This window comes from Micromonospora sp. WMMA1949 (assembly GCF_027460145.1).
Classification (GTDB): domain Bacteria; phylum Actinomycetota; class Actinomycetes; order Mycobacteriales; family Micromonosporaceae; genus Micromonospora.
Map to the genome: position 1 here is coordinate 2,439,347 of NZ_JAPZBG010000001.1, position 111,397 is coordinate 2,550,743.

Here is a 111,397-nt window from a genome sequence, read left to right on the forward strand (position 1 = left end):
CTGACCAACGAGGGGGTGGCGCCCGCCGAGGCGGCCCGCTGGGCGCGGCAGGCACCGGCCGTGCTGCCGCCCGAGCGGCTCGGCCTCAAGGCACGGGTCTCGACGGTACGCGACGGGGGCGGCACCACCATCCCGGTCGGCCGGGCCGGACCGGCGGCGCGCGGGCTGGCCCGTGCCGCCATGCGACTGGACTCGGTGACCATCGGCCGGACCATCGCCGACGCGCTGGCGGCCGACGGCGTGGTGGCGACCTGGGAGGGTCTGCTGCGCCCGGTGCTCGCCGGCATCGGGGAGCGGCACGCCGCCACCTCCGCGCTGATCGAGGTGGAACACCTCATGTCCCGGTGCGTCTCCGAGGCGTTCGCCACAGTGGCGCAGTCCCATCCGACCAACGGCCCGCCCCGGATCCTGCTCTCCTGCGCCGACGAGGAGCAGCACTCGCTGCCGCTGGAGGCGCTCGCCGCCGCGCTGGCCGAGGTCGGTGTGAGTTACCGCATGCTCGGCGCCCGCGTACCGGTGCCGGCCCTGGTCGAGGCGGTCAACCGGACCGGACCGGCGGCGGTGGTGCTGTGGTCGCACATCCGCGCGACGGCCGACCCGTGCCAGCTCACCGCGCTGCTGGCGGTACCGCGCCGGCCGCTGCTGGTGCTCGCCGCCGGGCCCGGCTGGCGGGCCGACTCGCTGCCGGCCGGGGTGGTTCGGCCGGTGGACCTGGCCGAGGCGTTGTCGCTGGCCGTGGCGGTACGGGACTCGCTGGACCAGTCGACGACGAGCTGAGCCCCTCTCCCGTTCCGGGTCGACGTCCACTACGGTCGGAAAGTCCGTCTGACCCCGACCCCTCCGGGAGCGACGAATGCGTCCACGCGCCCTGTCGGCGCTCGCCCTGGGCCTGGTGCTCCTCGTCACCGGCTGCGGCGAACCCGGCAAGTCACCCGAGAAGGCCGCCGCACCGCCGTCGGCCTCGGCGTCGCCGTCCCCGACGCCGGTGACGAAGCCCTCACCGACCACCACCCCCGCGAAGCCGAAGCTGCGCCCGGTGCCGAAGAAGCTGCCGGCGGGCCTGCACCGGGCCAGCGGGAGCAACGGCGTGGCGCTCACCTTCGACGACGGTCCGGATCCCCGCTTCACCCCGCAGATCCTGGCCCAGCTCCGGGCGGCCCGCGTGAAGGCCACCTTCTGCGTCGTCGGCAAGCAGGCCAAGCGCTACCCGGAGCTGGTGGCCCGGATCGTCCGGGAGGGGCACCAGCTCTGCAACCACAGCTGGCACCACGACGTGAACCTGGGCCGGCGGTCCGCCGCCGAGATCCGATCCGACCTGGAACGGACGAACGAGGCCATTCACGCCGCCGCGCCGAAGGCGCCGATCACCTGGTTCCGCCAGCCCGGCGGCCGCTGGACGGCCGAGGAGGTCGTGGTCGCCAAGCAGATGGGCCTGCGCCCGCTGCACTGGAGCGTGGACCCGCAGGACTGGGACCACCCGCCGGCGAAGACGATCATCAAGCGGGTGAAGGGGGCCACCCGGCACGGTTCGGTCGTGCTGATGCACGACGCGGGCGGCGACCGGGCCCAGACGATGGCGGCGTGCCGGCACCTGATTCCGGACATCAAGCGCCGGTTCGGCATCGCCCTACCGCGCTGACCTGCGGTTTTGTCCGGCTCCACGGTCATGCCCATACCGGTTTGGCCGTCCGTGCAGGCATGACATATGCTTCTCCTGCCTCCGGCGGGGCCGGATGGGAGCAAGTCCGCTTGAAGTTGCGAGTGTGCAATGATGGCGGGGCCGCCCTCATCGTCTAGCGGCCCAGGACGCCGCCCTTTCAAGGCGGTAGCACGGGTTCGAATCCCGTTGGGGGCACGGTCCGGCTCGCGCCGGATGCAACACCAGCCAGGTCCTGTGGAGCAGTTGGAGTGCTCGCCGCCCTGTCAAGGCGGAGGTCGCGGGTTCAAGTCCCGTCAGGACCGCAAGCGCTGACGCCGCGCAGCTCGATGCGCGGCGTTCTGCGTATCGGCTCGTGCGGTAGCATGTGCCGAGCACCACGGCCAGGTAGCTCAGTTGGTACGAGCGTCCGACTGAAAATCGGAAGGTCGGCGGTTCGACCCCGCCCCTGGCCACATAGCCTTTCGCCGGGCTACAGGAGCGCCGACCAGCGGGAACGCAGGTCGGCGTTCTGCTTTTCAGCCCAGGTGGGCCGCCTCCGCCCGCAGATGCTCGAGAAACTGCGTGACCGTCGGCGACGGCGTTCTGCCCCGCACGGTCGCCGCGAATATCTGCCGTACCGACTCGTCGTCCGGATGCAGGCGTAGCAGGGCGATGTCCGGCGGGGTTCCGCGTACCGCCAGGGCCGGGACCAGAGCCACCCCCAACCCGGCGGCGACGCATCCCAGCTTGCCGGTCCACTCGGCCGCGACGATGTCGATGCGCGGTGAGAAGCCGCTGGGCAGGCTTGCCCGGAGCAGGCTGTTCTCCGCGGTGGCCGAGCCCACGACGAACGCGTCCTGGGCAAGGTCCGCCAGGCGCACCGAGCGGCGGTGCGCGAGCCGGTGGTCACGCGCGACCGCGACCAGGAGCCGCTCGTCGAGCAGATGTCGCAGGTCGAATCGTTCGCGGTCCAGCTCTCCTGTGGGCGAGGTGCTGACCACTGCCACATCCGCCTCCTCCGCGAGCAGGCGCTCCAGCAGCCGCGGCGTCACGCCCTCGACCAGCGACAGCGAGATCTCGGGATGGGACGAGCGGAACGACGCCATCGCCCGGGGTACGAGAGCCGCGACAGCGGTCGGGAAGGCACCCACACGCAGCCGCCCTCGGCCGAGCCCGCGCAGGTCCTCAAGGTCACGCCGGGCCGCGTCGAGCCGGTCGAGGACCGCCTCGGCGTGCGGGAGCAGCTCTCGTCCCTCCTCGGTCAGGGTGACGCCACGGGGCAGCCGGTCGAAGAGCCGAGCGCCGATGTCGGCCTCGAGCGCGGCGATCTGCCGGGAGACAGCCGATTGGGTGAAGCTGAGGGCGCGTGCGGCGGTGGTGATCGAGCCGTGCCGCGCGACGGTGCGGAACACCTCCAGCAGCTGAGTCTCCATGGCAGGCATGGTAATCACGCATGGCAGGTATGCGAGACATTCGTTGGTCGCATTGCTCTCACCGGCCTAGCGTTACGGCGTGAAGATCATCGCGGTTCTCGGGACAGGACACATGGGTACGCCGATCGCGCGTCGCCTCCTTGCCGGTGGCAACCGGGTCAGAGTGTGGAACCGCAGCCCGGAGCGTTCGGAGCCGCTCGCCGCGGTCGGCGCGACGGTGGCCGTGAGCCCGTCCGCCGCGGTCGACGGAGCCGACGTCGTCGTCGTCATGCTCGCCGACGCCGGCGCGGTCGAGACGGTGCTGTTCGGGCCGGACGGCGCCGCCACCGCGCTCCGGCCCGGGACGGTCGTGGTACAGATGTCGACGATCGGGCCGGACGAGGTACGAGCGGTGGCCGACCGGCTTCCGGCGGGCGTCTCCCTCCTCGACGCCCCCGTCGGCGGCAGCGTCAACGCCGCCGAGGCCGGCACGCTGGTGATCTTCGCGGGCGGCCCTGCCGATGCCGTGGAGAGTGCGGCTCCGGTGCTGGGGCGACTCGGGACGGTCCGCCACTGCGGTCCAATCGGCGCAGGCGCCGCCGTCAAGCTCGTCGCGAACACGGGCTTGGTGACTGCTGTCGCCGCGCTGCACGACGCGCTCGCTGTCGCCACGGCGCTCGGTGTCGACAGGCAGACCGCCCTCGACGTCCTCGGCCGTGGGGCCCTTGCCGGCGCGGTCGGACGGGCCACAGCCCCAAGCGCCTCGTTCGCAGTCGCGTTGGCGGCGAAGGACCCGCGGCTGGCGCTGCGCCGCCCGGCGCCGGCTCCCGTGCTGGAGGCCACCCTCGACCTGATGCAGGCCGCGCCTGACCAGGACGCGGATCTCTCCTCCCTCGTCTCAGCCGATTTCCCGAAGGGATGCTGATGCGCCTCACCCTGGACAACCCCGCAGCCGTCGCGGCGCCGTTCGGCGACCGCTTCGCGCACGTCGCCCGGATCGATGTCGGCGGCGGCGCGCTGCTGATGCTCGCCGGACAGGTCGCCGTCGACGACGAGGGCAAGGTGGTGGCCCCCGGAGACCCTGGCGCCCAGGCCGAACGGATCTTCGAGATCGTGAGCGGCGTGCTCGCGGCGCACGGCGCGTGCTTCGACGACGTGCTGCACATCCGCACGTTCATGACGGACCTGGCTGACCTGCCGGCGTACGCGGCCGTCCGGCGCCGGATCTTCACGGGCACACCGCCGCCGGCGAGCACGACTGTCGAAATCAGCAAGCTCTTCCTACCGGGCGCTGTGCTCGAGGTCGAGGTCACGGCGGTGGTCCGGTCCCGCTAGGGCTCGGCGCTCAGGCGGCGTAGCTGAACCGTCGGGAAGGATCCCCACCGGCGGACACTCCGATGGGGATCCTTGCCGTATCCGGGTCAGACCGCGGCGGGCTGCTCGGCGGTGTCCGAGGCGCAGCAGGCGCTCTCGGTCACCTTCTCCAACTGCGGCGAGTCGGCCTTGACCGTGTAGACCTCCCACGGCTCGTCGCCGGGACCGCGCACCCACACCTTGTCCTGGAGCGCGTAGCAGCACTCGGTGTCGTTCTCCTCGAGCGTGATCAGGCCGGACTCGGTGAGCCGGCTGGTCGCGGCGTTCACCTCGTCGGTGGTGGCCACCTCGACCCCGAGGTGGTCCATCACCGTCGGCAGGCCGGGCTCACCTTCGAGGAGTACGAGCTTCAGCGGCGGGTTCTCCACCGCGAAGTTGGCGTAGCCGGGGCGGCGCTTCGCCGGCTCGACGCCGAACAGCTTGCTGTAGAAGGCCACGGAGCCTTCGAGGTCGGACACGCGCAGGGCGAGCTGGACGCGGGACATGTGAACTCCCTGTCTAGATGATTATCGAAGTAGCCCCAACCTTGCCCCCTGTTTTGAAGTCTGTCAACCTAGAGGAATGTCGAAACAAGCGCTGCCGCTGGTGGACGTCAACGCGGTCGCCTGCTGCCCGCCGATGTCCGTACGCCCGATGGAGCCGGACCAGGCGGCGGTGGTGGCGCCGATGTTCAAGGCGCTCGGCGACCCGGTCCGGCTGCGCCTGATGTCGATGATCGCCTCGGCGCCGGAGATCTGCGTCTGCGACCTGACCCCGGCGTTCGACCTGTCCGGGCCGACCATCTCGCACCATCTCAAGGTGCTGCGGGACGCCGGGCTGGTCGACTCCGAGCGGCGCGGCACCTGGGTCTGGTACCGGGTACGCCCCGAGGTGTTCCGCCAGCTCGGCGCGCTGCTCCAGATCCCCGCCCACGACTCGTGACGCTCGCCCTGCCTCGGCGTGCCTCGGCGGAGTTCGCGGGCACCGCGCTGCTGGTCACCGCCGTGGTCGGCTCCGGCATCGCGGCCACCCGGCTCTCCCCGGCCGACACCGGGCTGCAACTGCTGGAGAACGCGATCGCCACCGCGCTCGCGCTGGGCGCGCTCATCCTGATCTTCGGCCCGGTGTCCGGCGCCCACTTCAACCCGGTGGTGTCCGCCGTCGACTGGTGGCTGGGCCGGCGCGCGGGAACCGGCCTCACCGGGCGGGACCTCGTCGCGTACGCCGTGGCGCAGGTCGGCGGCGCGATCACCGGAGCCGTCCTCGCCCACCTGATGTTCGGCCTGCCGGCCGTGACCTGGTCCCGCACCGCACGCGGCGGAGGCCACCTCCTGCTGGCCGAGGTGGTCGCCACCGCGGGCCTGGTGGTGCTGGTGTTCGCGCTCGCCCGGTCCGGCCGTACCGCCGCCGCGCCGGCCGCCGTCGGCGCCTGGATCGGCGCGGCCTACTGGTTCACGTCGTCGACCTCGTTCGCCAACCCCGCCGTCACCGTCGGCCGGGCCCTCACCGACACGTTCGCGGGCATCGCGCCCGCCTCGGTGCCCGGCTTCGTCGCCGCCCAACTGGCCGGCGGCGTGGTCGCCGTCGCCGCCCTCGCCCTCTGGTACCCGCACGCCGCCGACACCGCGGACGACGTGGTGGTACCGCACCTCACCCGGGAGACCGAAGCGCGATGAGTGACAAGCCGAGCGTCCTGTTCGTCTGCGTGCACAACGCCGGCCGCTCCCAGATGGCCGCCGCGTGGCTCCGCCACCTGGCGGGCGACTCCGTCGAGGTCCGCTCCGCCGGGAGCGAGCCCGCCGACCGGATCAACCCGGTCGCGGTCGAGGCCATGCGGGAGGTGGGCATCGACCTCACCGGTCAGACACCGGCCCGGCTGACCTGGGACGCCGCCGAGGCCGGCGACGTCATCGTCACCATGGGCTGCGGCGACGCCTGCCCGGTCTTCCCCGGGAAACGGTACGAGGACTGGAAACTCACCGACCCCGCCGGCCAGTCCCTCGACGTGGTGCGAGGCGTACGCGACGAGATCCGGGCCCGGGTCGAGGCCCTGCTCGCCGACCTCGGCCGCGACCTGAGCTGAAGCACAGACACCCGGTTGATCAAGGAGTTTGTGTCATCCATGGCGGGTGAACCGGACACAAACTCCTTGATCAACGGGCTGAGGGTGGGCTGGGCGAGGGCGGGCGGGTCAGGGTTTGGGCGGGCGGCGGTTCTGGGTGGGGCTGCCCTGGATCGCCTCCCAGACGCTTCGACCTGCCTGCCGGAGCGCCTGTCCGGCCTGTCCCGCCAGCTGCGCCGCCTCGGCTGCGGCGCTCGCCGGCTGGCCGGTTCGCTCCGAACCGCGGCCCTTCTCGCCGGACCGGTCGGCCGACGAGCCCGCGCCGGCGCCCGGCTCCGAGCCGGCAGCGCGCTCGGACTTCGCCTTGCTCTCCCGCCCGGCACCAGGCGGCGGTGGCGGCTCAGTCCGCCCGGCGCCAGGGGCCGGTGAGCCAGTGGGCGATGGTGACGGCTCCGGCGGCCGGGCACCTCCTGCCGGTGACGGCTTCGGCCGATCGCCACCAGCCGGTGGGGACTCCGTCCGGGCCGGGCGCTGGGGCGGCTCGGGTGCCTCGATCGGGCCGGACACCGCCGGACCCGCCCGATCGACCACCTCACCGGCCGCCGGCGCCGCTCGATTGACCGCCGCAGGAGCGGTGCGCTCGACCACCTCACCGGCCGCGGCCACCGTACGCCCGGTCTGGTCCACGACCGGCGCGGCGAGCCGGTGCACGTCGTCCAGGGCGACCCCGGCCGAGCGGGCCAGCGCGTCGATCAGCTGCGGGTTGCGGTCGATGGTGGTCAGCGCCCGGTCGAGGATCTGCACCAGCTTCTCCAGCCGCACCTTGAGCAGCGCCTCGGCGCGCACCCCGGTGATGTCCAGCTCGACGCCTTCCAGGTGCACCCGGACCCCGGCATCGAGTTGGAGCAGGTTGGCCAGCCGGGCGCGCAGCGACAGGTCGGCGTCGAGCCCGTCCACCGCGAGCCGGATCTCGTCGACGGTCAACTCCGGGACGTCGAGCAGGACGTCCGGCTCCGACTCGGGATCGACCGGCTTGGCGGGCGGCTCGTAGCCGGGGTCCGGCACTGGTTCGGTGGCTCGCCTGTCGCTCATGCGCTCCGCTCTCCCATCGGTCCGGTCGGCGGCGCTTACCCGCTTTCCGGTACGGCATCCGTCACCCGCCCTGCCGGGCCTTGCGCCGAGCGCCTGTCCCGCCACTCAGTGTTGTCGGGAACCGGTGTTCCCGGTGTCCGGAAGCGGGCGGAACGGAAGCTGCGCACCGAGACATGAGCCGGTATGGTCCGGACCTATGGGACAGGAGATGGCCGATCCGGATGAGGTCCGGCAGGAATCCGACCGGTTCTCCCTCCGCAGCAATCTGCTCGCCCCGGCGTCCGCCGAGCGGGCGTACGCCGTGTTCACCGAAGCGCTCGCCGACTGGTGGGTGCGGGAGTACACCTGGTCCGGCCCGGAGGCGCTCGCCGCGATCGGCATCGAGCCCCGGGCGGGCGGCATGCTCTACGAGATCGGGCCGTACGGCTTTCGCAACGACTGGGGTCGCGTGCTGACCTGGGATCCGCCCCGGCGCCTGGTCTTCACCTGGCAGATCGGCCCGGACCGGGTGCCGGTGCCCGATCCGGCACGGGCCAGTGAGGTGGAGGTCCTGTTCCACGCCGACGGTCCGGAACAGACCCGGGTGGACGTCGAGCACCGTTACTTCGACCGGCACGGCACGGCGGCCGAGGGCTACCGCGAGGCGCTCACCGCGGGCTGGCACGAACTGCTCTGCCGCTACCTGGCGACCGTCGCCCGCACCGCCGCCTGACCGCGCCGAGGCGAGCGCCCGGGCCGGCAGGCCCCGCGGGCCCGGTCAGCCGCCGATGCCGGGCGCCGCGCCGGTTCCTCCCACGCCGGGGCCGCCGAGGTCGGCCCGGCGGCCGGCGTCCGCGCCGGAACCGAAGCCGCCGCCCGCCAGCCGTCGTCGCGGGGCGGTGCGCAACCGGGGGTACGCCTCGGCGACCCGGCGCTGGACGCGATCGGATCGGTCGGTCAGCACCAGTGCGGTCGAGGGTCCACCCGACTCCGCCACCGCCTTGCTCTCGGCCGCGCGCAGTCGTTCCGCGACGACGTACGCGAAGCCGGCCAGCCAGGTACGCCGGAACGCCGCCGGGTGCTCCCCGGCCGGTACGGCAGCACCTGCCAGCCCGTGCGCGGCCTGCACCAGCAGCGAGGTGAACAGCAGCTCGACCCGTTCCAGGTCGCTGGCGAAGCCGAACATGTGCATGACGAAGCCGTTGCCCTCGCGGCGGCGTACGCATCGGCAGCGCAACGGTTCGGCGACCGACGCGAGCAGGCCGGCCTTGTCCCGGGCGTACGGCGCGACCACCTCGACGGTCCGGTCGCCCACCGGGTCGGAGGCCGGGTCGCGTGCGGCGAGCAGCGCCCGGTCGACGCCGTAGCGGGCGATCAGCTCGGTGGCCTTGGCCATGAAGGCGGCCGACTCGGCGGGCGTGCAGGCCGGGTCCTCGGCCTGGGCGAGCAGCTTGCGCACCTTGCTGAGCATCGCCTCGGACATGCACCCACAGCTACCACAGCCGGGGCGTTGTGCCACGCGGCGGGGTTCAGTCCGACCGGCTGCGCAGCGTGGCGATTGTCGATCCGGCGAGGGTGAGCAGGCAGTCGGGCAGCAGGCCGTCGGCGGCCGCCGCCCCGAACAGCGCCTCGCCGGTGTCGGCGTCGTCGTTGGCGCACGCGCTGACGAAGCGGGCCACCCAGCGGGTGTCGTAGTCGGCCTGGTCGATGCCGGGGAAGTCGAGGGCGGCCCCGCCGGCCGGTGCGTCGTCGCCGAGCATGGTGGCGGCGAGGCACCACGCCACTCCGTACGCCCCGGCGAGGCCGGAGCGGTCCACCACCGCGTCGAAGGTGCCCACCACGCCTGCGCCGTCCCCGGCGAGGGCCGAACGGAGCACGGCGGTCGCGTCGTCGAGCGTCTGCTGTGCTTCGTCGTTCACCCGCGGAACAGTATCGCCGGGGGTCAAGCCGTGACCCGCGAACAGCACTTTGACCACGCAGAGTGATACCCGCAGTCGGGGTGCCGACGGAGCCGACTCCACAGTCCCGCCTGCCGCGCGAGCACGCTAAGGTGCGCAGCGGACCTTCGCCGGAGGAAGGACGACCATGCTGAGAACACGCACGTCGCGCGCTGCCCTGTCCATGGCTTGCGCGGCGCTTCTGCTCGCCACGAGCGCTTGCGGGAGCGACGAGCCGGAGGAAACGCCTGCCACCCAGGTTCGCCTCTACGGCACCGACGGCAACATGCTCAATTCGTACCCCACGGAGCTCAAGGACCGGGCGGACCTGGTGAACGGGATGAAGGGCACGACGCCCCTCACTCCGCTGGCCGACAGCTTCAAGGAGCGACTACTCGCCGTAGACCCGAAGCTGGGTGACTTCCTCTACTCCGCCGAGTCGTACGACGCGGTCGTGATCAGCGCGCTGGCCGCCCAGCTCGCCGGCACCACGGCGCCGGCCGAGATCGCCGAGCAGATCGTCGGGGTGACCACCGGCGGCGAGCGCTGCGACGACGTGTCGGCCTGCCTGGAGCTCGCCCGCGCCGGCCGTGACATCGAGTACCGGGGCGTGTCGCTGACCCGCGCCGGGTTCACCGACACCGGCGAGCCGGCCACCGCGAGCTACGGCACCATGCACTTCGACAACCAGAAGATCGACGACAGCAAGACCGAGTTCGTCGGTGCCGGTGAGGAGTCCGGGGCGAGCACCAAGACCCCGCCGCGTGGTCGCAAGCTGCGCGACGGGAAGGCGAAGGACGCCCCGCTGGTCCTCGGCGGGCTGCTGCCGAAGACCGGTGACCTGGCGCTGGCCAACCCGCCGCTGGCCGCCGGCGCGGCACTCGCGATCCGGGAGGTCAACGCCGCCGGTGGGGTGCTCGGTGAGCCGGTGAAGTGGATCGAGGGCGACGACGGCACCAACCCCGAGGTCGCCAAGGCCACCGTCGCCTCGCACGTCAGCAAGGGCGTCCACGTCATCATCGGCGCGGGCGGCTCCGGCATCTCGCGGGCCGTGCTGCCCGACGTGGTGGCCGCCGGCCGGATCCTGTTCTCCCCGTCGAACACCGACGCGGGGCTGAGCGCGGTGGACGACAAGGGCCTGTACTTCCGTACCGCCCCGCCGGACAGCCTCCAGGGTCGCGCGCTGGCCGACGTGATGCTCCGGGACGGGCCGCGCAAGATCGCCATCCTGGCCCGTAAGGACTCGTACGGCGAGGGCCTCCAGGAGAACGTCCGCTCGGAGCTGGAGAAGGCCGGCATCGGCGCGGACCGGATCAAGCTGCTGACCTACGAGCCGCCGGCCGACCCGAAGACGCCTGTCGACTTCAGCGGCACCGCCAAGGAGATCAAGGCGTTCGGGCCGGAGGCGCTGCTGCTCATCGGCTTCGCCGAGTCCGCGCCGGCGATCACCGCGCTGGACGACGCGGGAGTCGACATCAAGAACTGACGCGTACCGACGCGAAGGGCCGCACCGGGAACACCGGTGCGGCCCTCGTCGTCCGGCTCAGCGGGCCCGGCGCCGGTCCAGGAACTCGGTCATCCGCCGGTGCTTCTCCTCGTCCTCGAAGAGCACCGCCTGGCTCAGCAGGTCGAGCTGCGGGTGCGCGGCCGCCGGGGCGTCCACCGCCATCTTGGTCAGCCGCAGCGCCAGCGCGGAACCCTTCGCCATCTCGTCGAGCAGGCCGTGCGCGGTGGGCAGCAGCTCCGCCGGGTCGGCGACCACCCGGTTCACCAGCCCGATCCGCAGCGCCTCCTCGGCGTCCACCCGCCGGCCGGTGAACAGCAGTTCCTTGGCCCGGGCCTCACCGATCAGCGCCGGCAGCCGGTAGGTCGCGCCGGCGCCGGCCAGGATGCCCAGCCGCACCTCGGGCTGGCCGAACACCGCGCGGTCCGTGCACACCCGGAGATCGCAGGCGTACGCCAGCTCGGCGCCACCGCCCAGCGCCGGCCCGTCGACGGCGGCCACCGTGGGCATCGGCAGGGCCCGGATCCGGGCGAAGACGCCCTGGTTGATGGCGGCCAACGCGTCCAGCCGGCCGCGCTCGCGGAGCTGGGCGATGTCGGCGCCCCCGGCGAAGATGCCCGCCGTCCCGCCGGTGAGCAACAGCAGCCGGGGACGCGCCTCCAGGTCGGCGCAGACCGCGTGCAGCTCACCCACCAGGTCGGCGTCGATCGCGTTGCGCTTCTCCGGCCGGTCCAGCGTGACCACCAGCCGGTCCGGCAGTTCCTCGATCCGCAGCCCCTTCATTGCTTGACACCGTCCTTCCAGGTGTAGAACCCCTGGCCCGCCTTCTTGCCGAGCTTTCCGGCGGCGACCATCTCGACCAGCAGCGGCGGCGGCGCGAAACGGTCGCCGTACGCGGCCTGGAGCGTGCGCGCGATGTCGAGCCGCACGTCCAGCCCGACCAGGTCGGTCAGCTCCAGCGGGCCGATCGGGTGCCGGTAGCCGAGCACCATCGCCTTGTCGATGTCGGCCGGGCTCGCCACCTCGTCGGCCACCATCCGGATCGCCTCCAGGCCGAGCGTGACGCCGAGGCGGGAGGTGGCGAAGCCGGGCATGTCGCGTACGACGACGGGGTCCTTGCCCAGCCGGGCGGCGAGCGCGACGGCCGCCTCGGTGGTCTCCGGCGCGGTGGCCGGGCCGACCACGACCTCGAGCAGCGCCATCGCCCACACCGGATTGAAGAAGTGCAACCCGACGAAGCCGGCGGGCCGGTCCAGCCCGGCGGCCAGTTCGGCGATCGGGATGCTGGACGTGTTGCTGCCCAGCAGCACCGGCCGGCGGCTCTCCGCCTCGCGCAGGACGGCGCGCTTGAGGTCGAGCCGCTCGGGCACCGCCTCCACGATCACGTCGGCGCCCTCGGCCACCTCGGCGAGCCCGGCCCGGAGCGTGACGCGCGCACGGTTGGCGGCGGCGGCCTCCTCGGTCAGCTTGCCGCGCCGCACCCCCCGGTCCCAGAGTTCGCCGAGCCGGCGCAGGGCCTCGGCGCCCCGGGCGGGGTCGACCTCGACCAGTTCGACCGCGTACCCGGCGCCGGCCGCCACGTACGCGATGCCGAGCCCCATGGTGCCGGCCCCGACGACCACAAAACGACCACTCATCGGTGTCCCCTCGCCGCGGCGGGGGCGCGCGGGGTCTCCGCCGCCGGGCCCGTCCGCTCGCTCGTTCCTGCGTGCGACCCTATGCAGGGCCGGGCCGCCGGGATGCGTGGGGGCGGAGCGGACGGGGTAAGGACGGCCGTCAACGCCGAAGGAAGGAACGAGATGAGCCAGGCACCGGAGAGCGCGGAGAACACCGAGACGGTCGAGACCCGCGGCGACGAGCGGGTGGACCTGCTCCGCGCGGACACCAACAACGACGGCAAGACCGACGTGTGGGTGGTGGACACCGACGGCGACGGCAAGGCCGACCTGTTCCAGTTCGACACCGACGGTGACGGCAAGGTGGACATCACCATGGTGGACATCGACGAGGACGGCACGCCGGACGAGGTGGTCGACGGCGACGGCGGGCTGCCCCCGGAGCAGACCACCCCCACCGTCCAGGTCTGAGCATGTAAGGAAGGGCCCCTTCTTAACGCGTAGGTGCTTGAAAGGGGCCCTTCCTAACGTCGCAGCTCCAGCGTGGCGAGGTAGTAGGGATGGTCGGTGTCGTCCACGTCGGCCAGTCGCCACGGAGAGCCGTCAACCAGCTCGGCGAACTCCTCCGGCGAGCAGACCAGGTAGTCGAACCACTCGGTGCCGAGCAGCCGGTAGCGCAACCGCAGCCGCAGCTGCCCGCCGAGCCGGCCCCGCTGCCGGTTGCGCTCGTGATAGGCGGTGTGCACCGGGTCGGTGGTCCCGTACGGGTCGGTGCCGTGGGCGATCACCCGCGCGCCGGGGCGGGCCAGCGCGGCGAGCGCGGCGAGCATCGCCGGGGCGCGTTCCCGCCCCTCGAACAGTCCCAGGTTGTTGCCGAGCAGCAGGAACGTGTCGTACCGGTGGCCGTCGGCGGCGTGCTCGTCGATGGTGCCGTGCACCAGGTCGCGTACGCCCCGGTGCCGGCTGACCCGCAGCGCGCCGATGGACGTGTCCAGCCCGGTGACCGGTATACCCCGGTCCTGGAGGTGCAGCGCGATCCGGCCGGCGCCGACGCCGACGTCGAGCACGTGCCCGCGTACCCGGTCCACGGCCCTGTGGTCGTGCGGCTGCCACCGCTGCGGCGGGTCCAGGTAGTGCCCGGCGGGCGCGCCGTTGATCAGCCCGTCGTCGCGCTCGATGATCTCGATGACCGGGCGGGGCAGGCGACCGCCGGCCATCGGGCGCGGTCCGATCCCGGTGGCGACCGCGTACGCGTCGCGGATCATCTCGCCGAACACGTCGCCGATCTCGGGTTCCCCGGTCATGTGAGCACGCTATCCGGCGGTCGGCGGCGCCGTGGCGGCCGTATCCTTGGCGGCGTGACCGACCTGGACCGCCTGGCGGCGGAGAAGTACGTCCTGCTCACCACGTTCCGCAAGGACGGCCGGGCGGTGCCGACTCCGGTGTGGGCGGTACGCGACGGCGACGGGCTGGCGGTGTGGACGGTGGCCGACTCCGGCAAGGTGAAGCGCATCCGGCGCGACGGCCGGGTCACCGTGGCGCCGTGCGACGTACGCGGCCGGCCGCACGGCGAGGCGGTGCCGGGTCACGCGACGATCGCCGACCCGGAGAGCACGAACCGGGTCCGGGGGCTGCTCAAGCAGAAGTACCGGCTGATCGGGCGGCTGAGCCTGCTCGGTAGCCGGCTGCGCCGGGGCGAGCGCGGCACGGTGGGGCTGCGGATCGTGCTGGACGGACCGGGCTCCGGACACGACTAAGGGCGGCGCCGTGACGGCACCGCCCTTGATCGGAACGCCGGAGAACGCCGGTTCGTCAGTCTCCCTGGCGCTGCTGGGGGATCTGCCCCTGCAGCAGGGCCCGAACCTCCGACTCGCGGTAGCGGCGGTGGCCACCAAGGGTCCGGATGGCACTGAGCTTGCCAGCCTTCGCCCACCGGGTCACCGTCTTCGGGTCGACACGGAACATCGACGCCACCTCGGCCGGTGTGAGTAGCGGCTCAGGTTCGTGCGTTCGCGATGCCATCGGGGTCACTCCTCCACATGTATAGACATCGGCCGGGGTCCCGCCGGCCGACGCGTCTCCCATGGTCCGGCTAGTCCCCGATGTCCGACATGGGCCGAACGGCTGAAGGTCCCTAGACGGACGGATGAACCATGCCCGATTTTTACTACTTTTATGCTGCAGAAAGTACCTTATTCGGACTCATGATCACGGTTCGTGACGCATCAGCTACGAGACACTCTCGTGTCCAAGGCCACTTAGCGGGGCAAACCGGGCGTCAGTTGCAGCGCTCCAGCAGCTGCACCGCGCGCCAGCGGGCGACCAGCTTGTCGTACGCGGCGGACGCCTCCTCGGCCTCGCCCCGGCCCAGTCCGGACAGTCCGGTGGCCACCAGATCGGTCGAGTCGTCGGCCTCGAGCGTCTCGTCCGGCAGAAGTTGCACCAGACCGCCGTAGTCCAGTTCGACCACCGAACGCGGGTGGAACTCCTCCAGCCACCGGGCCGCCTCCTCGACCGCCTCGGTGATCGGCGCCTCCCCGATCGACTTGCGCAGCACCGACAGCGCGCGCGACGCCCGGCGGCGCGCCTTGGAGATCTCGGTGCGGTAGCGCAGCGCCCGCCGCTCCGGCTCGGTCACCAGATGCCGCTCGCCGGCCTCGAACAGCACGAACCAGCGCAGCGGCACTCCCCAGGTGGCGATCTGCTCATGCACCCGGGGCACCCCGTGCTCCAGCACCCGGGCCCCGCTGCGCCAGTCCTCCACCACGGCCCTCGCCTGCCCGGCGAGCACCGGCGGCACGAACGCGTCGGCGAGTACCGAGGGCACGCCGTCGCGGGCGCTCAGCGCCGCCTCGGCGACCCGGATACGCAGGTTCCAGGGGCAGACCAGCAACGCGTCGTCGGACTCCAGGACGTACGCCTCGTCGGGCAGGTCCGGCAGCCGGGTCCAGCCGGCGCCGAGCGCCTCGATCACCGCGGTCCGCTGCCGCACCGGACCCTCCAGCGGAGCGATCGCGCGGCCCTCGCTGACGTACCGGCGCCAGTACGACTGCCGGTCCCGGTCGAAGGCGGTGAGCGGCTCGTACACGCGCAGGTATGAAGCGAAGAGCGACGGCACGGCGCGATCCTCCCACGAGACGGGACCGCCCGTCGCCGCCCTCGGGCCCGTGGCGTGACATGCGCGACAGTACGGTTCGGGCCGATATTAGGCTCTACGACACCGGCAGCATCCCGCCGGCGTGCCACCCGGGTTCCGCGCCCCACAAGGGCGCACACCGACACAGGAGTCAGCCATGGGCGTATTCGCCAGTACCGACGACCCCGTCTCCACGGGGCATGAGCAGGTCGTCTTCTGCCAGGACAAGCAGTCCGGCCTGAAAGCGATCATCGGGATCTACTCGACCGCGCTGGGCCCCGCGCTCGGCGGCACCCGGTTCTACCCGTACGCCAGCGAGGCCGACGCCCTCGCCGACGTGCTCGACCTCTCGCGCGGCATGGCCTACAAGAACGCCCTGGCGAACCTCGACCTCGGTGGTGGCAAGGCGGTCATCTGGGGTGACCCCGAGCAGATCAAGAGCGAAGCGCTGCTGCGCGCGTACGGCCGCTTCGTCGAGTCGCTGAACGGCCGCTACTACACCGCCTGCGACGTGGGCACCTACGTGGCGGACATGGACGTGATCGCCCGCGAGACCCGCTACGTGACCGGCCGCAGCGTGGAGCACGGCGGCGCCGGGGACTCCTCGATCCTCACCGCCTGGGGCGTGTTCCAGGGCATGCGGGCGGCAGCCGAGCACGTCTGGGGCAGCCCGACGCTGGCCGGCCGGCGGGTCGGCGTGGCCGGGCTGGGCAAGGTCGGCAAGTACCTGACCGCACACCTGCTCGACGACGGCGCCGAGGTCGTGGCGACCGACGTCAACCCGCGCGCCCAGGAGTGGGCGCGCACCACCCACCCGCAGGTCACCCTGGTCGACGACACCGAGGCGCTGGTCAGCTCCGACATCGACGTGTACGCGCCGTGCGCGCTCGGCGGCGCGCTGAACGACGACACCGTGCCGGTGCTGCGGGCGAAGGTTGTCACCGGGGCGGCGAACAACCAGCTCGCCCACCCGGGCATCGAGAAGGTGCTGGCCGACCGGGGCATCCTCTACACGCCGGACTACGTGGTGAACGCGGGCGGCGTGATCCAGGTCGCCGACGAGATCGAGGGCTTCAACTTCGACCGCGCCAAGCTGCGCGCGACCCGGATCTTCGACACCACCCGGCAGATCCTCCAGCTCGCCGACGACGAGGGCGTGCCGCCGGCGGTCGCCGCGGACCGGCTCGCCGAGCGGCGGATGGCCGAGGTCGGCCGGCTGCGGACGATCCATCTGCGGTGAAGCTCACCTCCGGGGGCGGAGCGGCGCTCCACCCCCGGAGGCCGCGCGCGTTAAGCTGAATCTCGGGCTTGTTCGTACGCATTTGTCCGGTGTCACGGCCAGCCCCGGGCCTTACCCCTTACCCGGTACACTTTGTGACGGCGGGACCACAGCGACGCGCAGGTCCAGCCGACGGTGACCCGAGGTGCCGAACGATGGCATCCCCATGTACCGTAAGAGCCACGAGAGATGCCTGACGTCATCGGGGCCCGCCTTCGGGCTGCCCCGCATTCTGTGCGAGGGGGTCGAGCCATGGGGCGCGGCCGTGCTAAGGCCAAGCAGACGAAGGTGGCCCGGGAGTTGAAGTACCACTCCCCGAACACCGACCTAACCGCCTTGCAGCGCGAACTGGCGGGTAGTGGTAAGTCTGAGCACAACTTCGACGACGACTACAAAGAGTATGTCGACGACGATGACGAGGACCACGCGGACGACGACCCGGACACCTGGGCTCGTCCGACCCGCTGACCTCCGGTCACATCTGAGCACGCGGCAACCCCCGCGTGCTCACGCATGTGCTCTGCTGAGCCGGCTCACGACCGACGATCAGGGACCTGCCGGCGCTCCGGGCGTCCGCTCCGACGCGCCGGCAGGTCCTTGATCGCGGAACCGTCCCCTCAGCGCGGCCGGTTGTTCCAGTTGTAGAACGTCGGGATGTTCTCGAAGTGGTTCCACGCGCACACCGCGTTGGCGCCGTCGCCTCCCGGCACCTCCGCCCGCAGCAGCCGCGCCGCCTCCGCCTCACGGAGCAGAGCGGTAAGCCCCGCAGCGGCGTCCCGCACCCGGTCGGCAACCGCCTCCCGGTCGGTGTCACTGATGGTCTCGGGCATGCTCCAACACTCCCTCCAGTAGGCGGATCTTGCTGTTGCGGCAGTGCTCGGTCTCCGTACCGTCGAAACGCCCCAGCTCGAAGTAACGGTTGGCGGCGTGCCCACCGCCACAGAACCCGAAGTACGCGCAGGACGTCCGGCACGCCTCCACGCCGGTGAGGAACTCGTCCACCCACGGTGTGCCGGCCGCGCCGGCGAGGATGTCGCCCAGCGGCGTGGTGAGCACGTTTCCGCTGGCGAAGTCGCCGTACCGGGCGTCGGTGAAGCCGGCCAGCTCGGGCGAGAGCACCACCACCGAGCCGTCGTGCCCGACCGTCGGGATCGGGTCGAGACTGCGGGGCAGCAGGTCGTCCGCGGTGCCGGCCAGCACCGCGCCCGCGTACCGCAGCGACCACTCCACCTCACGCAGGTGAATCCGGGGATCCCGGCGCCAGGCCGCGACCAACTCCGCCCAGAACCCGGTGACCGCGCCCTCGTCGCGCGCGTTCGTCCGCGTGTTGACGCCTTCGGTCTCCTCGATGTTGACGCCGAGCACGTCGCAGCCCAGGTCGAGGAAGTAGTCGTACAGCTCGGTCGCCAGGCCCGGCTCCGGCCGCGAAACCACCGCGAGCGCCGAGAAGGGCAGGCCGTGGCGGCGCAGCGCCGCCACACCCGCCACGATCCGGTCGTACGCGGGCCGCCCGCCCCGGGTGACCCGCTCGCCGTTGCGCGCCCGTGGCCCGTCCACGCTGACGCTGACCCGCACCCCGTGCTCGGCGAAGAACGCGCACCAGGCGTCGTCGATCAGCGTGGCGTTCGTCTGCACGTGGTGCTCGACGTCCGGCCCGAACGGCGCCAGCAGCGCGGCCAGGTGCTCCCGGCCGGCCGCGAGCGGCTCGCCACCGTGCCAGACCACGGAGAAGCGACCGCCCGCCGCCCACGGGTTCACCGACGCCGCCACCGCCTCGGCGACGGCCACCGGCATCCGCCTGTCGGCCGCCCGGAAGGGGAGGTAGCAGTAGGCGCAGTCGAGGTTGCACAGCGTCGTCGGCTGCATCACCACGTACGACGGGACGGCGGCGATGCCCCGCATCCCTTCGGGCGCGCGCGCAGCCATCAGCACCTCCCCCGCCTGCCTGAAAACCGAACCTCCAGGCTAGGCCGCGGCGACCGCTCGGGTGAACCCCCGATCACGTGCCCGGCCGATCGGCGCAGGGTGATCAGCCTCGGGTGTGCTGTCCGACCATCTGCACGTTGCCGGACCCCTCGATGATCTCGCCGGCCTGCCAGGCGTCCACGCCCCGGCCGGTCAGGGTGGCCAGCGCGCGGTCGGCGTCCTCGGCGGAGACGATGGCGAACATGCCGACGCCCATGTTGAACGTCGCCTCCATCTCCGGGTCCTCGATCCGGCCCTTGGACTGGATCAGGTCGAAGATCGGCTGCGGCTTCCAGGTGGAGCGGTTGACCACGGCGTCGACGTTCTCGGGCAGCACCCGGACCAGGTTGCCGGGGATGCCGCCGCCGGTGACGTGGGCCAGCGCCCGCACCTCGGCCTCGGCGATCAGCTTGAGGCAGTCCTGCGCGTAGATCTTGGTCGGGGTGAGCAGCTCCTCGCCGAGCGTCCGCTGGCGGCCGAAGTCGTCGATCACCACGTCCAGCCGCATCCGGCCGGCGCCGAGCAGCACGTGCCGGACCAGGGAGTAGCCGTTGGAGTGCAGGCCGGACGAGCGCATCGCGATCACGACGTCGCCCACCTCGACCCGCTCCGGGCTGAGGATCTCGCTCTCCTCCACCACACCGACGCCGGTGGCCGAGATGTCGTACTCGTCGGGGCGCAGCACGCCCGGGTGCTCGGCGGTCTCGCCACCCAGCAGCGCGCAGCCGGCGTACCGGCAGCCGTCCGCGATGCCGGCGCCGATCTCGGCGACCTTGTCCGGTACGACCTCGCCGGTGGCGATGTAGTCGAGGAGGAACAGCGGCTCGGCGCCGCAGGCCACCAGGTCGTCGACGACCATGGCGACCAGGTCGATGCCGACCGTGTCGTGGATGTCGAGCTGCTGGGCGATCACCAGCTTGGTGCCCACGCCGTCGGTCGAGGACGCCAGGATCGGGTTCTTGTACTTCTTCGTGTCCAGCCGGAACAGGCCGGCGAAGCCGCCCAGGTCACCCATGACCTCGGGGCGCCGGGTCTCCTTGACCTTGGACTTGAGCAGCTCGACGGCGCGGTCGCCCGCCTCGATCGACACCCCGGCGTCGGCGTACGAGACCGAGCGTTTGCGCTGCGTCCGGCCGGACCCCGCCGACCAGGGCTGGCGGTCGCCGCCGGCGCCCGTCGGGCTGGATCCTGCGCCGCTGCGCTCGGACACGTGCGTCACGGTTCTCCCCTTTGTGGTTCCCGCGAGCCCGGAGCGGCCGGACCCGCGTCGGTGGTGCTACGGGTGATGGGTCGGTGTGGCGACGAGCGGACCGGTCGGCCCGGTCGCCTCTGCGGCGACCCGGCGTCCCACTCCTTCGAGCACGTGCTTGCCGATCAGGTTCCCGGCCGGCAGTTCGATCGGGTACTCCCCATCGAAGCACGCCCGGCAGAGCCGGCTCTTCGGCTGCTCGGTCGCGGCGATGAGACCGGGCAGCGATACGTAACCGAGCGAGTCGGCGCCGATGGACCGCCGGATGCCCTCGTTGTCCAGCCCGTTCGCGAGCAGCTCGGCGCGGGTGGCGAAGTCGATGCCGTAGAAACAGGGCCAGCTGACCGGCGGCGAGGAGATCCGGACGTGGACCTCCAGTGCGCCCGCCTCGCGCAGCAGCCGGACGATCGCCCGCTGGGTGGTGCCCCGCACGATCGAGTCGTCCACCACGACCAGACGCTTGCCGCGGACGTTCTGCCGCAGCGGGTTCAGCTTCAGCCGGACGCCGAGCGCGCGCAGCGTCTGCGAGGGCTGGATGAACGTGCGCCCGACGTACGGGTTCTTCATCAGGCCCTGGCCGTAGGTGATGCCGGATTCCTCGGCGTAGCCGATCGCGGCCGGCGTGCCGGACTCCGGCACCGGGATCACCAGGTCGGCCTCGACCGGGTGCTCCTTGGCGAGCTGGCGGCCGATCTGCACCCGCGCGGCGTGCACGTTGCGGCCGGCGATGGTGGCGTCCGGCCGGGCGATGTACACGTACTCGAAGAGACAGCCCTTGGGCTCGGGCGAGGCGAACCGGCTGGACCGCAGCCCGTTCTCGTCGATGGCGATCAGCTCGCCCGGCTCGACCTCGCGGACCACGCTCGCGCCGACGATGTCCAGCGCGGCGGTCTCGCTCGCCACCACCCAGCCGCGTTCGAGCCGGCCGAGCACCAACGGGCGTACGCCGTGCGCGTCACGCGCCGCGTAGAGCGTCGACTCGTCCATGAAGACGAAGCTGAACGCGCCACGCAGCTGCGGCAGCACCTCGAGCGCGGCCGCCTCGACCGACAGGTCGGGCCGGCTCGCCAGCAGCATGGTGACCAGTGAGGTGTCGTTCGTCGAGCCGTCGGAGTCGAGCCCGCGCACGGCGGCCTCGCGCTGCAACTCGGCGGTGTTTACGAGGTTGCCGTTGTGCGCCAGCGCGATCGTGGTGCCGGCACTCGTGGCCCGGATGGTCGGCTGGGCGTTCTCCCAGGTCGAGCCGCCGGTGGTGGAGTAGCGCGCGTGCCCGATCGCGACGTGCCCGCGCAGGCTCGCCAGCGTCGGCTCGTCGAACACCTGGGCGACCAGGCCGAGGTCCTTGTAGACCACGACACCGGAACCGTCGCTGACCGCGATGCCCGCGGCCTCCTGACCCCGGTGCTGGAGGGCGTAGAGCCCGAAGTAGGTGAGGTTGGCGACCTCTTCACCCGGCGCCCAGACGCCGAAGACGCCGCACGCGTCCTGTGGGCCGGGTCGCTGGGGGTCAAGGTCGTGGCTCAGCCGGCCATCGCCTCGGGGCACCTGCCGCTCCCTCGCAGTGGGGTCTGGACTGGCCTGGCGGAGTCAGGGGGGCAGCTCCGCACGCATGGGCCGGGACCGTCGTCGGCTCTCAGTGTACGCGACCAGCAGTCGCCACTGACAGTCACGGAGTCTCCGCTCAGCGTGAGCAGGGTTTGCGCTGCCCGACGCCTAAATCGGGAGGTACGGGGAGAGGTCAGCCCGGTTTCCGGAAACCCGGATGCGACCCTCCGTGACCGTTTCCGCCCACCCCTGTCGCCCGGTGGCAACCGCCAGCCAGGTCGCCGGATCCATCTCGACCACGTTCGGCGGCGTACCGCGGGTGTGTCGTGGACCACTCACGCACTGGACCGCACCGTAGGGTGGGACGCGCACCTCCACCGATCGGCCGGGGGCGCGATCCGCGAGGGCAGCCAAGAGGGTCCGGACCGCCTCCCGGAGCACCGGCCGTTCGGGCGTACGCCCCTCGTCCAGCGCCGCCAGCGCGGCGAGTACCGCTTCGGAATAAGCGTGCGGAGAGGACACGACGGGACGATACGACCCGGCAGAAGGCCGTCCGACGGCGGCCCTGGGTAGAGATGATCCGGTCAGACAAGGCATAGTTGCCGACGGCGTTATTCGTACCGTGAGTGATCAACCCCGGCCGAGCGGCCGGTGGGGAGGTCAGACCCGGAAGGCGGTGGACGTGTCAACACACCGACGTGCCTGGAAGCAGCGGGCCGGTGTGGTCGTAGCGCTGGTCTTCGGCGCCCTGCTCACCGTCCCCGCAGCTCCCGCCTTCGCCGCCAACGTCAGCGTCTCCCCGGGATCGATTACGGTCAACGCCGGTAGCGACGCGACCGTGAGCGTCCAGGTCACTCCCGGCGACGGCGACGAGAGCGCGGAGATCGGCCTGACCGGCCTTCCGTCCGGTGTCAGCTGCGCCTCGGGCTGCGGCCAGATCAACTTCCCGCCGGGGAACAACAGGCCGCGGACGCAACTGCTCACCATCCGCGCCAGCGACAACGCGCAGGACGCCAACGCCTCGGTCACGGTGCAGGTCCGGCCCAGCAACTCCGACCCGGCCACCGGCAACTTCCAGCTGGCGGTCAAGGGCAAGGTCGAGGCGCCGCAGCAGCCGCAGACCGTCAAGACGGTCTCCGGCAAGGTGGTCAACGCTGACGGCGACCCGATCGAGGGCGCCCTGGTCATGCTCCGTGACAGCGCGGGCAAGGAACGCCGCACCAACACCAGCGGCAACGGCAACTTCAGCTTCAGCGGCTCCGACTCCAACCCGATCGCGCCCGGCCGGATCGACCTCGGCGCCTCCACCGACGGCGCCTCGCCCGTCGCCCGGTCGATAAACGCGAACGCCGGCCAGTCGGTGACCGGCGTCCGGCTCAGCATCCAGCTGCGGGCGTCGGCTAGCCCGAGCGCCACCCCGTCGGCGAGTGAGTCCGCTCCGCCGTCCGAGGAGCCGCTCGACGAGGAGGCGACCGACACCCCGTCGGCGGAGGCGCCCGCCGCGCAGCAGCCGGCCGCCAACGAGGACTCCGGCGGCTTCGGCTCCTGGCTGCTCATCCTGCTCGGCGGCCTCTTCGTCGCCGTCGGCGTGGGCACCATCGTGCTGCTCTACATGCGCCGCAAGAACGAGGGCGACGACGACGGCGACGGTCCGGGTGGGCCGACCGGTCCGGGTGGCCCGGGTGGGGCCGCCGCGGCCGGCGCGATTCCGGCGGCCCGGGGCGCGTACCACGGCACCGACGACCAGACCCGGGTGGTGAACGGCATGGGCGCCGGACCGTCCGCGACGATGGTCGGCGGCCCCTCGATCAGCGACGCCCCCACCATGCTCCAGCGGCCGGTGGTGGACGACGTCCCGCCGGACCCGTACGGCGCCCCGCCCGGCCCGTCCTACGGCGTCGGCGGTGGCCAGGGCGGTTACGGCTACGGCGACGACGCACCGGGCCAGGGTGGTTACGGCGGCGCGGGCGGCTACGGCAACGCGCCCTCCTCGGGCGGCGGCTACGGCAACGGCCCCTCCTCCGGTGCCGGCTACGGCAGCCCGGACTACGCCGCCGGTGCCGGGGCGGCCGGCGCGGCCGGTTACGCGGCCCAGGGCGGCGGCTACGGCAACGAACGCTTCGACGAGCCGACCGGCCGCTACACCGGTGACAGCACGCAGTACGCGCCGGCGGCCGACCCGTACCCGACCAGCACCTACCAGCCGGAGCAGGAGCGCGGCTACGACCAGGCCGGCTCGGCCCCGTACGGCCGTGGCGCGGAGCAGGCCGACGGTTACGGCGCGGCCGGTGGCTACGGCGGCGCCGCCTCGGGCGGCTATGACAACGGCGCGACCGGCGGGTACGACAACGCTCGGCCGCAGGGCGGATACGGCGAGGCCACCGGCGCCTACGGCAACGCCGCGGGCGGTGGCTACGGCGACAACCCGACCGGCGGGTACGGCGACGCCCCGGCGTACGGCGGCGGCCGGACCGCGGGCGGCGGCTACGGCGACGCGCCGACCGGCGGGTACGACAACGCCCCCGCGGGTGGCTACGGTGACGCCCCGGCCGGCGGCTACGACGGTGGTCGCGCGGCAGGCGGCGGATACGGCGACGCGCCCGCAGGCGGCTACGACAACCCCGGTGGCTACGACAGCCGCTCGCAGGGTGGCTACGACAGCAACGCGACCGGTGGCTACGACAACGGCCGTCAGCAGGGCGGCTACGGCGACGCGCCGGCCGGTGGCTACGGCAACGCCGGTGGCGGTTACGACGGCGGTCACCAGTCGGGCGGCTACGGCCAGCAGGGCGGCGGGTACGGCGACGGCTACGGCCAGGCCCCGCAGGGTGGTTACGGCCAGCAGGGCGGCTACGGTCAGGAGCCGCCGCAGCAGCGCGGGGGCGGCTACGACAACGGCTACCCCAACGACCCGGCGCAGGCGGGTCGCGCCCGCCCGGACGGACAGGCGGACCGGGGCGGGCGACGCCTCGACTGGCTGGACGACTGACCGGCACCAGACGTGAGAACTGTGGCCGCCCGCGAACAGCGGGCGGCCACAGTCGTCAGCAGGGGGAATCAGGCGGGGGCGAAGTAGCCCTGGCGGAGCACCGGCACCACGTCGGAGACGCCCACCTCGGTCGCGACCGCGACGTCCTCGGCGAAGCCGCCCTCGACGAGTTCCCGTCCGGAGACACATCCCCGGACCGCCGCCGGCACGTCCGGCGTGCTCGCCAGCGCGGCGAGCGCCATCGCGGCCTCCACCGAGAGCCCGCCGGGCACCCCGGCCAGCGCGTCGAGCACGCAGGCCGCCCCGAGCTGGTCCTCCACGCACGGCCGCAGTGACCCGTCGGGCCAGCGCTCACCGGCCGCCACCACACCCACCGGGGCGTCCTTCGAGCCGTACCCCTCGGCGCGCAGCCAGCGCCCGACGGCGGGTGCGTTACGCAGGCACGCCGCGACCACCGGCACGCCGGTGGCGCTCGCGGCGGCGCTGATCGCCGAACCGTTCGGAGAGGGCAGCACCAGGTCGGCGACGACCGGCGCGGTCCGCAGCGCCGCCGGGGAGAGCGACCACGGGTGCTCCGCGGTCGTCTTCCGGCGGCCCACAGCGGCCACGGCCCCCACCCGGCGGGCGTAGTCGGCGGCCTGCTCACCCCACGGGAACGGGTGGACCCGCATGCCGCGGCTCACCGCCACCTCCACGGCGGTGGTGAACGACAGCACGTCCACCACCACCAGTGCGGCGCAGACCCGGCCGAGTTCCGCCGCCCCGGTCAGCCCCCAGTCGAACCGGGCACCGGCGCCGGGTTGGGTGAAGACGGCCAAGGCGAGCGCCTCAGCGCTGGCCCGGTGCCGGCTCACCGGAAGCCGGACCGTCGGACCCGTCGGCAGGCGCCGACTCGTCCTGGGCCGGGGCTTCGTCGACGGTCGGCGTCGCGTCGGCCTGCGCGGCCTCGTCCGGCGCGTCGGAGGCCGCCTCGACAGCGGGCGCGGACGCCTCGGCGTCGGCCGGCGGGGTGTCCCGACCGGCCTTGGCGATCGGCTCGGCGTCGACAGCGGCCGGGTCCACCCCGACCGGCTGCTCGGCCGTGGCCGGAAGCACAGTGGTGGTCCCGGTACGGGTCGCCGCCACCTCCACCCGGGCCGCCTCGGCGGCGCCGAACAGGCGAGGGAGCGTACCGGTGTGCGCCTCGCGCAGCTCGTCCAGGCCGATCCGGAACTGGCCGTGCACCTCGAGCGCGCCGGAGGCCGGGTCGGTGACGCCGATGAACTCCCACGGCACGCCGCGCTCGCCGCAGAGGGCGGTGAACGCCTTCTCGTGGCCACGCGGCACCGACACCAGCACGCGGCCGGCGGACTCGCTGAACAGGAAGACGAACGGCATCGAGCCACCGGCGAAGTGCTCCGGCACCACGACCCGGGCGCCCACGCCTCGGCGCAGGGCCGACTCGACCAGGCTCTGCGCCAGACCGCCGTCGGACAGGTCGTGCGCGGAGCTGAGGTGCCCGACCCGGGCCGCCTCGGCCAGCAGCTCGGCGAGCTGCCGCTCGCGGGCCAGGTCGACCTGCGGCGGGATGCCGCCCAGGTGCTCGTGCGTCACCCAGGCCCACTCCGAGCCGGACAGCTCGACGTGCGTCTCGCCCAGCAGGAACAGCTGGTCGTGGTCGCCGGCCGGGCGCGGTACGAAGCCCATCGGCACGCGGTCGGCGACGTCGTCGAGCACGCCCAGCACACCGACCACAGGGGTCGGGTGGATGGCCGCGGCACCGGTCTGGTTGTAGAAGCTGACGTTGCCGCCGGTCACCGGGATGCCCAGCTCCAGGCAGCCGTCCGCCAGGCCGCGCACGGCCTCGGCGAACTGCCACATCACGCCCGGGTCCTCCGGCGAGCCGAAGTTCAGGCAGTTGGTCACCGCGATCGGCTTCGCGCCGGTCACCGCCACGTTCCGGTACGCCTCGGCCAGCGCCAGCTTCGTCCCGTGGTAGGGGTCGAGGCGGGCGTACCGGCCGTTGCCGTCGACGGAGAGCGCGACACCGAGGCCGCTGCGCTCGTCGATCCGGATCACGCCGGAGTCCTCCGGCTGGGCGAGGACGGTGTTGCCGAGCACGTACCTGTCGTACTGCTCGGTGACCCAGGTCTTGTCGGCCAGGTTCGGCGACGCGATCATGCGCAGCACGGTCTCCCGGAGCGCCTCCGGGGTGCTCGGCCGGGGCAGCGTCTCGGCGCGGTCGGCCTGGAGCAGGATCAGGTCGGCCGGCTCACGCATCGGCCGGGCGTACACCGGACCGTCGTCGACGAGCGAGCCCGGCGGCACGTCCACCACGAGCTGATCGCGCCAGGTGACGACCAGGCGGCCCGGCTGGCCGTCCGGCGACGGCGCGGTGACCTCGCCGATGGCGGTGGCCCAGACGCCCCACTTCTCGGCGGTCTTGAGCACCGCGTCGAGCTTGTCCGGCGAGACGACGAGCAGCATCCGCTCCTGGGACTCGCTGGCCAGGATCTCGTGCGGCTCCATCGACGGCTCGCGCAGCGGCACCCGCTCCAGCCACACCCGCATGCCGGTGCCGGCGGAGGCGGCGGTCTCGGTGAGGGCGCAGGTCAGGCCGGCGCCGCCGAGGTCCTGGATGCCGACGACCAGTTCGGCGTCGTACAGCTCCAGGCACGCCTCGATGAGCAGCTTCTCCATGAAGGGGTCGCCCACCTGCACGGACGGGCGGCGCTGCTCGCTGCCCTCGTCGAAGGTGGCGCTCGCCAGCACGGACACGCCGCCGATGCCGTCGCGGCCGGTCTTGGCGCCCATCAGCACCACGATGTTGCCGGGGCCGGTGGCGTCCTTCTTCTGCAGCCGGTCGACCGGCAGCACGCCCAGGCAGAGCGCGTTCACCAGCGGGTTGCCCTGGTAGCAAGGGTCGAAGACGACCTCGCCGCCGATGTTGGGCAGGCCCAGGCAGTTGCCGTAGCCGCCGACACCGGCGACCACGCCGGGCAGGACGCGGGCGGTGTCCGGGTGGTCGGCCGCGCCGAAGCGCAGCGGGTCCATCACGGCGACCGGGCGGGCGCCCATGGCGAGGATGTCGCGGACGATGCCGCCGACGCCGGTCGCCGCACCCTGGTACGGCTCGACGAAGCTCGGGTGGTTGTGCGACTCGACCTTGAAGGTCACCGCCAGCTCGTCGGAGACCTGAACCACGCCGGCGTTCTCTCCGATGCCGGCGAGCAGCCGGTCGCTCGGCGGTGCCTTCTCGCCGAACTGGCGCAGGTGCACCTTGCTCGACTTGTAGGAGCAGTGCTCGCTCCACATGATCGAGTACATGGCCAGCTCGGCCTGGGTGGGCCGGCGGCCGAGGATGTGCCGGATCCGGTCGTACTCGTCGTCGCGGAGGCCCAGCTCGGCGTACGGCTGAAGCTCCTCCGGGGTGTCGGCGGCCCGGGGAACGGTGTCCACGCCCAGCGCCCAGTCGTCGGTCGGGCCGGCCTGCGGCACCACGCCCTGCGCTTCGCGCAGGGCCGGGTCCGGATGGGTGGTCATGACGTCTCCTTGCTGCGCTCGCCGCCGGTGCGGCGGGTGAGCCGACCGTTGTTCCCGGCCACCATCACGCCGGCGCTCCCACCAGATGCTTGAGCACCGAGGTGAAGAAGCCGAGGCCGTCCAGGGAGGGGCCGGTGAGCGCCTCCACCGCGTGCTCGGGGTGCGGCATGATGCCGACGACGTTGCCGGCCTCGTTGGTGATCGCCGCGATGTCGCGCTGCGATCCGTTGGGGTTGCCGCCGACGTAGCGGGCGACGACGCGGCCCTCGCCCTCCAGCCGATCGAGCGTCGCGGGGTCGGCGACGTAGCAACCCTCGCCGTTCTTGACCGGGATGAGCACCTCCTGGCCCGGCTGGAACGCGTTCGTCCAGGCGGTGCCGGTGCTCTCGATCCGCAGGACCTGGTCCCGGTTGCGGAAGTGCAGGTGCTGGTTGCGGGTGAGCGCGCCGGGCAGCAGGTGCGCCTCGCAGAGGATCTGGAAGCCGTTGCAGATGCCGAGGACCGGCAGGCCACCGCGCGCGGCCTGGACGATCGTCTCCATCACCGGGGCGAACCGGGCGATGGCGCCGCAGCGCAGGTAGTCGCCGTAGGAGAAGCCGCCGGGCAGGACGACCGCGTCCACCCCGTGCAGGTCCGGGTCGCCGTGCCAGAGCCGGACCGCCTCGGCGCCGGCGATCCGTACGGCCCGGGCCGCGTCCCCGTCGTCGAGCGAGCCGGGGAAGGTGACCACACCGACCCGGGCGGTCACGACTGCGCGCCCGCGGTCTCGTCGGCGGTGACCACGCGGACGGTGAAGTCCTCGATGACCGGGTTGGCCAGCAGCTTGTCGGCGATCTCCCGGGCCCGGTCCAGGTCCGGTTCGCCGGTGAACTCGATCTCGATCCGCCTGCCGATCCGAACCGAGGCGACGTCACTGACGCCGAGGCGAGGCAGCGCGTTTGCGACGGCCTGGCCCTGCGGATCGAGGATCTCGGGCTTGAGCATGACGTCGACTACGACGCGAGGCACTGGGCACTCCTGACTGTGTACGCAGTTGGGTGCCGGCCCAACAATCGGGCGAGCGCAGCCAGCCTACCTGGCAGATACCGCCCGGCCCGCACCGGCCGGGGGCAGTTCCGGCACCGATCGGCCCCACCGGCGGGACCGGACGGGCACCGTTGCCCGTTCGTTGCGGCGTCGATGCGAATTCGTTGCGCTCCGCGCTTGTGGACGCCCCTCGGCACCACCTCCTACCAGGCATTCTGCCGTGAAACACCCCACCTTGGACCGGTATCCGACAGCACACCCGGGCGGTACGCGGCGCGCGTCACGCCATCGGCGCGATTCGATCCGCACCTTGTGACAGAGGGTGTCGCGGTCGTAGCATGCATCGTCAGATGTCGATGAGTTAGATCGATGTCCCTCGCCGGCCCACCCCAAGCCGGCGGGTGTCACCCCCTGCCCGGCAACCCCCGGGCGTCCGCGCAGAAGGAGCCCCGACATGCGCCTCCGTCCCCTGCTCGCCGTGCTGACCACCGCGCTGGCCGGCGTCCTGGTCGCCGCCTCCGGCGCCACCGCCGCGCCAGCCGGCCCCCAGCCGATCATCGGCGGCGGCACCGTCTCGTCCGCGCCGTGGGCCGCCGCCGTCTTCAGCAACGGCTCGTTCACCTGCTCCGGCAGCGTCATCGCACCCCAGTGGGTGCTCACCGCCCGGCACTGCGTCAGTGGCACCATGTCCGTCCGGGTCGGCAGCGTCTACCGCGCCTCGGGCGGCGTGACCCGCACCGTGAGTGCCTCCTACACCCGCTACGACCTGGCCCTGCTGCGCCTGTCCAGCACGGTCAGCACCTCCGCCGTGTCGCTGGCCACCAGCAACCCGCCGGTCGGCTCCACGAACACCATCTACGGCTGGGGCATGACCTGCTACAGCGGGTGCAGCGCTTCGTCGCAGCTCAAGACCGCCAGCGTACGGGTGACCAGCACCAGCGTCACCGACGCGTACGGCGGCCAGGCGATCCGGAGCACCCGGGTCAACGGCAACGCGTGGCGGGGCGACTCGGGCGGCCCGCAGTTCTACAACGGCCGGCAGGTCGGTGTCGCCTCCACCGCCGACGGCCAGAGCATCCAGAACTACGGCAGTGTTGCGTACAACCGGTCCTGGATCACCTCGACGGCCGGTGTCTGACGGTTGATGCCGATGCGGCGCGGATCGGCCGGGTGTGGCCCGGCCGTCCGCGCCGCGCCGTTTTTCAGCATCCGATCAGCTGAACACGGCTCGCGAACCACCCGGCCGGGGACTGACAGCATCGGAAGCGTGCTGGTCGTGACGACGGATCAACTGCCCGGCTACGAGATCCGCCAGATCCTCGGCGAAGTGGTCTCCTCGATGGCGAGGACCCGAAACCCGTACCGCGAGGGGGTCAAGAACCTGCGCGGTGGCGCCTACGACCCGTTGGCGCCGGACAACCTGACGCGGTGGCGTACCGACTCGGTGGCCCGCCTCGGCGAGGAGGCGCGCCGCCTGGGCGCGAACGCGGTGATCGGCATGCGCTTCGACAGCCGGGACTGCGGCGAGATGTGGATGGAGATCTGCGCGTACGGCACCGCGGTGATCGTCGCGCCGAAGATGCCTGATGTCATGCCGCCGGACCAGCCGGCGATCGCGGCCGAGACCGCCCACGACCCGGAGATCGCCTCCGCCCCAGGCGGCATCGCCGAACCGGCCAGCGCCCCCAACCTGAGTTCCGCGGCCGAGACCCCCACCGGCCCCTGACCGGCCCGTTCAACGGTCGATCATGAGGTTGACGGCAGGAACGATCTCCCTGAGTGCCGCCAACCTCATGATCGACCAGGTAAAAGGTCAGAGGATGGGGGGCGGGGAGTAGGTGGCGGCCTGGGGGTGGGTTTCCACGACCTTGGTGATTCTGGCGGTTACGCGGGTGACCTGGTCCGTGGCGGCGCCGACGAAGGCGTTGCGGTCCGCGACCAGGGTGTCGATCTCGGCCCGGGTGAGGCCCAGCCGGCCGTCGGCGGCCAAGCGGTCGAACAGGTCGTTCTCGGCCGCGCCCTTCTCCCGCATGGCGAGCGCCACGGCGACCGCGTGCTCCTTGATCACCTCGTGCGCGACCTCCCGGCCGACACCCCGGCGCACGGCGGCCACGAGGATCTTCGTGGTGGCGAGGAACGGCAGGAAGCGCTCCAGCTCCCGGTTGATCACCGCCGGGTACGGGCCGAACTCGTCCAGCACGGTGAGGAACGTCTGGAACAGCCCGTCGGCGGCGAAGAACGCATCGGGCAGCGCGACCCGGCGCACCACCGAGCAGGAGACGTCACCCTCGTTCCACTGGTCACCGGCCAGCTCGCCGACCATCGACAGGTAACCCCGGATGATCACCGCGAAGCCGTTCACCCGCTCCGACGAGCGCGTGTTCATCTTGTGCGGCATCGCGCTGGAACCGACCTGGCCCGGCTTGAAGCCCTCGGTGACCAGTTCCTGGCCCACCATGAGCCGGATCGTGGTCGCCAGCGACGACGGCGCGGCGGCCACCTGGGCCAGCGCGGAGAGCACGTCGAAGTCCAGCGAGCGCGGGTAGACCTGGCCCACGCTGTCCAGCACCCGGCGGAAGCCCAGGTGCCCGGCCACCCGCTGCTCCAGCTCGGCCACCTTGCCGGCGTCGCCGTCGAACAGGTCGAGCTGGTCGGCGGCGGTGCCCACCGGCCCCTTGATCCCGCGCAGCGGGTAGCGGCCGATCAGGTCCTCCAGCCGCTCGTACGCGATGAGCAGTTCCTCCGCCGCCGACGCGAAGCGCTTGCCCAGCGTGGTGGCCTGCGCCGCGACGTTGTGCGACCGGCCGGTCATCACCAGCGCGGAGTACTCGCCCGCGTGCCATCCCAGCCGGGCCAGCGTGGCGACCACCCGGTCCCGGATCAGCTCCAGCGAGGCCCGGATCTGGAGCTGCTCGACGTTCTCGGTGAGGTCGCGGGAGGTCATCCCCTTGTGCACGTGCTCGTGCCCGGCGAGCGCGCTGAACTCCTCGATCCGGGCCTTCACGTCGTGCCGGGTGACCCGCTCGCGCGCCGCGATCGAGGCCAGGTCGACCTGGTCGACCACCCGCTCGTACGCCTCGACGACCCCGTCCGGCACCGGCACGCCGAGGTCACGCTGGGCCTTGAGCACCGCCAGCCAGAGCCGGCGCTCCATCCGGACCTTCTCCTCCGGCGACCAGAGGGCGACCAGTTCGGGCGAGGCGTACCGGTTGGCGAGCACGTTCGGGATCGTCGTCACGTACCTCAGTCTTTCATGAGGCCCGGGCCGGCCCCGGCGACGCCGGTACCCGGTCCGGCCTGTGGGCGGGCCGGACCGGGACACGCCGTCAGCCCAGCCGGATCTCCGGGTCGAGCGCGACCGCGGCCATCTCCTCGACGGTCATCAGGTGCCGGTCGGTGGACGAGACCGTCTGCACCGACACGTTGGTGCCGTCGGCCCGCTCGACGGTCACGCTACGCAGGACCGTGCGCTTGGTCACCGGCCCTGCCAGGTTCCTGCCCTCCGTGTCGTGCGCCACCACGAGCTCACCCGCGGGGCCGGTGAAGGACCGGCACGTGACCTGGCCGGGGGTGCAGTCGCCCGGGCTCGTGTGGCCGGGGCGCATCCTGCCCACGTTGATGGTCAGATACGACCGGACCTCGCCCCGAGCGGCGACACCCACCGCGAACCAGCCGGTCATGGACTCCCACTGGAACGGCTTCACCGTCCACGGCGGCGTGTCGGTGACCGGGCCGTCCCAGGTCTCGCGGTCGGCGGTCGACCCGCCCTGCACCCACCGCAGGTCCGGCGCCTCCCGGTGGAACGCGGTCAGGATCGCCGCTTGCAGGCGCTCCGGCTCGGATCGGGCGGAGGCGGAGGCCGACGCGACCGGGAGGGTGGGCGCCGGGCCGCCGGACGCCCCCGGCTGCACGACCACGCCGACGCCGAGCGCCAGTGCCAGCACCGCTGTCGCCGAGGCGTACGCGCCCACCCGACGCCGGCGACGCCGGCCCTCCCGCGCCACCAGGGCGTCCACGTCCACCGCCGTCGGCGGCGCGTCCCCGATCGCCGCGTCGAAGATCTGCCGGTACGTCATCGCTGCCTCCCGCTCTCCACTGCCGAATGGTGCGAGGCGAGCAGCCGCAACGTCTCCAGCGCGCGGGCGGCCTGGCTCTTCACGGTGCCGGTGCTGACGCCCAGGATCTGCGCGGTCTCCTCGACGGACAGGTCGCAGTAGAACCGGAGCACCACCACCGCCCGTCGCCGCGGCGCGAGCCGGCCCAGCAGGTCCAGCAGCATCTCCCGCTCACCGACCGACGGCTCCCCGGCCGCCAGGTCCGCCCGGTCCGGCACCTCGTCGGTGCTGTGCTCCCGCCGCCACGGGCGGCGCCGCTCGTCCAGCCACGCGTTGGTGAGCATCCCCCGGACGTACGCGTCGATGTTGTTCGCGCCGAGCGCCCGCCGCCAGTTGCGGTAGAGCTTGCCCAGCGTGATCGACACCAGGTCGTCCGCCGTGTGCCAGTCCCGGCAGAGCAGGTACGCCGTGCGGCGCAGCGGCTCCAGCCGGGCGGTCACGTAGTCGCGGAACTCCTCGTCACGCCCGGTCACGGGGCGCCGCTCCTCGTTCGCCTCATGCCCAGGGGACGGAACGGGCCGGCAGGCGGGTTGCCCGCCCGGTGGAGAACCGGGCGGGACGCCGTCGTCAGCGCTCCAGGATCGCGGTCACGCCCTGCCCGCCTGCGGCGCAGATGGAGATCAGGCCGCGCCCGCTCCCCTTCTGGTCGAGCAGCTTGGCGAGCGTGGCGACGATCCGGCCGCCGGTGGCGGCGAAGGGGTGCCCGGCCGCCAGCGACGAGCCGTTGACGTTGAGCTTGTCCCTGTCGATCGAGCCGAGCGGGGCGTCCAGGCCGAGGCGCTCCTTGCAGAACTCCGGCGACTCCCAGGCGGCGAGCGTGGCCAGCACCTGCGAGGCGAACGCCTCGTGGATCTCGTAGAAGTCGAAGTCCTGGAGGCTCAGCCCGGCGCGGGCCAGCATCCGGGGCACGGCGTACGCGGGGGCCATCAGCAGGCCCTCGTCGCCGTGCACGAAGTCGACGGCGGCGGCCTCGGACCAGGAGAACCAGGCCAGCACCGGCAGGTTGTGCGCCTTGGCCCACTCCTCGGAGGCGAGCAGCACCGTCGACGCGCCGTCGGTGAGCGGCGAGGAGTTGCCGGCGGTCATGGTGGCCCGCTCGGCGTCCGCACCGGAGGCGCCGAAGACCGGCTTGAGCGAGCCGAGCTTCTCCAGGCTGGTGTCCGGCCGCAGGTTCTGGTCCCGGGTCAGCCCCAGGTAGGGGGTCATCAGGTCGTCGAAGAACCCCTTGTCGTACGCGGCGGCGAGCCGCTGGTGCGAACGCAGCGCCAGTTCGTCCTGCGCGGTCCGGTCGACGTTCCAGCGCAGCGCGGTGCGGGCCGCGTGCTCACCCATGGACAGCCCGGTACGCGGTTCGGCGTTGCGCGGGATGTCCGGCTTGAACGGCTGGTGCGGGCGCAGCTTCGCCGCGATCTTGAGCCGTTCGCCGAGCGTACGGGCCGAGTTGAGCTGGAGCAGCGTGCGCCGCATGTCCTCGTTGACGGCGAGCGGCGCGTCCGAGGTGGTGTCGACGCCACCGGCGATGCCGACCTCGATCTGCCCGAGGGCGATCTTGTTGGCGACCAGGATGGCCGCTTCCAGCCCGGTGCCGCAGGCCTGCTGGATGTCGTACGCGGGGGTGTGCGGGTCGAGCCGGGAGCCGAGCACCACCTCACGGGTGAGGTTGAAGTCGCGGGAGTGCTTGAGCACCGCGCCGGCCACCACCTCGCCGACCCGCTCGCCGGCCAGCCCGAACCGGGCGACCAGCCCGTCGAGCGCCGCACCGAGCATGTCCGCGTTCGACGCCTGCGCGTAGCGCGAGTTGGACCGGGCGAAGGGGATGCGATTGCCCCCGATGACCGCGACCCGCCGGACACTCTGCACGATCGGCCTCCCTCGAAACTGTTGCCCGAACCCTACTCGCCAGTAGGCTACGCCTATGACCGACAGGTACGCGAGCTTCGTCCAGACGGGGGCCGGTCGCGCGCTGGTCAAGCGCCTCGGGCTGCCCGACCCGCCCCGACTGCGCCGACACACGCCGGGTGACCCGCTCGTTCCCGGGCCGGTCCTGCTCGGCTCCTCGGCCGGTGGCCGGATCGCCGAGCCGGCCGGGAAGATCCTGACCGCCGCCGGGGTCGAGCCGGCCGATCCGGTCGCCGCCCACGACGCCGACCGCCGCTTCGCGGCCCTGGTGTACGACGCCAGCGGCATCACCGACTCCGCCGGGCTGCGCCAGCTCTACGACTTCTTCCACCCGCAGGCCCGTTCGCTGCTGCCGAGCGGCCGGGTGATCGTGCTGGGCACGCCGCCGGCCGAGTGCGGCTCCCCCCGGGAGGCTACCGCCCAGCGTGCGCTGGAGGGCCTGACCCGCAGCATCGGCAAGGAGTTCGGCCGGGGCGTGACCGCCCAGCTGGTCTACGTGACACGCGAGGGTGACGCCGGCACCCCGGTGAGCCTGGAGTCCACGCTCCGGTTCCTGCTCTCCGGCCGGTCCGCGTACGTCTCGGGCCAGGTGATCCGGGTCGGCGCCGGCACCGCCGTCGCGCCGGCCGACTGGGACCGGCCGCTCGACGGGCAGGTGGTGCTGGTGACCGGCGCGGCCCGGGGCATCGGCGCGGCGCTGGCGAAGGTGCTGGCGCGCGACGGTGCCCAGGTGGTGGCGCTGGACATCCCGGCGGCCGGGGACGAGCTGGCCGCCGTCGCCAACGACATCGGCGGCAGCGCGGTGCAGCTCGACCTGACCGCGCCGGATGCGCCGACCCGGCTGGCGGAGCACCTGGCGTCCCGGCACGGGCGGGTCGACGTGGTGGTGCACAACGCGGGCATCACCCGGGACAAGACGCTGGGCCGGATGGACGCCGACCGGTGGGACTCGGTGATCGACGTGAACCTGTCCAGCCAGGAGCGCATCAACGACGTGCTGCTGGAACGCGACCTGATCCCGGCCGGCGGCCGGATCGTGTCGGTCTCGTCGATCGCCGGGATCGCCGGCAACCGGGGGCAGACCAACTACGCGACCAGCAAGGCCGGCGTGATCGGCCTGGTCGACTCGCTCTCCCCGGTGCTGCGCGAGCGCGGGATCAGCCTGAACGCCGTGGCGCCGGGCTTCATCGAGACCCGACTGACCGCGCGTATCCCGCTGACCATCCGCGAGGCGGGACGCCGGATGAACAGCATGGCCCAGGGCGGCCTGCCGGTGGACGTGGCCGAGACGATCGGGTGGCTCTCCTGGCCGGCGAGCGGCGCGGTCAGCGGCAACGTGGTCCGGGTCTGCGGCCAGAGCCTCCTGGGGGCGTGATGCCGAAGGACCACGAGGACGACGACCTGACCCTGCACGACCTGATCGAGGGCCCCACCCGCGACCTCACGGCAGCCCGGGCCGCCGCCCTCGCCCAGTCCCGCACCCGCCCGGCCTCCGTCGATCATGAAGTTGACGGCACGTCTGGAGATCCACAAGGCAGCCAACCTCATGATCGACGGGGTGAAGGGGTGGCGGGACGGCGGCGGGTGGAGTTGGACGGGCTGCCTGCGAGTTCGGCGTTGTATCGGCGGGCGCTACTTGGGGTGGTGCCTGGGGTTGGGGGGCGGCGCGGGGCGGACGTGCCGGCGGTCGAACTGGCCGTCTCGGGAGTCGCCGTGGATCAGCGGCATCTGGCGGACTACGACCGGGTGTGCGGGTTCCGGCTGACCGACCGGCTGCCGGCCACGTACCTGCACGTGCTCGGATTCCCGCTGTCGCTGCGGCTGATGACGGGTCCGGGCTTTCCCATCCCGCTCACCGGCGTGGTGCACGTGGCCAACCGGATCACCGTGCACCGTCCGGTCGAGGCCGGCGAGAGCGTCGACTTCCACACGTACGCGGAGAACCTGCGCCCGCACGAGCGGGGCCGCCAGCTCGACGTGGTGCTGGTCGGAACGATCGGCGGCGAGGAGGTGTGGCGCGGCGTGTCCACGTACCTCGGGAAGGAGCGCGCGTCCGGCGGCGGCCCGCGGCGCGACCGGGGTGACCGCCCCGCGCCGCCCGCCGCCTCGGCCCGATGGCGGGTGACGCCCCGGGTCGGTACGGACTACGCCCGCGTCTCCGGCGACCACAACCCGATCCACACGTCCAAGCTGGGCGCGCGGCTGTTCGGCTTCCCGCGCCCGATCGCGCACGGCATGTGGAGCAAGGCCCGCTGCCTGGCCGCGCTGGAGCCCCGGCTACCAGAGGCGTACACGGTGGACGTGTCGTTCAAGCTGCCGGTGCCGTTGCCGTCGACTGTGGCGTTCAGCGCCTCGGCGACCGGTGCGGGCTGGGACTTCGCGCTGCACAGCGCCCGGGACGGAAGGCCGCATCTGGTCGGTTCGGTGCGCTGAGCGAAAGAGGGGACTTGCCGTCCCCTCTTTTCGACGCTAAGTTGTTCTCAGATTGAGTTGTTCTCAACCTGAGAGAGTTGGTAACAGTGAACGAGCAGGAGTTCCTCGCCGGATACGACCCCCGGGACTATCCGGCGGTCGCGGTCACCGTCGACGTGGTCGCCCTGACCATCCGCGAGGGCGCGCTGCACCTGCTCCTGATCCGCCGGGGCGCGCCGCCCTACGCGGGGCACTGGGCCCTGCCCGGCGGCTTCGTCCAGCCGGACGAGGACCTGTCCGCCGGTGCCCGGCGCGAACTGGCCGAGGAGACCGGCCTCGGCGGCGAGCGGCTACGCCGGGTGCACCTGGAACAGCTCGGCAGCTACGGCGCCCCGGACCGCGATCCGCGCATGCGGGTGGTCTCGGTCGCGCACCTGGCGTTCGCCCCCGACCTGCCCGATCCGGTCGCCGACACCGACGCCGACGAGGCGATCTGGCTGCCGGTCACCGCGCTCACCAGCCGGCAACTCGCCTTCGACCACGGCCGGATCATCGACGACGGGCTGGAGCGCGCCCGCTCCAAGCTGGAGTACACGCCGCTGGCCACCCGGTTCCTCGCCCCCGAGTTCACGATCACCGAGCTGCGCGAGGTCTACGAGACGGTCTGGGGCCACCCGCTGCACGCCGGCAACTTCCACCGCAAGGTGCTCTCCGTGCCCGGCTTCGTGGAGAGCACCGGCGCCAGCACCGAACGCGGCGGCGCGCGCGGCGGCCCCCGGGCCAAGCTCTACCGCGCCGGAGACGCCCGGCTGCTGCACCCGGCGCTGCTGCGCCCCGCCCGGGAGGAGACGGTGCGGTGAGGACCGACGAGGCGATCCGGCTGGTCACGGCCGCGCGTACCGACGCCGACCTGTTCGGCACGCAGGAGCCGGCCCGCCGCTACCGCGAGCTGGTCGGCGCGCTGCACCCCGACCGGCTGGGCGCGGCCGACCCGGGCGTACGCGCCGCCGCGGCCGAAGCGCTCGTCACCGTCACCACCCGGTGGCGCACTCCCGCCCCCGCGTACACCGGCGACGTCGCCACCCTGCACGAACGAAAGGAAGGGCCCCCTGTTAACGCCTCCGGTAGAGGAAGGGCCCCTTCTTATCACCTGGCCAAGGTGGCCCGGCACCCCGGCGACAACGACCTGATGGCCCGCGAGGCGCGCGCGTTACGCCGGATCGCCGAGCGCGGCGACCCCAAGCACCTCGCGTACGTGCCCCGGCTCGTCGACTCCTACCCGGCGCGCGACCCGTCCACAGGCGTGCAACGGCAGGTCAACGAGCTGGTGACCGTACCCGGGCTGCGCAGCCTGGACGACGTACGCCGCGCGTACCCGGACGGGCTGGACCCGCGCGACGCGGCCTGGATGTGGCGGCGGCTGCTCGTGGCGCTCGGCCTGGCCCACCGGGCCGGCGTCGTGCACGGCGCGGTGCTGCCCCGGCATGTGCTGATCGAGCCGGACGCGCACGGCCTGGTCCTCGTCGACTGGTGCTTCTCGGCCGAGCCGGGTGGGCTCGTGCCGGCGCTGGTGCCCGGCCACGAGGACTGGTACCCGCCGGAGGTCGCCGCGAAGCGGCAGTGCGGGCCGGGCACCGACATCGCGCTCGCCGCCCGCTGCATGACCTGGCTGATGGGCGACCGCGCGCCGCGCGAGCTGCGCGCCTTCGCCGACGGCTGCCAGGGCACCGCGCTCGCCACCCGGCCCGACGACGCCTGGCGGCTGCTGCGCGAACTCGACGAGGTGCTGCACCGGCTGTACGGGCCGCGCACCTTCCGACCCTTCACCCTCAACCCGTAGGGAGGCTGCCATGGGCAGTGGAATCTGGTCCACCGACGTGTACGACGCCGCCGACCGTTACCGGCGCCGCACCGGCAAGAGCGCGTTCTCGTACAGCGACAGCGGCGCCCGGAAGGTGCACCCGGCGCTCGACCCGCGCGACGCGCTGCGGGAGAGCCGCGACTCCGCCGAGCACCCCCAGTCGACGCCGATCGCCGTGCTGTTCGACGTCACCGGCTCGATGGGACACGTGCCCCGGGTGCTGCAGAGCAAGCTGCCGCAGCTGCTCGGCCTGCTGCTGCGCCAGGGGTACGCGAAGGACCCGCAGGTCATGTTCGGCGCGATCGGCGACGCCACGTGCGACCGGGTGCCGTTGCAGATCGGGCAGTTCGAGTCCGACAACCGGATGGACGACGACCTCGGCCGGATCGTGCTGGAGGGCGGCGGTGGCGGCCAGATGATGGAGTCGTACGAGCTGGCGCTGTACTTCATGGCCCGGCACACGGCCACCGACAGCTGGGACAAGCGCGGCCGGCGCGGCTACCTGTTCATCATCGGCGACGAACTGGCGTACCCGGCCGTGAAGACCGCTGAGGTGGCCCGGCTGATCGGCGACGACCTGCGCGAGGACATGCCGGTCCGGCAGATCGTGGACGAGGTGACCGCGCGCTGGGACACCTACTACCTGCTGCCCGCCGGCAGCCACTACGCGGGCAACCGCAAGGTGCTCGACTTCTGGCGCGGCCTGCTCGGGCAGAACGCCGTCGAACTGGACGACCTGGACGCGGTCTGCGAGACGATCGCGCTCACCGTCGGACTCGGCGAGCAGGCCATCGACCTGGACGCCGGGCTGCGCGACCTGGACCGGGCCGGCTCCACCGCCACCCGTACCGTCTCGAAGGCCCTGGCCCGGCTCGGCTCGGGCCGGCGCGCGGTGGCGACGCTGCCGTTCAGCCCGGCCGACGGCGGAAGCGGGGTCACCCGGCTGTGAACCACGTGATGGTGGTCGACCTCGGCTACGGCGACGCCGGCAAGGGCACCGTGGTGGACCTGCTCTGCGCCACCCGGCAGGTGCACACGGTGGTCCGGTTCAACGGGGGCGCGCAGGCGGCGCACAACGTCGTCCTGCGCGACGGGAGGCACCACACGTTCGCCCAGTTCGGCGCCGGGACGTTCCGTCCGGGCGTACGGACACACCTGGCGCGGCACGTGGTGGTGGACCCGCTGGCGCTGGCCGCCGAGGCCGACCACCTCGCGTCGGTCGGCGTGCCAGACGCGCTCGACCGTCTGACAGTGGACGGGGAGGCGCTGCTCGCCACCCCGTACCACCGGGCCGCCAACCGCGCCCGGGAGATCGCCCGGGGAGCCGACCGGCACGGCTCCTGCGGGCTCGGGGTGGGCGAGGCTGTCGCTTACGGCCTCGCCCACCCCGACGAGGCACCCCGCGTGGCCGACTGCCGCCGCCCGGCGGTGCTGCGGAAACGGCTGACCGCGCTGCGCGACCGGCTCACGGCCGAGCTGGGCCCGCTCGACGCGCCGCCGGTCCAGGACTGCCTGCCCGCGTACGCGGCCTTCGCGCGCCGGGGCGCGATCGTCGACCGGACCTGGCTGGCATCCGCGCTGCGCGAGGGCACCTGCGTCTTCGAGGGCGCCCAGGGGGTGCTGCTGGACGAGTGGCACGGCTTCCACCCGTACACGACGTGGAGCACCACGACGTTCGCCAACGCCGAGACGCTGCTCGCCGAGGCGGGCATGGCCGGTACCGCGCAGCGGCTCGGCGTGCTGCGGACCACCACCACGCGGCACGGTCCCGGGCCGCTGGTCACCGAGGACGCGGCGCTGCCGTTCACCGACCGACACAACGGGACGAACCCCTGGCAGGGCCGGTTCCGGTTCGGGCACTTCGACGCGGTCGCCCACCGGTACGCGCTGGAGGTGGCCGGTGGGGTGGACGGGCTGGCGCTCACCCACCTCGACCTGGCCGGTCCGGAGCTGCGGATCTGCCGCCGGTACGAGGGCATCGACCGGCTCGTCCCCGGCCCGGCCGGTGACCTGGACCGGCAGGCGGCGCTCACGCAGCGGCTGCTGCGTGCCCGGCCGGTGCTCGGCGAGTCACCGGCCGACTGGCCGGCGGCCGTCTCGGAGGCGCTGGGCGCGCCGGTGGTGCTCACGTCGCGCGGGCCGACTGCCGAGGAGAAGGAAGGGCCCCTTGTTAACGCCTTTTGCATGGGAAGGGCCCCTGCTTAACACCGCACCCCCGAGCATGGGTGCATGGGGGACGTGCTCGACCTGCTGCACCAGACGGTGACCTCGCCGTGGGTGTACCTGCTGATCATCGCGGTCACCGCGGTCGACGCGTTCTTCCCGGCGGTCCCCGGCGAGACCGTGGTGATCACCGCCGGAGTCTTCGCGGCCGGCGGCGAACCGAACCTGGTGCTGGTGATCGTGACCGCCGCGGTGGGCGCGCTCGTGGGCGACCACATCTCGTACGCGATCGGGCGCGGCGGCGGCGCGCACCGGCTGGCCCGCTTCCCGGCGGACAGCAGGCGGCGGGCCAGCTCGGAGTGGGCCCGCCGGGCCGTCGACAGGCGCGGCGGAATGATCCTGACCACCGCCCGGTACGTCCCCGGCGGCCGGACCGCGGTCACGCCGACCATGGGCGCGGTCCGCTACCCGGCGCGCACGTTCCTGCTGTACGACGGCCTGGCGTGCACCACCTGGGGGGTCTACTGCGGGCTGCTCGGCTACTTCGGTGGCCTGGCGTTCGAGCACAACCCGCTGTCCGGGCTACTCGCCGGCGTCGCCATCTCGCTGGCGGTCACCGGCCTGTTCGAGGCCGTCCGCTGGGGCCGGCGGCGGGCGCGCCGGCGGGCTGCCGCCCGGCGCGACTGTTAAAAGGGGGCCCTTGTACTACCGGAGGCGTTAATAAGGGGCCCTTCCTTACCCCGCACCCGGCGGGTGCCACGTAACGCCACGCAGCAGTTGGCCGGCGCCCAGCCAGGCGGCGTTCATCATCCGGGTCGCAGTCTTCTCCGCGTCCGCCTCCGGATGGTCGGCCAGCCAGTCGGCGAGCGACTCGGTGGCCCCGACCAGGGCGTACGAGACGACCTCCAGGTCGGTCGCGCCGACCTCGCGCCCCTCGGCCCGCAGCGCGTGGTCGAGCATTCCGGCGACCACCTCGACCAGCCGGCCGCGCATGGCGGCGAGTTCGGTGGCGAACGGCTGGGAGCCGCGGGCCTGCCGGTAGAGCACCGCCCAGCCGTCGCGGTGTGCGCCGACGAAGCCGAAGAACGCGCGCAGCCCGCGCCAGAGCCGCTCGTCGGCGGGCAGGTCGGGGGCGGCGGCGCCGGCGATCGCCTCCATCATCCGGGTGCTCTCCCGGTGCAGGCAGGCGATGAAGAGTTCCTCCTTGGTGCCGAGGTAGGCGTAGACCATCGGCTTGGAGATGCCGGCGTCGTCGGCGATCTCGTCCATGCTGGCGGCGTGGAAGCCGCGGCGGGAGAACACCTTCACCGCCGCGTCGAGCATCTGCTGCTCGCGTACGGCCCGGGGGAGGCGCTTGAAGGTCGGCGTGCTGGACACCCTTGCGAGCATACCTACCCGTGCGTAAGGTTACGCCAGAGTAACCAAAGTGGCCCCGCCCGAGAGGTGCAATCCCCCATGACTGACTTCGACCCGGCCAACTTCGCGAACGTCGGCCCGAAGGAGTTCGCGCAGCTGGTCAAGTCCACGCCGGACGCCAAGATCAACGAGATCATGTCCGGTGAGGCGCGCGGCAAGATCCTCAGCGAGGTCTTCAACCGGATGCCCACGCTGTTCCGCGCCGACCGCGCCGGTGCCACCAACGCGGTCATCCACTGGAACATCACCGGCCGTCCGGACGGTGGCACCGACACCTACGAGATCGTCATCGAGAACGGCACCTGCACCGTCTCGGAGACCGCGACCCGTGACCCGAAGCTGAGCCTCACCATGGGCCCGGTCGAGTTCCTGAAGATCGTCTCCGGTGGCGCCAACCCGGTGATGATGTTCATGACCGGCAAGCTGAAGGCCAAGGGCGACCTGGGCCTGGCCGCCAACATCGCCAACCTGTTCGACATCCCCAAGGCCTGACATGGCCGAGTTCTCGCTCGACCTGAACGAGGAACAGCGGGACCTTCGCGACTGGGTGCACGGCTTCGCAGCCGAGGTCGTGCGCCCGGCCGCGGCCGAGTGGGACGCCCGGGAGGAGACCCCCTGGCCGATCATCCAGGAGGCCGCGAAGGTCGGCCTGTACGGGTTCGAGTTCCTCGCCACCTGCTGGGCCGACCCCACCGGCCTCTCCCTGCCGATCGCCAGCGAGGAACTCTTCTGGGGTGACGCCGGCATCGGCCTGAGCATCTTCGGCACCTCCCTCGCGGTCGCCGCGATCTACGGCGCCGGCACCCCCGACCAGCTCGTCGAGTGGGTGCCGCAGTGCTTCGGCGACGTCGACTCCCCGGCCGTCGCCGCGTTCTGCACGAGTGAGCCGGAAGCCGGCTCCGACGTCGGCTCGATGCGTACCCGCGCCGTCTACGACGAGGCCACCGACGAGTGGGTGCTCAACGGGCAGAAGGCGTACGCCACGAACGGCGGCATCGCCGGCGTGCACGTGGTGACCGCCTCGATCGACCCCGAGATGGGCTCGCGCGGGCAGGCCGCGTTCGTCGTACCGCCGGGCACGCCCGGTCTGGCCGCCACCCGCAAGCTGCGCAAGCTGGGCCTGCGCGCCTCGCACACCGCCGACGTCTTCCTCGACGACGTCCGGGTGCCCGGCCGCTGCCTGCTCGGCGGCAAGGACGCGCTCGACGAGCGCCTGGCCCGCGCCCGGTCCGGGCAGCGCGCCTCCGGCCAGGCGGCGATGCGGACGTTCGAACTGTCCCGTCCGACGGTCGGCGCGCAGGCGCTCGGCGTGGCCCGCGCCGCCTACGAGTACGCCCTGGACTACGCCAAGGAGCGGGTCCAGTTCGGACGGCCGATCATCGAGAACCAGGCGGTCGCGTTCGCGCTCGCCGACATGAAGATGGAGATCGACGCGGCCCGGCTGCTGGTCTGGCGCGCCTCCTGGATGGGCCGCAACAACCGGCCGTTCACCGCCGGAGAGGGCTCGATGTCCAAGCTCAAGGCCGGCGAGGTGGCCGTCTCGGTGACCGACAAGGCGGTCCAGCTCCTCGGCGGCGCCGGCTTCCTGCGCGACCACCCGGTCGAGCGGTGGTACCGCGACGCCAAGATCTACACCATCTTCGAAGGCACCTCCGAGATCCAGCGGCTGGTCATCTCCCGGGCCATCTCCGGGATGCAGATCCGCTGACCGCCGGCGGGCCGCGGCCCGACCCGTGACGGCACGAGAGTCGTCGCGGGCCGGGCCGCCGCTCCCGGGCCGACCCGAACCGCGATCGGGCACAAGATCACGCCGAACCGGACGGCCGACCGTCCGGAGCCTGGTCGACGAACCACGAACGCGAAGGAGTTGCGCCGTGGACCTGCCGTTCATCGCCGCCACGCTGACCCGACGTGGACTGCTCGCCCCGGGCGGACCGATCCGGGTGGTCTCCCAGCTGAACGCGCTGCGCCGGTGGGGCTGGAGCCTCGCCGGGGAGCTGCGCCAGGCCGCCGCCCGCGACCCCGGCCGCGTCGCCGTGGTCGACGACCGCGGCGCCACAATGACGTACCAGGAACTGCTCGACCGCTCCGAGCGGCTGGCCCGGTCGCTGCGGTCCCACCTCGGCGTCCAGACCGGCGACCGGGTGGGGGTGCTCTGCCGCAACCATCACGGCCTGATCGAGGCGATAGTGGCCACGATGCTGCTCGGCGCGGACGCCGTCCTGGTCAACACCGGGCTGTCCGCCGCGCAACTGGTGACCGTGGCCGAGGAACAGGGCCTGCGCGTCCTCGTGCACGACGGCGAGTTCACCGAGCGCGTCCTCGGCCTCCCGGCCGAGCTGTACCGGGTCGACGAGCGGCGGCAGGAGGAGCTGATCGCCGCCGCGGTCCCTGGCGAGAAGCTCCAGCCGCCGGAGCGCGAGGGCCGCACCATAGTGCTGACCTCCGGCACCACCGGCGCGCCCAAGGGCGCCCGGCGGCCCACCCCGCACGGCTTCGGCCCGCTGGTGTCCATCATCGACCGCATCCCGCTGCACGCGAAGAACACCGTGATGATCGCCGCGCCGGTCTTCCACACCTGGGGGTACGCCGCCCTTCAGGTCTCGTTCGCGCTGCGCGCCACAGTCGTGCTGCATCGCCGCTTCGACCCGGCGGCCACGCTCGCCGCGCTGGTCGACCAGCGGTGCGACGCGATGTTCGCCGTACCGGTGATGCTGCAACGACTGATGGAGGTGGCGCCGCCGCAGCCCCGGCCGGCGCTCAAGGTGGTGGCGGTCAGCGGTTCCGCGCTGCCCGGCAACCTGGCCGTCGCGTTCATGGACCGGTACGGCGACGTGCTCTACAACCTGTACGGCTCGACCGAGGTCTCCTGGGCCTCCATCGCCGGCCCGCGCGAGCTGCGCGCCGCGCCCACCACCGCCGGCCGGCCGCCGCACGGCACCCGGCTGGCCATCCTGGACGAGACCGGTCGGCCGGTCCGCGACGGCGAGGTCGGGCGGATCTTCGTGGGCAACGAGATGCTGTTCGAGGGCTACACCTCGGGCGCCGGCCGGGAGAGCCGCGACGGCCTGCTCGACACCGGCGACCTGGGCCGGCTGAACGCCGACGGGCTGCTCTTCGTCGACGGCCGGGCGGACGACATGATCGTCTCGGGTGGGGAGAACGTCTTCCCGTCCGAGGTGGAGGATCTGATCGCCCGGTTGCCGCAGGTCCGCGAGGTCGCCGTGATCGGCGTACCGGACCCCGACTACGGCCAGCGGCTGGCCGCGTTCCTGGCGCTGCACACCGGCGAGACGCTCGACCCGGAGGCGGTCCGCGAGTACGTCCGCCGCTACCTGGCCCGCTTCTCCGTGCCCCGCGACGTGGTGTTCGTGAAATACCTGCCGCGCAACGCCACCGGCAAGGTGCTCACCCGGGAGCTGCGCCGCTACTTCGACTGATCGACATCGGACAGACAGCCCTGACCGCCCGGTGCTACGTTCTCCCCCGATCGGACGGGGACAACGGGGAGCACCACAATGGACCGGTTTCGGCGGCGTACCGCGCTCGGCCTTTTCGTCGGCGGCGCGTCCGCCGCCGCGCTCGGCTCGTTCGAGCCGGTCCACGGCAGCCGGCCCGACGACGCACCCACCCGGTGGCCGGTTCCGCCCGTCGAACGGGAGAACCGCGCCGCCGGCGAGCCGTGGTGGCCCGCGCACGGCGGCCCGGCCGCCGACGACAGGCGGCGTCAGATCCAGGGGTACGCCTCGACGACGAGCGTCGCCCCCGGCGAGGTGATCGATTTCCACGTCGCGGTCAACCCTGGCGGCCGGTTCCGGATCAGCGTGCACCGCATCGGCTGGTACGGCGGCGCGGGCGCCCGCACGATGCTGACCAGCCCCGAGCTGAGCGGCAAGCCGCAGCCGGTTCCGGTCGCCGACCCGGAAGGTGTGCTCGACTGCCGGTGGCCGGTGTCCTGGCGCCTGCCCGTCCCGCACGGCTGGACCTCCGGCCTCTACCAGGCGGTCTTCACCTCGGCCGGCGGCTGGCGGGCCTGCACGCCGTTCGTGGTGCGTGACGACAGGCGCCCGGCCGCGCTCTGCGTGGTGCTGCCGGTGACCACCTGGCAGGCGTACAACCAGTGGCCGCGCGACCGGCGGGTCGGCAAGAGCCTCTACAACGGCTACCGGCCCAGTGGGCGGCGCGACCCGGCGCTGCGGGCGCGCGCCGTCTCGTTCGACCGCCCGTACGCCGACGCGGGCCTGCCCACCCACTTCGACCGCGACGAGGCAGCGGTCCGGTGGCTGGAACGCAACCGCTACGACGTCAGCTACGCCACCAGCTTCGACCTGCACTCCGGGCGACTCGCCCCGGCCCGGTACCGGGGTCTGGTGTTCTGCGGGCACGACGAGTACTGGTCGGCCGAGATGCGCAGCGCCACCGAGGTCGGCCTGGACGGCGGCACCAGCCTCGCGTTCCTCGGCGCGAACAGCGTCTACTGGCACGCCCGCGTACGCCCCGCCGCCGACGGCCGCCCCGAACGCGTCGTCGAGTGCGCCAAGACACTGCCCGACCCGGGCGCCGGCACCGGCGACCCGACGGTGACCTGGCGCGACCTGGACCGGCCGGAGCAGGCGCTGCTCGGCGTGCAGTACAACGGCATCGTGCTGACCCCGCAGCCGCTCGTGGTGCGCGCCGCCGACCACTGGGTGTGGGCCGGCACCGGCGTCGCCGACGGCGACCGCATCCCGGGCGTGGTCGCGGGCGAGGCGGACGGGCTGCACGCCGCCCTCCCCCGGCCCGCCGGGACCACGCTCAGCTCGTCGCCGTACCCGGCCCAGCAGGGCGGGCGGCGACTCCAGAGCAGCCACGTCCACGAGACGACACGCGGAGCTGTCGTCTTTGCCAGCGGCACGCTCGGCTGGACCCTGGCACTGGACCGGCAGGGGCACCGTGACCCGCGCATCGAGCGGGCCACGGCGAACGTGCTCGACCGGATGGTCGGGCCGGTCAGCCCGGGATCGTGATCCGGCCGTCCACAGCCGCCGCCGCGATGTCGGTGCGGTGGTGGGAACCGGCCAGCTCCACGTCGCGTACCAGGGCGTAGGCGGCGTCGCGCGCGGCGGCCAGGTCCGGCCCGGTCGCCGTACCGCAGAGGACCCGGCCGCCGGCGGACCGCAACGTGCCGTCGGCGTCCCGGCGGGTCCCGGCGTGGATGATCCCGGCGCGGTCCGCGCCGGTGATCACATCACCGGTACGCGGGCCCGCCGGATAGCCGTCAGCCGCCACCACGACCGTGACCGCCGCACCGTCGCGCCAGCCCAGCGGCGGGTGCGCGCCGAGCGTGCCGGTGGCGGCGGCGTGCAGCAGCCCACCCAGCGGCGTCTCCAGCAGGGCGAGCACGACCTGCGTCTCCGGGTCGCCGAAGCGCGCGTTGAACTCGATCACCCGCGGGCCGGACGGCGTGATGGCCAGGCCCACGTAGAGCAGGCCGGCGAACGGCGTGCCCCGGCGGCGCAACTCCGCCAGCGTCGGGTGCACCACGTCGCGCATCACGTCGTCGACCAGGCCGGGCGGGGCCCACGGCAACGGCGCGTACGCGCCCATGCCGCCGGTGTTCGGGCCGGTGTCGCCGTCACCGACGCGCTTGAAGTCCTGTGCGGGCAGCAGCGGCACCGCCGCCTCGCCGTCGGTGACCACGAACAGGGAGACCTCGGGTCCGGACAGGTACTCCTCGATCACCACCCGGCCGCACTCCGCGGCGTGCCGCTCGGCAGCCGCCCGGTCGTCGGTGACCACCACGCCCTTGCCGGCGGCGAGCCCGTCGTCCTTCACCACGTACGGCGCCCCGAACTCGTCGAGCGCGCGCGCCACCGCCGACGCGTCCTCGCAGGTGTACGCGCGGGCGGTCGGCACACCGGCAGCGGTCATCACGTCCTTGGCGAACGTCTTCGAGCCCTCCAGCCGGGCCGCCTCCGCGCTCGGGCCGAACACGGCGATGCCCTTGGCGCGTACCGCGTCGGCGACGCCCGCCACCAGCGGCGCCTCCGGCCCGATGACCACCAGGTCGGCCGCGACCTCGACGGCGAGGGCCGCCACTGCCGCCGGGTCGGTGGGTGTCACCTCCCGAAGCGAGGCGACCTCGCCGATCCCCGGATTCCCCGGAGCCGCGAACAGCGCCTCGACGGCCGGATCCCCGGCGAGTCCGAGCGCGAGAGCGTGCTCCCGCCCACCACCACCCACAAGAAGTACGCGCACGACCGGCATCCTACTGACCGCCCCACCCCACCCCGTCGATCATGAAGTTGACGGCAGGATGTGAGATCGACATCGCCGTCAACTTCATGGTCAACGCCGGGTCCTCGCGGCCAGTGCCTGGCGGATCACCTGGGGGATGTAGTCGGGACGGAGGGTGTCGGGCCAGGTGAACCTGAGGACGGTCCAGCCGGCATTTGTCAGGCGGTTCTGCCGCTGCCTGTCGTCGAATAGCGCATCGGGCGTGGAGTGCGGACCACTTCCGTCCGCCTCGGCGATCACCCGGGCGGTCCGCCAGCCCATGTCGCCGATGCCGAGCAGGTAGCCGTCGGCGTCCCGCACCTCGACCTGGAGTGCGTCCGGCGGGACGCCGCCGTCGACGCACCGGAGACGGGTACGCGTCTCCAGCGGCGACTGGGCGCCGCCGTTCGCCTCGGCCAGGTAACGACGTGCGTTCACCACGCCCCGGCGGCCCGCGATCAGGGCGGGGATGGCCGCGAACTCGTCCTCACTGATCCGTCCCTGGTTGAGCGCCGAGTCGAGCAGGGCCACCGCGACGTAGCGACGTACCCGGAGGACGAGTTCCGCGAGCGTGTGCGTGGAAGCCGTCACCGGAATGCCGTCGACAGTCGTCAGCGCCTGCTCGGGATGCTCGAACTGGTGCAACGCCACGGCGGGATCCCTGACACGGGCCGGCCGCGCCGCGTGCCCCGGCACCGCGACGTGAATCGTGCCCGTCCTCGGCAGCCCCGCGATTCCGTGCAGCTCGGCTGCCGTGCCGAGAACGGCGTGCGCCTCCGGACCCAGCGACAGGACCGCCGCCCGGATCTGACGGCGTCGCTCCGCGCCGTCGGGTCCGGGGCGGTCGACGGCGTACGTCGCGCGAGCCAGCCGCCGCCACCGACGCGAGGTGAGAAGATTGTCGATCTCGTGCCGGCTGAAGCCGGCCCGGAGCGCCTGTGCACGGGTGACGACGCCACCCTGGTCACTCGCGATCTGCCGGATCACCCAAGCCCGTTCCACCCACCGAGCGTCCCCGCGCACCCCACCCACGCGAGACCCCTGTGGATAACCCACCCAACCCTGTGGACAACCCCGACCGGCCTTCGCCGTCGCCCCGTTGATCATGAAGTTAGCGGCAATGTGGATCTACAAAACGGCCGTCAACTTCATGATCAACCGGGTGGGTCCGGGCGGGGACCGGGGGCCCCGGGGGGTGGGGACGGGGTGGGGGTTAGGGGAGGAGGGGGTGGCGGAGGACGTTTTCCTCTCGGCCTGGGCCTACGCCTACCACGCTCACCCGGGTGCCGGTCAGCTCCTCGATGCGGGCGATGTAGCGCCGCGCGTTCTCCGGGAGCTCGTCCTCGGTGCGCGCCTTGGTGATGTCCTCCCACCAGCCGTCGAGCTCTTCGTAGATCGGCGTGGCGTGGTGGAAGTCGGTCTGCGTCATCGGCATGTCGTCGAAGCGCTCACCGTTGATCTCGTACCCGACGCAGATCGGCACCTTCGCGAGGCCGGTCAGCACGTCCAGCTTCGTGACCACCAGGTCGGTGACGCCGTTGAGGCGGCAGGCGTACCGGGCCACCACGGCGTCGAACCAGCCGCAGCGGCGCTCCCGGCCGGTGGTGGTGCCGTACTCGTGGCCGACCTTGCGCAGGTGCTGGCCGTTGTCGTCGAACAGCTCGGTCGGGAACGGGCCGGAACCCACCCGCGTCGTGTACGCCTTGCTCACCGCGATGACCTTGGTGATCGCGGTCGGCGGGATGCCCGCGCCCACGCACGCCCCGCCGGCCGTCGGATTCGACGAGGTGACGAAGGGGTAGGTGCCGTGGTCCATGTCGAGCATGGTGGCCTGGGCGCCCTCCAGCAGCACGGTCTCGCCGCGGTCGAGCGCGTCCCAGAGCATCACCCGGGTCTCGGCGATGTACGGGCGCAGCCGCTCGGCGTACTGGAGGTACTCCTCGACGGTCTCCTCGACGTCGATCGCCTTGCGGTTGTAGATCTTGAACAGCAGCTGGTTCTTCTCGCGGAGCGCCAGTTCCAGCTTCTTGCGCAGGATGCCCGGGTCGAGCAGGTCCTGCAGGCGGATGCCCATCCGGGCGACCTTGTCGCCGTACGCGGGGCCGATGCCCCGGCCGGTGGTGCCGATGCGGGAGCTGCCGAGGTAGCGCTCCACCACCCGGTCCAGCGCCCGGTGGTGCGGCATGATCAGGTGTGCGTCACCGGAGATGCGCAGGCGGGACACGTCCACGCCGCGCTCGGCGAGGCCGTCGATCTCCTGCAGCAGCACCTTCGGGTCGACCACCACGCCGTTGCCGATCACGATCATCGCGCTCGGTGACAGCGCACCCGACGGCATGAGGTGCAGCGCGTACTTCTGGCCGTCCGGCGTGATCACCGTGTGGCCTGCGTTGTTGCCGCCGGAGTAGCGCACGACGTAGTCGACCCGCTCACCCAGCAGGTCGGTAACCTTGCCCTTGCCCTCGTCGCCCCACTGGGCGCCGAGCAGCACGATCGCTGGCATCTTCTCGCCTCCAGAAGGCTCGGGTGCCAGGTGGCGACCGGTCAGCGAGCCCGGGGTGTCAGGCTAACAAGTAGTGACGGTGGGACCAGCAGGGGTTGGTCGAGAAGCAGGAGGCTCCTTCGTGTACGACGTGGTGCTGCTCACCCTCGGCTCGGACCGGGACGCTCCCGGTGGTGGCTGCGGCAGCGGCGGCGCCTGCTGCGGCGGCGCGGACGACACCGCTGCCGAGAGCGGCGAGGAGCGCTGCGAGACGCCGCGCGTACCGGTGCTGGCCTGCGCGGACGAGCTGACCGCCCGCGGCGCCCGGGTGACCACGGTGACCGCGCGATCGGACCGGGAGATCGACGAGGTGCTGGCCCGGCTCGACGGCCCGCCGCGCGCCGACGGCCTCACCTGGCCCGACTCCGACGGCAAGACCCGGCTGGTCGTCGCCACGGCGAGTGACGGCCAGTTGCGCGCCGTCCTGCGCCGGCTGGTCCGCCGGTACGCTCCGCCGCCGAGCCGCCGCCCCGCGGACCTGGCCGACAACCGTACGGTGCCCGACCTGCCCCCGGTGGGCGTACTCCCGCTCGATCCGGCCCGGTCCGGGACGGCGCGGGACCTGGCCGCGCAGCTCGGGCTGCCCCGGGATCCGGCGGGTGTGGCCGCCGCGGTGCTGGACGGCACCGCCCGGCGGCTGGACCTGCTGCGCAACGACGGCGGCTCGGTGACGCTGGACGGCGCGCTGCTCGGCGCCGCCGACGACGCCGGCCGCCCGCTGCACTGGCGGGCCCGGGTCGAGGTCGACGGCACGGTGCTCAGCGACGGTTCCGAGCCGATCACGGCGTGCGCGATCGGCAACGCGGGCGGGTACGCGCGCCTGGGTGAGGTGGACCTGCTGGGCGGTCCGGATCCGGCCGACGGCCGGGTGACGGTGGGCGTCGCCGTACCGGTGGTGAGCCGGTCGGCGTTGGGCCGGAAGAAGGTCCGGCTGGAGGTGCGCCGGGCGCGGGGCCGTGCGGTGGCGGTGGTGCCCCGCGACGAGAAGGTGCCCTTCCTCGACGACGGCGTCGAGGGCGAGCTGAGCCGCAAGCGCTCCTGGTGGACCGAGCCGGGCGCCTGGGCGGTCTGGACGGGCTGACCTCGGTCGATTCCCTCCCGGCTCGCGGCGCTGGCCGGACCGCCTATCCTCGGCGGAAGGAATGGGGAGGAACCGTGGTGCACGAGAACGACGACCGGGCCCACGTACCGGGCCGGCCGCAGGTGCCGCAGCGGGACGTCGAGCCGCTCTGGCCGCCGGAGGAGACCGACGCGGCGGCGGCCACGATCCCGCCGTGGGCGTCGGTGCCCTGGCCGCTCCCGTCGGCCGACGCTCCGACACCGCCGGCGGCGGACGTCCCGGCACCACCGGCGGCGGACGTTCCGACGCCGCCGGCGCCCGCGGTCGACCTGGACCTGCCGTTCACGCTCGACCAGGCGACGTCCGGCCCGTCACCGGCCCAGCCGGCACCGACGACCACGCCCGCCCCGGACACGACCGCCGCCCGGGAGACCTCCGACGCGGACGACGAGGGCGCCGGGAACGGACGGGCCACCTCGCCGTGGGCACAGCCGCCGCAGCGGGCCGGGTCGGACTCCACCACCACGCCGGTCCCCGCCGACGCCACGGCCGCGGAGCCCGAGGCAGCGGAGGCCGACGGCACCGCGTCCGGCCGCGCCACCGTGCCGTCGCCGTCGCCGTCGCCGTCCGACGCTCGCTCCGAAGACGGCACGGTTTCCGGCCGCGCCGCTGTCACCGCGGTACCGCCCGCACCGTCCGACGCCCTCCCCACCGACGGCACCGTCGCGGGCCGGGCCACTGTCGCCGGTACGCCGGCCCCGCCGTCGCCGGACACCGGCTCCGGAGCGACAGGGCCCGGCGGTCCCGCGCCGGAGCCGCCGCGCCTCGGGCCGTTCCCGCCGTCGCCGGGCGTGCCGGCACAGCCGTCCCCCTACGGCAACGGCTACCCGCCGCCCGGCTACCAGCCACAACCCGGCCAGCCCGGGTATCAGCCGCAACCTGGCCAGCCCGGCTGGTACCCGCCGACCGGCTGGACGCCCCAGGCCGGCGTGCCACAGCCGGGCGCTCCGATGCCCCCGCAGGCGCCCGTGTCCGGCCCGGTGGCACCCCCGCCGGCGCATCAGCCCCCGGCCCACCCGGAGCAGGGCTGGACGCCGCAGCAGGCGGTGCCCCCGACCGCCGAGGACTTCGCCCGCCGCCGCCAGGCCCGGCCGGTCGACCCGGTGGCCACCATGGGCGTACGCGCGGTGGTCAATAAGATCGGGCTGGTCCGGCTCGCGCCCGGGCGGCACGAGCAGGAGATGAAGCGCGACATCGAGATGGTCCGCCGCAACTTCGGCGGGCTGCGCCAGGTGACGGTGGTCAACCCGAAGGGCGGCGCCGGCAAGACGGTGGCGATCCTGCTGCTCGCCATGACGTTCGGCCAGAAACGCGGCGGGTACGTGCTGGCCTGGGACAACAACGAGACCCAGGGCACCCTCGGCATGCGGGCGCAGCAGGACTTCCACGCCCGTACGGTGCGGGACATGCTGCGCGACCTGGCCCAGTTCCAGGGGCCGCACGGCCGGGTCGGCGACCTCTCGCAGTACGTCCGCTCGCAGGGCGAGGGCATGTTCGACGTGCTCGCCTCGGACGAGTCCGCGACCGGCGGCGAGATGCTCACCGCCGCCGCGTTCGCGGAGATCCGTGAGGTGGTCAGCCGCTTCTACAAGCTGATCTTCGTGGACACCGGGAACAACGTCCGGGCGCAGAACTGGCAGGCCGCCATGGACGCCACCGACCAGCTCGTGGTGACCATGTCGGCCCGTAACGACTCGGCCGAGACCGCCGCCCGGATGCTCGACCACCTGGAGCAGAGCGGCCGGCAGCGGCTGGTGCGGCAGGCGGTGACGGTGGTCTCGATGCCGCCGTCACGCAAGGAGATCGACCTGCCCGCCATCCAGGCCCACTTCGCGGCGCGGACCCGGGCGGTGCTGCTGGCGCCGTACGAGCGGCTCATCGACACCGGCGAGCCGCTGCGGTACGGGCAGCTCTCCTCCGCCACCCGGGACGCCTGGCTGAAGATCGCCGCGTCGGTGGCGGAGGGACTGTAGGACGGGCGCGACGGCCGGCCCCGGATCGGGACCGGCCGTCGCGGCAGTGGTCAGTCGCCGGAGAGCGCGTCTCCGGCGGCCGGGTCGCAGTCGCGGAGGAACTGGGCGCACCGGGCCGCCTCGTCCGCCTCGCCGATCTCCCCCGCGGCGCGGGACAGCACGTAGAGGCAGCGGAGGAAGCCCCGGTTGGGCTTGTGCGACCAGGGCACCGGGCCGTGACCCTTCCAGCCGCTGCGGCGCAGCTGGTCCAGGCCCCGGTGGTAACCGGTGCGGGCGTACGCGTACGCCGCCACGACCTGACCCGCGGCGAGCGAGCGGCCGGCCAGCGCGGCCCACGCCGCGCTGTGGGTCGGGAATCGGGCCGCGACCTCGGCGTACGCCTCGTCGGTGCCCTGCTCGGCCGCCGCCGCCAGCGCGGCGTCGGCCTCCTCGTGGGCCGGGAGCAGGGTGGCCGGTGGCTCAGGCAACAGGTTCTGCATCGCCCCATTCAACCCGCTTCGCCCACGGGTACGCGAGGGGCCTCGCCCGTACGGTTGGCTGAACGGCTGAGGGTTTCGTCACGCCTGCGGCGGGAGCACACGTACCCGCGGCCCATGCCGCCGCCGCGGTTCTTGCACTACAAATACAGATCCGGAGCCTCCCCAGGACCCGGTTACGCAGGAGCCCGGCGGCGTGCCCGCCGGGCTCCTGTCGTTCCCGCCCCCGGTTTCGGCGCTTGCCGTGCGGGGGCAGGATGGCCTGGTGCCGACCCCACCACCCGCGGACGTCATCGAGCCGCACGCGCCCCACGTCAACGAGATCGAGACCCGCACCGCGTTCGAGCAGCGGCTGGCCGGGGGAACCCTGGCCGGTCTGACCGTGCAGGGCCTGCGCCTCGACCTCGACCCGGTACCCGACCTGCGCGGGATCGACGTCACCGGCACGCTCTTCGTGGGCTGCCGGTTCGCCGGCCGCGAGGTGGGCGCGGATCTGGTCCGCCGGGGCGCCAACGTGGTCCCGCCGTTCTCCGGGCTGCCCTACCCGACCCAGCCGTCGCACCTCTACACCGCCGACGAGCTGGCCGCCGGGTTCGCCGAGGGCGGGTTCGCCGAGATGTACGACACCCGGGTGTACGCGCACTTCCGGGCGCACGGCGGCGCGCTGCCGGACGTACGCGAGGCGCTCGGGCAGCGACTGCACGACCACGGCGTGGACAACGCGCTGGCCGACGCCACCCGGTCGTGGCTGGCCGCGCACGGGCCGCAGTCGGTCGTCGGGGTGATGGGCGGGCACGCGGTGCCGCGCGGCAGTGTCGCGTACCGGATGGCCGCCGTGCTGGGCTGGGAGCTGGCGCGGGCCGACCGCCTGGTGGTCACCGGCGGCGGTCCGGGCGTGATGGAGGCGGCGAACCTCGGCGCGTTCCTCGCGGCCTGGCCGGCCGAGGAGCTGTCCGCCGCGATCGACGTGCTCGCCGTCGCGCCGGACTTCACCGACCACGACCGGTACACGGCGGCGGCGCTGGCGGTGCGCAAGCGGTACGCGGACGGCCCGTCTCTGCCCTCGCCCCGCCCGTCGGCACCGGGCGCCGAGTGGGCCCGTTCCGGCGGGCTGGCCATCCCCACCTGGCTGTACGGCCACGAGCCGGCGAACCTGTTCGCGGGCCGGATCGCGAAGTACTTCTCCAACGCCATCCGGGAGGACACGATCCTGCGGCTGGCCCGGGGCGGGATCGTGTTCGCGCCCGGCAAGGCCGGCACCGTGCAGGAGGTGTTCCAGGCGGCCACCAAGACGTTCTACGGCACCGACGGGGCGAGCGGGGCGTACGTGTTCCTGGACCGCACCTACTGGACCACCGAGCTGCCGGTGGAGTCGTTGCTGCGGCCGCTGTTCGCCGCGTCGCCGTTCGGCGACCTGTCGCACACGATCCACCTGACCGACGACGTGCACGACGCCATCCGCCTGCTGGTGCAGTGAAAGGAAGGGCCCCCTGTTAACGCCTCCGGTAGAGGAAGGGCCCCTTGTTAACCACTGTGGTTGACAAGGGGCCCTTCCTTACCCGCGAGGGGTCACTTCATGGTGGTGCCGGTGGAGCGCAGGTGCTCGCAGGCCTCGACCACGCGGGCGGCCATGCCGGCCTCGGCGGCCTTGCCCCAGACGCGCGGGTCGTACATCTTCTTGTTGCCGACCTCGCCGTCGACCTTCAGCACGCCGTCGTAGTTGCGGAACATGTGGTCCGCGACCGGGCGGGTGAAGGTGTACTGGGTGTCGGTGTCGATGTTCATCTTCACCACGCCGTAGTCCAGGGCCTCCCGGATCTCCGACAGCAGCGAGCCGGAGCCGCCGTGGAAGACCAGGCTCAGCGGCTTGTCCTTGCCGTACTTGGCGCCGACCGCGTCCTGGATCTGCTTGAGCACCTCGGGGCGCAGCTTCACGTTGCCCGGCTTGTAGACGCCGTGCACGTTGCCGAAGGTCAGCGCCGCCATGTAGCGGCCCTTCTCGCCCAGGCCGAGCGCGTCGACCATGGCCAGGCCGTCCTCGACGGTGGTGTAGAGCTTGTCGTTGATGGCGTTCTCGACGCCGTCCTCCTCGCCGCCGACGACGCCGACCTCGATCTCGAGGACGATCTTGCCCTTGGCGGCCTCGGCGAGCAGCTGCTCGGCGATCTCCAGGTTCTCCGCCACCGGCACGGCCGAGCCGTCCCACATGTGCGACTGGAACAGCGGCTCCTGGCCGGCCTTGACGCGCTCCTGCGAGATGGCCATCAGCGGCCGGACGAACTTGTCCAGCTTGTCCTTCGGGCAGTGGTCGGTGTGCAGCGCGATGTTCACCGGGTACTTCTTGGCGACCTCGTGCGCGTACGCGGCGAACGCCACGGCGCCGGTCACCATGTCCTTCACGGACGGGCCGGACAGGTACTCCGCGCCGCCGGTGGAGACCTGGATGATGCCGTCGCTCTCCGCATCGGCGAAGCCCTTGAGCGCCGCGTTCAGCGTCTGCGAGGAGGTCACGTTGATCGCGGGGTACGCGTACCGGCCGGCCTTGGCCCGGTCCAGCATCTCCGCGTAAGCCTCAGGGGAAGCGATGGGCATGTCGAACGCTCCTTACTTACCGCTCTCGGCCGTGCAGGCCGCTGTCTTCCATGGGCGCGACCGTTCCGGTCGCTCACGTCCATGGGTGCGCCGGACCGCGCTGTCCACCGCGGGCAGTATCCCGCAGGAGCGCGAGCGGGGCGCAACCGGCCCGGACGCCGCTCACCGATTCTCCAGCCGGTCCGGTACGACGACGCTGATCAGCCAGCTCACCACCGCGACCACGATGGCGCCCCAGAAGGCGGCCCAGAAGCCGTCCACGTGGAACGGGAGCTTCAGCACGCCGGCGATCCAGTCGGTCAGCATGAACAGCAGCGCGTTCACCACGAGCGCGAACAGACCGAGCGTGAGCAGGTAGAACACGCAGCCGAACACCTTGATGAGCGGCTTGAGCACCGCGTTGACCACGCCGAAGACCAGTGCCACCACGATCAGGGTGAGCACGTTGTTGCCGGTGTTGCGGCCGCTCACCTCCACCCCGGGCACGATCAGCGTCGCGATCCACAACGCGACCGCGGTGATCGCCAGTCGGATCAGGAAGCCCATGGCAACCATCCTGGCACCGGCCGCGCTCCCGGAGCGGGACAATCGCCGACTCCGCGTTCCGCCCGCCACCCAGCGGCGGCCCGGAGCAGCCCGTACGGTGGTGGGGACGATGCCCGCACGGAGATCAGGGAGGGACGATGGGTCAGCCCGACGAGGACTTCGCGCCCAGTGACCACCTCGCCCCGGAGGAGCGGGATCTGGAGGCCGAACCGGCCGACGCGGTGGAGCAGGCCACCACGGTGACCGACGACACCGACGGTGAGCCGCACCGCGGCATGGAGGTCGACGACTGGGACGCCATGGAGCAGGCCCGCGTCGTCACCGCTGACGAGGACGACTACCGCTGACGCGGCGCCGGGTCACCGCAGGGCGGTGGCCTGGGCCGGGTGGACGGCGGCCCACTCCGCCAGCCGGTCGGCCCGCAGCGCGTCCAGGAACCCGGGGCTGAGCGCCGGGTCCGGCTCGAATCCGTGCCCCTTCTCCTCTGCGATGCGCACCGGAAGACTCAGCGCGACCGGCTCGGCGCCACCGGCCCGGCTGGTCGCGCCCACCAGCGCCGGCAGCGACAGGTCGCCGGTGTCGACCGTGACGGCCGATCCGACCCGCAGGAGCAGCCGGCCGAGTTGTGCCGGGTCCGTCGCCGTCCCCTGCTCCCGAAGCTGGTGGAGCAGGCCGGCGGCGTAGCGCGCCGCGTTGCGGTCGCGGTCCAGTCCGCCGTCGCGCAGGCCGTACCGCTGCCGCAGCAGGTCCACCGCCGCCGCGCCGTCCAGCCGCTGGCACCCGGCCGGGAACCGTCGCTCGGTGTGCACCGAGCGCACCGACTCCGGCAGGCAGACCGGTACGCCGCCGACCGCGTCGGTCAGCTCCCGTGCCCCCGGGTACGTGAGCACGGCGCCGGCGTCGACGCGTACCCCGGTCAGCCGGGCGACCGCCTGGCGGGTCGTCCGGTAGCCGGCGGCCAGGTCGGTGCCCGCCCCGGGGGCGCGGGAGAAGGTCGCGTTGAGTTTCTCCGACCCTCCGCGCGCCGGTATCGGCACCAGCAGGTCGCGCGGGAGCGACACGAGGTAGAGCCGGCTCCGGTCGGCCGGCACGTGCACCAGCAGGATCGAGTCGGCACGGCGGCTGCCGGCGTCCTGGTCGACGCCGAGCAGCAGCACGTTCAGCGCGCCGCCGGGTTCCGGCTCCGGCGTGGCGAGCAGGGGCGCCGCTGTGGGTGCCGGTGGCCGGGGCGCCATCGCGGTGAAACCGACCAGCGCGACGGCGGCGACCGCCAGCGCGGTGCCGGCCAGGCGTACGCGCCGACGGCGCCGACGGCGCATGACGACCGCCCGGTCGACGGCGGCCCGGACCGGGCCGACGGGCGGGGTGGACTCCTCGAGGCAGGCGAACGCGGCCCGCAGTTCGTCCTCGATCATCAGCAGACCTCCACGAGTTCGGCTCGGAGGGTGGCCAGCGCGCGCGAGATGCTGGACCGGACGGTGCCCACGGCGCAGCCGAGGATTTCGGCGATCTCCCCGTCCGGCAGGTCCTCGTAGTAGCGCAGCACCAGGGCGGCGCGCTGCCGCCGGGGCAATCGGGACAGCCAGGACCGGATCTGGTCCCGGTCGACGGTGGACTGGGCGTGGTCGGCAGTGGCGGGCACCGAGTCGTCGGCCTCGCCGCGCAGCAGCACCCGTCGCGCCCACGAGCCGCGCCGCCAGTCGATGAACTGGTTGGTGAGCATGCGGCGCACGTACCGCTCCGGGACGTCGCTGCGAGCCACCCGCCGCCAGTGGAGCTGGACCCGGACCATGGTCTCCTGCACCAGGTCCTGGGCCTGGTGTGGGTCGCCGGTCAGCATGACCGCGTACCGCAGCAGGGCGCCCAGCCGCGCGTCGGCGAACTCCTCGTACGTCACTGCACCTCCCGGTGTCCGATTGATGGACGGTCCCGGGCAGCTGGAACATTGCGGTGACGCCGATCATCCGTTCGGTCAATATTCATGATGTGGGACAACGCGATCCTTTAAGGAATCTTTAAGCTCCGTGGGCTCCACCTGAACACCCCCACGGGAGGACCCCCACATGCTCAGCAACTCCAGCCGGCGTTGGCTCGCCGGGTTGGGCGTCGCAGGCGCGTTCGTCGCCGCCTCCGCCACCCCCGGCTACGCCGCGGACTCCGAGGTCAAGCTCGGTGTCTTCTTCGGCGACACCACGATCGCCACCGATTCGGACGGCAAGATCGAGTCCAGCACCGTCCACAGCTCGGCCCCGGTCGTGCTGCACGACGTCACCGTCCGCTACGAGCTCACCGGCCTCGCCGGCAAGGTGACTGTCGGCAAGGATGAGGACACCTCCGCCGACTGCACCTCGCCGTCGGCGAACGTGCTCGTGTGCACGTTGCCCTGGGAGGTGGAGGTCGACGAGTGGGGCCACGGCGGGCTCTTCCCGGTGCAGATCAAGGCCACCGACAAGGCCGCGGACGGCGACGCCGGCACGATCAAGGTGACGCTGTCGGCGAACGGCTTCGACGGCGTCTCGCACGAGGCCAAGGTGCGCGTCGGTGAGGGCGTCGACCTGGCGGCCGGCCCGGAAACCACGGTGTCTGCCGCCCCCGGCAAGAGCTTCACCGCGCCGCTGAAGGTGACGAACGTCGGCGAGACCACCGCCAAGGGCGCCGCCGTCATCTTCTACAACGACTACGGCCTGAACTCCACCAAGCACTACAGCAACTGCACGTACGTCGGCGACGAGCTGCGCACCTGCCGGTTCGACGAGGAGCTTCCCGCCGGCGGCACGTTCGGCGCGACGCTGCCGTACGCGCTCGGCGCGGACACCATGGCGCCGGGCTCCCGGTACGGCGAGATCATCTGGATGACGCCGAACGAGTTCGAGGACTTCGAGGGCTACCTCGGCAACTACGACGTGACCATCGGCGAGCCGGGCACCGACGGCAAGCTGACGCTGGCCGAGGCCGCCGGCAAGGCCGCGGCGCGGGGCTTCCAGGCCGACCCCCGGCCGGAGAACAACGGCACGTACCTCGAGGTGAAGGTCACCGGCAACAACAGCACCGACCTGGAGGCGCTCGGCGCCGCCGTGACCGGCAAGGCCGGCGCGACGGTCAAGGCGGCCATCGGTCTGCGCAACAACGGCCCGGCCACCCTGGACTACAGCCGCTCCGGCAGCTCGGTCACGTACCTGACCTTCGACGTGCCGAAGGGCACCACCACGACGGCGGTTCCGGAGAACTGCGCGCCGGTCAAGGGTGACGAGTGGGGTGAGCCCGGCCAGCCGGGTGGGCGTCACTACCGCTGCTACTTCGGCTCGCAGCTGAAGGTCGGCGAGACCGTCACGCTCGACTTCGGCCTGAAGATCGACAAGGTGATCGCCAACGACACCGGCCTCGTGAAGATCAACGTGCCGTGCGAGTGCGACGGTGGCTTCTACCGCGACGTGAAGCCGGCCAACGACACCGCCAAGGTAGTCGTCAACGCGGCGGCGGGTGGCGGCGACGGTGGACAGGGCGGCGGTGACGGCGGCACGCTGCCGATCACCGGTTCCTCCACCGGCCTGATCGCCGGCATCGGCGCGCTGCTGCTCGGTGCCGGCGCGGTCGGCTACGTGCTGACCCGCCGCCGCCGGACCCGCTTCGTAGCCTGACCCGAAGCACCCCAGGTGCCCCGCCGACCCAAGGTCGGCGGGGCACCGCCACATAGAAAGCAAAGACACCCAGCAGCACGCCCGTCGACGAAGCCGGACCACGTCAGGTTTCCGGGGAGCCCGGCCCGCGCAGGGATCAAGCCTGACCGCCCGGAGCGGGTCGGGCTCCCCGGAAACCCCCACGACACGGACCAACAAACCAAGAGATCATCGACAAGTGCTGCTGACCCTCACCACGACCCACCGCCCCGCGACCGACCTCGGCCACCTCCTGGTGAAGCACCCGGACCGCGTACAGACCTTCGATCTGCCCGCCGGTGCCGCGCATGTGTTCTACCCGGAGGCGGACGAGGCGCGCTGCACGGCGGCGCTGCTGGTCGAGATCGATCCGCTCAAGCTGGGCGGCGGCCGGAAGAATCGGGCGCCGGAGGGATTCGCGCTCGGGCAGTACGTGAACGACCGCCCGTACGCCGCGTCGAGCCTGCTCTCGTCAGCGCTGTCGAAGGTGTTCCGCTCCGCCCTGCGCGGCGAGTCGCGCGACCGTCCCGAGCTGGCGGCGAGCGCGATCCCGCTGGCCGTACGGGTGCCGGTGCTGCGCTGCCGGGGCGGCGCCGAGCTGGCGGTACGGATCTTCACCCCGCTGGGCTGGACCGTGACTGCGACCCCGATCCCGCTCGACGAGACGTACCCGGAATGGGGCGACAGCCGGTACGTCGACCTGACGCTGACCGGCACGCTGCGGCTCGCGGACGCGCTCAACCACCTGTACGTGCTGCTGCCGGTGCTCGACGACGCCAAGCACTACTGGGTGGCGCCGGACGAGGTGGACAAGCTGCTGCGCGCCGGTGCCGGCTGGCTGGCCGGGCACCCGGAGCGGGGCCTGATCACGCGCCGCTACCTGGCGCACCGCCGCGCGCTCGCGGGCGAGGCGATGGCGCGCCTGACCGAGCTGCGACTTGCCGACGAGCCCTCCGCCGACGACAGCATCGAGCCGTCGACCGGAGAGCCGGCCGAGTCGCCGGGCGGCGGGGCCGGGACGGCGGAGGACGTCCGCCGCGCCTCCCTCGCGGTACGGCGTCGGGAGGCGGTGCTCGCCGCGCTGCGGGACAGCGGCGCGAGCCGGGTGCTGGACCTGGGTTGCGGTGGCGGCGCGCTGCTCACCGCGCTCGTCGCCGACCGGCGGTTCACCGAGGTGGTGGGCGTCGACGTGTCCGACCGGTCGCTGGCCGTGGCGGCCCGGCGGCTGCGGCTGGACCGGCTGCCGGAGCGGCAGCGGGACCGGATCCGGCTGTGGCAGTCCGCGCTGACCTACCGGGACGACCGGCTCCGGGGGTACGACGCGGCGGTGCTGATGGAGGTCGTCGAGCACCTCGACCCGCCGCGCCTGCCGGCGCTGGAGGACGCGGTGTTCGGTCACGCGCGGCCGGGCACGGTGGTGGTGACCACCCCGAACGTCGAGTACAACGTGCGCTACGAGGGGCTCGAGCCGGGCCGGTTCCGGCACGCGGACCACCGGTTCGAGTGGACCCGGGCCGAGTTCGCCGCCTGGGTGGACCGGGTGGCGGCGGCCCACGGCTACACGGCGGTGCTCGGCGGCGTCGGCGACGACGACCCGGAGGTGGGCACGCCGACCCAGATCGCGGTGCTCACCCGCGACGAGCGCGCCGGCCAGCGCGGCCGGGCCGACAACAACGACAGCAACGACAGCACCGACCGGAAGGAGGCGACGAACCGATGACCGTCCTGGACATCCCCGAGCTGGCACTGGTGGCGCTCGTCGGCGTCTCCGGCTCCGGCAAGTCCACGTTCGCCCGGCGGCACTTCGCGCCCAGCCAGGTGCTCTCCTCGGACACGTTCCGCGGCCTGGTGGCCGACGACGAGAACGACCAGTCCGCGTCGGCCGACGCGTTCGACGCGCTGCACCACGTCGCCGCCATCCGGCTGCGCCGGGGACTGCTCACCGTGGTCGACGCGACGAACCTCCAGCCGCACGCCCGCGCCGGGCTGATCCGGGTGGCCCGGGAGCACGACGTGCTGCCGGTGGCGATCGTGCTGGACGTGCCGGAGGCGGTGGCCTGGGAGCGTACGGAGGCGCGCGCCGACCGCACGCACGGTCGCCAGGTGCTCAACCGGATGCGCCGCGACCTGCGGCAGTCGTACGGGCGACTGGCCCGGGAGGGCTTCCGCAAGGTGCACGTGCTGCGCGGCGTGGAGGAGATCGACGCCGCGGAGATCCGCTACGAGAAGCTGTTCAACGACCGGCGCGACCTGACCGGCCCGTTCGACGTGATCGGGGACGTGCACGGCTGCCGTGCCGAACTGGAGGCGCTGCTGTCCCGGCTCGGCTACGTGCTGCGGCACGACGACGCGGGCCGCCCGGTGGACGCGGCGCACCCGTCGGGGCGTACCGCGGTGTTCGTCGGTGACCTGGTGGACCGCGGCCCGGACTCGCCCGGCGTGCTCCGCCTGGTGATGGGCATGGTGGCGGCCGGCCACGCGATCTGCGTGCCTGGTAACCACGAGCAGAAGCTGCTGCGCAAGCTGCGCGGCCGGGACGTCCGGCTGACCCACGGCCTGGCCGAGACGATGGAGCAGCTCGCCGCCGAGTCGCCGGAGTTCGTCGCCGGGGTGGAGACGTTCATCGACGGCCTGGTCAGCCACTTCGTGCTCGACGGCGGCCGGCTGGTGGTGGCGCACGCCGGGCTGAAGGAGGCGTACCACGGGCGGGCGTCCGGCCGGGTGCGGTCGTTCGCGCTCTACGGCGAGACCACCGGCGAGACCGACGAGTACGGCCTGCCGGTGCGCTACCCGTGGGCGCGGGACTACCGGGGCTCGGCGATGGTCGTGTACGGGCACACGCCGACGCCCGAGCCGGAGTGGGTGAACAACACCATCTGCCTGGACACCGGTTGCGTGTTCGGCGGGAAGCTCACCGCGCTGCGCTACCCGGAGAAGGAGCTGGTCGCGGTCCCGGCGGTGAAGGAGTGGTACGCCCCGGCGCGTCCGCTGGTCCCGGTCGCGCCCGCGCGTCCGGACACCGTGCTGGACCTGGCCGACGTGACCGGGCGACGGCACGTCACCCACGCGTACGGTTCGCTCACGGTGCCCGCCGAGAACGCCGCCGCCGCGCTGGAGGTGATGAGCCGGTTCGCGGTCGACCCGGGGCGGCTGGTGTGGCTGCCGCCGACCATGGCGCCCTGCTCCACGTCGACGGTCGAGGGGTTCCTGGAGCACCCGGCCCAGGCGTTCGCCGACTACCGGGCCGCCGGTGTCGACCGGGTGGTGTGCGAGGAGAAGCACATGGGCTCGCGGGCGGTGGTGCTCGTCGAACGGGAGCCGGGCCGGTTCGACGGCGGGGTGGTGCACACCCGTACCGGTAGGCCGTTCTTCGGCCCCCCGCTCGACGGCGAGCTGCTGGCCCGGGTGCGCGCGGCGGTCACCGCCGCCGGTCTCTGGGCCGAGCTGGGCACCGACTGGCTGCTGCTCGACACCGAGCTGCTGCCCTGGTCGGCGAAGGCGGGCGGGCTGATCCGCGAGCAGTACGCCGGGGTCGGCGCGGCCGGGCGGGCCGCGTTGCCGGCGGTGCTCGGGGCGCTGGACACGGCCGCCGGGCGCGGGCTGCCGGTGGCCGGGCTGCGCGACCGGATGGCCGGGCGGGCCGCCGAGGTCACCGCCTACTCGGCGGCCTACCGGGCGTACGTCCGGCCGACCGACGGGCTGCGCGGGGTGACGCTGGCGCCGTTCGCGGTGCTGGCGGGGGCCGGGGCGAGCTACGCCGACCGGGACCACGGCTGGCACCTGGCGCTGGCCGACCGGCTCTGCGCCGCCGACCCGGAGTTCTTCACCCCGACCCGGCGGCGGGAGGTGGACCTGGCCGACGAGGCGGCGGTGGCGGACGCGACGCAGTGGTGGCTGACGCTCACCGCGGCCGGCGGCGAGGGCATGGTGGTCAAGCCGTACGCGGGCCTGGCCGCCCGGACGCCGAAGGGCTCGCTGCTCCAGCCGGGAATCAAGTGCCGGGGCCGGGAGTACCTGCGGATCATCTACGGTCCCGGGTACACCGAGGCGGCGCAGCTCGCCGCGTTGCGCCGCCGGTCGCTGGGCCGCAAGCGCGGGCTCGCCCTGCGCGAGCACGGTCTGGGCCTGGCCGCCCTGGACGCACTGGCCGAGGACGCCCCGCTCTGGCGCCGCCACGAGCTGGTGTTCGCGATCCTCGCCTGCGAGTCCGAGCCGGTCGATCCCCGCCTCTGACGACCATGCCCGGTCCGGCCGAAATGCCGGACCGGGCCGGGGTACCCTGTGTGGCCGTGGACACAGCAGAGAAGACCCGGATGTTCTCCGAGAGCGTGGCGTTGAACCCGCTCGACCCGAAGGACCTCATCCACACCTTCGGCATGATCGGCGTCTGGGTGATCCTCTTCGCCGAGACCGGGCTGCTGGTCGGCTTCTTCTTCCCGGGTGACTCGCTGCTGTTCCTGGCCGGGGTGGCCGCCTCCCCGGTGGCCGACGCCATCTTCGGCGACGGCACCCGCGTGTCCCTGGCCGGGCTGCTGATCGGCGGTCCGCTCTGCGCCATCGTCGGCGCCCAGCTCGGGCACTGGCTCGGCGCCCGGTTCGGCCGCCGCATGTTCGACAAGCCCAACTCCCGGCTGTTCAAGCGGGAGTACGTGGAGAAGGCGGAGTACTACTTCCAGAAGTTCGGCCCGGCGAAGGCCGTGGTGCTGGCCCGGTTCATCCCGATCGTGCGGACGTTCCTCAACCCGGTGGCCGGGGTGCTGGGCATGTCGTCCCGCCAGTTCTTCGTGTGGAACGTGGTGGGCGCGATCCTCTGGGTGGACGGCATCCTGCTGATCGGCTACCTGCTGGCCCGCCAGATCTACGACGCCATCGGCGACAAGATCGACAGGTACATCCTGCCGGTGGTCGCGCTGATCATCGTGATCTCGGTGCTGCCGATCTTCTTCGAGTTCCTGCGGGACCGGCGGGCACGCAAGCGCGGCGAGGCGGTCGCGGTGATCACCGCGGCGACCGTGGCGGGCACTGTGGAGGCGGCCCGTGAGGGCATCCACGAGCACGGTGACGGGCACGACGGTTCGCACCGCCGCTGAGCGGCCGCGTAAAGACAGCGAAGGCCGGCCCTCGGGCGAGGACCGGCCTTCGACGTCACTGCTCCAGCCGGGTCACACGGACGACGACAGCCGTCACCGTGCGCTGATGGCGCCACCCCTCGCACGCCACCGGTCACCCGGTCGGGACGACCCTCGTTCGGGTCGGCCCGAAGGTTTCAGCGAGCCTTCTTGGTGGCCCGCTTCCGCGGCGGGGTGAGCAGATCCGCGATCGTGGCGATCGCGGACGGCACCAGCCGGTAGTACGCCCAGACCCCGCGCTTCTCCCGCTCCAGCAAGCCGGCCTCGGTGAGGATTCGCAGGTGGTGGCTGACCGTCGGCTGCGAGAGGCCGAGCGGCGCGGTGAGGTCACACACGCACGCCTCCCCCTCGGGAGCCGACTGGATCAGGCTGAGCAGCCGCAGCCGTGCGGGGTCAGCGAGGGCCTTGAGGACCCCCGCAAGCCGCTCGGCGTCGGCGCGTTCGATCGGCTCGCCGGCAAGCGGCGAGATCTGAGGCATGGTCATTTCAGCCAACGCAGTTCCCACGTATTCCATCCTTCCACCAGCAGCATCGATCCGCCTGCATATCAGCAGATCCGAATCGGCAAACTTTTACGCCACAAGGCCGAGGTCAGCCAACGTATAGGCCGCCCGATAGGGCAATCCGGCGGCTCGCACCGTGTCGCCGGCACCTCGATCAACAATAACCGCCACACCCACCACCTCGGCCCCTGCCTCACGCAATGCCTCGACAGCCGTCAACACACTTCCACCGGTCGTGGAGGTGTCCTCGACCGCCAGCACCCGCCGCCCGGAGACGTCCGGCCCCTCGATCCGGCGCTGAAGACCGTGAGCCTTGCCCTCCTTGCGGACCACGAAGGCGTCGACAGCGCGGCCGGTGCCCGCCGAGGCGTGCAGCATGGCGGCGGCCACCGGATCGGCGCCCAGGGTCAGCCCACCAACCGCGTCGTACGCCCAGTCGGCGGTGAGGTCACGCATGACCCGACCGATCAACGGAGCCGCCTCGTGATGGAGCGTGACGCGACGCAGATCCACGTACCAGTCCGCCTCGCGGCCCGACGAGAGCACCACCCGGCCATGCACCACAGCGAGGTCAGTGATGAATTTGCGCAGGTCGTCGTGGTCGCCCATGGCCCAAGAGCGTACTTCGCAAGTCTGAGCGCCGTGCTTCGGGTCTGCCCTGGTCAACCCTGCGGGCGACCGGCGGGTGGCGATGAGCGGCTACGCTGTGCGACCGTCCATCCCGGCCGGCCGTCGCACCGGCTCGCCGCCGGCCGGCCACCGGTCAGCCGCGCTACCGGCCGACAGTCCCCCGGGTGTCCCGCCGGAAGCCACGCAGCAGGCGTTTCGGCGCGTGCCGCAGTCCGGCCGCCGCCACCTTGTACTTCCAGTCCGGGACACTCACGGACTTACCTTTATGCAGGTCACGAAGCCCTTCGGCGACCACATCGTCGGCTCGCAGCCAGGCCCAGGCGGGCAGGCGGGACATGTCGATGCCCGCGCGTTCGTGATTTCCGGTTCGTGTGTAGCCGGGGCAGAGCGCCATCACGCGTACGCCGAGCGGCGCGACGGACTGGCCGATCGATTCACTGAAATTCGTCACCCACGCCTTGCTGGCCGAGTACGTGGATCCCGGCATGGGGACACCGAAGCCCGCGACGGAAGAGACATTTATCACTGCCCCGTGGCCTCGTTCGATCATCGGACCGAGGGCGGCATGGGTCAGACGCAGCACCGCGAGCACGTTGAGCCGGACGAGTCGCGCCTCGTCCGGCACCGACGAACGGACGAACGAGGTGTTCAGACTGATGCCGGCGTTGTTGACGAGCATCTCGATCGGCGTACCGGCGGCCAGCCGGTGTTCGACAGCCGCGCAACCGTCCTCGGTGGACAGATCGGCGGCGATCGTCTCGGCGTCGCCGCCGTGCCGGCCGGTCAGCTCGGCCGCCAGCGCGTCGAGCCGAGCCGCGTCCCGGGCCACCAGGACGAGGTCCCAGCCGTCGGCGGCGAGCCGCCGGGCGAACGCCTCGCCGATGCCGAGGCTGGCGCCGGTGACCAGGGCGCGGCGCCGGGAGGGATGGGTGTCACCGGTCATCGGCGGTCCTCGGGGGGTGGCGGGAACCCGCCCGACGGGGCGGGCGGAGCGGACGGCTGGTGCAGGCCGGGCGGCGGTCCCCAGGGCGTCGGCCCGGAAGCCGGCGCGCCGGACACCGTCGCGCCGTAGCCGGACAGCCGCAGCGGTGCGGTGCGGCGGCGCAGGAACGCGCCGGACGACGGCAACGTGAGCAGCGCGGCGACCACCAGGTAGCCGAGGATCTGCGCCACCGACACCGTCGCGTTCACCGGGATCCACCACGAGGGGTAGGCGTCACCGACCAGTCCCAGCAGCTCGGCGGTGATCCGGTCGTCCGCGCCGAGCCGCAGCGGGGCGGCCCTCTGGCCGACCAGCACCGCCAGCCCGCAGCATCCGCAGAGCAGGCCCGTACCGGCGACCACCCAGGTCGCCGTGCGGGCGGCGGGACGGCCGGCGAGCAGGCCGAACGCGAGCCCGGCCAGCAGGAGGGCGGCGAGCACACCGAGGACGGCGGCCAGCACCGTGGAACCGCGCAGCAGGCCGGCCACCTGGTCGATGTCGCCGCCGCTCGCGCCGGTCCGTTGCGCCGCCGCGTTCCGGAACCGGTCCACCGTGCCGCCGCCGACGGCCAGGTTGGCCACCGCGTACGCCACGGCGCCCACCGCCATCGCCAGCAGCAGCGCCGCCGCGGCGAGGACCGTGCCGGGCCGGCGGGGTGCGGCCCGATCGGGGTACGACACGACTGATCCCTCCGGTAGGCGTCGGCTTGCAACCTACTCGGAGGGATCGTCGGCGTCGCGTCAATCCGGACGTCAACTTCCGGATGGCGGCTCCGGGTCACGGCGCTCGCCCGGCTGACCGCCCGGCGCGTGCGGCGGCTGACCACCCGGCGCGGACGGCGGCTGACCGCCGGGCGTCGACGGCGGGGTGCCGGGAGCCGGCGGGTACGACGGGTACGCCGGGTCGCCGGACTGGCCCGGGTACGCCGGGTAGGCGCCACCCGGCACCGGCGGCTCCCAGCCGGCCTTGGGCTTGCGGAAGAACTCGTTCGCCTTCGGCAGCGCCAGCAGGATCAGCGCGGCCAGCAGGGCGAGCAGCGCGATCAGACCCAGCAGCAGGTTGACCGGGGTGTACCAGGACGGCAGCGCGTCGTCCAGCCGGCGCTGGATCTCCTCGGCGCTGGGCATGTCACCGCTGGTGGTGCCGCTGCCCGTCATGCCGCCGGTGAGACCGGTCAGCAGCCCGCCGCCGGTGCAGCAGAACAGGATGCCGCCCAGCACCCAGGTGGTGATCCGGGAGCCGTTCTTGCCCCGGTTGTTCAGCAGCGCGAGGACGACGAGCCCGGCCGCGATCAGCAGCGACACGACCGCCGTGATGAGGCTGAACGCGTACGCGATGTCGGCGGCCCCCTCGGCCGAGGTGCCGGCGTACGCGTCGGTGAGAACGTCTCGGATCTTGCCGACGACGGCCAGTGCCACGATCAGGTTCACCACCTGGATCGCGGCGACGAGGATGAGCAGCCAACTGGAGAGCGTCACCACGCCGGGACGCGTGCGGGGCGGGGTGCCCGGAGCATCGACCATGATTCTCCCTTCCTGGATCAGATGCCCACCGTAGCGATCTTCCACCAGCTCAGCACGCCGGAATGGCTCACCTCTCGGCGGCGCGCCGCAACCGGCGGTGCTCGGCGGTGACCACGCCGAGCAGCGCGAGGTCGAGCGCGACGGCGGAGACCGCCCCGAACTGGTTGACGGTGAAGTTGAATACCTGCCCGAACAGCAGGTCGACGAGCAGCGCCAGCTTGAACAGGCGGAACGCCTCGGCCCGGTTGCGCCGCAGCAGCCAGGCGGCCCAGAGACCGAGCACGGCGGTGACGAGCGCGGTGGCGCTGACGCCGAGCACCGCGCCCCACTCCCGCTCCTGGTCCAGGTGCCCGGTCACGCCGTCGAGGAACACCGCCACCACCGTCAGCACCGGCTCGACGACCAGGTAGACCACCACCGGCCAGACCAGCCAGCGGCGTCCGGCCGCCCAGACGGCGAGGCGCCGGGCCCGGTCCGCCGCCCGCTGCCAGAGCGGCACCGGCGGCGGTTCCCGGTGTGGGACAGCGTCCAGCAGGTGCGCCACCGCCGCCTCGGTGTCCGGTCCGGTGCCCTGCACGAGCCGCAGTACGGCGATCCGGCGCCTGTCGGTCAGCCCGCCCGGCAGGCCGCTGAGCACCATGTCCAGCGCGTTCGCGGTGCGCTCGGCGGGGGTCAGGCGGGACCGGCCGGTGCGTCCGCGTACGGCCTGGGTGAGCAGGACCAGCAGCGCGAACGCGACGTAGATGATGGCGGCGGCGGGGGCGTAGAAGTAGTCGGTGCCGGTGGTGACGAACTTGCCCACCTCGTCGATGAACAGCCCGAACCCGATGCCGCCGACGATCGCCCCGCCGGTGCGGGCGCCGCCGCCGAGGAAGACGAGCGGGATGCCCAGGCCGACGGCGAGCAGCAGGCCGCCCCAGAGCACGTGCGCGATGTGCAGCCCGCCGCCGCCGAGCTGCGGATAGTCGGTGGCCTTCAGGTACGCGCGGACGGCGAGCACGGTCACCACGCCGGAGAGCACGAACGCCTGGAGGTAGGACGCCGCCTCGACCGCCCGGGTCGGCAGCCGGCGGACCAGCCAGCCGATCCCCGGTCGGTGGCGCGGCGATTCGGGTGGCATGTCCCGAAACCTAGTAGCCGCGCCACTCCTCGCGGGCGTAGTCGAGCACCCTGGGCCGCAACAGCGTGGAGGCCGGCACGTCCAGCCGAGCCCGGTCGGCGGGGAACGTGGCGGCGGCGGCGAGCACGTCGGGCGTGAGGAAACGCAGCGGCGGCGGATCGGCCGGCAGCGCCAGCTCCGGCGCGACGTCGCCCGGCGCGGCGAGCACGAACCCCCAGTCGCCGAAGCTCGGCACGTCGACGTGGTACGGCACGGTGGCGAAGCCCGCCTCGCGGATCGACCGCTCGATCGACCAGTACGACCGGGGCGCGAAGTAGGGCGACCCGGACTGCACGACGAGCCGCCCGCCGGGAGCCAGCACCGGCCGGATCAGCGTGTAGAACTCGATCGTGTAGAGCTTCGCGGTGGCCGTCTCGTCCGGGTCGGGCAGGTCGGCGATCACCACGTCGAAGCGGTCCGTGGCGGTACGCAGCCAGGCGAACGCGTCCAGGTTGAGCACCCGTACCCGGGGGTCGGTGAGCGACTCCCGGTTCAGCTCGCGCAGCTGCGGCTCGCGGCGGGCCAGCTCCACCACGGCCGGGTCGAGGTCGACGAGCGTCACCGACCGCACGTCCGGGTACTTGAGGATCTCCCGCGCGGCCAGCCCGTCCCCGGCCCCGAGCACCAGCACGTCGCCGTGTGCCCCGCGCATCGCCGGGTGCACGAGCGCCTCGTGGTAGCGGTACTCGTCGATCGAGCTGAACTGGAGGTCGCCGTTGAGGAACAGCCGCAGGTCGGTGGCGGAGTGGCCGGGCTCGCGCACCGAGCGGGTCAGCACGATCTCCTGGTAGCGGCTGCGCTCGGCGTGCACCACCGGGTCGCGGTAGAGCTGCTGGCGGGTGGTCACCTCGAAGTCGTGGGCGGTCACCCACGCGTACCCGAGGAGCAGACCGACCACGACGGTGGCGGCGCCCAGCGCGGCCCGCGCCCGACGGCTGAGGTCGGCCCGGAACACGGTGAAGACGAGCACCACCCCGGCGACCGCGTTCACCGCGCCCACCACGAGCGCGCCCTTGAGCTGGCCGAAGACCGGGATCAGCAGGAACGGGAAGGCCAGCCCGCCGAGCAGCGCGCCCACGTAGTCGGCGGCGAACAGGTCGGCCACCGCGCTGCCCGCGGACTGCTCCCGGATGCGTTGCAGCATCACCATGAGCAGCGGGATCTCCGCGCCGATCAGCAGGCCGAGCACGAACGCGGTGCCGACGAGCGCCGGTCCGTACAGGTCGAGCCAGGCGAACGCGGCGTAGAGGCCGAGCACGGACAGGCCGCCGAGCAACGCCAGCGTCAGCTCGATCACCGCGAACGAGACCACCGCCCGGGACTGCAACGGCTTCGCCACCAGCGCGCCGACGCCCATCGCGAAGACCATCACGCCGAGCACGATCGACGCCTGGCCGACCGTGTCGCCGATCAGGTAGCTGCCGAGCGCCACAAGCGCCAGCTCGTACACCAGGCCGCAGGCCGCGCAGACGAAGACCGCGAGCAGGACCGCCGCGCGGGCCAGGCGCCACCGCGGCCGTGCGGCCACGTCGACGGTCACTGTCTGCTCCGGGTACGTCCGGCGGCTCCCGCCCCGGCGCGCTGCGCGGGCACCCGTGCCCGGTGGTTGCGGCGCTGTCGCACGCCCACGGCGAGGAACAGCGCGGCGAGCAGGAACAGGCCGACCGAGCTGAGCACGTAGATCCAGCGGTCCCGCCAGAAGTCGTTGCCGGCGTCCGGCAGCGGAGCGGCGGCTGTCGACGGCGCGGCGGTGGGCGTCGCGGCCGGCTCGGCGAGCCCGCGCTCGGCGGCGAGCAGCGGCAGGATCGTGGCGGCCCGGGTGACGGCCCAGCCCGGGTCGTCGACGAACGCCTCCTCGTCCAGCCCGAACCGGCCCAGCCGGGTCTCGATCGCGGCGAGGTCGGCGAACTCGATGTCGTCCGAGCCCTTGATCCGGATCGTGGCGGAGTCCTCCGACTCGCTGCTGGACGAGGTGTACCTGACGTTCGCGGAGACCGCGAGCCAGCGCGCGCAGCCGGGCGCGTCGATGACTGTGGTGCCGTCGCCGAGGTTGGAGCCGACGCTCACGTCGTCGTACACGTCGAGCAGTTCCCAGCCGTAGCAGATGCCCTGGCTGTCGGCGGCGGCGCGGAGGATCGGCACGGTGCCGGACCGCTCGTCGGCGATCGGTGCGGGGACGGAGGTGTCCGAGTCGCCGCTGAACGCGCCGATGGCGCAGACGACGACCACGATCCCCACGACCACGGACCAGATCACCGTCTGCGTGCGCTTGTCCTTCCCCACCGAGTGCTTGGCGGGCCTGCCGCTCATCAGATGATCGCGGCCGCGATGATCGCACCGGTGGCGAGGTGCACGGTGGCGGAGACCCACACCGCCGGGTGCGGCTGCGGGTCGACGAGCAGCTCACCGAGCTTGCCCGGGGTGGCCACGTCGAGCAGCACGAACGCCGCCGCCATGATCACCAGGCCGAGGATGCCGTACGCGGCGGCGCCGATCAGCCCCAGCGTGAAGTCGTCGTCGCTGGCGACGATCGCGGCGACCACGATCGTGCCCACCCCGAGCAGGTTCGACGAGAGCAGCAGCGCCGCGTTGCGGTTGCGCTCGGCCCAGATCAGCTCGTGGAGCTTGCCGGGGGTGGCCAGATCGACCAGCACGTAGCCGATCGCCATCAGGACGACGCCGACCGCGCCGTACGCGAGGGTGACCAGCAGGTCGGTGACGAGATGCTGCACAGAGGACTCCAGGATGAGGGGATCGACAGGGCTACTTGCCGGAGCCGGGGCCGCCGCCCCGGACCGTGCTGCCTCGGCCCCAGCCCCAGCTGTTGCCGACGACGCTGTGGTACCGCGGGTAGGCGGTGGTCATCCTCTCCAGCAGGATCACCGAGCCGACGGCGAGCGGGAGGATCACCACCGAGTCGTCGTCGTAGCGCAGGTAGACCCCGCTGCCGTCGACGTACTGGTCGGCCGGCCGCCAGGCGTCGGTGATCTGCTTGGACACCTCGCTCGGCGCCTTGTTCGAGGTGTACGCGATCGCGTTCGACCCGATGTCCCGCCCGGAGGCGCGGGGGAAGTTGTCCTCCACGTACCCGCGGGGCGAGAAGTTGCCGTAGAAGATCGTGAAGGCGGCGATGAGCGCGCCGATGACGGCGACCGCCACGCCCACCACGAACCACCGTCGGTACGTCACAGCTCCTCCACCACGGTCTCGGTCAGAACCAGCTCGTTCGTCTGCGGGTAGACGTGCCAGGTACGCCAGGCGAGCGCGCCGTCCGGCGGCCGGGGCCGGACGGAGAGCGCGGTGACCGCGTCCTCGTCGCCGGGGAAGACCCCGATCAGCGCGTACGGATCCTCGGCCAGCTCGGCGCGCAGCGCCGCGACCCGGGTACGCAGGCCGTCGCCCTCCGGCCGGAGCACGGTCGCCATGAACCGGTAACCGGTCGTCGCGTCGTGCAGCGCGTCCGGCAGGTGCGGCGGGCGGCCGGGCAGGCAGGCGACCGTCTCGGTGAGCCCACCGAGCACCACCTGGTGCGAGGCGCCGAGCAGGCGCAGCCGCAGCCGGGGCAGGCCGGGCAGGTCGATGTCGCGTACGGCGAGCGCCGGCAGCTCCGGGCCACCGAGGGCCAGGCTCAGATCGGCGGCGCTGGTGTCGACGTAGGGCGTGTGCAGGGAGACGAGCACGTCAGCGCACCGTCTCCGAGCCGCCCTGCGGGTAGATCATCACCTCGGCGCGGCGCAGCTCCTCGCCGAGGTTGACCTCCCAGCCGGCCTCGCCGTACGCCTCGAACGACAGCCGCGCCCCACCCGGCGCCTGGTAGTCGTAGTAGCGCATGGTGCCGTGCGGGTCGAGGCCGGTGCCCTCGGTCGCGGTGTACCGGGCCTGGCCCGACTCGTCCCAGTTGTAGCGGCGGCCGGCCATCTCCAGCGTCGGGGCACCAGGCGTCACGGTGGCCCCCGGCTCGCTGGTCCAGAGCACCAGTTCCAGGTCCGGGTCGGACTCGACGGAGAGCCAGCGCTTCACCCCACCCGCGTCGTCGAGCAGGTGCTCCGCCCAGCTCCACCCGCCCTCGACCAGGTGCACCGAGCCGCGCACGGTGTACGGCACCGAGCGGATCTCGACGATGTCACCGGGCTTGAGGGCGCGCGGGTCGCCACGCAGCGCGTCCGCGTCCCGGTCCCGGAACGGGTCACCCGGTGCCGCCTTCGCCTTCGGGCCGGACGCCGACCGGGACCTCCGCAGCGCGATCACGGCGATCACCACACCGGCCACCCCGACGAGGCACCCCAGCGTGGTCACCACGTACGCCAACGAACCGTTCACTACCGCCTCCCCCAACCCGCTCGGCGGGAACGGTAACAACCGCACGCACGCCTTCTGAAGTCCTGTTCGCTGAGTGTGCGGTCAGCTACCGCTCGCCGCCGGCGAGCCGGTCGGCGGCGTACTCGCCCAGCGTGGCGCGGCCCATGAGGCAGCCGGAGAACGTGGTGAACTCGCCGTCGTCGCCGCGCAGCCGGGTCCACGCCGCCCGCCCGGCGGCCGGGTCGACCGCCTCCAGCAGCGTCGCCGCGTACGCCCGCCCGGCCGGTGAACCCTTGCGGAGCAGCTTGTCGACCCGCTTGCGGGCCGCCTCCGGGTGCTCCCGCAGCCCCTGCTCCAGCCGCCGGTACGCCTCGGTCGCGGGCAGCACCTGACCCGCCAGCCCCACCCCGCCGAAGGCGAGGGTGTCCGCGCCGTCGAGTTCGCGCGCCGCCTCGTCCAGTTCCCGCTCCCACGCACTCATGCCCCACTATGTGCCCACCCCACCACCCCCTCCAACCACAAGGAAGGGCCCCCTGTTAACGCCTCCGGTAGAGGAAGGGCCCCTTGTTAACACCCGCCCGGCGGCACGGTGGGACGGCGAAGGCCCGGCCTGGGCGGCCGGGCCTTCGCGGGTGGGGCGGGTCAGGCGGCGGTGACCGCGAGGGACTCCTTGGTGTCGGACAGGTCGACGCGGACCGTGTCGCCGTCGCGGATCTCACCGGCCAGCAGCGCCTTGGCGAGCTGGTCGCCGATCGCCGACTGCACCAGCCGGCGCAGCGGGCGGGCGCCGTAGATCGGGTCGTACCCGTGCTCGGCCAGCCACGTCCGGGCCGCGTCGGTGATCTCCAGGCCCAGCCGGCGGTCCGCGAGACGGGTACGCATCCGGTCGAGCTGGATGTCCACGATCGAGCGCAGGTCCTCGCCCTGGAGCGCGGCGAACACCACGATGTCGTCGAGCCGGTTGAGGAACTCCGGCTTGAAGTGCGACCGGACCACCGCGAGCACGCCCTCCCGGCGCTCGTTCTCGCTGAGCGTCAGGTCGCTGATCACCGACGAACCCAGGTTCGAGGTGAGGATCAGGATCGCGTTGCGGAAGTCCACGGTACGGCCCTGACCGTCGGTGAGCCGGCCGTCGTCGAGCACCTGGAGCAGCACGTCGAAGACGTCCGGGTGGGCCTTCTCCACCTCGTCCAGCAGGATCACCGAGTACGGACGGCGGCGTACCGCCTCGGTGAGCTGGCCGCCCTCCTCGTAGCCGACGTATCCGGGCGGGGCACCGACCAGGCGGGCCACCGAGTGCTTCTCGCCGTACTCGCTCATGTCGATGCGGACCATGGCCCGCTCGTCGTCGAAGAGGAACTCGGCGAGCGCCTTGGCGAGCTCGGTCTTGCCGACGCCGGTCGGGCCGAGGAACAGGAAGCTGCCGGTCGGGCGGTCCGGGTCGGCGACGCCGGCCCGGGCGCGGCGTACCGCGTCGGAGACCGCGCCCACCGCCTCGGCCTGGCCGACCACGCGGGCCCGCAGCGACTCCTCCATCCGGAGCAGTTTGGCGGTCTCGCCTTCGAGCAGCCGCCCGGCGGGGATGCCGGTCCAGGAGGCGACCACGGCGGCGATGTCGTCCGCGCCGACCTCCTCCTTGAGCATCGCGCCGTCGGCCTGGAGCCGGGCCAGCTCCTCCTCGGCCTGCTTCAGCTCGGTCCGCAGCGCGGGGATCCGGCCGTACCGCAGCTCGGCGGCGCGTTCCAGCTCGCCGTCGCGCTCGGCCCGCTCGGCCTCGCCGCCGAGGCGCTCCAGCTCCTCCTTGGCCGTGGAGAGCTTGGTGATGTGGCTCTTCTCGGTCTGCCAGCGTTCGGAGAGCGCGGTGAGCTGCTCGCGCTTGTCGGCCAGCTCCTTGCGCAGCCGCTCCAGGCGCTCGGCGGACGCGGCGTCCGGCTCCTTGGCCAGCGCCATCTCCTCGATCTCCAGGCGGCGCACCGCCCGCTCGATCTCGTCCACCTCGACCGGACGCGAGTCGATCTCCATGCGCAGCCGGGACGCCGACTCGTCCACCAGGTCGATCGCCTTGTCCGGCAGGAAGCGGTCGGTGATGTAGCGGTCGGAGAGCGCGGCGGCGGCGACCAGGGCGGCGTCGGTGATGCGTACGCCGTGGTGCACCTCGTAGCGCTCCTTGAGCCCGCGCAGGATGCCGATGGTGTCCTCGATGGTCGGCTCGCCGACCAGCACCGGCTGGAAGCGGCGCTCCAGCGCGGGGTCCTTCTCGATGTGCTCGCGGTACTCGTCGAGCGTCGTCGCGCCGACCATCCGCAGCTCACCGCGCGCCAGCATCGGCTTGAGCATGTTGCCGGCGTCCATCGAGCCCTCGCCCTTGCCGGCGCCGACCACCGTGTGCAGCTCGTCGAGGAACGTGATGACCTGGCCGTCGGAGTTCTTGATCTCCTCCAGCACGGACTTCAGCCGCTCCTCGAACTGACCGCGGTACGACGCGCCGGCGACCATCGCGCCGAGGTCGAGCGAGACCAGCTTCTTGTCCCGCAGCGACTCCGGCACGTCGCCGGCCACGATCCGCTGGGCCAGGCCCTCCACGATCGCGGTTTTGCCGACGCCCGGCTCGCCGATCAGCACCGGGTTGTTCTTGGTACGCCGGGACAGCACCTGGATCACCCGGCGGATCTCCGAGTCCCGGCCGATCACCGGGTCGATCTTGCCGTCGCGGGCGCTGGCGGTGAGGTCCACGCCGTACTTGGCCAGGGCCTGGTAGGTCTGCTCCGGGTCGGCGGTGGTGACCCGGCGGTCCCCGCCCCGGACGGTCGGGAACGCGGCGACCAGGTTCTCCTCGGTGGCGCCGGAGTTCTTCAGCGCGACCGAGACGGCGCCGCCGACCCGGGCGAGCCCGGCCAGCAGGTGCTCGGTGGAGGTGTACTCGTCGCCCAGCGGCCGCGCGATCTGCTCGGCGGCGCCGATGGCGTTGACGAACTCGCGGGCCAGCGTCGGCTCGGCGATGCTCGACCCGCGCGCGGCGGGCAGCGCGTCGACCGAGCGCTGGGCGACGCGGCGCAGCTCGGCGGGGTCGGCCCCGACGGCGCGCAGCAGGCCCGCGGCGGTCGAGCCCTCGGTGTCCAGCAGTGACAGCAGCAGGTGCCAGGGCTCCACGGTGGCGTGACCGCGCTGGTTCGCCAGCGCGACGGCACCGGTGATGGCCTCGCGGCTCTTGGTGGTGAGACGTTCCGTGTTCATGGGCTCCCCCGGATCGGCGTGTCCACTGGACATGACACAACCAGAGTTGAGTCTATTCCGCTCAACTCCACCCTGTGACCTGAGTCACCGCCCTCCGGGCCGGCCGGAGAGATCTTGGTACGAAACGGCCCTCGAAGGGGCCCTTTCGTACCAAGATCTCAGCGACGTGGCAGGCGCGCGAGGCAAGGGGTCTCGTGGTCGGCGCGCAGCACGCAACGCCGGCCGCCGTCCAGCTTGCGGTCGCAGAACACCCAATGGCGTACGGCCTGGTCGTCCTCGGCCGAGACGGTGATGCCACCCAGCTCCACCACCGCGAGGAACGCCAACGACCGTCCGGCCGTGCGACCGAGCATCTTCGCCCGAGCCAGATCGGCCGCACGCACCGGCAGATGGATCACGTAACGCCCGGTCACGGCCGCCCGGCCAGGTCGCGCATCGACGGGGCCTGCCGGGACTGCCACTCACGCAGGGCGCTCTTGATCAGGGCCGTCTCCTCACGACTCCGGGCGACTTCGGCGTACGCGGCGGCGAGGTCCCCGGCGACGCGATCGAGGAACGCGGCGACCTCGGCGGGGTCCAGCCCTCGGCGGCGCGTCGCGAAGCAGCGGCCCCGCACCTGCCAGGGCCGGAGCGGAAGGTACGACGCGGAGCGGTAGGCACCGACCGGCGCGGAGTTGGGCGGGGTGAGGCTCCGCCGCTTCGGACGTATTCGCAGGAGATTGCGCACGACGCTGTCCCTTCTCGCGGAGGACGGGGTCGGGACGAGCCACGGGGGATGCCCGCCCCGACCCGGGAAAGCTCCAGGTGCCATCCGGGAGCGTTCGTCAGCAACCTACAATCGGTACCAGTTGTAGGTCAACGATCGACCCACAATTGCTTGAGGTTGGAGGTGGGTGCATGGTCGAATGGGCGTGCCATCCGGGGAGTGTGTATGCCCAAGCAGCAGTACCAAGTGCTCGCAGACGAACTGAAGAGCAAGATCGATTCGGGAGAGTGGCCGCCCGGCACCAAGCTGCCGAGCCGCGCCCAACTGTGCAAGGAGTACGGCGTCTCCGACACCGTCGTCGGCAAGGCGATGATGATTCTGCGCGCGACCGGCCTCACCGAGACGCTCGAAGGTGTCGGCGTGTTCGTGGCCGAACGGACATAGACGAGCCGTCCGAGCCACATCGACCGGTCTGCAGTTCGGCCCCGGACGCGGCAGGTGCGCGCCCGGAGTAGCCTCACCCGCGTGCGAGTACGTGTCGAGCAGACCTCCCTGCCCGGGATCGGCGTACGTCATGATCTGATGACGGAGTCCGGCCGCCGGCTCGGTGTGGTCTCCCACCGCAATGGCCGTCGCGACCTGGTCCTCTACGACCCGGACGATCCCGACTCCTGCCAACATGACATACCCCTGACCGACGACGAGGCGGAGGCGCTCGCCGACATCCTCGGCGCGTCGCTGATGCTGGGTCAGCTCTCGGGTCTGCGCGAGCAGGCCGCCGGGCTGCTGACCGAGCAGGTGGCCATCCCGGCGGGGTCGAAGTACGTCGGCAAGCGGCTCGGTGACACCAAGGCGCGCACCCGGACCAGCGCGTCCATCGTGGCCGTGCTGCGTCAGGGCGCGGTGAACGTCTCGCCCGAACCCACCTTCCGGTTCGAGGCCGGCGATGTGGTCGTCGTGGTCGGCACCCGTCAGGGGCTCGACGGCGTGACCGCGATTCTCGCCGAGACCGATCCGGACGGCTGACGCGTATGCACGAAACCACAATCCTGCTCATCGAAGTCGGTGCGCTGCTGCTCCTGCTCGGCCTGCTCGGCCGGCTGAGCCGTCGCTTCGGCGTCTCGCCCATCCCGCTGTACCTGCTCGCCGGCCTGGCGTTCGGGCACGGCGGGCTGCTGCCGCTCAACGCCAGCGAGGAGTTCTTCGCCGTCGGCGCCGAGATCGGCGTGATCCTGCTGCTGGTCATGCTCGGTCTGGAGTACAGCGCCAACGAACTGGTGGGCAATCTCCGGTCGGCCGCGCCGGCCGGCGTGATCGACGCGGTCTTCAACGCGCTGCCCGGGTTCGCCTTCGCGCTCCTGCTCGGCTGGGGCTGGGTGGCGGCGGTGGTGCTCGCGGGCGTCACGTGGGTGTCGTCGTCCGGCGTGATCGCCAAGGTGCTCGGCGACCTGGGCCGGGTGGGTAACCGGGAGACGCCGGTGATCCTGTCCGTCCTGGTGATCGAGGACCTGGCCATGGCCCTCTACCTGCCGCTGGTCACCGCGCTGCTCGCCGGGGTCGGCCTGATGAAGGGCGGCATCGCGCTCGCCATCGCGGTGTTCACCGTGGTCGTCGTGCTGGCCGTGGCGATCCGGTACGGCCACCTGATCTCCGCCGCGCTCTCCGCCAAGGATCCGGAGGCGCTCCTGCTCGGGGTGCTCGGCCTGACCCTGCTGGTCGCGGGCGTCGCGGCCAAGCTCCAGGTCTCCGCGGCGGTCGGCGCGTTCCTGGTGGGCATCGCGCTGTCCGGGCCGGTCGCGCACCACGCCACCGAACTGCTCTCCCCGCTGCGTGATCTCTTTGCCGCGGTCTTCTTCGTGTTCTTCGGGCTGGTCACCAATCCGCTGGACATGCCGCCGGTGCTGGTGCCGGCGCTGCTGCTCGCAGTGGTCACCATGGCGACGAAGGTGGCCACCGGCTACCTGGCCGCCCGCCGGGTCGGGATCGCCGAGCCCGGGCGCTGGCGGGCCGGTCTGGCGCTGACCCCGCGTGGCGAGTTCTCCATCGTCATCGCCGGGCTGGCCGTCTCGGCCATCTACCCGGTGGAACCGAAGCTCGCCGCGCTCGCCACCGCGTACGTGTTGATCACGGTGGTGACCGGGCCGCTGCTCGCCCGGCTGCCCGACACCCGATGGTTCAAGCAGTGGCTGCGCAGCCGCGCCGCCGCCGCACGGCCGCCCGCGCCGCTGCCCCTGGGCTCCGGCGACTGACACGGCGCGGGGCCGGATCAGCCGACGGCAGATCCGGCCCGGCGTTGTCAAATTGATCCCGGGAAGGTCTACCACTGCTCCGCCCAACCGCGTTAACGTTTCGGCCCAGCAGCCAGGGTCCGCGGGTGGTCTGCGCCCCCGCCAGCGCAAGCGGAAGGTCGGCCGGTGAGCGTGCAGGAAGAGACGTTCCGCGGCTTCGCCAACCCGGTCGATCCCTCGCCCGCCGAGCTCCGCTCGTGGGCGTATCAGCCGGATTCGGTGCCGCTGACCTCGATGCCGCCCGACTGGGATCTGCTCGTCGCCGGTGACCACCTGGTGCAGACGCTGTTCGACCTGGCGATGGACCAGGGCTGCCCGGCGCGGCGGTTCGCGCTGCACTGCCTCTACATCTACGCCGCCGACGGCATCCGGACGAACTTCCGCGCCCACCCCAAGCGCCGGTTCCGCAAGCTGGTCGAGCAGGCCGAGAAGTCCGGCGACGACCTGATGCGCAACTGGGCGCACAACAGCCGGGTGCTGCTCGCCCGGCCGGACCTCTTCGTCTACCGGGACTGGTGCGAGGGCGGCCTGGTCCGCGAGAACCGCCGCCTCTGACACGAACGACGAACGGGCCGGGATCCCCCGTGGATCCCGGCCCGCACGTCGGCGGATCGTCAGGTCGATCCGCCCTGCTTCTTGCGCCGCTCGTCGTCCCGTGCCCGGTCCACGCCGTGGTCCGTCTGGTCGGCGAAGCGCCCTTCCTTGACCTTGTCGCTGAAGCGTCCCTCGGTGACCCGGTCGAACCGCTCGCGGACGTTCTCGGCCACCTTTTCCAGCCGTTCCTCCGCGCGCTCGGCCACCTTCTTCGCCGGTTCCGCCATGGCTCCCCCCGCCAGCCCGGAGTCCGCTATGAGGCTTTTGCCCCTGCGGAAAAGCCTAATCGACAGTGCCCCGACGTACCCCGGATTCCCCTGACCCGGGCCGCGAACCGGCCCGGGAAAGGACGAAGGCCGGCGCGGCCCCGGGGGAGCGGGGCGCGCCGGCCTTCCGGTACGAGGTCAGCGGTCGGGAGCGCGGCGCGGACGCCAGACGACGAGCGCGGTGGACGTGCGGTTGGTGGGTACGAGATCGCCGCGGGGGAAGCCACCGAGCGACTCCAGCTCGGCGATCCGCCGGTACGCGGCGTCCAGTTCCGCCTCCAGCCGGGCCACCCGCTGCTGCGCCTCTTCGAGCAGCCGCTCCAACCCGATGATCCGCTTGACCCCGGCCAGGTTGATCCCGTCGTCCTGGCTGAGGCGCTGCACCTCGCGGAGCAGCACCACGTCCCGGACGCTGTACCGGCGACCGCCGCCGGACGCCCGGCCGGCCTGCACCAGGCCCAGCCGGTCGTACTGGCGCAGCGTCTGGGGGTGCATCCCCGCCATCCGCGCGGCCACCGAGATCATCAAGACCTTGGCCTCGTAGGCCGGGTCACCCGAGCCGACGTACTCCTCCGACATGCCCGCTCACCTCCGCTGCCGACCTCAACTGAATCGACGTACCCGCGCGTCGAGATGTTCCCGCGCGGCGGGCGGAGTCTGCGCCGCGAAGGTCTCCAGCGCCGCCCGCGCCTCGTCCGACACCTTCGCCGGGACCACCACGTCGAGCGTGACCAGCAGGTCACCGGCGCGGCCGTCCTTGCGTACGACGCCCTTGCCGCGGGCGCGCAGCACCCGCCCACCGGGCGTACCCGGTGGCACCCGCAGGGTCACCGTCCCGTCCAGGGTCGGTACGCGCAGGTCCGTGCCGAGAACCGCCTCGGCGTACGTGATCGGGACGGTCAGGGTCAGGTCGTCCCCGGTACGCCCGAACAGCTCGTCCGGGCGGACCTTCACCTGTACGAACAGGTCACCGGCCGGGCCGCCCCGCTCGCCGGGCTCACCCCGGCCGGCCAGGCGGATCCGCTGCCCGTCGGCCACACCCGCCGGGAAGCGCACGTTGAGCGTGCGGGTCTTGGTGACCCCGCCGGTGCCGTGGCACTCCGGGCACTTCTCCTCAACGATCGTGCCGACGCCCTGGCAGTTGCGGCACGGCTCGGAGAAGCTGAACGACCCCTGGTTGCGGGTGGTCACCCCGGCGCCGTGGCAGACCGGGCAGGCCACCGGCTGGGTGCCGGGCTTCGCGCCGTTGCCGTGGCAGGTGTCGCAGACTCCGGGGGCGCGCAGCGTCAGCGGCAGCGTGACGCCACGTACCGCGTCGGTGAAGTCGAGCGCGACCTCGGTCTCGACGTCCCGCCCGCGGGCCGGGCCACGCGGACGTGCCGGACCGCCGGCGCCCCCGCCACCGGAGAAGATCGAGCTGAACAGGTCGGTGAAGCCACCGCCGCTGAACCGGCTGTCGCCGCCGCCCGCGCCGCCGCCGAACAGGTCGGAGACGTCGAACGGCATGCCACCCGGCTGGCCCCCGCCGCGGGCGTTGCGCCGGAAGGCACCGGAGCCGAACAGCGAGCGCATCTCGTCGTACTCGCGGCGCTTCTTCTCGTCACCGAGCACCGCGTACGCCTCGGAGACGGTCTTGAACCGCTCCTCGGCACCGGTGTCGCCGGGGTTGTGGTCCGGGTGCGACTCCCGGGCCAACTTGCGGTACGCCTTCTTGATCTCGTCCGAGGAGGCGGACTTGTCCACGCCCAACGCGGCGTAGTAGTCCTTCTCGATCCAGTCCTTGGAACTCACCGGTCCACCCCCTTCCACGGGTCGAATCCCGGTCGTCCCGCCCGCCCGGTGCGGGCGGGCGGGACGTCACGGGTCGGCACTACTCCGGGTCCGCGACCGCGACCATGGCGGGCCGCAGCAGCCGCTCGCCGAGCTGGTAACCGCGCCGCATGACCTGTACGCAGGTCGGCTCGGTCACGTCGGCGGAGGTCTGGTGTGCCACCGCCTCGTGCCGGGTCGGGTCGAACGGGTCACCGGTCTCGCCGAACGCGGTCAGGCCGAACTTGGCCAGCGCGCCGGTGAGCTGCTCGGCCACACTGCCGAACGGGCCCACCAGGTCGCCGTGCTCGCGCGCCCGGTCCAGGTCGTCGAGGATCGGCAGCAGCGCGGTGAGCACCGCCCCGGTGGCCTGCTCCTGCACCAGGTTGCGGTCCCGGTCGACCCGCTTGCGGTAGTTGGCGTACTCCGCCGTGACCCGCTGGAGGTCGCGGGTGCGCTCCTCCAGGTCGGTGCGGAGCGACTCCAGCTCGGCACCGAGCGGCGCGTCCGTGCCGGTCCCGCCCTTCGGCTCGGCGGGCGCGTCGACCACGGCCGGACCGCTGACCTCGGCCTCGCCGCCGATCTCGTCGACCACGACCTCGGCCTCCTCGACCAGCCCTTCGGCGGGCGCGTCGGCGGCCGCGTCGGCCGCCGAGGCGTCGTTCGCGGGCTGCTCGGTCACCTTGCCGAGCTTGCGCTTGTCACGGATGACGACCCGGGGTTCGTCGCCGGCGTCCTTGCCGGCGCCCGCCGACCCGGTGGCACCCGGGTCGGCCGCGCGTGGCTTGTCCGTCATGCGGTTACCTCATCCCTCTGCCGTGCGAATCGTGTCCGGGACCGGATGTCACTTCTTGTCCTCGTCCACGATCTCCGCGTCGACCACGTCGTCGTCGCCACCGGCCTTCGGGCCACCGGCCGCACCGGCACCGGCACCCGGCCCGGCAGCGCCCGGGGCGGTCTGCTCGCCCTCCTGCTGCTGGGCGTAGAGCAGCGAGCCCGCCTGCTGGGAGACCTGCGCCAGCTTCTCGTGCGCGGACTTGATCTTCTCGATGTCCTGCCCGCCGAGGGCGCTGCGCAGCTCGCCGAGCGCCTCGTTGAGCTGGTCGCGGTTCTCGCCGGGCAGCTTGTCGCCGCTCTCGGCGAGGAACTTCTCGGTCTGCCACTGGAGCGCCTCGGCCACGTTGCGGGTCTCGGCCTCCTCACGGCGACGCTTGTCCTCGTCGGCGTGCTCCTCGGCGTCCCGGCGCATCCGCTCGATGTCGTCCTTCGGCAGCGAGGAGCCGCCGGTGATCGTCATCTTCTGCTCCTTGCCGGTGCCCAGGTCCTTGGCGTGCACGTTCACGATGCCGTTGGCGTCGATGTCGAACGTGACCTCGATCTGGGGCACGCCGCGCGGGGCCGGCGGGAGACCGGTCAGCTCGAAGGTGCCGAGCTTCTTGTTGTAGGCGGCGATGTCCCGCTCGCCCTGGAACACCTGGATCAGCACCGACGGCTGGTTGTCGTCGGCGGTGGTGAACACCTCGGAGCGCTTGGTCGGGATGGTGGTGTTGCGCTCGATGAGCTTGGTGAAGATGCCGCCCTTGGTCTCGATGCCCAGGCTCAGCGGGGTCACGTCGAGCAGCAGGACGTCCTTGACCTCGCCCTTGAGCACACCGGCCTGCAGGGCGGCGCCGACGGCGACGACCTCGTCCGGGTTGACGCCCTTGTTCGGGTCGCGGCCGGTGAGCTGCTTGACCAGGTCGGTCACGGCCGGCATCCGGGTCGAGCCGCCGACCAGGATGACGTGGTCGACGTCGGAGATCTTGATGCCGGCGTCCTTGACGGCCTGCTCGAACGGGCCCTTGCAGCGGTCCAGCAGGTCCTGCGTCATGCGCTGGAACTCGGCGCGGCTGAGCGTCACGTCGAGGTGCAGCGGGCCGGCCGAACCGGCGGTGATGTACGGCAGGTTGATGTTGCTGGTAGTCGCGGCGGACAGCTCGATCTTGGCCTTCTCGGCGGCCTCCTTGAGCCGCTGCATGGCCATCTTGTCCTGCGAGAGGTCGATGCCGTGCTCGCCGCGGAACGTCTTCACCAGGTGGTCGATGATGCGCTGGTCCCAGTCGTCACCACCGAGCTGGTTGTCACCGCTGGTGGACTTGACCTCCACCACGCCCTCGGCCAGCTCCAGCAGCGACACGTCGAAGGTGCCGCCGCCGAGGTCGAAGACCAGGACGGTCTGCTCCTTGGAGCCCTTGTCCAGGCCGTACGCCAGGGCCGCCGCGGTCGGCTCGTTCACGATCCGCAGCACGTTGAAGCCGGCGATCTCACCGGCCTCCTTGGTGGCCTGACGCTGCCCGTCGTTGAAGTAGGCCGGGACGGTGATCACCGCGTCGGTGATCTGCTCGCCCAGGTACGCCTCGGCGTCCCGCTTGAGCTTCATCAGCGTGCGCGCCGAGATCTCCTGCGGGGTGTACTTCTTGCCGTCGATGTCGACGGTCCAGTTGGTGCCGATCTCACGCTTGACCGACCGGATGGTCCGGTCGGGGTTGGTCACCGCCTGGCGCTTGGCGACCTCACCGACGAGCACCTCGCCGTTGCGGGCGAACGCGACGATCGAGGGAGTCGTACGCGAGCCCTCGGCGTTGGCGATGACGGTGGGCTCACCGCCCTCGAGAACGCTGACGCAGGAGTTCGTCGTGCCGAGGTCGATGCCGACCGCACGTGCCATGTTCGCTTCCTCGCTTCGTAACGGGTGAGCAGGTCAGACGGCCTGCCCGGCGGGTCGCCCGGAAGCGACCGCACCATAAGTTGAGTGAACTTGACTCAATAGTGCCACGCGATCGCCGATCCGCAAGTCGAGGTTGAGCCGACCCGGCGCAACCCGACCGTTACTACTGTCCGGTTGTCTTACCTTGCGTCGGTCGGGCACGCTTTAGCGGTGACGACGCATGGCGATTCCGCCACCCGTGCCGGCGCGCCCGCCGTCGCAGCCCGCACCGGAGCCACCACCGGCGACGACCAGCCTGCTCACGCCGCCGACGGCCTGCCCGCCGCGCTCTCCGGACTGCGGGCGGCGATCGATGCGGCCCGCTTCCCGCTCGCCCTCCCCTCGGCCGAGCCGGCCCGGCACGCCGCGGCGAGCGTCACCGACCAGCTCGACGACTACCTGCTGCCCCGGCTGGCCCGGCTCGACGCCCCGCTCCTGGTGGTCGTCGGCGGCTCCACCGGCGCCGGCAAGTCGACGCTCGTCAACAGCCTGGTCAAGGCGCGGGTCAGCGCGGCCGGTGTGCTCCGCCCCACCACCCGCTCCCCGGTGCTGGTGTGCAGCCCGACCGACGCGGCCTGGTTCCGGCAGGGCGACCTGCTGCCCGGCCTGACCCGGACCACCGAGCCCAGCGAGCAGCCGGGCACCCTGCACCTGGTCACCGCACCGGCACTGCCGCCCGGCCTGGCCTTCCTCGACGCGCCGGACATCGACTCTGTGGTCGACGCCAACCGGGCGCTCGCCGGTCAGCTGCTCGCCGCCGCCGACCTCTGGCTGTTCGTCACCACCGCCGCCCGGTACGCCGACGCCGTCCCCTGGGAGCTGCTGCGCAGCGCCCGCGCCCGGGGCACCGCCGTGGCGATGGTGCTGGACCGGGTCCCCCCGGAGGCAGCCGACGAGGTCGCCGCCCACCTGTCCGAGATGCTCGCCGAGCAGGAGCTGGGTGCCGCGCCGCTGTTCGTGCTGCCGGAGACCTGGGTGGACGGGCAGGGGCTGCTGCCGGACCGGATCACCGCACCGCTCAGCGACTGGTTCTCCCGGCTCGCCGCCGACGCCGAGGCCCGCGCCGCGGTGGTCCGGCAGACGCTCGACGGCGCGCTGGCCGCGCTGCACCCGGTGGTGGAGGCGCTGGCCGAGGCCGCCGACGAGCAGGTCACCGCCGCCGACGCGCTGGACGAGCGGGTCCAGGCCGCGTACCGCAGCGCGGAGCGCAGCGTCGACCAGGGGCTCAAGGACGGCCGGCTGCTGCGCGGTGAGGTGCTGGCGCGCTGGCAGGAGTTCATCGGCACCGGCGACTTCTTCCGCGGGCTGGAGGCCCGCATCGGGCGGCTGCGCGACCGGGTGGTCGCGGCGGTCACCGGGCGGCCCGCTCCCGCCGCGGAACTGCGTACCGCGATCGAGTCCCAGCTCGTCACGCTGCTGCGCGGGGTGGCGGCCGAGGCGGCGGAGAACGCGTACACCGGCTGGAAGGCGCACCCGGCGGGCGCGGCGCTGCTGGAGCCGGACCTGGCGCACCCCTCGGCCGACCTGCCGGAGCGGGCCGAGCAGCTGGTCCGCGACTGGCAGCGCGGCGTGCTGGAGCTGGTCCGGGTCGAGGGCGGCGACCGGCGGTTCGTGGCGCGCACCGCCGCGTACGCGGTGAACGCCACCGGCCTCGCCGTCATGATCGGCGTGTTCGCCTCCACCGCGTTCATCCCCACCGGGCTGGAGGTCGCCGCGGGCACCGGCACGGCGGTCGCCGGGCAGACGGTGCTCCAGGCGATCTTCGGCGACCAGGCGGTCCGCAACCTGGCCCGCAAGGCCCGCGTCGACCTGCTCGACCGGGTGGGCAAGCTGCTGGCCGAGGAGGCCGAGCGCTTCCTGAGCCGCACCGAGGCCGAACGCCCGGCCGCGAACGCCGGTGCGGCGCTGCGCTGGTCCGCCGTCGAGGTCGAGCGGGCCCGGCACCGCAGCGGTCTGTTCCCGACGAACACCGAGCAGGACGGTCGCCTGTGAGCGCGAGGAGTGAGCCGATCCTGCGAGCCCCGCAGGCGCGAACGAGGATGACACAGTGAGCAACGTCGTCGGACGGATGCGTGACGCGCTGCGCGGCGAGCAGCGGGTCGACCCGGACGTGCTGATCGAGCGCCTCCAGGCGATCCAGCGGTTCCTGGCCGCGGTGGACGGCGACGTGCCCGACGCTCAACTGGTCGCCGCGCACACGGTGGTCGAGCGCGCCGGTGACCGGCTCGCGCTCTCCGGCCGACACACGGTGGTCGCGCTCGCCGGTGCGACGGGCAGCGGCAAGTCGAGCCTGTTCAACTCGCTGGCGCGGCTCGACCTCTCCCCGGTGGGCGTACGCCGCCCCACCACGGGTGTCGCGCACGCCTGCGTGTGGGGCCCGCTGGACGGCGCGGTCCGGCTGCTCGACTGGATCGGGGTGCTGCCCCGGCACCGGTTCGTCCGGGAGAGCCCGCTGGACGCCGACGACGAGTCGAACCTGCACGGCCTGGTCCTGCTCGACCTGCCCGACTTCGACTCGGTGCAGCACGGCCACCGGCTGGAGGTGGACCGCCTGCTCGGCCTGGTCGACCTGGTGGTCTGGGTGGTCGACCCGCAGAAGTACGCCGACCGCGTGATCCACACGAGCTACCTGCGCGAGTTCCACAGGCACAAGGACGTCACGGTCGTGGTGCTCAACCAGGCCGACCGGCTGCACCCGACCGAGCTGCCCAGGGTCCTGGACGACCTGCGCCGGCTGCTCGATGACGACGGGCTGGGCGGGGTGCCGCTGCTGCCGACCGTCGCGGTGGACCCGAACGGGCTGGACGGGCTGCGGGCCGAACTGGAGCGTACGGTCGCCGAACGGCAGGCCGCGCTGCGCCGGCTCTCCGGCGACGTGGACGCCGTGGTGGCCGATCTCGAACCGCTCGTGGGGCCGGAGCCACCGCGCACCCGGCCCGGTGACGCCTCGGCGCAGGAGCTGACCCGGGCCCTCGCCGGCGCGGCCGGGGTGCCGACGGTGGCGGCGGCGGTCGAGGGGGCGTACCGGCACCGGGCGGTCGGCAACACCGGCTGGCCGCTGCTGCGGAGCTGGCGCAAGCTGCGGCCGGATCCGCTGCGCCGGCTGCACCTGTCCGGGCGGGATCCGGACGCGCCGGCGGAGAGCCTGGTCGCGGCCACCTCCGTACCCGATCCGACGGCCGCGCAGCGCTCGGCGGTCACGCTGGCGATCCGCGCGGTGGCCGAGCGGGCCGGTGGCGGTCTGCCCACGCCGTGGCCCGCCGCGGTGACCTCCGCGGCCCGGGGCCGGCAGGCCGACCTGCCGGGCGCGCTCGACCACGCGGTCGCCGCGACCGACCTGGGCATGGACCGCCGGCCCGCCTGGTGGCGGGTGGTCGGCGCGCTGCAGTGGGTGGTCACCCTCGCCGCGCTGGCCGGCCTGGTCTGGCTGATCATCGGGTACGCGGTGCGCCTGCTCGGCCTGCCGCCGCTGGAGCACCCGACGCTCGGTGTGGTGCCCTGGCCCACCGTCCTGCTGCTCGGCGGCCTGCTGGCCGGGCTGCTGATCGCGGCGCTGACCCGGCCGGTGGTCGGGTGGGCGGCCCGGCGGGCCCGGGCGCGGGCCGAGCAACGCCTGCTCACGTCGGTGGGCAGCGTCTCCGAGAAGTACGTGCTGGACCCGGTCTGGGCGGTGCTGACGCGCTACGGCACGGCCCGGGACGCGCTGCGCGAGGCGGGACGGCGCTAGACCGGCGTGCTGACCGGTGTGGGGGCGGCCGGTGCGGCGTAGGGTCGATACATGGCCACGCCACAGACCCCCTACGACGCGGTGCTGCACGCCGCGCGCGACGTGACGAGGCTCGACTCGGCCCTGGACGCGGAGATGCTCGGCGCCGCGTTGCTGGGCAGCGTCTACGCCGTCGCGGAGCACGACCGGGAGCAGGCCGTCCGCGACTTCGTCACCGGTTTCCTCGCCGCCACGTCCCGGCGCCGCAGCGCCGCCGCGACCACCCTGCGGGCCGTCTTCGCCGCCCTGGTGCCCGACGCCGAGGGCGCCGCCCGGGTCCGTCCCGGCGCGTACGCCCCGTCGTGGGCCGGTCAGCTGGGCCGGGTGCGCGTCACCGGCGCCTGGGCCTACGGCGACGTGTACGGCGACCAGACCTCCTACCTCGCCACGTTCGCGTACGACGACGAGGAGGAGGGCGGCCCGGAGCACGCGCTGGTGGCCTTGGTCGACCACAACATCGGCATCACCAAGGACGTCTTCGTCGGCGGCCCGGCCGGGCGGATCGTCGAGCAGGCCCGGGAGATCTGCACCGAGGACGAGTTCACCTGGTTCCGCACCGAGGACCCGGCCCGGATGCACGCCGAGGTGAGCCGTCACCTGGCGGTCACCGACGACCTGGCCGAACTGCCCGCGCAGGGCTCGCTCGCCACCGACCGGGCGCTCGTGGGCGCGCGGCTGGCCGCACTCCCGGGGCCGACACCGCCGGCCGGTCCGGCCGTGATGCCGGCGCCGACAGACGAGGAGCGCACCCGCCTGGTCCGCGCGTTCCTCGACTCGCCGGAGGCGGCCCGCTTCGGCCTGCCCGAGGTGGCCGACGGCGAGCTGGCCTCGCTGCACTTCTGCCTCGGCCTGCTGCTCGACCACGCGGCCAGCTTCCCGGACGCCGACCCGATGCGGTGGAGCCCGATGGTGGCCGAGCTGTTCCTGCTCGACTGGGTGCACCGCCGTGCCGTGCTGGACATGGACGACGCGGCGATGCTGCCCCGGGTGCTGCGCGCCTGGGCGGCGTACGCGGCCCGGCAGCGCGGGCTTTCGCAGTCGGCCGCCGCCCGGACGGACGAGGCGATCACCGAGATGGTCCCGGAGTTCGCTCGGCTCTACAGCACCGGCGAGCGGCGCAGCCCCGCCACCGCGGCGGTGGCCCAGCTCATGGCGGACGGGGTGGACCCGGACGACCCGGAGGCGCTGAACGCCTGGATCGAGGCGAACCGCCACCGCCTGACCGACGACCCGGCCTAGGCATTCACGCCCGCATGATCGGCACCATCTCGGCGAGGTGGCTGCATCGGGCCGGGCGGGACCGCACCACTACGGCGAAGTGGTGTCGATCATGAGGTGTGGGACACCGACGGGCGAACCGGGCCGGACGGAACAGAGGTGGCGGACGGTCCGGCGGTACCCGGCGGATCGGCGGGGCCCGACGGATCGACAGGACCGGACGTACCCGATGGGCCGGAGGGCTCGGACGTCGGTTCCGACGAGGGCTCGGAGGTGGGCGTCGGCTCGGCCGTCGTGACCGACGGCTCGGGGCTCGGGCTCGGCTCGGGCGTCGGCGTGGCCGGATCGGACGGCGAGTGTGACGGCGACGGTGAGGGCACCGGCGACGGGCGGGGCGGGCGGACCGGGGTGGGCCGGACCGGCGCGGCCGGCGGCGGGGGCGCGGCGACCGGGCGGGACCGGTGCCGGGAGCCGAGGTCGCTGTCGTCGGGCAGGGCCGGTGCCGCCGGGAGCACCGGCCGCGCCGGGGGCACCGAGGTCACGTCGACGGCGGGCGTGGGCGTGGACGGCACCGGGGCCTGGGTGCCCTGGGGCATCGGGATGACCACCGGACCGACCGAGGGGGTCGGCAGGAACGGGGTGCTGGTGTCGGGGAGGGCGCTGTTGCCGACGGTGGCGGATCCGGTGCTGATCGCGGCGAGGATCGGCATGGAGGCGGTGCCGGCGAGCAGCGCCACGGTGAGCAGGTAGCCGCGGCTGGGACCGCCCGTTCCGGGGGCGCGGTGGGCACCCACGACCCGGCGGTACGGGGAGGCGGGCAGGGCCCGGTGGCGGCCGAGGAAGGGCGTACCGGGCGGACCCTCTGGTTCGGACACCGGCACACTCCTCACGCACGGACGGGACGGGAGAGCACGCGCGAATATCAGGACAAATGCCGCGCCGTGGCTCATCGCAAGCTTGACCCAGTGACGCTCAGTTCACCAGTCGCAACCGCGTGTCGACACACATTTTGTGCGTCGACCGCTCCCGCCACTGGGGACAAAAGCGCTTATCCGTCATGAACCCGATGGAACCTCACCGGCGAGGGAGGCCATACTGTGGGCCCGCTCACCTCCTCTGCCATCATTCAGACACGACGGCAACGCAGCCGCCACTTCCGCGTACCCCGCGGCTGGTGCGGAACGGTGCCGGCGCTCCCGGGCCTGGGTCTGTCCCGACGGACTCCGGCTCACGCCGCGCGGCAACCCCTACCGGGGTCAGGCGCGGTCGCCAGGGACCGACCCGGCACCAGCCGGGCGGGCGCACGAGGTGCGCGGCTCGGGTAACCCCCGGCGCCGGCGCAGACAGACAGGGAGAGACGGATGGCAAAGGGCGACCCCGGGGCCGCCACCCGCAGTAAGCGGGCCGCACCCCGTACCAGACGCGCCGCCGCGACCGGTGAAGCGGAACTCGTACAGCTGCTCACCCCCGAGGGTGAGCGGATCGAGAGCGCGCTCGGCCCGGACGGGACCGAGTACCGCGTCGACTTCACCGACGAGGAGTACCGCGGGCTCTACCGCGACCTCGTCCTGGTCCGCAAGCTGGACGCCGAGGCCACCGCCCTGCAGCGCCAGGGTGAACTGGGACTGTGGGCGAGCCTGCTGGGCCAGGAGGCCGCGCAGGTCGGCTCCGGCCGGGCGCTGCGTATGCAGGACATGGCCTTCCCGACCTACCGCGAGCACGGCGTGCTCTACTGCCGCGGCATCGACCCGATCATGCCGCTGGGCCTGTTCCGCGGCGTCGACCAGGGCGGCTGGGACCCGAACGAGTTCAAGTTCAACATGTACACGATCGTCATCGGGGCGCAGACCCTGCACGCGACCGGGTACGCCATGGGTGTCGCCATGGACGGCAAGACCGGCGGCGAGGACGGCGAGGCGGTCATCGCCTACTTCGGCGACGGCGCCACCAGCCAGGGCGACGTCAACGAGTCGTTCGTCTGGGCCAGCGTCTTCAACGCCCCGCTGGTGTTCTTCTGCCAGAACAACCAGTACGCCATCTCCGAGCCGCTGGAGCGGCAGACCCGCGTGCCGCTGTACCGGCGGGCCGGCGGGTTCGGCTTCCCGGGTGTCCGGGTGGACGGCAACGACGTGCTCGCGTCGTACGCGGTGACCCGGCACGCGCTGGACAACGCGCGCAACGGCCAGGGCCCGAGCCTGATCGAGGCGTACACCTACCGGATGGGCGCGCACACCACCTCCGACGACCCGACCCGCTACCGCATCGCCAGCGAGGTCGAGGCGTGGCAGGCCAAGGACCCGATCGCCCGGATGAAGGCGTTCCTGACCAAGCAGAAGATCGCCGACGAGTCGTTCTTCACCGCTGTCGACGAGCAGGCCCGCACCGAGTCGGTGCACCTGCGCGAGCGCGTGCTCGCCATGCCCGACCCGCAGCCGGTGACCATGTTCGACCACGTCTACCCCAACGGCTCTCCCGAACTGGACGAGCAGCGGGCCCGGTTCACGCAGTACATGGAGTCCTTCGAGGGGAGCGCGCACTGATGGCCACGGAGACGCTCACCCTCGGCAAGGCACTCAACACCGGTCTGCGGCGGGCCCTGGAGAACGACCCGAAGGTCGTCATCATGGGCGAGGACGTCGGCAAGCTCGGCGGCGTGTTCCGGATCACCGACGGCCTCCAGAAGGACTTCGGCGACCAGCGCGTGATCGACACCCCGCTGGCCGAGTCCGGCATCATCGGCACCGCCGTCGGCCTGGCCATCCGTGGCTTCCGGCCGGTCTGCGAGATCCAGTTCGACGGCTTCGTCTACCCCGCGTACGACCAGATCGTGTCGCAGGTGGCGAAGATGCACTACCGCTCGCAGGGCAAGGTGCGGATCCCGATGGTCATCCGCATCCCGTTCGGCGGCGGCATCGGCGCCGTCGAGCACCACTCCGAGTCGCCCGAGGCGTACTTCGCGCACACCGCCGGTCTGAAGGTGGTGAGCTGCGCGAACCCGCAGGACGCGTACGTGATGATCCAGCAGGCGATCGCCTCGGACGACCCGATCGTGTTCCTGGAGCCGAAGCGGCGCTACTGGGAGAAGGGTCCGGTGGACCTGGAGGCGCCGATCGCCGACGCGTACCCGCTGCACTCGGCCCGGGTCGCGCGGCCCGGCACCGACGCGACGGTGCTGGCGTACGGCCCGATGGTCCGCACCGCGCTCGACGCGGCCACCGCCGCCGCCGAGGACGGCCGCGAGCTGGAGGTCATCGACCTGCGGACGATCTCGCCGCTGGACCTGACCGCCGCGTACGAGTCGGTGCGGCGCACCGGCCGCTGCGTGGTCGTGCACGAGGCCCCGGGCAACCTGGGTCTCGGGTCGGAGATCGCGGCCCGGATCACCGAGGAGTGCTTCTACTCCCTGGAGTCCCCGGTGCTGCGGGTGACCGGCTTCGACACCCCCTACCCGGCCGCCCGGGTGGAGGAGGAGTACCTGCCCGACCTGGACCGGGTGCTCGACGCCGTCGACCGCACGTTCGGCTGGTGAGCGGCATGTCCCGGATCAAGGAGTTCAACCTTCCCGACCTGGGCGAGGGCCTGACCGAGGGCGAGATCCTTGCCTGGCTGGTCAAGGTCGGCGACGACATCGAGCTGAACCAGCCGATCGTCGAGGTGGAGACCGCCAAGGCGGCGGTCGAGATCCCGGCGAAGTGGGCCGGACGGGTGCAGGCGATCTTCCACCCGGAGGGGTCCACCGTCGAGGTCGGCGTGCCGATCATCGCGATCGACACCGACCCGGGCGCCGGCCCGATCGAGGAGTCCACCACCGCGACTCCCGCGTCGGACCTGCCGGCCCCGTCGGCCGCGTCGCTGGCCGCGGTCCAGGTCGCGCCCGCCGAGGGCATGGTCGAGCCGGGCCTGATCGGTGGTGTGGCCCCGGGTGGGCGTACCGCCGTGCTGGTCGGCTACGGCCCGCGCAACGCCCCGGCCAAGCGCCGCCCGCGCAAGGGTGACGCGCCGGCCGCGGCACCGGCTCAGGCCGCCCCGGTGGCACCCGCGCCGGTCCCCGCCCCGCCCGCGCCTGCGCCTGCGCCTGCGCCTGCGGTGAACGGCAACGGCCGGGTCTCCGGCCCGGTGCTGGCCAAGCCGCCGGTCCGCAAGCTGGCGAAGGATCTCGGCATCGACCTGGCCACGCTCACCGGCTCGGGTCCGCTCGGCTCGATCACCCGTGAGGACGTACAGCGGGCGGCGAGCGCGACCCCGGCGGCGGCCGAGCCGCTGACGGTCGCGGCACCGGCCGCGTCGGCCGCGAGCTTCGGCGCGGACCGCGAGCAGCGCATCCCGGTCAAGGGGGTACGCAAGCTCACGGCGGAGAACATGGCCCGCTCGGCGTTCACCGCCCCGCACGTGACGGAGTTCCTGACCGTCGACGTGACCCGGGCGATGAAGGTGCTGGACCGGCTGCGTGACCGGCGCGAGTGGCGGGACGTGCGGGTCTCGCCGCTGCTGCTGGTCGCCAAGGCGGTGCTGCTGGCGGTCAAGCGGCACCCGATGGTCAACTCGACCTGGGCCGGCGACGAGATCGTGGTGAAGGAGTACGTCAACCTCGGCATCGCGGCGGCCACCGAGCGCGGCCTGATCGTGCCGAACATCAAGGACGCCGGGCGGCTCTCGCTGCGCGAGCTGGCGGACGCGATGACGGATCTGGTGCAGACCGCGAAGTCGGGGAAGACGTCCCCGGCGGACATGTCCGGCGGCACGCTCACCATCACCAACGTCGGCGTCTTCGGCGTCGACACCGGTACGCCGATCCTGCCCCCGGGCGAGTCGGCGATCCTCGCCTTCGGCGCGGTACGGGAGCAGCCGTGGGTGCACAAGGGCAAGGTGAAGCCGCGCCTGGTGACCACGCTGGGCCTGTCCTTCGACCACCGGATCATCGACGGCGAGCTGGGCTCGAAGTTCCTCCGCGACATCGGTGAGTTCCTGGCCGACCCGGAGGCGGCGCTGCTCGCCTGGACCTGACGTACCGATCGCTCCGGTCACGGCCGGTGTGCCACGGGTGAACACCCGGCACACCGGCCGTGACCGTTTTGGGAACGGAATCATAGGATCCGGGGGCGCGTAGACCTACGATCCGTAGGTACGTGGTTCAGCTCACCTAATAATCGATGGCGATGGGCGGCCCGGTGCGCTTAAATAGAGACATCAAGGGGCTGACAACCGAATAGCCAGGAGGAGAGACCCGAGATGAGCATGATCGAGCGAATCCGCACCCGCCGCGACGCCAACCGCCGCGCCCGCGCCATCGAGCACGCGCTGCGTTCCGCGAACTCGCCCGCGGTCCGCGAGGAGCTTCTCGCCATCGCCCAGCGTCACATGAGCTGACGTCACAGACCTTTCTCACCTCCTCCAGTCCGAAGACCCGCCCGACACCGGGCGGGTCTTCGGCGTATCGGCATCGGTCGGCACCGGGATTCCACCTCGCTCCACCGCCCGGTACGGTTGGCACGGTCGCCAACCGGTTGGTTCCGGGCCGACGCGGGCAAGTGAAACCCATCGACGTCGTCCGGTGACTGACGGTGACGGCTGATGCTCCCCCGGGCGGCTCCGGGCGACCACCGGATACGGTGCGGGGAGCCCGCACGGCCGGTACCCGCCGGCGACGCCGGTAGCCATGCCGACGGTCCCCCCGACCGGCATCGGCGGCCGACCTGTGATGGAGGAGGCGCACCCATGACGTCCGAGGCTCCGCACCGCCCCGGCCAGGAGCCGGGCGAGGTGTCGCCGGGCACCGGCGGACCGGTGCCGTACGGCGATCAGCCGGCGCAGCAGGACAACGGGTACAACGGCGCACCCGACCTCGGCTGGGCACCGCCCCCGCCGGCCGGTCGGCCCGCGCAGCCGGCCCCGGCCTGGGCCGCGAACGACGACCAGCCACCCGCGTGGGCCCCGCCCGCCGGGCAGCCGGTGACCGGGCGGGCGACCGCCCAGGTCCCGCAGCCCGCCTGGGGCGGCAACGACCAGGGCAACCCCGCCTGGTCCGGTTCCGGTGGCCCGGCCTGGGGCAACCAGGAGCAGTCCGGCCCGGACCGCGGCGCCGAGCAGGCACCGCCCGCCTGGGCCGCCACGCCGCCGGGCAGCCCGGCCGAGCCGTCGCCGGCCCCCTGGGCCGCCGCCGAGCAGAACCGTCCCGGATGGAACGCCGGCGAGCAGCAGCAGGGCTGGTCGCCGTCCGGTGACCCGGCCGCCCGCGGCACCGGCTACGTGCCCGCCCCGGCCACCGTGCCGAACGAGACCTGGGTCACGCCCGCCCCCGCGGACGACCCGCATCGCTCCGGCGGCTTCGCGCCCACCGGCGGGCAGCACGAGGACGCCTCCGGTCGCGCCGGTGGCTGGGCCGCCGCGCAGCAGCAGCAGGACGACCCGAACCGCTCCGGCGGCTGGAACCCGCGCGACGAGCAGCCCGCCGCGTCCGACGACCCGAACCGCTCGGGCGGCTGGAACCCGCGGGAGAGCCAGCCGGCCTGGGCGCCGGGTCAGCAGACCGGCGCCACCTGGCCGCCGGCCGACCCGCCCGCCCGTGCCGCCGCAGCCGTCTCGGTGCCCGGTGCCGCCCGGCCGGACCACGCCTGGTCCACTCCGGAGCAGTCCGATCAGGACAACCGCCCGGCCGAGGACAGCGGCGGCTGGCGCGCGACCGGTGGGCCGCAGCACGACGAGGGACAGCGTTCCGGCGGCTGGCCCGCCCCGCAGGGCGAGAACCGGCCCGGCGGCTGGGACGAGCCGGCCCGCGCCGAGGACCCGGACCGCTCGGGCGGCTGGGCTGCCGGGCGCGCCGCGAACCCCGCCGAGGCGGCGCAGCCGGGCGGCTGGGAGCCGAACCGGCAGTCCGGCGGCTGGGGTGACGGCGCCGACGTACCGCAGCAGCGTGACTCCGGCGAGCAGGCCGGCGCCTGGAGCGGCGCGGCCGCCGTACCGCAGCAGCACGAGCCCGCGCGGCCGGCGGACGAGCCGGCGCAGCCCGCCTGGGGCGCCGCCGCGCCGGCCGAGGCGTCGGCCCGCGCCAGCGTGTCCGTGCCGTCGACCGACGCACCCGCCGGCTGGGGCGGCAACCAGGACGAGCGTCCGGCCGCACCGTCGCCCGAGCCGTGGCCGCAGGCCGAGGCGTGGGGCCGGTCCGAGGACTCCGCCCCGGCCTACCAGCCCGCCCCCGCGCCGGGCATCTCCCCCGGCAACGCGGTGCCGCTGCCGGCGCAGCAGCAGCGGGTGCCGGGCGCCGCGCTGGCCGCGTCGTCGCCCACCGACCACCCGGGCAACGAACCCCAGGGGTACGAGCCGGAGCGCGGCGACGGTGGCTGGAACGCGTCCCGTCCCGAGGAGCCGCAGTCGCCCGCCGTTCCCGCACCGCGTACCTCCCCGGAGGGCGGCCCGGTTTCGGCGAGCGCGTCGGTGCCGGTGGCCAGCCGGGTCACCCCGCCGTCCGACCAGCCGCTGCCGACCGGCGGCCCCACGCCGCAGCCCCGGGTGTACGGCCGTCCCGCCCGCCCGGAGCCCGAGGACGCCCCCGAGCCGGACGAGCCCGGGTTCCCCGGCCAGGACGGGCCGCACGGCAACGGCTTCCCCGGCCCCGGCCCGCAGTCGCGGTCCGAGGACGCCGACGGCCCGCAGGGGTACGCCGGCGCGCCCTCCTCGCCCGCCGCGCCGCCGTCGTTCCCGGTCGGTATGCCGTCCTTCGCGGACGCGCCCGGCAACACCCGTCCCGCCAACGGCGTGCACCCGGGCGGCGAGCAGCCCGGCACGGGTCGCGACCCGTTCGGCGGCCCGCAGAGCCCGTACGGCAACCCCGGCGGCCAGGACCCGTTCGGCGGCCCCGGTGGCCGGCCGGAACCGTTCGGCCCCGGCGGTCAGCAGGAGTCGTTCGGCAGTCCCGGCGGTCAGCCCGACCCGTTCGGCGGTCCCGGCGGTCAGCCCGACCCGTTCGGCGGTCCCGGCGGTCAGCCCGACCCGTTCGGCGGTCCGGGTGGGCAGCAGGCGGCGTTCGGCAGCCCGGCCGGGCGGCCCGAGCCGTTCGGCGAGCCGGACCGGTTCGGCCCGCCCGCCGGAGGACGCGCCTCGGTGGCGGTGCCCGGCCAGGGCCCGGCCGGTGGCGGCAACGCCTTCCCGCCGCCTCAGCAGGCCCCGCCGGCCTGGTCGCAGGACGGGCCCGGCACCGAGCCGGAGCAGGGCCGCTTCGACGCGTTCAAGCCGGATGCCACCGAGTCGCAGACCGAGGCGCCCCCGCCGAAGGTGCGCAACGGCCGGGTGCTCGCCGCCGTGCTGATCGCCGCGGTGCTCATCCTCGCCGTACCGCTCGGCCTGCTGACGCTGCTCGGCAAGGTCGGCGACAAGTCGGACGGCTTCGACCCGGCGGTCGGCTCCTGCGTGAAGCAGTCCGGCACGAGCGCCGTGGCCGCCGACTGCGGCGAGCCGGGCGCGTTCAGCGTGGTGTCGAAGGTGGACAACAAGGACAAGTGCGCCGACCTGTCGCAGCCCTCGGTCTCGGTCGAGGGCGGCGGGACCACCCGGGTGCTCTGCCTGAAGCCCGCCGGCCAGTAACCACACGTACGCGGAGCGCCCACCCCTCGTCGGGGTGGGCGCTCCGCGCCGTTGCGGTGTGCGTCTGTTCACCCCGGGATCGCCGGGAGCGCGCCCGGCCGGTGCGGCACGATGGGGGCATGAGCGCACGCGTACGGGCACCGGAACTGCGGGGTCGGGCCTGGCTGAACACCGGCGGCAAGGCCGTCACACTGGCCGACCTGCGCGGCAAGATCGTCCTGCTCGACTTCTGGACGTTCTGCTGCATCAACTGCCTGCACGTACTGGACGAGTTGCGTCCGCTCGAGGAGAAGTACGGCGACGTCCTGGTCGTGATCGGGGTGCACTCGCCGAAGTTCGAGCACGAGAAGGACCCGGCGGCGCTGGCCGCGGCCGTCGAGCGGTACGGCGTGCACCACCCGGTGCTCGACGACGCCGAGATGGACATGTGGCAGCAGTACGCGGCCAAGGCGTGGCCGACGCTCGCCGTGGTCGACCCCGAGGGGTACGTGGTCGCCACCATGGCCGGCGAGGGGCACGCCGAAGGACTGGCCCGCCTGATCGACGACCTGATCGACACCCACGAGGCGAAGGGCACGCTGCACCGGGGCGAAGGCCCGTACGTGCCGCCCGCCGAGCCGGACACGGTGCTGCGGTTCCCCGGCAAGGCGCTGCCGCTCGACGGTGGAAACCTGCTGGTCAGCGACTCGGCCCGGCACTCGCTGGTCGAGCTGGCCACCGACGGCGAGACGGTGGTCCGCCGCATCGGCGCCGGTTCCCGGGGGCGTACGGACGGCCCGGCCTCCGCCGCCACGTTCGCCGAGCCGCAGGGGCTCTGCCTGCTGCCGCCGCACGTGGCCGAGGTCGCCGGTTACGACGTGGTGGTCGCGGACACGGTCAACCACCTGCTGCGCGGCGTACGGCTGTCCTCCGGCGAGGTGGTCACCGTGGCCGGCACCGGGCGGCAGTGGCGCTCGACAGTCGACGACCACGCGCACGACGCCCGCGCGGTCGACCTGTCCTCCCCCTGGGACGTGGCCTGGTACGACGACCGGGTGATCGTCGCGATGGCCGGCATCCACCAGCTCTGGTGGTTCGACCCGATCAAGCGGACCGCCGGCATGTACGCCGGGACCACTGTCGAGGCGCTGCGCGACGGCCCGCTGCCGGACGTGTGGATGGCCCAGCCGTCCGGGTTGTCGGTCTCGGCCGACGGCGCCCGCCTGTGGGTGGCCGACAGCGAGACCAGCGCGATCCGGTGGGTCTCCGGCGGCGAGATGCACACCGCCGTCGGTCAGGGCCTGTTCGACTTCGGGCACGTCGACGGCCCGGCCGACCAGGCGTTGCTCCAGCATCCGCTGGGCGTGTGCGCGCTGCCCGACGGCTCGGTGCTGATCGCCGACACGTACAACGGGGCGGTGCGCCGCTTCGACCCGGAGACCGGCCAGGTGGGCACCGTGGCGGACGGGCTGGCCGAGCCGAGCGACCTGGTGCTCACCGGGGAGGGCGAGGTGCTGGTGGTCGAGTCGGCCGCGCACCGGCTGACCCGGCTGGCCCCGGGTGCGCTGACGTCGGCCGGCGCGAACACGGTGGACGGCCCCCGGCACCGGCTGGAACGCAAACCCACCGACGTGGCGGCCGGTGAACTGACCCTGGACGTGATCTTCACGCCGGCGCCGGGGCAGAAGCTCGACGAGACGTACGGGCCGTCGACCCGGCTGGTGGTCTCGGCGTCCCCGCCGGAGCTGCTGGTCGAGGGCGCGGGCACGACCACCGACCTGTCCCGCAGGCTGGTGGTCAGCGGCGACGTGGCGCAGGGGGTGCTGCAGGTGACCGCCCAGGCGGCGACGTGTGACGCCGACGTGGAGCACGCGGCCTGCCACCTGACGCGGCAGGACTGGGGCGTGCCGGTCCGGGTGGTCGCCGGCGGCGCGACCCGCGTGCCGCTGGTGCTGCGTGGCATGGACGCCTGACCGGAGGTGTTAAGAAGGGCCCCTTCCTCTACCGGAGGCGTTAAGAAGGGGCCCTTCCTTTCACGCGAACGGAGTGAGCGTGACCCCGGCGTCGACGAGCGCGGCCCGCACCAGCTCCGCGCACCGCACCGCGCCGGGCGTGTCCCCGTGCAGGCAGATCGACTCGACCGGGGTGGGGATCACCGTCCCGTCGACGGCGACCAGCGTCCGCTCGACGGCCATCCGTACCGCCCGGACGGCCACCTGCTCCGGGTCGGTCACCAGCGCGTCGGGTGAGCTGCGCGGCACGAGCGTGCCGTTGGGGAGGTAGTTGCGGTCGGCGAACCCCTCGGCCACCACCCGCAGTCCGGCGCCCGCGGCGAGCTGAGCCAGCACGGTGCCGGGCTGGCAGAGCACCGGCAGCTCGTGGTCGTATCCGCTGATCGCCGCCACCAGTGCGGCGGCCTGACCCTCGTCGTGGGCCGCCGCGTGGTAGAGCGCCCCGTGCGGCTTGAGGTAGCGGACCCGGGTGCGGTACAGGCGGCAGAAGGCGTCGAGCGCCCCGAGCTGGTAGATCGTCTCGTCGCGCAGCTCGGCGAAGTCGTACGCGATGTGCCGCCGGCCGAAGCCGGCGAGGTCCCGGTAGCCGACCTGCGCGCCCACCGCGACGCCGCGTTCGGCGGCACCGGCGCAGACGCGGTGCATGGTGGCCGCGTCGCCGGCGTGGAAGCCGCAGGCGACGTTCGCGGAGCTGATCAGGTCGAGCAGTGCGTGGTCGTCGCCGAGCCGCCAGCTTCCGAATCCCTCGCCGAGGTCAGCGTTGAGGTCCATGGAACGTCACCGTAGTGCCTGGCCGGGCCTGGGCGAGCGCTGTCACGTCGTCCACCACCCCGATGACCGGGTACCCGCCGGTGGTGGGGTGGTCGGCCAGGAAGACCAGCGGTTGACCCGACGGCGGCACCTGCACCGCGCCGAGCACCAGACCCTCGCTCGAGAGTTCGCCGGCCACCGCGCGGGTCAGCGCCGCGCCGGCCAGCCGCGCGCCGACCCGGTTGCTGTCCGGGCTCACCGTGTACGCGTCGCGGCACAGCAGGTCCAGCGCCTCGGGCGTGAACCAGTCCTGCCGGGGGCCGGGACGCACGCTCAGCCGTAGCTCGTCCGGCACCGGCCCGGTGACGGGGACGTCGACGGGTGCGGGTGGGCCGGCCGGGGTGCCGAGCGGCAGCCGGTCCCCGTCGCGCAGCGGCGGCGGTCCGAGGCCGGAGAGTGTGTCGGTGGCGCGGCTGCCGAGCACCGGTTCGACGGCGATCCCGCCGCTTACCGCGAGCCAGGTCCGTACCCCGGCGTGGGCCGGTCCGACGCGCAGCACCGCGCCCGCCGGGAGCGAGAGCGGCCGTCCCACATCCCCCGGCCGGATGTCCCCGGTCCGCCACTCGACGACCACGTCGGCCGGGGCGCCGGTGAGGGCGACCGCCACCGCCCGGGTGAACCGCAGGGCGCAGCCGGTCATGGTGATCTCCAACCCGGCGGCGTGCTCGTCGTTGCCGACGAGCCGGTTGGCCAGGCGCAGGGCGGCCGGGTCGAGGGCTCCGGAGCGGGGTACGCCGAGGTGCGCCCACCCGGACCGCCCCTGGTCCTGGACGGTGGTGAGCGCCCCGGCCCGCAGCACCTCGATCACGACGCGTCGACCAGCCGGACGCGGGTGCCGGGGGTGAGCCGGGCCGGCGGGTCGGCGTGCACGTCGAACAGCGGCAGGTCGGTGCGGCCGACGAGCAGCCAGCCACCGGGTGACGCGGCGGGGTAGATGCCCGCGTACGGGCCGGCGAGCGCGACCGAGCCGGCCGGCACCCGGGTACGCGGCGTGGCGAGCCGGGGGACCGCGAGCTCGGGCGGCAGCCCGGTCAGGTACGCGAACCCGGGCGCGAAGCCGCAGAACGCGACCCGGAACTCGGTGCGCCGCAGCCGGTCGACGACGGCGGGCACGTCGGTGTCCCAGTGGCCGGCGACGCGCGGCAGGTCCTCCCCGTCGTACACGACTGGGACCCGGACCTCGGCGGTGGCCGGGCCGGAGACGGCGGTGCGGGGCCGCCAGCCGGCGATCCGCGCGGCGGCCGTCTCCGGGTCCGGTACGCCGTCGAGCAGCACGGTGACCGCGCCCGGGACGATCTCGGTGGCGGTCAGTTCGCCTGCCTCGCGCCGGTGCCACAGTTCGGCCTGCCACGCCTGCGCCTGCTCCGCGTCGTCGCAGTCGAGGAGAAGGGCGTACGCCCCGACCGGCCGGATCCGCATCCGGTCATCCTCCCGCCGGGTGAGGTGACGGTCCACACTACTTGCAAGTAACCTACGCTGTCGTAACCTAATGACGTGACGACCTCCGCACCGTTCCGGCTCCGGCCGGCCGACATCGGGAAGCCGCGTATGCGCGGCTGGCTGCACGCGTACGCGTTCTTCGCCGCTCTCGTCTGCGGCATCGTGCTCTGTTCGATCGCCGCCGGTCGTCCCGGCTGGGCACCGCTGGTGAGCTGCCTGATCTACAGCTTCACGGTGTGCGGGCTGTTCGGCACCAGCGCGCTCTACCACCGGCGGGTCTGGTCCGAACGCGGCTATCAGATCATGCGCCGGATGGACCACTCGATGATCTTCGTGTTCATCGCCGGGACCTACACACCGTTCTGCGCGCTGCTGCTGGACACCCGGCAGGCCACGATCATGCTGAGCCTGGTCTGGGGCGGCGCGATCGCGGGCGTGGCGGTCAAGCTGATCTGGCCGCACGCGCCGCGCTGGGTCTCCGCCCCGCTCTATCTGGCGCTCGGCTGGGTCGCGGTGGCCATGCTGCCGCAGATCCTGCACGCAGGTGGCGTGACCGCGCTGGTGCTGCTGAGCGTGGGCGGCGCGATCTACAGCGTGGGCGCGGTGTTCTACGCGCTGCGCCGGCCGAACCCGTGGCCCACCGTCTTCGGGCACCACGAGTTCTTCCACGCCTGCACGCTCGTCGCGGCGATCTGCCACCACATCGCGATCTACTTCGCGTTGTTCGCCTGAGCCGAGCCGGACCGGCCCCGGACATGCGCGAGGGCCCCGCACCGTTGCGGGGCCCTCGGGTTCTCGGGGGTCAGGCCGGGTAGCCCGAGCCCGGACGGCGCACCTCGCGGTACTCCTCGCGTACGACGCGGTCGTCGCGCACCGGCACCACCGGCTCGGCCACGACCTGCTCGCGTACCGGAGCGGCCACCACACGGCGGCGGCTGTTCCAGAAGTAGAGCGTGGTGAGCAGGCCGGCGACGCCGGCGAGCATGAGCACCCAGCCCACCACGTTGAGGTTCAGCCATCCGAGATTGGCGTCGACGGCGAACGCGAAGATCGCGCCGAGCGCGATGAGGAAGATGCTGGCACCGATGCCCATGACGTCGCCTCCTTGGCGTCCTGCTGGCGTTTCCTGCCCGCCGCGGCCATGGATGAGGTAGCGGCACTCATCGACATACCCAGGCGCTTTGATCGTCAATCAGGCAAGCTGGGCGGTATGACGGACGGCAGGAACGGGCAGCGGACGCTGGTGCTGCTGCGGCACGCCAAGGCCGAGCAGTCCGGGGCCCTCCCGGACGCGGAACGGTCGCTCACCGCGCGGGGGCACGCCGACGCCGCCACCGCGGGCGCCTGGCTGGCCCGGCACGCCCTGCTCCCCGACGTGGTCCTCTGCTCGCCCGCCCGGCGCACCCGGCAGACCTGGCACGACGTGGCGATGGGCATGAGCGGTGCCCCGCCGGAGGGCGGTCCCGCGGGCCCGGCTCCCGCGGTGCGATACGAGGTGACCGCGTACGACGCGCTTCCGGATCAGCTGCTGGAACTGCTGTGGACGGTCGACCCGACCGCCGGGACGGTGCTGCTGGTCGCCCACAACCCGGGGATCTCCCTGCTGTCGGCGCTGCTCGATCCGCAGCGGGCCGACCCGGACGGGCTGCGGACCACCGACCTGGTGGTGCACCGGCCGACGACCCGCTGGGCCGACCTCGCGCCGGGGAACGCGCCGATCACCGGCCGCCACACCGCGCGCGCCTGAGGGCCGGCCTCAGCCGACGCGGGTGTCGTACGCCGCCCGACTGGCGAGCACGTCGTCCATGTGCGCCTCCGCCCAGGACTTCAAGCCGCGGATCATCTCGTGCAGGGAGTACCCGAGGTCGGTCAGCTCGTAGGTGACAGTCACCGGCACCGTCGGCTCCACGGTGCGGGTGATCATGCCGTCGCGTTCCAGGGCGCGCAGCGTCTGGGTGAGCATCTTCTGGCTGACCCCGGGGAGCGTGCGGAACAGCTCGGAGTATCGCCTCGGGCGCGGCTCGCCGGCGCAGTCCGCCCCGAACCGGTGTGAGCCGTCGCTGCGCAACGCGGCCAGCACCAGCGTGACCCACTTGTCGGTGATCCGGTCGAGCAGTTGCCGGCTGGGGCACCCGGCCAGGAACGCGTCGTACTCGGCCTTGCTCATCTCTGCTCCTGCCGCCTCGGTGAGCTACGCACTTTGAGGTGCCTACTTCCCGACGGAAAGTTACACGCTGATAGTGGAGGCCGGGCGCCGCGATCCGGCGGCGTCGCGAAAACGACGAGAGGTACACGCATGGCCCGCACCACCCTTCCCGGCGGCACCTGGACGCTGGGCGACCTGACCGTCACCCGGTTCGGCTACGGCGCGATGCAACTCGCCGGCCCCTGGGTCATGGGACCACCGGCCGACCACGAGGGCGCCCTGGCCGTGTTGCGTGAGGCGGTCGCGCTCGGCATCACCCACATCGACACCAGCGCGGCGTACGGGCCGCACGTCACCAACCGGCTGATCCGGGAGGCGCTGCACCCGTACCCGGAGACGCTGCACATCGTCACGAAGGTCGGCGCGGACCGGGACGAGCAGGGCGGCTGGCCCACGGCCCGGGATCCGCAGAGCCTGCGCCGGCAGGTCCGGGAGAACCTGGAGACGCTCGGCGTGGACGCGCTCGGCCTGGTCAACCTGCGGCTCGGCGACGCCGAGGGGCCGAAGCCCGGCTCGCTCGCCGAGGCGCTGGAGACGCTCGTCGCGCTCCAGCAGGAGGGCGTGATCCGCCACCTGGGCCTGAGCAACGTGACGCCGGAACAGGTCGCCGAGGCACGGACCATCGCACCGATCGCCTGCGTGCAGAACCGGTACAACCTGGCCCACCGCGACGACGACGACCTGATCGACGAACTGGCCCGGCAGGGTGTCGCCTACGTGCCGTTCTTCCCGCTCGGCGGGTTCACCCCGTTGCAGTCCTCGGCGTTGTCGGCGGTGGCCGAGCGCCTGGGGGCGACACCGATGGGCGTCGCCCTGGCCTGGCTGCTGCGGCGCTCGCCGAACATCCTGCTGATCCCCGGCACCAAATCCGTCGCGCACCTGCGCGAGAACATCGCCGGCGCCGGGCTGGCGCTCTCCGGCGACGACCTCGCCGAGCTGGACCGGATCGGCCGCTGAGACGCGTCAGGACGGCGGGGCCGTCGGCGGCGGCGGGTCGGGCGGCGGCGGCATCATCGCGGTCGGATGCGACAGCCGGTTCTCCTCCACGATGAGCGTGCGGGCCCGCTTGCGGCGGTCCTGCCAGAACCACAGCGTGGTCAGCAGGACGCCCAGCCCGGCCAGGATGAACACCCAGCCGACCGCGCGCAGGTCGATCCACCAGACGTTGGCCCGGATGGCGAAGGTCATGATCGCGCCGAGCGCGATGAGAAAGATGGCGCTACCAATGCCCATGTGCGCTGCACTCCCCCGTGCGATGGCCTTGGGCGTACTCGGTCGTGGTCCGCGACGGTTACCCGCCACCGGCCCGCCTATCCACCCGTGGCGCACGCACGACGACGGCCGGCGGGCTGGTGCCCGCCGGCCGTCGTCATGAGGGGGAGAGTGACGCTTCAGGGGTGAAAGCCCCCGGAAGGGCTCAGAAAGCCTCCTCCGGGAGGTCCATGATCTCCAGGTCGGTGCCCTCGATGATCCGCCGGTCGGCGCCGATGCGGGGCAGCACCTCGCGGGCGAAGAACCGGGCGGCGGCGACCTTGCCGGTGTAGAAGGACTTGTCGGCCGCGGAGACCTCGCCGGCCAGCGCCTTCAGCGCCACGTCCGCCTGCTTCTGGAGCAGCCAGCCGACCACCAGGTCACCGATCGCCAGCAGGAACCGGCGGCTGCTCAGGCCGACCTTGTAGAGCGCGCGGGTGTCGCCGCCCTGGGCCTCGCCCAGCCAGCCGGTCATCACGCCGAGGATGTTCTGGATCTCGGCGAGCGCCTTGCCGAGCGCCTGACGCTCCTCCTTGAGCTGGCCGTTGCCGGCCTCGGAGGCGATGTGCTCCTGGATCTCGGCGGCGACAGCCATCAGGGCCTTGCCGTTGTCCCGGACGATCTTCCGGAAGATCAGGTCGAGGCTCTGGATCGCGGTGGTGCCCTCGTACAGAGTGTCGATCTTGGCGTCGCGGACGTACTGCTCCAGCGGGTAGTCCTGGAGGAAGCCGGAACCGCCGTAGGTCTGCAGCGACTCGTGGCCGAGCAGCTCGTACGCACGCTCCGAGCCGACGCCCTTGACCAGCGGCAGCAGCAGGTCGTTGACCCGCTTGGCCAGCTTGGTGGCCTTCTCGTCACCGGCCGCCTCGGCGATCGCGACCTTGTCCTGCCAGCTCGCGGTGTAGCAGACCAGCGCGCGCAGGCCCTCGGCGTACGACTTCTGCAGCAGCAGCGAGCGGCGCACGTCCGGGTGGTTGGTGATGGTCACCCGCGGGGCGGTCTTGTCGGCCATCTGGGTCAGGTCGGCGCCCTGCACCCGGTTCTTGGCGTACTCCAGCGCGTTCAGGTAACCGGTGGAGAGCGTGGCGATGGCCTTGGTGCCGACCAGCATCCGGGCGTACTCGATGATCATGAACATCTGGCGGATGCCGTCGTGCTTCTCGCCCAGCAGCCAGCCCTTGGCCGGTACGCCGTGCTCGCCGAAGGTCACCTCGCAGGTGTTCGAGACCTTCAGGCCCATCTTGTGCTCGACGTTGGTGGCGTAGACGCCGTTGCGCTCGCCCAGCTCACCGGTCTCGGGGTCGAAGTGGTACTTCGGCACGACGAACAGCGACAGGCCCTTGGTGCCCGGGCCGCCGACGCCCTCGACGCCGACCGGACGGGCCAGCACGTAGTGGACGATGTTGTCGCTCAGGTCGTGCTCACCGGAGGTGATGAAGCGCTTCACGCCCTCGATGTGCCACGAGCCGTCCGGCTGCTGGATTGCGCGGGTACGGCCGGCGCCCACGTCCGAGCCGGCGTCCGGCTCGGTGAGGACCATGGTCGAGCCCCACTGCTTGTCGATGAACAGCCGGGCCCACTTCTTCTGCTCCTCGGTGCCCTCGACGTGCAGCACGTGGGCGAAGGACGGGCCGGAGGCGTACATCCAGATCGGGGCGTTGGCGCCGAGCACCAGTTCGGCGAGCGACCACCAGAGGGCGCGCGGGGCGTTGGTGCCGCCCAGGACCTCCGGCAGGTCCAGGCGCCAGAACTCGGAGTCCATGAACGCCTTGTACGACTCCTTGAACGACTCCGGCAGCGGCGCGGTGAACGTCGCCGGGTCGAAGACCGGCGGGTTGCGGTCGCTGTCCGAGTAGCTGGCAGCCAGGTCCTCGCGGGCGAGACGGTCGACCTCGCCGAGGAAGCTGCGGGCGGTGTCGACGTCCAGGTCCGTGAACGG

General features: G+C 72.8%; 112 protein-coding genes and 3 tRNA genes (2 of these 115 cut by a window edge). 54 read left to right on the forward strand and 61 right to left on the reverse strand.

From position 1 onward, the window contains the following. The 5 genes from O7607_RS11450 to O7607_RS11470 form a co-directional block, all read left to right on the forward strand. Nucleotides 1-777, forward strand: the 3' portion of a protein-coding gene (locus O7607_RS11450; protein ID WP_269703038.1) for a MerR family transcriptional regulator. Its footprint begins 171 nt before the window's first position; only the last 777 of its 948 coding nucleotides appear in the window; the start codon falls outside the window, past its left edge; its stop codon occupies nt 775-777. Between the two features lie 76 nt (nt 778-853). Beyond that, nucleotides 854-1,639 (forward strand): polysaccharide deacetylase family protein, encoded by a 786-nt coding sequence (locus tag O7607_RS11455; RefSeq protein WP_269703040.1) that lies wholly within the window; start codon nt 854-856, stop codon nt 1,637-1,639. Between the two features lie 143 nt (nt 1,640-1,782). Continuing rightward, a tRNA-Glu gene (locus O7607_RS11460) sits at nt 1,783-1,855 on the forward strand. A 33-nt stretch (nt 1,856-1,888) separates the two neighbouring features. Continuing rightward, nucleotides 1,889-1,962, forward strand: a tRNA-Asp gene (locus O7607_RS11465). A 76-nt stretch (nt 1,963-2,038) separates the two neighbouring features. Next, nucleotides 2,039-2,112: transfer RNA gene (locus O7607_RS11470), tRNA-Phe, on the forward strand. A gap of 63 nt (nt 2,113-2,175) precedes the next feature. On the opposite strand, the gene O7607_RS11475 is transcribed toward O7607_RS11470, so the two are convergent. Then, nucleotides 2,176-3,072 (reverse strand): LysR family transcriptional regulator, encoded by an 897-nt coding sequence (locus tag O7607_RS11475; protein WP_269703042.1) that lies wholly within the window; start codon nt 3,070-3,072, stop codon nt 2,176-2,178. Nucleotides 3,073-3,151: 79 nt separating this feature from the next. Here O7607_RS11475 and O7607_RS11480 point away from each other — a divergent pair, with 79 nt between their 5' ends. Both O7607_RS11480 and O7607_RS11485 read left to right on the forward strand, forming a co-directional pair. Further along, nucleotides 3,152-3,976: an NAD(P)-dependent oxidoreductase gene (locus tag O7607_RS11480; RefSeq protein ID WP_269703044.1), complete on the forward strand. Its 825-nt coding sequence runs from the start codon at nt 3,152-3,154 to the stop codon at nt 3,974-3,976. Further along, nucleotides 3,976-4,386, forward strand: a complete 411-nt coding sequence (locus O7607_RS11485) for a RidA family protein (protein ID WP_269703045.1) — start codon at nt 3,976-3,978, stop codon at nt 4,384-4,386. Before O7607_RS11480 ends, O7607_RS11485 begins: the two co-directional genes overlap by 1 nt. Before the next feature lie 86 nt (nt 4,387-4,472). Here O7607_RS11485 and O7607_RS11490 read toward each other — a convergent pair whose 3' ends face one another. Then, complete coding sequence (locus O7607_RS11490; RefSeq protein WP_269703046.1) at nt 4,473-4,910, reverse strand: ArsI/CadI family heavy metal resistance metalloenzyme; 438 nt, start codon at nt 4,908-4,910, stop codon at nt 4,473-4,475. Nucleotides 4,911-4,986: 76 nt separating this feature from the next. Here O7607_RS11490 and O7607_RS11495 point away from each other — a divergent pair, with 76 nt between their 5' ends. Genes O7607_RS11495 through O7607_RS11505 form a run of 3 tightly spaced genes read left to right on the forward strand, consistent with a single transcriptional unit; the run spans nt 4,987 to nt 6,487 of the window. Beyond that, nucleotides 4,987-5,346, forward strand: a complete 360-nt coding sequence (locus tag O7607_RS11495; protein ID WP_269703049.1) for an ArsR/SmtB family transcription factor — start codon at nt 4,987-4,989, stop codon at nt 5,344-5,346. Continuing rightward, nucleotides 5,343-6,080, forward strand: a complete 738-nt coding sequence (locus O7607_RS11500; protein ID WP_269703051.1) for an aquaporin — start codon at nt 5,343-5,345, stop codon at nt 6,078-6,080. Before O7607_RS11495 ends, O7607_RS11500 begins: the two co-directional genes overlap by 4 nt. After that, nucleotides 6,077-6,487: an arsenate reductase ArsC gene (locus O7607_RS11505; RefSeq protein ID WP_269703052.1), complete on the forward strand. Its 411-nt coding sequence runs from the start codon at nt 6,077-6,079 to the stop codon at nt 6,485-6,487. The genes O7607_RS11500 and O7607_RS11505 overlap by 4 nt, the downstream gene beginning before the upstream one ends. A gap of 108 nt (nt 6,488-6,595) precedes the next feature. On the opposite strand, the gene O7607_RS11510 is transcribed toward O7607_RS11505, so the two are convergent. Continuing rightward, complete coding sequence (locus O7607_RS11510; protein WP_269703054.1) at nt 6,596-7,558, reverse strand: hypothetical protein; 963 nt, start codon at nt 7,556-7,558, stop codon at nt 6,596-6,598. A gap of 196 nt (nt 7,559-7,754) precedes the next feature. Here O7607_RS11510 and O7607_RS11515 point away from each other — a divergent pair, with 196 nt between their 5' ends. Then, complete coding sequence (locus O7607_RS11515; RefSeq protein WP_269703056.1) at nt 7,755-8,270, forward strand: SRPBCC family protein; 516 nt, start codon at nt 7,755-7,757, stop codon at nt 8,268-8,270. A 45-nt stretch (nt 8,271-8,315) separates the two neighbouring features. On the opposite strand, the gene O7607_RS11520 is transcribed toward O7607_RS11515, so the two are convergent. Continuing rightward, entirely contained in the window at nt 8,316-9,020 is a 705-nt protein-coding gene (locus tag O7607_RS11520) for a DUF2786 domain-containing protein (RefSeq protein WP_269703058.1), read from the reverse strand. A gap of 46 nt (nt 9,021-9,066) precedes the next feature. Then, nucleotides 9,067-9,456: a hypothetical protein gene (locus O7607_RS11525; RefSeq protein WP_043327529.1), complete on the reverse strand. Its 390-nt coding sequence runs from the start codon at nt 9,454-9,456 to the stop codon at nt 9,067-9,069. A gap of 166 nt (nt 9,457-9,622) precedes the next feature. Between O7607_RS11525 and O7607_RS11530 the strand changes: the two genes are divergently transcribed. Further along, nucleotides 9,623-10,960: an ABC transporter substrate-binding protein gene (locus tag O7607_RS11530; protein WP_269703061.1), complete on the forward strand. Its 1,338-nt coding sequence runs from the start codon at nt 9,623-9,625 to the stop codon at nt 10,958-10,960. Nucleotides 10,961-11,017: 57 nt separating this feature from the next. On the opposite strand, the gene O7607_RS11535 is transcribed toward O7607_RS11530, so the two are convergent. Next, a complete protein-coding gene (locus O7607_RS11535; RefSeq protein ID WP_269703062.1) occupies nt 11,018-11,761 on the reverse strand; it encodes an enoyl-CoA hydratase/isomerase family protein in 744 nt (247 codons plus the stop codon). Further along, the gene (locus O7607_RS11540) at nt 11,758-12,615 is read right to left on the reverse strand and encodes a 3-hydroxyacyl-CoA dehydrogenase family protein (RefSeq protein ID WP_269703063.1); all 858 of its coding nucleotides are present in this window, start codon (nt 12,613-12,615) and stop codon (nt 11,758-11,760) included. Before O7607_RS11540 ends, O7607_RS11535 begins: the two co-directional genes overlap by 4 nt. Nucleotides 12,616-12,777: 162 nt before the next feature. Between O7607_RS11540 and O7607_RS11545 the strand changes: the two genes are divergently transcribed. Then, nucleotides 12,778-13,065, forward strand: coding sequence for a hypothetical protein (locus O7607_RS11545; protein WP_043327533.1), 288 nt, complete (start codon nt 12,778-12,780; stop codon nt 13,063-13,065). A 53-nt stretch (nt 13,066-13,118) separates the two neighbouring features. Here O7607_RS11545 and O7607_RS11550 read toward each other — a convergent pair whose 3' ends face one another. Beyond that, nucleotides 13,119-13,898: a class I SAM-dependent methyltransferase gene (locus tag O7607_RS11550; protein ID WP_269703064.1), complete on the reverse strand. Its 780-nt coding sequence runs from the start codon at nt 13,896-13,898 to the stop codon at nt 13,119-13,121. A 54-nt stretch (nt 13,899-13,952) separates the two neighbouring features. Between O7607_RS11550 and O7607_RS11555 the strand changes: the two genes are divergently transcribed. After that, complete coding sequence (locus O7607_RS11555; protein ID WP_269703065.1) at nt 13,953-14,351, forward strand: PPOX class F420-dependent oxidoreductase; 399 nt, start codon at nt 13,953-13,955, stop codon at nt 14,349-14,351. A 55-nt stretch (nt 14,352-14,406) separates the two neighbouring features. On the opposite strand, the gene O7607_RS11560 is transcribed toward O7607_RS11555, so the two are convergent. Together O7607_RS11560 and O7607_RS11565 are read right to left on the reverse strand one after the other, a co-directional pair. Then, a complete protein-coding gene (locus O7607_RS11560) occupies nt 14,407-14,616 on the reverse strand; it encodes a BldC family transcriptional regulator (protein ID WP_007073996.1) in 210 nt (69 codons plus the stop codon). A 256-nt stretch (nt 14,617-14,872) separates the two neighbouring features. Next, nucleotides 14,873-15,712: a hypothetical protein gene (locus O7607_RS11565; RefSeq protein WP_269703066.1), complete on the reverse strand. Its 840-nt coding sequence runs from the start codon at nt 15,710-15,712 to the stop codon at nt 14,873-14,875. A gap of 175 nt (nt 15,713-15,887) precedes the next feature. Between O7607_RS11565 and O7607_RS11570 the strand changes: the two genes are divergently transcribed. Both O7607_RS11570 and O7607_RS11575 read left to right on the forward strand, forming a co-directional pair. Continuing rightward, entirely contained in the window at nt 15,888-16,970 is a 1,083-nt protein-coding gene (locus O7607_RS11570; protein WP_269703067.1) for a Leu/Phe/Val dehydrogenase, read from the forward strand. Between the two features lie 291 nt (nt 16,971-17,261). Then, a complete protein-coding gene (locus O7607_RS11575; RefSeq protein ID WP_013283429.1) occupies nt 17,262-17,477 on the forward strand; it encodes a DUF3073 domain-containing protein in 216 nt (71 codons plus the stop codon). Between the two features lie 149 nt (nt 17,478-17,626). On the opposite strand, the gene amcA is transcribed toward O7607_RS11575, so the two are convergent. The 5 genes from amcA to O7607_RS11600 form a co-directional block, all read right to left on the reverse strand. Then, a complete protein-coding gene (gene amcA / locus O7607_RS11580; RefSeq protein WP_269703069.1) occupies nt 17,627-17,839 on the reverse strand; it encodes a multiple cyclophane-containing RiPP AmcA in 213 nt (70 codons plus the stop codon). Then, nucleotides 17,820-18,911 (reverse strand): cyclophane-forming radical SAM peptide maturase AmcB, encoded by a 1,092-nt coding sequence (gene amcB / locus O7607_RS11585; protein ID WP_269706946.1) that lies wholly within the window; start codon nt 18,909-18,911, stop codon nt 17,820-17,822. The genes amcA and amcB overlap by 20 nt, the downstream gene beginning before the upstream one ends. 127 nt (nt 18,912-19,038) lie before the next feature. After that, nucleotides 19,039-20,193 (reverse strand): phosphoribosylformylglycinamidine cyclo-ligase, encoded by a 1,155-nt coding sequence (gene purM / locus O7607_RS11590; RefSeq protein ID WP_120572279.1) that lies wholly within the window; start codon nt 20,191-20,193, stop codon nt 19,039-19,041. Nucleotides 20,194-20,250: 57 nt separating this feature from the next. Then, complete coding sequence (gene purF / locus O7607_RS11595) at nt 20,251-21,768, reverse strand: amidophosphoribosyltransferase (protein WP_269703073.1); 1,518 nt, start codon at nt 21,766-21,768, stop codon at nt 20,251-20,253. A gap of 168 nt (nt 21,769-21,936) precedes the next feature. After that, complete coding sequence (locus O7607_RS11600) at nt 21,937-22,290, reverse strand: sterol carrier family protein (RefSeq protein ID WP_269703075.1); 354 nt, start codon at nt 22,288-22,290, stop codon at nt 21,937-21,939. A gap of 160 nt (nt 22,291-22,450) precedes the next feature. On the opposite strand from O7607_RS11600, the gene O7607_RS11605 reads away from it, so the two are divergent. Then, a complete protein-coding gene (locus O7607_RS11605) occupies nt 22,451-24,757 on the forward strand; it encodes a carboxypeptidase-like regulatory domain-containing protein (protein ID WP_269703077.1) in 2,307 nt (768 codons plus the stop codon). 68 nt (nt 24,758-24,825) lie between these two features. Here O7607_RS11605 and O7607_RS11610 read toward each other — a convergent pair whose 3' ends face one another. The 4 genes from O7607_RS11610 to purS all read right to left on the reverse strand — a co-directional run bounded on the left by O7607_RS11610 (nt 24,826) and on the right by purS (nt 29,287). Beyond that, nucleotides 24,826-25,575: a 2-phosphosulfolactate phosphatase gene (locus O7607_RS11610; RefSeq protein WP_269706947.1), complete on the reverse strand. Its 750-nt coding sequence runs from the start codon at nt 25,573-25,575 to the stop codon at nt 24,826-24,828. A 10-nt stretch (nt 25,576-25,585) separates the two neighbouring features. After that, a complete protein-coding gene (purL, locus tag O7607_RS11615; protein WP_269703079.1) occupies nt 25,586-28,279 on the reverse strand; it encodes a phosphoribosylformylglycinamidine synthase subunit PurL in 2,694 nt (897 codons plus the stop codon). Nucleotides 28,280-28,343: 64 nt separating this feature from the next. After that, nucleotides 28,344-29,027, reverse strand: coding sequence for a phosphoribosylformylglycinamidine synthase subunit PurQ (gene purQ, locus O7607_RS11620; protein ID WP_018785472.1), 684 nt, complete (start codon nt 29,025-29,027; stop codon nt 28,344-28,346). Next, on the reverse strand, nt 29,024-29,287 hold the full coding sequence (gene purS / locus O7607_RS11625) for a phosphoribosylformylglycinamidine synthase subunit PurS (RefSeq protein WP_013473439.1): 264 nt from the start codon (nt 29,285-29,287) through the stop codon (nt 29,024-29,026). Before purS ends, purQ begins: the two co-directional genes overlap by 4 nt. 472 nt (nt 29,288-29,759) lie before the next feature. Between purS and O7607_RS11630 the strand changes: the two genes are divergently transcribed. Then, nucleotides 29,760-30,443: a S1 family peptidase gene (locus O7607_RS11630; RefSeq protein WP_269703080.1), complete on the forward strand. Its 684-nt coding sequence runs from the start codon at nt 29,760-29,762 to the stop codon at nt 30,441-30,443. A gap of 12 nt (nt 30,444-30,455) precedes the next feature. Continuing rightward, entirely contained in the window at nt 30,456-31,031 is a 576-nt protein-coding gene (locus tag O7607_RS11635) for a YbjQ family protein (protein ID WP_252452122.1), read from the forward strand. A gap of 87 nt (nt 31,032-31,118) precedes the next feature. Here O7607_RS11635 and purB read toward each other — a convergent pair whose 3' ends face one another. The 4 genes from purB to O7607_RS11655 all read right to left on the reverse strand — a co-directional run bounded on the left by purB (nt 31,119) and on the right by O7607_RS11655 (nt 35,280). Next, a complete protein-coding gene (gene purB / locus O7607_RS11640) occupies nt 31,119-32,543 on the reverse strand; it encodes an adenylosuccinate lyase (RefSeq protein WP_269703083.1) in 1,425 nt (474 codons plus the stop codon). Nucleotides 32,544-32,631: 88 nt separating this feature from the next. Beyond that, nucleotides 32,632-33,381, reverse strand: a complete 750-nt coding sequence (locus O7607_RS11645) for a hypothetical protein (RefSeq protein ID WP_269703084.1) — start codon at nt 33,379-33,381, stop codon at nt 32,632-32,634. Continuing rightward, the gene (locus tag O7607_RS11650) at nt 33,378-33,893 is read right to left on the reverse strand and encodes a SigE family RNA polymerase sigma factor (RefSeq protein ID WP_269703086.1); all 516 of its coding nucleotides are present in this window, start codon (nt 33,891-33,893) and stop codon (nt 33,378-33,380) included. The genes O7607_RS11645 and O7607_RS11650 overlap by 4 nt, the downstream gene beginning before the upstream one ends. A 94-nt stretch (nt 33,894-33,987) precedes the next feature. Continuing rightward, on the reverse strand, nt 33,988-35,280 hold the full coding sequence (locus O7607_RS11655; protein WP_269703088.1) for an acetyl-CoA C-acetyltransferase: 1,293 nt from the start codon (nt 35,278-35,280) through the stop codon (nt 33,988-33,990). A gap of 55 nt (nt 35,281-35,335) precedes the next feature. Here O7607_RS11655 and O7607_RS11660 point away from each other — a divergent pair, with 55 nt between their 5' ends. The 7 genes from O7607_RS11660 (at nt 35,336) to O7607_RS11690 (ending at nt 42,445) form a co-directional block, all read left to right on the forward strand. Beyond that, on the forward strand, nt 35,336-36,694 hold the full coding sequence (locus tag O7607_RS11660; RefSeq protein ID WP_269703090.1) for a 3-oxoacyl-ACP reductase: 1,359 nt from the start codon (nt 35,336-35,338) through the stop codon (nt 36,692-36,694). Further along, nucleotides 36,694-37,752: a MaoC/PaaZ C-terminal domain-containing protein gene (locus tag O7607_RS11665; protein ID WP_269703093.1), complete on the forward strand. Its 1,059-nt coding sequence runs from the start codon at nt 36,694-36,696 to the stop codon at nt 37,750-37,752. The genes O7607_RS11660 and O7607_RS11665 overlap by 1 nt, the downstream gene beginning before the upstream one ends. An 86-nt stretch (nt 37,753-37,838) precedes the next feature. Then, nucleotides 37,839-38,591 carry an NUDIX hydrolase gene (locus O7607_RS11670; RefSeq protein ID WP_121684963.1) on the forward strand — a complete coding sequence of 251 codons (753 nt, stop codon included), beginning with the start codon at nt 37,839-37,841 and terminating at the stop codon, nt 38,589-38,591. Beyond that, nucleotides 38,588-39,571, forward strand: coding sequence for a serine/threonine protein kinase (locus O7607_RS11675; RefSeq protein WP_269703096.1), 984 nt, complete (start codon nt 38,588-38,590; stop codon nt 39,569-39,571). The genes O7607_RS11670 and O7607_RS11675 overlap by 4 nt, the downstream gene beginning before the upstream one ends. Before the next feature lie 10 nt (nt 39,572-39,581). After that, nucleotides 39,582-40,541: a hypothetical protein gene (locus O7607_RS11680; RefSeq protein WP_269703098.1), complete on the forward strand. Its 960-nt coding sequence runs from the start codon at nt 39,582-39,584 to the stop codon at nt 40,539-40,541. Continuing rightward, the gene (locus O7607_RS11685; RefSeq protein WP_269703100.1) at nt 40,538-41,797 is read left to right on the forward strand and encodes an adenylosuccinate synthetase; all 1,260 of its coding nucleotides are present in this window, start codon (nt 40,538-40,540) and stop codon (nt 41,795-41,797) included. Before O7607_RS11680 ends, O7607_RS11685 begins: the two co-directional genes overlap by 4 nt. Before the next feature lie 24 nt (nt 41,798-41,821). Beyond that, entirely contained in the window at nt 41,822-42,445 is a 624-nt protein-coding gene (locus O7607_RS11690) for a DedA family protein (RefSeq protein ID WP_269703102.1), read from the forward strand. Nucleotides 42,446-42,490: 45 nt separating this feature from the next. Here the strand turns inward: O7607_RS11690 and O7607_RS11695 are convergent, their stop codons facing one another. After that, complete coding sequence (locus O7607_RS11695) at nt 42,491-43,132, reverse strand: TetR/AcrR family transcriptional regulator (protein WP_269703104.1); 642 nt, start codon at nt 43,130-43,132, stop codon at nt 42,491-42,493. A gap of 78 nt (nt 43,133-43,210) precedes the next feature. On the opposite strand from O7607_RS11695, the gene O7607_RS11700 reads away from it, so the two are divergent. The 4 genes from O7607_RS11700 (at nt 43,211) to O7607_RS11715 (ending at nt 48,177) form a co-directional block, all read left to right on the forward strand. Then, nucleotides 43,211-43,663: an SCP2 sterol-binding domain-containing protein gene (locus O7607_RS11700; RefSeq protein ID WP_013283405.1), complete on the forward strand. Its 453-nt coding sequence runs from the start codon at nt 43,211-43,213 to the stop codon at nt 43,661-43,663. Between the two features lies 1 nt (nt 43,664). Beyond that, the gene (locus O7607_RS11705; RefSeq protein WP_269703107.1) at nt 43,665-44,879 is read left to right on the forward strand and encodes an acyl-CoA dehydrogenase family protein; all 1,215 of its coding nucleotides are present in this window, start codon (nt 43,665-43,667) and stop codon (nt 44,877-44,879) included. Nucleotides 44,880-45,045: 166 nt separating this feature from the next. After that, nucleotides 45,046-46,611 (forward strand): AMP-binding protein, encoded by a 1,566-nt coding sequence (locus tag O7607_RS11710; RefSeq protein WP_269703110.1) that lies wholly within the window; start codon nt 45,046-45,048, stop codon nt 46,609-46,611. Between the two features lie 78 nt (nt 46,612-46,689). Further along, entirely contained in the window at nt 46,690-48,177 is a 1,488-nt protein-coding gene (locus tag O7607_RS11715) for a N,N-dimethylformamidase beta subunit family domain-containing protein (protein WP_269703111.1), read from the forward strand. Here the strand turns inward: O7607_RS11715 and purD are convergent. From purD to O7607_RS11730, 3 genes are all read right to left on the reverse strand, one after another. After that, on the reverse strand, nt 48,161-49,408 hold the full coding sequence (gene purD, locus O7607_RS11720) for a phosphoribosylamine--glycine ligase (RefSeq protein ID WP_269703112.1): 1,248 nt from the start codon (nt 49,406-49,408) through the stop codon (nt 48,161-48,163). The two genes, O7607_RS11715 and purD, sit on opposite strands and share 17 nt — an antisense overlap. 90 nt (nt 49,409-49,498) lie before the next feature. Beyond that, nucleotides 49,499-50,428 (reverse strand): type IV toxin-antitoxin system AbiEi family antitoxin domain-containing protein, encoded by a 930-nt coding sequence (locus O7607_RS11725; protein WP_269703113.1) that lies wholly within the window; start codon nt 50,426-50,428, stop codon nt 49,499-49,501. Nucleotides 50,429-50,639: 211 nt separating this feature from the next. Beyond that, a complete protein-coding gene (locus O7607_RS11730; RefSeq protein WP_120572356.1) occupies nt 50,640-51,929 on the reverse strand; it encodes an adenylosuccinate synthase in 1,290 nt (429 codons plus the stop codon). 121 nt (nt 51,930-52,050) lie between these two features. Between O7607_RS11730 and O7607_RS11735 the strand changes: the two genes are divergently transcribed. Both O7607_RS11735 and O7607_RS11740 read left to right on the forward strand, forming a co-directional pair. Further along, nucleotides 52,051-53,049, forward strand: a complete 999-nt coding sequence (locus O7607_RS11735; RefSeq protein WP_269703115.1) for a diacylglycerol kinase family protein — start codon at nt 52,051-52,053, stop codon at nt 53,047-53,049. 74 nt (nt 53,050-53,123) lie between these two features. Next, nucleotides 53,124-55,061, forward strand: coding sequence for a MinD/ParA family ATP-binding protein (locus tag O7607_RS11740; protein ID WP_269703117.1), 1,938 nt, complete (start codon nt 53,124-53,126; stop codon nt 55,059-55,061). Nucleotides 55,062-55,111: 50 nt separating this feature from the next. Here O7607_RS11740 and O7607_RS11745 read toward each other — a convergent pair whose 3' ends face one another. Further along, the gene (locus tag O7607_RS11745; RefSeq protein ID WP_269703120.1) at nt 55,112-55,540 is read right to left on the reverse strand and encodes a DUF3151 domain-containing protein; all 429 of its coding nucleotides are present in this window, start codon (nt 55,538-55,540) and stop codon (nt 55,112-55,114) included. Nucleotides 55,541-55,802: 262 nt separating this feature from the next. On the opposite strand from O7607_RS11745, the gene O7607_RS11750 reads away from it, so the two are divergent. Then, complete coding sequence (locus O7607_RS11750) at nt 55,803-57,014, forward strand: LOG family protein (protein ID WP_269703122.1); 1,212 nt, start codon at nt 55,803-55,805, stop codon at nt 57,012-57,014. 92 nt (nt 57,015-57,106) lie between these two features. On the opposite strand, the gene fbaA is transcribed toward O7607_RS11750, so the two are convergent. Together fbaA and O7607_RS11760 are read right to left on the reverse strand one after the other, a co-directional pair. Further along, nucleotides 57,107-58,129 (reverse strand): class II fructose-bisphosphate aldolase, encoded by a 1,023-nt coding sequence (gene fbaA, locus O7607_RS11755; protein WP_269703123.1) that lies wholly within the window; start codon nt 58,127-58,129, stop codon nt 57,107-57,109. A gap of 162 nt (nt 58,130-58,291) precedes the next feature. Then, nucleotides 58,292-58,675: a phage holin family protein gene (locus tag O7607_RS11760; protein WP_030500566.1), complete on the reverse strand. Its 384-nt coding sequence runs from the start codon at nt 58,673-58,675 to the stop codon at nt 58,292-58,294. A gap of 137 nt (nt 58,676-58,812) precedes the next feature. On the opposite strand from O7607_RS11760, the gene O7607_RS11765 reads away from it, so the two are divergent. After that, a complete protein-coding gene (locus tag O7607_RS11765; protein WP_018785499.1) occupies nt 58,813-59,022 on the forward strand; it encodes a hypothetical protein in 210 nt (69 codons plus the stop codon). A gap of 12 nt (nt 59,023-59,034) precedes the next feature. Here O7607_RS11765 and O7607_RS11770 read toward each other — a convergent pair whose 3' ends face one another. After that, the gene (locus O7607_RS11770; protein WP_269703125.1) at nt 59,035-60,090 is read right to left on the reverse strand and encodes an LCP family protein; all 1,056 of its coding nucleotides are present in this window, start codon (nt 60,088-60,090) and stop codon (nt 59,035-59,037) included. Then, nucleotides 60,090-60,572 carry a SigE family RNA polymerase sigma factor gene (locus O7607_RS11775; RefSeq protein ID WP_269703126.1) on the reverse strand — a complete coding sequence of 161 codons (483 nt, stop codon included), beginning with the start codon at nt 60,570-60,572 and terminating at the stop codon, nt 60,090-60,092. The genes O7607_RS11770 and O7607_RS11775 overlap by 1 nt, the downstream gene beginning before the upstream one ends. Before the next feature lie 166 nt (nt 60,573-60,738). Between O7607_RS11775 and O7607_RS11780 the strand changes: the two genes are divergently transcribed. The 4 genes from O7607_RS11780 to O7607_RS11795 all read left to right on the forward strand — a co-directional run bounded on the left by O7607_RS11780 (nt 60,739) and on the right by O7607_RS11795 (nt 67,421). Then, nucleotides 60,739-62,313, forward strand: a complete 1,575-nt coding sequence (locus tag O7607_RS11780; RefSeq protein WP_269703127.1) for an LPXTG cell wall anchor domain-containing protein — start codon at nt 60,739-60,741, stop codon at nt 62,311-62,313. 217 nt (nt 62,314-62,530) lie between these two features. Beyond that, a complete protein-coding gene (locus tag O7607_RS11785) occupies nt 62,531-64,051 on the forward strand; it encodes a 3' terminal RNA ribose 2'-O-methyltransferase Hen1 (protein WP_269703128.1) in 1,521 nt (506 codons plus the stop codon). Next, a complete protein-coding gene (locus O7607_RS11790) occupies nt 64,048-66,564 on the forward strand; it encodes a polynucleotide kinase-phosphatase (protein WP_269703129.1) in 2,517 nt (838 codons plus the stop codon). The genes O7607_RS11785 and O7607_RS11790 overlap by 4 nt, the downstream gene beginning before the upstream one ends. Nucleotides 66,565-66,587: 23 nt before the next feature. Further along, nucleotides 66,588-67,421 (forward strand): DedA family protein, encoded by an 834-nt coding sequence (locus O7607_RS11795; protein ID WP_269706948.1) that lies wholly within the window; start codon nt 66,588-66,590, stop codon nt 67,419-67,421. A 176-nt stretch (nt 67,422-67,597) separates the two neighbouring features. Here the strand turns inward: O7607_RS11795 and O7607_RS11800 are convergent, their stop codons facing one another. The 16 genes from O7607_RS11800 to O7607_RS11875 all read right to left on the reverse strand — a co-directional run bounded on the left by O7607_RS11800 (nt 67,598) and on the right by O7607_RS11875 (nt 80,517). Beyond that, the gene (locus O7607_RS11800) at nt 67,598-67,975 is read right to left on the reverse strand and encodes an ArsR/SmtB family transcription factor (protein ID WP_007454255.1); all 378 of its coding nucleotides are present in this window, start codon (nt 67,973-67,975) and stop codon (nt 67,598-67,600) included. Nucleotides 67,976-68,032: 57 nt separating this feature from the next. Next, the gene (pyrE, locus tag O7607_RS11805; RefSeq protein ID WP_091413808.1) at nt 68,033-68,572 is read right to left on the reverse strand and encodes an orotate phosphoribosyltransferase; all 540 of its coding nucleotides are present in this window, start codon (nt 68,570-68,572) and stop codon (nt 68,033-68,035) included. A gap of 163 nt (nt 68,573-68,735) precedes the next feature. Further along, entirely contained in the window at nt 68,736-69,536 is an 801-nt protein-coding gene (locus O7607_RS11810; RefSeq protein WP_269703130.1) for an SDR family NAD(P)-dependent oxidoreductase, read from the reverse strand. Then, nucleotides 69,533-70,255, reverse strand: a complete 723-nt coding sequence (locus O7607_RS11815; RefSeq protein ID WP_269703131.1) for a hypothetical protein — start codon at nt 70,253-70,255, stop codon at nt 69,533-69,535. The genes O7607_RS11810 and O7607_RS11815 overlap by 4 nt, the downstream gene beginning before the upstream one ends. 72 nt (nt 70,256-70,327) lie before the next feature. Beyond that, a complete protein-coding gene (locus O7607_RS11820) occupies nt 70,328-71,098 on the reverse strand; it encodes a hypothetical protein (protein WP_269703132.1) in 771 nt (256 codons plus the stop codon). A gap of 67 nt (nt 71,099-71,165) precedes the next feature. After that, entirely contained in the window at nt 71,166-72,164 is a 999-nt protein-coding gene (locus O7607_RS11825; RefSeq protein WP_269706949.1) for a hypothetical protein, read from the reverse strand. A gap of 64 nt (nt 72,165-72,228) precedes the next feature. After that, entirely contained in the window at nt 72,229-73,797 is a 1,569-nt protein-coding gene (locus O7607_RS11830; RefSeq protein WP_269703133.1) for a polyamine aminopropyltransferase, read from the reverse strand. Beyond that, the gene (locus tag O7607_RS11835; protein WP_269703134.1) at nt 73,794-74,567 is read right to left on the reverse strand and encodes a hypothetical protein; all 774 of its coding nucleotides are present in this window, start codon (nt 74,565-74,567) and stop codon (nt 73,794-73,796) included. The genes O7607_RS11830 and O7607_RS11835 overlap by 4 nt, the downstream gene beginning before the upstream one ends. After that, on the reverse strand, nt 74,567-74,989 hold the full coding sequence (locus tag O7607_RS11840) for a DUF350 domain-containing protein (RefSeq protein ID WP_269703136.1): 423 nt from the start codon (nt 74,987-74,989) through the stop codon (nt 74,567-74,569). The genes O7607_RS11835 and O7607_RS11840 overlap by 1 nt, the downstream gene beginning before the upstream one ends. 31 nt (nt 74,990-75,020) lie before the next feature. Then, the gene (locus tag O7607_RS11845) at nt 75,021-75,446 is read right to left on the reverse strand and encodes a DUF4247 domain-containing protein (RefSeq protein ID WP_269703137.1); all 426 of its coding nucleotides are present in this window, start codon (nt 75,444-75,446) and stop codon (nt 75,021-75,023) included. Continuing rightward, nucleotides 75,443-75,937 (reverse strand): DUF2617 family protein, encoded by a 495-nt coding sequence (locus tag O7607_RS11850; protein ID WP_269703138.1) that lies wholly within the window; start codon nt 75,935-75,937, stop codon nt 75,443-75,445. Before O7607_RS11850 ends, O7607_RS11845 begins: the two co-directional genes overlap by 4 nt. A gap of 1 nt (nt 75,938) precedes the next feature. Beyond that, entirely contained in the window at nt 75,939-76,577 is a 639-nt protein-coding gene (locus O7607_RS11855; protein WP_269703140.1) for a DUF4178 domain-containing protein, read from the reverse strand. Between the two features lie 85 nt (nt 76,578-76,662). Then, nucleotides 76,663-77,037, reverse strand: a complete 375-nt coding sequence (locus O7607_RS11860; RefSeq protein WP_269703142.1) for a hypothetical protein — start codon at nt 77,035-77,037, stop codon at nt 76,663-76,665. A gap of 161 nt (nt 77,038-77,198) precedes the next feature. Next, a complete protein-coding gene (clpB, locus tag O7607_RS11865; RefSeq protein WP_269703143.1) occupies nt 77,199-79,790 on the reverse strand; it encodes an ATP-dependent chaperone ClpB in 2,592 nt (863 codons plus the stop codon). A 158-nt stretch (nt 79,791-79,948) separates the two neighbouring features. Continuing rightward, on the reverse strand, nt 79,949-80,203 hold the full coding sequence (locus O7607_RS11870; protein WP_120572377.1) for a hypothetical protein: 255 nt from the start codon (nt 80,201-80,203) through the stop codon (nt 79,949-79,951). Next, complete coding sequence (locus O7607_RS11875; protein ID WP_442929477.1) at nt 80,200-80,517, reverse strand: DivIVA domain-containing protein; 318 nt, start codon at nt 80,515-80,517, stop codon at nt 80,200-80,202. The genes O7607_RS11870 and O7607_RS11875 overlap by 4 nt, the downstream gene beginning before the upstream one ends. Nucleotides 80,518-80,721: 204 nt before the next feature. Between O7607_RS11875 and O7607_RS11880 the strand changes: the two genes are divergently transcribed. The 4 genes from O7607_RS11880 (at nt 80,722) to O7607_RS11895 (ending at nt 83,339) form a co-directional block, all read left to right on the forward strand. After that, nucleotides 80,722-80,940 carry a winged helix-turn-helix domain-containing protein gene (locus O7607_RS11880; protein ID WP_013283372.1) on the forward strand — a complete coding sequence of 73 codons (219 nt, stop codon included), beginning with the start codon at nt 80,722-80,724 and terminating at the stop codon, nt 80,938-80,940. A gap of 81 nt (nt 80,941-81,021) precedes the next feature. Continuing rightward, entirely contained in the window at nt 81,022-81,522 is a 501-nt protein-coding gene (locus O7607_RS11885; RefSeq protein WP_269703145.1) for a cation:proton antiporter regulatory subunit, read from the forward strand. Nucleotides 81,523-81,527: 5 nt separating this feature from the next. Next, nucleotides 81,528-82,745 (forward strand): cation:proton antiporter, encoded by a 1,218-nt coding sequence (locus O7607_RS11890; RefSeq protein WP_269703147.1) that lies wholly within the window; start codon nt 81,528-81,530, stop codon nt 82,743-82,745. Between the two features lie 165 nt (nt 82,746-82,910). After that, complete coding sequence (locus tag O7607_RS11895; RefSeq protein ID WP_135242700.1) at nt 82,911-83,339, forward strand: hypothetical protein; 429 nt, start codon at nt 82,911-82,913, stop codon at nt 83,337-83,339. 59 nt (nt 83,340-83,398) lie between these two features. On the opposite strand, the gene O7607_RS11900 is transcribed toward O7607_RS11895, so the two are convergent. From O7607_RS11900 to dnaK, 5 genes are all read right to left on the reverse strand, one after another. After that, nucleotides 83,399-83,605, reverse strand: a complete 207-nt coding sequence (locus O7607_RS11900; protein WP_043327580.1) for a hypothetical protein — start codon at nt 83,603-83,605, stop codon at nt 83,399-83,401. Nucleotides 83,606-83,782: 177 nt separating this feature from the next. Next, nucleotides 83,783-84,223: a heat shock protein transcriptional repressor HspR gene (locus tag O7607_RS11905; protein WP_120572381.1), complete on the reverse strand. Its 441-nt coding sequence runs from the start codon at nt 84,221-84,223 to the stop codon at nt 83,783-83,785. A gap of 24 nt (nt 84,224-84,247) precedes the next feature. Continuing rightward, nucleotides 84,248-85,435 (reverse strand): molecular chaperone DnaJ, encoded by a 1,188-nt coding sequence (dnaJ, locus tag O7607_RS11910; RefSeq protein WP_269703148.1) that lies wholly within the window; start codon nt 85,433-85,435, stop codon nt 84,248-84,250. Nucleotides 85,436-85,514: 79 nt separating this feature from the next. Further along, complete coding sequence (gene grpE, locus O7607_RS11915; protein ID WP_269703150.1) at nt 85,515-86,249, reverse strand: nucleotide exchange factor GrpE; 735 nt, start codon at nt 86,247-86,249, stop codon at nt 85,515-85,517. A gap of 48 nt (nt 86,250-86,297) precedes the next feature. Beyond that, entirely contained in the window at nt 86,298-88,160 is a 1,863-nt protein-coding gene (gene dnaK / locus O7607_RS11920; protein ID WP_013473404.1) for a molecular chaperone DnaK, read from the reverse strand. 210 nt (nt 88,161-88,370) lie between these two features. Between dnaK and O7607_RS11925 the strand changes: the two genes are divergently transcribed. From O7607_RS11925 to O7607_RS11935, 3 genes are all read left to right on the forward strand, one after another. Beyond that, nucleotides 88,371-90,191: an ABC transporter gene (locus O7607_RS11925; protein WP_269703152.1), complete on the forward strand. Its 1,821-nt coding sequence runs from the start codon at nt 88,371-88,373 to the stop codon at nt 90,189-90,191. Between the two features lie 76 nt (nt 90,192-90,267). Next, a complete protein-coding gene (locus O7607_RS11930; protein WP_269706951.1) occupies nt 90,268-91,926 on the forward strand; it encodes a GTPase in 1,659 nt (552 codons plus the stop codon). A gap of 51 nt (nt 91,927-91,977) precedes the next feature. Then, nucleotides 91,978-93,204, forward strand: a complete 1,227-nt coding sequence (locus O7607_RS11935) for a hypothetical protein (RefSeq protein ID WP_269703153.1) — start codon at nt 91,978-91,980, stop codon at nt 93,202-93,204. Nucleotides 93,205-93,293: 89 nt separating this feature from the next. Here the strand turns inward: O7607_RS11935 and O7607_RS11940 are convergent, their stop codons facing one another. Then, entirely contained in the window at nt 93,294-94,058 is a 765-nt protein-coding gene (locus tag O7607_RS11940; RefSeq protein WP_269703155.1) for a hypothetical protein, read from the reverse strand. A gap of 486 nt (nt 94,059-94,544) precedes the next feature. Here O7607_RS11940 and pdhA point away from each other — a divergent pair, with 486 nt between their 5' ends. The 6 genes from pdhA to O7607_RS11970 all read left to right on the forward strand — a co-directional run bounded on the left by pdhA (nt 94,545) and on the right by O7607_RS11970 (nt 103,712). Next, nucleotides 94,545-95,723, forward strand: a complete 1,179-nt coding sequence (gene pdhA / locus O7607_RS11945) for a pyruvate dehydrogenase (acetyl-transferring) E1 component subunit alpha (protein ID WP_269703157.1) — start codon at nt 94,545-94,547, stop codon at nt 95,721-95,723. Then, on the forward strand, nt 95,723-96,712 hold the full coding sequence (locus tag O7607_RS11950; protein WP_128138856.1) for an alpha-ketoacid dehydrogenase subunit beta: 990 nt from the start codon (nt 95,723-95,725) through the stop codon (nt 96,710-96,712). Before pdhA ends, O7607_RS11950 begins: the two co-directional genes overlap by 1 nt. A gap of 5 nt (nt 96,713-96,717) precedes the next feature. Then, nucleotides 96,718-98,187 (forward strand): dihydrolipoamide acetyltransferase family protein, encoded by a 1,470-nt coding sequence (locus O7607_RS11955; protein ID WP_269706952.1) that lies wholly within the window; start codon nt 96,718-96,720, stop codon nt 98,185-98,187. 225 nt (nt 98,188-98,412) lie between these two features. Next, entirely contained in the window at nt 98,413-98,550 is a 138-nt protein-coding gene (locus O7607_RS11960; RefSeq protein ID WP_013283356.1) for a hypothetical protein, read from the forward strand. 348 nt (nt 98,551-98,898) lie between these two features. Then, the gene (locus O7607_RS11965; RefSeq protein WP_269703158.1) at nt 98,899-101,760 is read left to right on the forward strand and encodes an LppU/SCO3897 family protein; all 2,862 of its coding nucleotides are present in this window, start codon (nt 98,899-98,901) and stop codon (nt 101,758-101,760) included. Nucleotides 101,761-101,879: 119 nt separating this feature from the next. Beyond that, nucleotides 101,880-103,712: an NHL domain-containing thioredoxin family protein gene (locus O7607_RS11970; protein ID WP_269703159.1), complete on the forward strand. Its 1,833-nt coding sequence runs from the start codon at nt 101,880-101,882 to the stop codon at nt 103,710-103,712. Nucleotides 103,713-103,772: 60 nt separating this feature from the next. Here the strand turns inward: O7607_RS11970 and O7607_RS11975 are convergent, their stop codons facing one another. From O7607_RS11975 to O7607_RS11985, 3 genes are read right to left on the reverse strand one after another with little or no spacing between them, the layout of a single operon-like run. Next, nucleotides 103,773-104,522, reverse strand: coding sequence for a LamB/YcsF family protein (locus O7607_RS11975; protein WP_269703161.1), 750 nt, complete (start codon nt 104,520-104,522; stop codon nt 103,773-103,775). Beyond that, nucleotides 104,506-105,369, reverse strand: coding sequence for a biotin-dependent carboxyltransferase family protein (locus O7607_RS11980; protein ID WP_269703163.1), 864 nt, complete (start codon nt 105,367-105,369; stop codon nt 104,506-104,508). The genes O7607_RS11975 and O7607_RS11980 overlap by 17 nt, the downstream gene beginning before the upstream one ends. Continuing rightward, nucleotides 105,366-105,980 carry a 5-oxoprolinase subunit B family protein gene (locus O7607_RS11985; protein ID WP_269703165.1) on the reverse strand — a complete coding sequence of 205 codons (615 nt, stop codon included), beginning with the start codon at nt 105,978-105,980 and terminating at the stop codon, nt 105,366-105,368. The genes O7607_RS11980 and O7607_RS11985 overlap by 4 nt, the downstream gene beginning before the upstream one ends. Before the next feature lie 75 nt (nt 105,981-106,055). Between O7607_RS11985 and trhA the strand changes: the two genes are divergently transcribed. Beyond that, the gene (gene trhA, locus O7607_RS11990; RefSeq protein WP_091413751.1) at nt 106,056-106,733 is read left to right on the forward strand and encodes a PAQR family membrane homeostasis protein TrhA; all 678 of its coding nucleotides are present in this window, start codon (nt 106,056-106,058) and stop codon (nt 106,731-106,733) included. A 70-nt stretch (nt 106,734-106,803) separates the two neighbouring features. Here trhA and O7607_RS11995 read toward each other — a convergent pair whose 3' ends face one another. Then, complete coding sequence (locus tag O7607_RS11995) at nt 106,804-107,094, reverse strand: DUF6458 family protein (RefSeq protein ID WP_091413749.1); 291 nt, start codon at nt 107,092-107,094, stop codon at nt 106,804-106,806. 117 nt (nt 107,095-107,211) lie between these two features. On the opposite strand from O7607_RS11995, the gene O7607_RS12000 reads away from it, so the two are divergent. Beyond that, complete coding sequence (locus O7607_RS12000) at nt 107,212-107,748, forward strand: SixA phosphatase family protein (RefSeq protein ID WP_269703168.1); 537 nt, start codon at nt 107,212-107,214, stop codon at nt 107,746-107,748. Between the two features lie 9 nt (nt 107,749-107,757). Here the strand turns inward: O7607_RS12000 and O7607_RS12005 are convergent, their stop codons facing one another. Next, nucleotides 107,758-108,168: a winged helix-turn-helix transcriptional regulator gene (locus O7607_RS12005; protein ID WP_269703170.1), complete on the reverse strand. Its 411-nt coding sequence runs from the start codon at nt 108,166-108,168 to the stop codon at nt 107,758-107,760. A 129-nt stretch (nt 108,169-108,297) separates the two neighbouring features. Here O7607_RS12005 and O7607_RS12010 point away from each other — a divergent pair, with 129 nt between their 5' ends. After that, nucleotides 108,298-109,164, forward strand: a complete 867-nt coding sequence (locus tag O7607_RS12010) for an aldo/keto reductase family oxidoreductase (RefSeq protein WP_269703172.1) — start codon at nt 108,298-108,300, stop codon at nt 109,162-109,164. A 6-nt stretch (nt 109,165-109,170) separates the two neighbouring features. Here the strand turns inward: O7607_RS12010 and O7607_RS12015 are convergent, their stop codons facing one another. Further along, nucleotides 109,171-109,440: a DUF6458 family protein gene (locus tag O7607_RS12015; protein WP_013283345.1), complete on the reverse strand. Its 270-nt coding sequence runs from the start codon at nt 109,438-109,440 to the stop codon at nt 109,171-109,173. 184 nt (nt 109,441-109,624) lie between these two features. After that, a protein-coding gene (locus tag O7607_RS12020; RefSeq protein WP_269703177.1) for an acyl-CoA dehydrogenase crosses the window boundary here: on the reverse strand, nt 109,625-111,397 show its 3' portion. Its footprint extends 84 nt past the window's final position; the window shows 1,773 of its 1,857 coding nt (coding positions 85-1,857); the start codon falls outside the window, past its right edge — the gene reads right to left on this strand; the stop codon is at nt 109,625-109,627.

What these genes read in the sequence shown, in the direction of transcription:
- O7607_RS11455 (WP_269703040.1), top strand. Translation starts at nt 854, where the DNA reads ATGCGTCCACGCGCCCTGTCGGCGCTCGCCCTGGGCCTGGTGCTCCTC.
- O7607_RS11475 (WP_269703042.1), bottom strand. Translation starts at nt 3,072, where the DNA reads ATGGAGACTCAGCTGCTGGAGGTGTTCCGCACCGTCGCGCGGCACGGC.
- O7607_RS11485 (WP_269703045.1), top strand. Translation starts at nt 3,976, where the DNA reads ATGCGCCTCACCCTGGACAACCCCGCAGCCGTCGCGGCGCCGTTCGGC.
- O7607_RS11490 (WP_269703046.1), bottom strand. Translation starts at nt 4,910, where the DNA reads ATGTCCCGCGTCCAGCTCGCCCTGCGCGTGTCCGACCTCGAAGGCTCC.
- O7607_RS11495 (WP_269703049.1), top strand. Translation starts at nt 4,987, where the DNA reads ATGTCGAAACAAGCGCTGCCGCTGGTGGACGTCAACGCGGTCGCCTGC.
- O7607_RS11505 (WP_269703052.1), top strand. Translation starts at nt 6,077, where the DNA reads ATGAGTGACAAGCCGAGCGTCCTGTTCGTCTGCGTGCACAACGCCGGC.
- O7607_RS11510 (WP_269703054.1), bottom strand. Translation starts at nt 7,558, where the DNA reads ATGAGCGACAGGCGAGCCACCGAACCAGTGCCGGACCCCGGCTACGAG.
- O7607_RS11515 (WP_269703056.1), top strand. Translation starts at nt 7,755, where the DNA reads ATGGGACAGGAGATGGCCGATCCGGATGAGGTCCGGCAGGAATCCGAC.
- O7607_RS11520 (WP_269703058.1), bottom strand. Translation starts at nt 9,020, where the DNA reads ATGTCCGAGGCGATGCTCAGCAAGGTGCGCAAGCTGCTCGCCCAGGCC.
- O7607_RS11530 (WP_269703061.1), top strand. Translation starts at nt 9,623, where the DNA reads ATGCTGAGAACACGCACGTCGCGCGCTGCCCTGTCCATGGCTTGCGCG.
- O7607_RS11535 (WP_269703062.1), bottom strand. Translation starts at nt 11,761, where the DNA reads ATGAAGGGGCTGCGGATCGAGGAACTGCCGGACCGGCTGGTGGTCACG.
- O7607_RS11540 (WP_269703063.1), bottom strand. Translation starts at nt 12,615, where the DNA reads ATGAGTGGTCGTTTTGTGGTCGTCGGGGCCGGCACCATGGGGCTCGGC.
- O7607_RS11545 (WP_043327533.1), top strand. Translation starts at nt 12,778, where the DNA reads ATGAGCCAGGCACCGGAGAGCGCGGAGAACACCGAGACGGTCGAGACC.
- O7607_RS11550 (WP_269703064.1), bottom strand. Translation starts at nt 13,898, where the DNA reads ATGACCGGGGAACCCGAGATCGGCGACGTGTTCGGCGAGATGATCCGC.
- O7607_RS11560 (WP_007073996.1), bottom strand. Translation starts at nt 14,616, where the DNA reads ATGGCATCGCGAACGCACGAACCTGAGCCGCTACTCACACCGGCCGAG.
- O7607_RS11570 (WP_269703067.1), top strand. Translation starts at nt 15,888, where the DNA reads ATGGGCGTATTCGCCAGTACCGACGACCCCGTCTCCACGGGGCATGAG.
- O7607_RS11575 (WP_013283429.1), top strand. Translation starts at nt 17,262, where the DNA reads ATGGGGCGCGGCCGTGCTAAGGCCAAGCAGACGAAGGTGGCCCGGGAG.
- amcA (WP_269703069.1), bottom strand. Translation starts at nt 17,839, where the DNA reads ATGCCCGAGACCATCAGTGACACCGACCGGGAGGCGGTTGCCGACCGG.
- amcB (WP_269706946.1), bottom strand. Translation starts at nt 18,911, where the DNA reads ATGCGGGGCATCGCCGCCGTCCCGTCGTACGTGGTGATGCAGCCGACG.
- purL (WP_269703079.1), bottom strand. Translation starts at nt 28,279, where the DNA reads ATGACCACCCATCCGGACCCGGCCCTGCGCGAAGCGCAGGGCGTGGTG.
- O7607_RS11630 (WP_269703080.1), top strand. Translation starts at nt 29,760, where the DNA reads ATGCGCCTCCGTCCCCTGCTCGCCGTGCTGACCACCGCGCTGGCCGGC.
- O7607_RS11635 (WP_252452122.1), top strand. Translation starts at nt 30,456, where the DNA reads ATGCGGCGCGGATCGGCCGGGTGTGGCCCGGCCGTCCGCGCCGCGCCG.
- O7607_RS11645 (WP_269703084.1), bottom strand. Translation starts at nt 33,381, where the DNA reads ATGACGTACCGGCAGATCTTCGACGCGGCGATCGGGGACGCGCCGCCG.
- O7607_RS11660 (WP_269703090.1), top strand. Translation starts at nt 35,336, where the DNA reads ATGACCGACAGGTACGCGAGCTTCGTCCAGACGGGGGCCGGTCGCGCG.
- O7607_RS11665 (WP_269703093.1), top strand. Translation starts at nt 36,694, where the DNA reads ATGCCGAAGGACCACGAGGACGACGACCTGACCCTGCACGACCTGATC.
- O7607_RS11680 (WP_269703098.1), top strand. Translation starts at nt 39,582, where the DNA reads ATGGGCAGTGGAATCTGGTCCACCGACGTGTACGACGCCGCCGACCGT.
- O7607_RS11690 (WP_269703102.1), top strand. Translation starts at nt 41,822, where the DNA reads ATGGGGGACGTGCTCGACCTGCTGCACCAGACGGTGACCTCGCCGTGG.
- O7607_RS11700 (WP_013283405.1), top strand. Translation starts at nt 43,211, where the DNA reads ATGACTGACTTCGACCCGGCCAACTTCGCGAACGTCGGCCCGAAGGAG.
- O7607_RS11705 (WP_269703107.1), top strand. Translation starts at nt 43,665, where the DNA reads ATGGCCGAGTTCTCGCTCGACCTGAACGAGGAACAGCGGGACCTTCGC.
- O7607_RS11715 (WP_269703111.1), top strand. Translation starts at nt 46,690, where the DNA reads ATGGACCGGTTTCGGCGGCGTACCGCGCTCGGCCTTTTCGTCGGCGGC.
- O7607_RS11730 (WP_120572356.1), bottom strand. Translation starts at nt 51,929, where the DNA reads ATGCCAGCGATCGTGCTGCTCGGCGCCCAGTGGGGCGACGAGGGCAAG.
- O7607_RS11745 (WP_269703120.1), bottom strand. Translation starts at nt 55,540, where the DNA reads ATGCAGAACCTGTTGCCTGAGCCACCGGCCACCCTGCTCCCGGCCCAC.
- fbaA (WP_269703123.1), bottom strand. Translation starts at nt 58,129, where the DNA reads ATGCCCATCGCTTCCCCTGAGGCTTACGCGGAGATGCTGGACCGGGCC.
- O7607_RS11760 (WP_030500566.1), bottom strand. Translation starts at nt 58,675, where the DNA reads ATGGGCTTCCTGATCCGACTGGCGATCACCGCGGTCGCGTTGTGGATC.
- O7607_RS11765 (WP_018785499.1), top strand. Translation starts at nt 58,813, where the DNA reads ATGGGTCAGCCCGACGAGGACTTCGCGCCCAGTGACCACCTCGCCCCG.
- O7607_RS11770 (WP_269703125.1), bottom strand. Translation starts at nt 60,090, where the DNA reads ATGATCGAGGACGAACTGCGGGCCGCGTTCGCCTGCCTCGAGGAGTCC.
- O7607_RS11780 (WP_269703127.1), top strand. Translation starts at nt 60,739, where the DNA reads ATGCTCAGCAACTCCAGCCGGCGTTGGCTCGCCGGGTTGGGCGTCGCA.
- O7607_RS11790 (WP_269703129.1), top strand. Translation starts at nt 64,048, where the DNA reads ATGACCGTCCTGGACATCCCCGAGCTGGCACTGGTGGCGCTCGTCGGC.
- O7607_RS11795 (WP_269706948.1), top strand. Translation starts at nt 66,588, where the DNA reads ATGCCGGACCGGGCCGGGGTACCCTGTGTGGCCGTGGACACAGCAGAG.
- O7607_RS11800 (WP_007454255.1), bottom strand. Translation starts at nt 67,975, where the DNA reads ATGGAATACGTGGGAACTGCGTTGGCTGAAATGACCATGCCTCAGATC.
- pyrE (WP_091413808.1), bottom strand. Translation starts at nt 68,572, where the DNA reads ATGGGCGACCACGACGACCTGCGCAAATTCATCACTGACCTCGCTGTG.
- O7607_RS11810 (WP_269703130.1), bottom strand. Translation starts at nt 69,536, where the DNA reads ATGACCGGTGACACCCATCCCTCCCGGCGCCGCGCCCTGGTCACCGGC.
- O7607_RS11820 (WP_269703132.1), bottom strand. Translation starts at nt 71,098, where the DNA reads ATGGTCGATGCTCCGGGCACCCCGCCCCGCACGCGTCCCGGCGTGGTG.
- O7607_RS11835 (WP_269703134.1), bottom strand. Translation starts at nt 74,567, where the DNA reads ATGAGCGGCAGGCCCGCCAAGCACTCGGTGGGGAAGGACAAGCGCACG.
- O7607_RS11860 (WP_269703142.1), bottom strand. Translation starts at nt 77,037, where the DNA reads ATGAGTGCGTGGGAGCGGGAACTGGACGAGGCGGCGCGCGAACTCGAC.
- clpB (WP_269703143.1), bottom strand. Translation starts at nt 79,790, where the DNA reads ATGAACACGGAACGTCTCACCACCAAGAGCCGCGAGGCCATCACCGGT.
- O7607_RS11880 (WP_013283372.1), top strand. Translation starts at nt 80,722, where the DNA reads ATGCCCAAGCAGCAGTACCAAGTGCTCGCAGACGAACTGAAGAGCAAG.
- O7607_RS11890 (WP_269703147.1), top strand. Translation starts at nt 81,528, where the DNA reads ATGCACGAAACCACAATCCTGCTCATCGAAGTCGGTGCGCTGCTGCTC.
- O7607_RS11900 (WP_043327580.1), bottom strand. Translation starts at nt 83,605, where the DNA reads ATGGCGGAACCGGCGAAGAAGGTGGCCGAGCGCGCGGAGGAACGGCTG.
- O7607_RS11905 (WP_120572381.1), bottom strand. Translation starts at nt 84,223, where the DNA reads ATGTCGGAGGAGTACGTCGGCTCGGGTGACCCGGCCTACGAGGCCAAG.
- grpE (WP_269703150.1), bottom strand. Translation starts at nt 86,249, where the DNA reads ATGACGGACAAGCCACGCGCGGCCGACCCGGGTGCCACCGGGTCGGCG.
- dnaK (WP_013473404.1), bottom strand. Translation starts at nt 88,160, where the DNA reads ATGGCACGTGCGGTCGGCATCGACCTCGGCACGACGAACTCCTGCGTC.
- O7607_RS11930 (WP_269706951.1), top strand. Translation starts at nt 90,268, where the DNA reads ATGCGTGACGCGCTGCGCGGCGAGCAGCGGGTCGACCCGGACGTGCTG.
- O7607_RS11935 (WP_269703153.1), top strand. Translation starts at nt 91,978, where the DNA reads ATGGCCACGCCACAGACCCCCTACGACGCGGTGCTGCACGCCGCGCGC.
- pdhA (WP_269703157.1), top strand. Translation starts at nt 94,545, where the DNA reads ATGGCAAAGGGCGACCCCGGGGCCGCCACCCGCAGTAAGCGGGCCGCA.
- O7607_RS11950 (WP_128138856.1), top strand. Translation starts at nt 95,723, where the DNA reads ATGGCCACGGAGACGCTCACCCTCGGCAAGGCACTCAACACCGGTCTG.
- O7607_RS11955 (WP_269706952.1), top strand. Translation starts at nt 96,718, where the DNA reads ATGTCCCGGATCAAGGAGTTCAACCTTCCCGACCTGGGCGAGGGCCTG.
- O7607_RS11960 (WP_013283356.1), top strand. Translation starts at nt 98,413, where the DNA reads ATGAGCATGATCGAGCGAATCCGCACCCGCCGCGACGCCAACCGCCGC.
- O7607_RS11965 (WP_269703158.1), top strand. Translation starts at nt 98,899, where the DNA reads ATGACGTCCGAGGCTCCGCACCGCCCCGGCCAGGAGCCGGGCGAGGTG.
- O7607_RS11970 (WP_269703159.1), top strand. Translation starts at nt 101,880, where the DNA reads ATGAGCGCACGCGTACGGGCACCGGAACTGCGGGGTCGGGCCTGGCTG.
- O7607_RS11975 (WP_269703161.1), bottom strand. Translation starts at nt 104,522, where the DNA reads ATGGACCTCAACGCTGACCTCGGCGAGGGATTCGGAAGCTGGCGGCTC.
- O7607_RS11985 (WP_269703165.1), bottom strand. Translation starts at nt 105,980, where the DNA reads ATGCGGATCCGGCCGGTCGGGGCGTACGCCCTTCTCCTCGACTGCGAC.
- O7607_RS11995 (WP_091413749.1), bottom strand. Translation starts at nt 107,094, where the DNA reads ATGGGCATCGGTGCCAGCATCTTCCTCATCGCGCTCGGCGCGATCTTC.
- O7607_RS12000 (WP_269703168.1), top strand. Translation starts at nt 107,212, where the DNA reads ATGACGGACGGCAGGAACGGGCAGCGGACGCTGGTGCTGCTGCGGCAC.
- O7607_RS12005 (WP_269703170.1), bottom strand. Translation starts at nt 108,168, where the DNA reads ATGAGCAAGGCCGAGTACGACGCGTTCCTGGCCGGGTGCCCCAGCCGG.
- O7607_RS12010 (WP_269703172.1), top strand. Translation starts at nt 108,298, where the DNA reads ATGGCCCGCACCACCCTTCCCGGCGGCACCTGGACGCTGGGCGACCTG.
- O7607_RS12015 (WP_013283345.1), bottom strand. Translation starts at nt 109,440, where the DNA reads ATGGGCATTGGTAGCGCCATCTTTCTCATCGCGCTCGGCGCGATCATG.